We start from the raw sequence: 90160 nt of genomic DNA on the forward strand, positions 1-90160 counted from the left end.
TAATAAACAATTTACACTTTCATTAAATATATTCTTTTCCATTGATATTCGTTACACAAAATTCATTTATAAAAAATGTATCAAAAATATATCTGCTATAATGTGTACCATATAAAATAAAATGGAGGTTTCTATAACATGAAACATGTATATTTCAATCACGATGGTGGTGTAGATGATTTAGTATCTTTATTCTTACTTCTTCAAATGGAAGATATCAATCTTATAGGCGTTAGTGCAATTGGTGCAGATAGTTATGTTGAACCGGCCGTAAGTGCGTCACAAAAAATTATCAACCGCTTCTCACATTATCCAATTGATGTCTCTATATCTAAAGAACGAGGAAAAAATCCATTTCCAAAAGACTGGCGCATGCATGCTTTCTTTATGGATGCATTGCCAATATTAAATGAACATGTAGAATCAAAATCTAATATTTTAAATCACCATGCCTATGAAGATATAATTGAAAAATTAACTCATGCTACTGAGCACATTACTTTATTATTCACTGGACCATTAACAGACCTTGCCAAGGCATTGACTGTAGAGCCTAATATTTCACAAAAAATTGAACGTTTAGTGTGGATGGGCGGTACGTTCTTATCTAAGGGGAATGTTGAGGAACCAGAACATGATGGCACTGCAGAATGGAATGCTTTTTGGGATCCAGAAGCTGTAAAAACTGTTTTTGATACAGATATTAAAATAGACATGATTGCACTTGAAAGTACAAATCAAGTTCCAATAACCAGAAATGTAAGACAAGCTTGGGCAAATGAACGGCACTATACTGGTGTTGACTTCTTAGGTGTAAGTTATGCTGCAGTACCACCTTTGACACATTTTCAAACTAATTCAACCTACTTTTTATGGGATGTATTAACAACAGCTTATACAGGATTGCCAGAACTCGTTAAACAAAAAACTGTATACGCATCTGTATATACAGACGGTCCTAGTCAAGGCAAGACATATATTGACGAACAACACGGTCGTCCTCTATCGGTTGTTTACCATGTAGAACACGATATGTTTTTCGATTATATTACTGACTTAGCAAAACGAGTTACAAGCTAATTTATTCATATAGCTTAATAATTTAATGTTATACAAAAAAATCATGAATTATGCATAATTACAACTTCAATTTTCATTTTACAATTTAGCGATATATACAGAAAATCCCTTAATAACTAGTTATCGAATCATACAGTTAATAGTTGGATTAAATTCATCCAATATTAGCCATTATCATCGGTCTCTAATTGTTAAGGGATTTAAATTTTAATAATTATATTTATACGTGACGAGTCACTGTATCTACAGGTAGTCTATAAGAGTCATGCCCTGGATTTTTTTCTTTTCCAACTGCTACAATCATAACTGGTTCATAGCGTTCTGGATCTAAATCAAATGCTTCAGCGATTTGATCACGTTCAAAACCACCAATTGGATTTGTATCATAGCCATATGCTCTTGCTACTAACATAAATTGCATTGCAGCTAAACTGCTATCAATTTTAATAATGTCATTCATTTCTTCTTTTGATAAACTTTTATAATACGGTAATACTTTCGCTAACATTTCATCTTTAACATCTTCTGGCATCATACCATGTTCTACTGCACTATTATAAATTTCTTCTCCGTGCTCATAGTTTTGCATATCACCAAAAATAACTACCATTGCTGCAGATGTATCATTTTGTCTAGTATTAAAACGAATAAGTGGTCGTAATGTATCTTTACCTTCGTCACTTTCTACTACTAAGAAACGCCAAGGTTGCATGTTTACTGAAGAAGGTGCCTTCGTTGCTTTTTGTATTATTTCATCCATTTCTGCTTGCGGAATTTTAACACTTTCATCAAATACTTTAACCGATTTTCTATTTAAAACTACATCTTCAAAATTATTATTAATCATTTTTTAATACTCCTTAATTATTTTTTACAAAATCAAATTATACTCAATTTATTACGAATTACAAATCATCTGTTTATAAGATAACTAATATTCTTTTTTGCTATTAAATAATACAAAGCTAAAATATAAAAATGTGCATTTCATTATTAGAAATGCACATCTTTATTTATAAATATATTCGTATTACATTTAAGTCTTAATATTTATTTTCTTAATACCTGGTTTGACAAAGCACATAGCAATTATTCCAATTACTGCAGCAATCACTGCTGAAATAAACATAGATGAATAACCATACGATGTTACCAAGACACCTGTTAAGGTTGGTGCAATAATAGTAGCAGAATTGACGAAGAAATGTGTCATCCCCCCATATGTACCTGTCTTTCTAGGCGCTGTATCAATAATAACAGCCCAATAGACAGCATTTGGTAAAAAGATACATGCATTACCTAACATCATTAAAAACAGTATCCAAGCAATATTATTCGTTGTTGGAATAATTAAGAAACAGATTGCTGCTAGAGTCATACCAAAAATAGCAAGACCTGATCTAGCAATACGCAAACTGCCCGTTTTGTAACGTAACCAGTCAGATAGCTTCCCACCAAAATAGGCAGTAAAACATGCACCAATCCACGGAATCATACCTAAATACCAAAGTGAGTGGATTTCAAAATGATATTCATCTTGTAGATATTTTGGCGTCCATGTAAGAATTAAAAAGTTTATGTATTGGAACCCAAAATACCCAATCATATTAAAAACCAACGTAGGACTTTTAAAGAAATGATACCATTTTTCATGCGCATTTTGCTCTGTTTCTACAGTTTTTTCACCTGCAACAGTCATTTCCGTAGAGCGAATTGAATCTAATTCTGCTTTAGATACATGTTCATTGTCTTCCGGATAATCTGTAAACACTTTATACCAAACGATAATCCAAATTAAACCGATTACCCCTAGTATAATAAATAACACGCGCCACGTTGAAATTGTCAAAAACCCTGATACGATTGGTGCTGTGATTAATGCACCAAGTGGTACGCCAATGAGACCAAGCGCAGAAAGCAAGCCACGTTCTTTTGGAGCGGCCCAATTGGCATTTGTTTTACTAATTGTTGAAAATATTGGCCCTTCTGAAACACCAAAGAGTACACGCATTAATCCAAATCCTGCAATAGCAGATCCTCCAAAAAGTGCCATACCTATTTCACCCGCAAATGCCATGCCAATCTCAAAGAATGACCAAAGTGTACCAGCGACTAGCCATACAAACTTTGGACCCTTTTTATCTGCTGTAATACCCCCAAAAAGTGATCCTAGCATATAGCCGTAACCAAAATAGCCTAAAATTGCACCCCAAGCAATATTATCAAAACCAAATTCTTTAATAATATCTTCTTGTGCATAAGATATTGCACCACGATCGACATAATTAATCATCGTCATTATGATAATCATCGTTATAATAAAGTATCTATAATTTTTCATCTTGCTCCCCCTATGTTAAACACTTAAATCAATAGAAATTCTACTCTTTTTGAAAGCGTTATCAATATGATTTTTAAATTATTTTGATTTTTCTAAAAATTAAAGTCTTTAACATCTTATGTCTAAGCAACATTTTTCATTTAAATTATTTCTAATAAATAATACTTATTTTTTAACTTTAATAATCAATCACTTAATACGCAATGACATAGTAATTTGTTCCTCTACAAACCCCAGACTTTTATAGAATTGAAATGCTTCATTGTTAGAAAATACATTTAACTTTATCGTTTCTATACCTTTTTCTAGTAAAAACTGTTGAATATGATTCATCAATTTACTAGCTCCACCTTGCCTTCTAAAGGGCTCGAGTATAAATAATTCATATATAAAGCCATAGTTAGTTTGCGATAAATAATCAAACTTTATTTCAAATAATAAAAAACCTTTTATCAGATTGTTTTTAGTATCCATCCATACTAAATATTTCGCTCCCTTTTCTACTAAATTTACTGAAAGTTGTCTGAGTTCTGCGTCCGATATTTGTATGTTTGTAGTTATCGCTTCTTTAAATAATTCAGGTACAATTTTATTAATCTTTTTATATTCAATATTTTCCGCTAACCTTATTGTCATTTAATCACTACTTTCAATAATATGTTTTAAACTTAATCACTAACTTAAAAATTACAATTTTACTGACTATTCAATTTAGATTGAATACAAATCATATAACACAAAACATTGTTGTATATTTCATTCTTATTTTTTAACACTAAAATTAATATATAAATAATATTTCTTAAAAATTACCTAGAATTTCCTTTAATCACTAGATATATTAAATTTTTATAGTAAAATAAGAGAGGTAGTTTTTTGACATATATCAAATTCTATCTAATCGTATCTTAAAAATTTACATTACATGATATAATTCAAATACTAAGTCAAACCAAAATATAACGACTACAAAACATATTTCTTAATATATGAATAGTTCTATTATTCAATTATAAGGTAAGACTAGAGTAAGTTAATATTTGAAATTCAACCTTACTTTTTGTTACATTCTACCTTATATAAAATTAAGAAAAAAATTGAAAAAGAGGTAAAACAATGAAGTCTATATCCGTTATAGTAACTTATTACAACTCAGAAGATTATATAGAACGATGTCTAAATAGTCTCAAACACCAAAGATTCCAAGATTTCGAGTTAATTTTAGTAAATGATGGCTCAACAGATCAATCTCAAACACTAGCTTCACAATTGCTTAAAGATTGGGATATAACTGTAAAAGAAATTAATTTAGAACAAAACATGGGTCATGCTTACGCAAGAAACGTCGCGATGAAATCGATAGAAGCACCATACTTCATCTTTGTCGATTCAGATGATTACTTAGCTTCTTACGCACTATCTTTCTATATGAAGCATTTAAATCATTTCGATGCGTTAATTGCACCTATTCACTCATTTACACTTGATATACCACAATATGTGGACCAAAATCTTGTAAGAGTTAGTTACTTAGATGCGAAAGAAAAGTCTAATCAATTTTTAAGAAAACATTCGGTATGTAACATTGTCTTTAAGACTGCTATTGCTCAAGGACATAATTTACAGTTTAATGAAGACTTAAATATATTTATTGATTGGTCATTCGTCTTAGAATTTATAAAATACGCAAATAAATTTGTACGTGTTAGCCGCTTCCCATTCTATATTAAAGGGGAAGTTTACGACCCATTCTTAAAACCAACATTATCAAAACAAGAATTCGGTGTTATCTTTAATGATTATGTTTACAGTTTTAGTGATTCAGTAAAACGTGCACCTACTAAAGAAAATAAAACATTTATAAAAAATAAAATGAAGAATTTAATGAAACATTCATTTGAGCCTTCATTAAGAAAGACACCTGAACGTTATGAACAACATAGTGAATTATTGCCTAAAGTAGCACGTTCATTATTCCCAACTATTTTCAAAAACGAAAAACCATTGTTTATAATTGAAATGCTATTCTTAATGCTAAACAAACGTAACAACGCATTTAAAGTAAACCGTATCCGTAAAAATACAAGATTACTGAAAAGCGTATTACTAAAAAGAAAGAATAAAAATCGCGCCCACTATCAACTGACAGATAATATTGATAAAGTTAGCGATAGAACGATAGTATTCGAATCATTTGGCGGTAAAAATTACAGTGATAGTCCTAAATATATATACGAATATATGATGAAGCATTATCCTCACCTTGAATTTATTTGGGTATTTAAAAATCCAGACAAAGTCTTTTTACCAGGTCCAGCTAAAAAGGTTAAAAAAGGTTCGGCTGCATACTATGATGCCTATTCTAGATCTAAATATTGGGTATCTAATGCTAGATTACCACTCTATTTAAATAAAAAACCTAATCAAGTTTATATACAAACTTGGCATGGTACACCTTTAAAACGACTTGCAAATGATATGAAAGTCGTTCGTATGCCTGGCACAACAACTGATAATTATAAACGTAATTTTAGAGAAGAAACGAATCGTTGGGATTATCTTGTATCACCAAATGCTTACTCATCTAAAATTTTCGAAACAGCGTTTTGGATGCCACCTGAAAAAATCTTAGAAATTGGTTACCCTAGAAATGATGTCTTGGTAAACCGTGCGAATGACGAAGCGTTTATTCAACAAATTAAAGAAAACTTAAATCTTCCAGAAGATAAAAAAGTAATCATGTATGCACCAACTTGGAGAGATGATGAATTTGTTAAGAAAGGCAAATATTTATTCGATTTAAAAATTGATTTAGATAATCTACAACAAAAACTCGGTGACGAATACGTCATTTTACTAAGAATGCATTATCTTATCTCAAATGCCTTAGACTTACGTGGCTATGAAGACTTTGCAATTGATGTTTCTAACTATAGTGACATCTCAGAACTGTACTTAGTGTCTGATTGTTTAATTACAGATTATTCATCAGTAATGTTTGACTTTGGTGTTTTAAAGCGACCACAAATTTTCTTTGCATATGATTTAGATAAATATGATCAAGATTTACGTGGATTTTACTTAGATTTCCACAATGATTTGCCTGGTCCAATCTATAAAGATGCTTACCAATTAGCAGATGATTTACAAAATCTAGATAAAATTACTAACGATTATAAAGGGAAAATTGATAAATTTTATAATGACTTCTGTTCATTAGAGATTGGTCAATCTTCAAAAGCAATCTCCGACTTAATTAAAAAATAGTGCTTTTATTACTATTCAGTTAAAAGGACCACTGGTATTTTGGAACAATATGTTCCTTAATATCAGTGTTTTTTTATATTTACTTAATTTTCCCTTGCTTGATAGCGCACTCTAAGGTGTAATTTAAAACTATCAATCTTAGGAGGTATATATTATGGGTAAATTCATTTCATTAAAACAAAAGGTCGTTGTCATCACTGGCGGTGCTAAAAATTTAGGACGTCTGCTAAGTGAAACTTACGCAATAGAAGGCGCTCAAATTATTATTCATCATCACAATAGTAAGAGTTTGACAGAGGCGAAAGAAACTTTAAGTAAAGTAACAGAACTTGGAGGGACTGGTGCAATATTTTCTGGAGATTTAACAAAAGTTGATAATATAGATGCATTATTTAAATTTGCTGAAAAAACTTTTGGAAAAATTGATATCGCCATCAATACAGTGGGTAAAGTATTAAAACAACCAATTGCAGATACAAGTGAAGAGGATTTTGACACAATGCAAGCTATCAATGCCAAACAGGCCTACTTTTTTATCAAATATGCTGAACAGTATATGAATAATGACGGCAAAATAATTTCAATTTCGACATCACTATTAGCAGCATATACTGGCTTGTACTCGACTTATGCGGGTGAGAAAGCACCGTTAGAACATTACACAAGAGCCGCATCAAAAGAGTATATGGCACGTGGTATTTCAGTGAACAACGTTGCACCTGGCCCTATGGATACACCTTTCTTTTATCCACAAGAAACAAACGATGCAATCGCCTTCCATAAATCACAAGCATTACACAATCAACTCACACAGATTGAAGATATTGCACCAATCGTTAAGTTTTTAACTTTAGAGGGATGGTGGATTAATGGACAAACGCTATTTGCAAATGGTGGTTATACGACAAGATAAATGGAGGTTTTAAAGATGCAATATTTTGTAGCAGATTTTTTAAATCCTAATACGCAATTAAGTATCATTGACGGTAAAGGTGAAATCATTGATCAACAAACTGTACGTCTAGAACCATCTGAATATGTGAATCAGCTTGCAGAGTACCTAATAGAACTATCGCATGAAAATCATTTATATCATGATGACATTAAAGCAATTGGCTTAAGTATTGAAAATGTTAACTCAATTGACTACACTGACGTCACACAACTTGTTACCGAATTAGAAAGTAAATTCGGATTTACCGCAACAGTAGAAGACAATCATGATACTTTGATTAAATCATTGACTGAATCATAAAAAATAAAAATGTTACATTGTGTTTAATTGTAACTAAATGGATACAAAATATAGGAGCATAAACAATGAATGTAAAACATGCAGCTGAAAAAATAGGTATCAGCACTCATACAATTAGATATTATGATAAATCTGGTTTATTTCCATTTATCGCACGTGATGCGCATGGAAACAGGAATTTTTCAGAAACAGATCTTTATTGGATTGAGTTTGTAAAATGTATGCGCCAAACACATATGCCTATTGTTCAAATTAAGAAAATAGCTGAGCTTTATGAACAAGGACCATCTACAAAACAGTCTAGAATAGAAATTCTTAAATCACATCAACAAAACTTAATTGCTCAAAGTGCCTTAATTGATGATGCACTCACAATATTAGATGACAAATTCGCTTTAATAGAAAATGAATAGTACTGTTTGGGAGTATTATAAAAATAATAATCTAATTTCAAGTTGAAATAATAGCTCGTTAGATAACAGAAAAACCTAAAATATATTACTATTAACAATAGCCCTTAAATGAGTTTAAAAATTCATTTAAGGGCATTTTTCACGTCAATCATTTTATAAAAAGATCAACTTTATATAATTCATCTAAGTATTGGTATATAAAATCTTTAATTTATTCATTTATACAAAAAAGCAGCGAGCACGTTATTTATAACGTGATGCTCACTGCTTAATAAGACTATATATGATTATTTAATTGTTCCAGCGTCTTTATCATGTACACCATGACGATAAAAATCAACGTATTCTGGATCTAATGATTTTTTACCTCTAATGATATCTGCAGCTCTTTCAGCCATCATTAAAACTGGTGAATGGATGTTACCATTTGTCGTACGTGGCATTACAGATGCATCTACGACACGTAGGTTTTCCATACCATGTACTTTGAATGTATCTGGATCTACAACTGATAATTCATCAGATTTAGGTCCCATTTTACAACTACATGATGGATGTAATGCTGTTTCACCATCACGTTTTACCCATTCAATGATTTCTTCATCTGTTTGCACTTCAGGTCCAGGTGAAATTTCTCCACCATTAAATGGATCTAATGCTTTTTGTTTTAAGATGTTTCTTGCTACTTTAATTGCTTCAACCCATTCACGTTTATCTTCTTCTGTTGATAAGTAGTTAAATACGAAATTTGGTTTTTCAAATGGGTCTTTAGATTTAATCTTCAAGTGACCACGTGAGTTAGAATACATTGGTCCTACGTGAACTTGATAACCATGTGCTGTTGGTGCTTTTGTACCATCATATCTAACCGCTATTGGCAAGAAGTGGAACATTAAGTTAGGATAATCTACATCTTCGTTAGAACGTACAAATCCGCCGCCTTCGAAGTGGTTAGATGCCGCTGCACCTTTACGCCCCAAAATCCATTGTAGGCCAATAAATGGCATTTTCAATTTATTTAAACTTGGTTGTAATGATACTGGTTCTTTACATGCATGTTGCACATAAACTTCCAAGTGATCTTCAAAGTTTTCACCAACACCTGGTAAATGTAAACGTGGTTCAATACCAAGAGAACGTAAGTGTTCTGAATCACCAATACCTGATAATTGTAACAATTGTGGTGAATTAATCGCGCCACCTGATAAAATGACTTCTTTAGCTTCTACAGTATGCTCTTTACCATTTTTCTTAAATGTAACACCTGAAACTTTATTATTTCCATCAAAGTTCAATTTAGTAACAAATGCACGTGTTTGAACATCTAAATTATTACGTTTCATAGCTGGGTGTAAATATGCTCTTGATGCAGATACACGACGACCATTGTGCACTTGACTATCAAATGGGCCAAATCCTTCTTGACGGAAACCATTTACATCAGGTGTCTTATTATAGCCTGCTTCAACACCAGCATTAAAGAACGCTTGGAATAATGGGTTCGTAGCTGGACCACGACGTAATTTAATTGGACCATGATGACCACGATATGGATCATCTTTTGTTGAGCCAAATGTAGTTTCTAATCGTTTGAAATATGGTAAACAATGTGCAAAATCCCAATGTTCCATACCTTCAGGTTTAGCCCATTTTTCATAGTCCATAGGATTACCACGTTGATAAATCATACCGTTAATTGAACTTGAACCACCAAGTACTTTACCACGTGCATGTCCAACTTTACGTCCATCCATGTGAGGTTCTTCATTTGTTTCATAAATCCAGTCATATAATTTGTTTCCAGCTGGATACATTAATGCTGCTGGCATTTGGATTAATAAATCCCAAGGATAATCACTACGACCTGCTTCTAATACAAGCACATTTTTCGAAGCATCTTCACTTAATCTGCCTCCTAATACCGAACCAGCACTACCGCCACCAATGATAATATAATCATAAGATTTTCTCATTTTTATATAGCCTCCTAAAATAATTCATTACTTTGTGTATATTTATATTTTCTAAAAAGTATTATTTACCAAACCAATTTACAGGCTCTGGATTAGTATTTCTTAAAATGTGTTTTTCTTCTTGATATTCAGCTAACCCGGCTTTACCAAGTTCTCTACCGATACCTGATTGTTTGTAGCCACCCCATGGTGCTTGAGCAAAGTATGGATGGAAGTCATTAATCCAAACTGTACCCATTTTCAATTGATTGACTACGCGTTCTGCTTTAGAGATATCGTTTGTAAACACGCCACCAGCTAAACCATAAATAGAGTCATTAGCAAGTTCAATTGCTTCTTCTTCTGATGAGAAACCTTCAACAGTAACAACTGGTCCAAATACTTCTTCTTGGACAATACGCATTGATGTATCACAATCAGTAATAACAGTTGGTTCAAAGAAGAAACCATCCTGTAAATCTTCGCGTTCTGGACGTTTACCGCCTACTGCGATTGTTGCATTTTCAGATTTAGCTACTTCCATATAGCCTTCAATTTTTTCACGGTGTTCAGCTGAAATCACTGGTCCCATCTCTGTATCAGCATCAAATCCATTACCTAATTTAATACGCTTGACTCTATCGATTAGTGCAGCTTCAAATTTATCTTTGATATCGTTATGAACAAGTATTCTTGCTCCTGCCGAACACACTTGCCCAGCATGGAAATAACCACCGTTTAATGCTTGATCTACTGCTAAGTCAAAGTCAGCATCTTCAAAAATAATATTTGGGTTTTTACCACCTAACTCTAAAGCGATATTTGTCACATGATCTGCTGCATTTTTCATAATATGTTTACCAGTTTGAATACCACCAGTAAATGATACTAAATCAACTTCTTTATGTGATGATAATGGTTCACCAACTTCTGAACCTTTACCTAGTACTAAATTAATTACGCCTTTAGGGAATCCTACTTCTTCCATTAATTCAAATACACGAATTGTCGTTAACGGAGTAATTTCACTTGGCTTCATTACTAATGAACATCCTGTAGCTAATGCTGGAGCTATTTTCCAAGATGCTTGTAGTAAAGGGTAGTTCCAAGGTGTGATTTGAGTAACAACACCGATTGGTTCTTTTATGATTTTACTTTCTGTATTTGGGATTGGTGAATCTACAATTTCACCACCATCTTTGTCTGCTAATCCAGCAAAGAAATTAAATACATTAGCAATATCGTCCATATCAGCATAAGATTCTTCTAATGTCTTACCAGTGTCTAACGTTTCAAGTTTTGCTAATTCTTCTCTATGTTTAACAATTAAATCAGAAATTGCTCTTACTTTTTTACCACGATTTTCACTTGTTTCTTTAGACCATTCACCACTTTCGAATGAACGTCTAGCTGCTAAAATAGCACGTTCACTATCTTCTGCTGTACCTTCTGCAACTTCAAAAATCACTTCTTGATTGTATGGATTAATAATTTTTCTTGTTTCTTTATTTGAGCTTTCAACCCACTCACCATCGATAAATTGACGACGAGATAAATTACTTACAAGTTCCATTAAAATTACCTCCGTTAAGTTTGTTAAATTTTTATTTAACGAATTTTATAGATTTTATGTTAGCATAGTAAATGAAAGGGTGTCAAACGCGTTGAGATATAATTCAGTCATTTAGCGCTAATGATACGTTCTCATAAAAACTTTACCCTTATAAAAATTTTTTAAAGAATGGGTAGGAGGTATATGTCGTGGTAAAATCAAACGAACCTGAACATCGCTTAGAAACTGCAAAAGATATTTTTATTAATGCAATTGGTGAGACGATGGACTTGTATGGCATTAATCGTAGTGTTGGAAACCTATATGGTACTATGTTATTCAAAGATAGTATGACTCTAGATGAAATGCGTGAAGAGTTGCAAATGAGTAAACCAAGTATGAGTGCTGGTGTAAAAAGGTTACAAGAGTTTGATATAGTAAATCAGCAATTCACACGTGGGAGTCGCAAACAGCACTTTATAGCTGAAAAAGATTTTTTTAATTTCTTTAGCAGCTTCTTCCCTAGAAAATGGCGAAGAGAAATTGTTATCAATACTGAAGCTGTTCACAAAGCAATTGCAATTATTGATAAACTCAATGAGCAAGACGATGTAGATGAAGTAGTTAAGGCAGAAGGCACTCAAATTAAGCAACAGTTAATAGACACATTGCCTTACTTTGAGTGGTTAGAAAACATTAGCAATGCGATTGAAAGTGGAGAAATATATCAATACTTCCCTATTCCAGAACAAAAGTATAAATCTTAAGTGCATCGTTTTTTGTTTTTTATTTATTGTTATTTATTTAGGCACACCCAAACAAATGTTTAATCGAAACATTGTAAAAAACCTCTTTCATATTTTAATGAAAGAGGTTTTTTATTATATTTAATTGTGTCATTACGTATATTTACAAAATGTTTTGGCTATATTTCTAAGTAAGTAATCACTGACAGTTGATAACTAAGGATGAGACAACATCTTACGTAAGCGAGCCAACAATAAGAAGTATAGTAAATAAAATAATCAGTAAATGAATATAAAAACTCATTTACTGATTATTGTTCTAGGATTTATCTCCCAGATTCTATTTACTAAACATGGCCAGTTTATTAAATACATAGCCAAGCCAGTATTAAAAACAATACTTTTCTTTAGCAATCATTATTATAAATTATCGTCTTCTTCTTTTTCTTTAACTTGGATAATTCTAAGCGACCTACGTTCAACTTCTCGATATTTGTCCGCACGTCTTTCAAGTTTAAGCCGATCCCCATTAAGCGTTCGCATAAAGGATATCATCATGATTACAAATATAAGTATCAACGGTGCACTTGCTAGAATGGATGCTGTCTTCAAGACGTCTAATGCATGTTCTCCTCCAACAAGCATCAATGAATATGGCAATAAACTCAATGCAAATGCCCAGAATAATCTGTTAGCACGTAAAGGCTCACCTACAACTTCTTTTTGAGTAGCGGCTGCTAATATATATGAAGCCGAATCAAATGTTGTTACTAAGAATAGGAATGCTGCGATTAAGAATAAAATAATCGTAAGATTTGGGAATGGTAATTGGTGCATTACCTCGATAATAGTTGCTTCTGCACTATGACTATTCAAGAAATTAATTACATTAAATTGTCCTGTAATTTGTAGATACACTGCATAATTTCCAAAAATACCGAAGAACATCATACAACCTAAAGTTCCATAACCAATTGTTCCTAAAATGATTTCTTTTAATGTACGTCCTTTTGAAATACGGGCAATAAATAACCCGATAAACGGCGCATAAACAATCCACCAAGACCAATAGAATATCGTCCATTGTTGTGGGAAGTTTGTATCTTTTCGTCCGCCAATACCACCAAACGGTTCTAACCACGTTGCCATTTGGAAGAAGTTTTTCAACATATTACCAAATGATGTAACTGTTGTTTCCATAATAAATACAGTTGGTCCTACAATAAATACAAAACCTAATAATAAGAATGATATCCAAACATTCACATCACTTAGTACTTGTATACCTTTTTTCAGTCCACTGTAAGAGCTAATACCAAACACTAACGTAATTAAAACTAAAATAATGGTACGCATAACCATATTATGACCATCTAGACCCGTTAAACGTTCAATCCCTGCCGAAATCAATGGTACACCAAGTGCAAGAGATGTTGCTGCCCCACCTAGCAAACCAAAAATAAATACAATATCTACTAATTTACCAAGGAATTTATCAGTTTGTCCTTTTAAAATCGGACGACATGCCTGACTAATTTTAAAAATTGGCTTTTTCTTAACAAATACAAGATAACCAATTGGTAATGCTGGTAATACATAGATGGCCCATGCAATAGGCCCCCAATGGAACATACCATATGTAGTTGCATATTCTAATGCACTATCCGTCATACCTTTTCCATCATGCGGTGGCACTTGATAATAATATGCCCATTCAATAATGCCCCAGTATAATATATCTGAGCCAATACCAGCACAAAATAGCATTGAAGCCCAACTGAAGTCATTAAACTCAGGCTTATCTGTAGCCTTCCCTAATGTGACATTTCCATATTTACCAAATGCAATATATAGCACAAAACCAAAAATTACTAATCCAAGTAATAAATATACCGAGCCAAGAGAATTCGAAATCGCTTTATTTAAGTGAGTGATAACTTCTTGACTTGCTTTAGGAAACACAATCATAGGAATAACAGCAAATAGTAACACTACAACTGATCCTATAAAAGTGGTCCAATCCATAACTCTATTTTTTTTCACTTTTGAGCACTCCTCATAATTGAATAGTATGTAAAAGTTTAACGAAACGATTGTTTCTTTTTGCTAAACCGTTTAATTATTCACATTCATGAGCCTAACGAACTTTAAATAATAATGCAAATTACATTCAAAAACTTCAATTCAAAAATATGAATAATTATATAAATGCAATTATTTATCATCTTAAGAAAATCGCCACAATCATAGTGTTAAATTTAAACTTAACGAAATGAACAAATCTTACAAACTTAACATTATGAATATTTATTCAATATTTACGTATAAATATTTGTTTATATTTTTTTATTTTCCTTCCTGAAAAAACAGAATATTTTAATAAATTAACGATATTAACCTTAAAACAAATTCATAATATTATAACTTAATTTTATGCTAATTCGACTTCAATAATCTGTGTTTTTCAAAACTAAAATCACAATTATTTAAACACATCAGTATAAATAAACATTTTAATATGAATGTTATATAATAGAATAAAAGCATATGAAATCATTTAATATAAAGGAGCTTAAAATGACCAAAGAAAACATTATTAATTATTGGGATAAACGTTCTGAATCATTTAGCAAAGATAAAGTTGCGGAATTAGAAAGTAATCATGCAATGAAATGGCTTGAAGAAATAAATCAAATTAAGAAAGTAGGGCCTGGCATTAAAGTACTAGATATTGGCACAGGGGCAGGCTTTTTAGCAATATTATGTGCACAACAGCATGCTGATGTTCATGGTATTGATCTATCACCGGACATGATTCAAGCAGCTCAAGCTAATGCGCAACAATTTGACCAAACCGTAAATTTTAAAGTCATGGATGCAGAACAATTACAATTTGATGATAACTACTTTGATATTGTGATTGCTCGAAATGTAACCTGGCTCTTGCCAAATACAAAAACAGCTTATTCCGAATGGTTACGTGTATTAAAAGAAGGCGGTACTTTGATCAATATTGATGCCGATTATGGCAATACGTCATTCGAGTCTTATGATGACATACCGACCGATCATGCACATCATAATCTAGGTCATCATATGCTTCACGAAAGTGAACAAATCAAAAATACTATCTCCATCAATTCTCAACGACGACCACAATATGATATCAACATATTAAAGCAACTTGGAATTGTAAATGTTCATTTAGACCAGTCTGTCTATAAACGAATATATCAGGAACAAGATCAATTTTATAACCCTACTCCCATTTTCCTTATTTCTATAACAAAATAATAATTTTTTACTGTTCTTGTTTAATTTATGACAGTTCTTTCTTTAAAGTGTTAACGGCTTGCGTTCTAACGCATTTTTTATCATACTATAGATGAAATAAGTAAAAGGAGTGGTAAGAATGAACAAAGAACAATTGGAAAAAGTAAAAAATGGTAAAGGCTTCATCGCTGCACTAGACCAAAGTGGCGGTAGCACACCTAAAGCCCTAAGTGATTATGGCGTTACTGAAGATCAATATAATAGTGAAGACGAAATGTTTAAACTCGTTCACGATATGCGTACACGTATCGTTTCATCACCTGCCTTCACTTCAGATAAAATTGTAGGGGCTATTCTTTTCGAACAAACGATGGATCGTGAAGTCGAAGGTAAGCACACTGGAGATTACTTAGCTGACAAAGGTATTGTGCCTTTCTTAAAAGTCGATAAAGGATTAGCTGACGAACAAGATGGTGTACAAGTCATGAAACCAATGCCTGACTTAGATGCATTATTAAGTCGTGCTAATGATCATAAGATCTTTGGTACAAAAATGCGTTCTAACATTCTAAAATTCAACAAAAAAGGTATAGATTCAGTAGTTAAACAACAATTTGATGTTGCAAAACAAATCATTGCAGCAGGTCTTGTACCAATCATCGAACCAGAAGTAAATATTCATTCTGAAGAAAAAACTGAAATCGAAGCTTATTTATCAGAAGCTATTGCGAAAGAATTAGATAACTTAACTGAAGATCAATTAGTGATGTTAAAATTATCAATTCCAACAAACGCTAACCAATACGAATCATTAATCAATCATCCTAATGTAGTTCGTGTTGTTGCTTTATCTGGTGGTTATAGTAGAGAGGACGCAAATGCATTACTTAAACAAAATGATGGTTTAATCGCTAGCTTCTCACGTGCACTAATCAATGATTTAAATGTAAATCAATCTGAAGAAGAATTTGATAAAATATTAGGTGAAACAATCGATTCCATCTATGATGCTTCGGTAAATAAAGGCTAATTTTTTATAAAGTTAAATATTCTTTTCACTAAACATATTTCCCAAGAAATACTATATACTGTGAAGAATAAATATTTTCAGGTTATAAGTAATGTCCGAAATTAAAGATAATTTTGATTAAAATATAGATAAGTTTCTTGGACATAAATCCTAGTAAAAAAGCCAGTAAATGAATTTTCATATTCATTTACTGGCTTTTTAAATGCTGTGCAATTATTGTTCTTGATTTTCTGCGAATCTAACTTGTTCCTTACTACGTTTACGGCTTCCTTGTGTCATGTAAAGTATGAAGGCAATGAAATACCAAGCGATAACAATCAACCATTCTGATGGCCAAGCTAATGAAGATGGCATACCTGGCATATAAATTAACAAGAAGCCAACACTCAATACGATTGCTATTACACCTACAAACACACCGTTTTTAATGTGATATGGACGGTGTAAATCTGGTTGTGATTTTCGCAATTTAATAAATGATATTGCAACTAATAAATAACCTAATACAACACCTATCCCACCTGCATTAACAATCCACACTAATGCTGGTCTTCCAAGTAGTGGTGCTACAAATGCAAGGACACCTAAAAAAATAATACCGTGTGTCGGCGTTTTATATTTAGGATGAATGTATGCAAACCACTTAGGTATCATACCGTTATTTGCCATTGCATATAGAATACGACTTCCTCCAATGATAAAAGCATTCCAACTTGTGATGATACCTGCAACACCACCTAAAACGAGTAAAACACCAAATCCACCATTACCAAATAAATTAACCATTGCATCTGCTGTCGCTAAATTACTTGTCGTTAAAGCCTTTGGTGACAAACCTGCTGCAACGCCAAATACAATTAATAAATAAAATATAACTGATGCGACAATTGAGAATATAAGTATACCGCCAATTTTCTTGGAAGGTGCTTTAACTTCTTCGGCAATTTGAGGAATAACATCAAATCCTACAAATAAAAACGGAATCATCATTAACACTGACATCGTACCGCCAATGCCATTTTCAAAAGCCTTCAAATGGCTAAAATCTCCATTAATACCAGCGCCAAATACTAATAATAAACCTACTGCAACAATAAAAATAGTAAAGACAGTTTGCATAATCGCAGCTGGTTTAACACCAAAGTAATTCAATGACGTCAAAATAATACTACCTACAGATCCAATCATAACCCAAGTAAAGTAAACATCCCATCCTGCTATATTCCACATCAAACCTTGATGCTTAAATGGTATTACATAGTCTATTACAGTTGGCAAAGCTACCGCTTCAAATGTAATTACTGAAACGTATCCAAACAATACAGACCAACCCGATATAAACGCAATCCCCGGTGAAAATGCTTTTTTAACAAAGACAAATCCACCACCTGTTTCTGGAATTGCTGAAGCGAGTTCTGCATAAGTTAAACCAATGACAATAACTAAAATACCACCTATGACAAATGCGACAATACTACCGACAAATCCAGCTGTAGACACCCATTCTCCTGATAGAACAACCCATCCCCATCCTAACATGGCGCCTATCGCAAGAAATAATACATCCACTACATTCATTGTTTTATTAAATTGTGATTTCATTAGCATACCCCTTTAAATAACAAAAAATTTAATATTATAGAATAGGTTGAAATGACATGATTATACTTATGTCACTTCAACCTATTTCAAACTGAATTACATGATCTGTAATACCTCAATTGAATTAAAAAGAAAAATTAATACTTTATAATCCTACTGATAAATATTTAGTTTCTAAGTATGGTTCAATACCTTCTGTGCCACCTTCACGGCCATAACCACTCTCTTTCAATCCACCGAATGGAGCGTGCGCTGCAGAAGGTCCACCATCATTCCAACCAATCACACCGTAATCAAGTTCATTAAACAATTTTAATCCTGTGCGATAATCATTAGTGAAGAAATAAGATGCTAATCCAAATTCTGTATCATTTGCAATTTGAATAACTTCATCTAAATTCTCATATGTCATAACTGGAGCCACAGGACCAAATGTTTCTTCAAACATTGGTTTCATCTCTAATGTAGCATTAGAAATCACGACTGGCTTTAAGTAATTACCTCCTAAAGATTTAATATCTTCAACACTTCTTGATAACGTAGCACCTTTTTCTTCAGAATCCGTAATATGCGATAAGACTTTATCTACGGCTTCACTATCGATTAATGGACCAATATCTACTTCTTCTAGACCATTGCCTATCGTTAATGCATGTACTTTATCAGTAAGTTTTTGAACATATTCCTCAGCAATAGATTTATGAACAAATATTCTATTTGCACAAATACAAGTTTGACCTGCATTTCTAAATTTAGAAGCCATTGTACCATCGACCGCTGCATCGATATCCGCATCTTTATGTACGATAAATGGTGCCAAACCACCAAGTTCCATTGTGGCATTTTTCACCGTACTCGCAGACTGTTCAATCAACTTCTTACCAACACCTGTAGATCCAGTGAACGTTACTTTACTTATTCTTGAATGCTTTGTAAAAATATCTCCTGCATCTCTCCCAGATGCTATGATATATGATACTGCATCCTTAGGAATACCAGCCTCATGCGCAAGTTCTACTAACCTAATTGTAGTTAAAGGTGTCTTAACTGCGGGTTTACAAATGATAGTACATCCCGCTGCTAACGCAGGTGCTATTTTACGTGTAATCATAGCAGCTGGAAAATTCCACGGAGTAATCGCACCCACTACACCAACTGGAAATTTATCTACAACAATTTTTTTCGATGCAGTATTTGCAGGAATTGTACGACCGTATACGCGTTTAGCTTCTTCTGCATACCATTTCACATATGAATTGGCATAAACAACCTCACCCTTAGCCTCAGCCAACGGTTTACCGCCTTCAAGCGTTACTAACCTTGCAAGTTCTTCTTGGTGTTCATCTATGAGTTCAGCCCATTTAGATAATTTAGCTGAACGTTCATGTGCATCGACAAATTTCCATTCTTGAAATGTTTCATATGCACGTTCAATTTTATTATTAATTTCATCGTGACTCGTATAATCTATACTTTTGATTACTTCATTTGTAGCAGGGTTCAATACATCTAATTGTGTCATCATGAATCTCTCCTCTTATTAAAATAACGTTATATATTACCTACTAAGCCATACCCTTTTTTAAAAATTTTTACTTCGTTATACATTTTGAGTTGAAGCTACTTCAGTAAATGCTGATTGTAAAATACCAAATCCTGCTTCTAATTCAGAATCAGTAATAACAAGTGGTGCTAAGAAACGAATTACATTGCCTTTAATTCCAGCAGACAATAGTAATAAACCATTTGCATTTGCCGTTTGAACTATTTTTCCAGTGAGTGCTTTGTCGGGTTCTCCTGTTTCAGGGTTGATAATTTCCATCGCTACCATTGCACCCAAACGTCGAATTGGACCTATACTATCGAAAGATGAAGTTAATCCTTGTAAAAATTGTTCAATATGACTTCCTAATTGTTCTGCTTTATCATTAAGTTGTTCTTTTTCAATAATTTCGATCACTTTTAAAGCTGCTTCACAAGCCAATGGATTACCTGCGTAGGTACCACCTAATTCACCAGGATTTCCACTGTCGATAATTTCTGCTTTTCCAACTACACCACTCAACGGGAAACCTGCTGCAAGTGATTTTGAAACAGTAATCAAGTCCGGTTCTACATCAAAATGTTCAATCGCAAATGTCTTGCCTGTTCTTGCAAAACCAGTTTGTATTTCATCTGCTACAAATACAATACCGTTTGCTTCACAAATCGCTTTCACTGCTTTTACAAATTTACGATCGGGAATAATAAATCCACCTTCACCTTGTATAGGCTCCATTACAACACATGCAACTTCACTTGAATCTACCGTTTCTATAAAGAAATCATTTAGCTTTTGGATTATATGATTAATATATGCTTCTTCTGATAGGGCATCAGGTTTTTCAGAAATATTTGGATAAGGTGCTTGATATACCTCAGGAGCAAATGGACCGAATCCATATTTATATGGTCTTACCTTACTAGTCATAGACATAGTTAAATTAGTACGACCGTGGAAACCTCTTACAAAAGAAACCACCGCTTGTCTGCCTGTGTATTTCCTTGCAATTTTCACAGCATTTTCTACAGCTTCAGCTCCAGAGTTTAATAGAATTGTTTTCTTAGCAAAATCACCTGGTGTAATTTCCGTTAATTTTTTAGCTAAATTTAAATAACTTTCATACATAATGACATTGAATCCAGGATGAATAAATTTATCTAACTTTTCTTTCAAATGTTCAGTAATTTCTGGATGTGAATGTCCCACATTTAATGTACCGATTGCACCTGCAAAATCAATAAACGTATTACCATCAACATCTTTAATTGTTGCACCACTTGCTGTATCTGCTACATGCAAATTACCGTTCCCTACACCTCTTGCCACATATTGTTCACGCAATGACTTATAATAATCGAATTGTTCAGTCATAATTTGCCCCCTTAAACTTTTAATAAAGTATTATCGTTATCTAAAAATTTAAAATATAGTTGGTATTGTGTAAAGTACCAGTTTTTTTGAAAATAATAGAACCAGATTAACCTAACAATACTTTTTTAAGACATTGAACCGCGTCATGTAGCTTTTCTATCTTAATTTTTGAGAATCCCATAATAAGTGTTTTTTTATCTGAATTTTCTTTAAGCGCTTTCACAGAAAAGCGATTAATAGTGTAAAGTTCCAGTTTGGCAGCTTGGGCACGTGTTTCAATTTCAGAATATGTATAAGGTGAGTCTATTTCGACCATGAAATGCAGGCCTGCTTGAGTATCTTTGATTTCAATTACACCTTGAAACTCACGTTGCAACATTTCAATTAATTGTTCACGCTTACGGCCATAATATTGATGCATCTTTTTAACATATTTTTCATAATAGCCTTCTTTTATCATTAAATTTAATGTCAATGCATTTAACATTGAAAAATCTGGTATCATATCAAAATTATGTGCTTCAAATTTTTGAACAAGTGCCGTAGGTAAAATCATATAACTCAGACGTAACCCTGGCATCAGTGTTTTTGAGAAGGTACCCAAATAAATAACACTTTCATTTTTATCAAAGCTATATAATGAAGGTATATTATCTGTTTGATATTTAAACTCACTATCATAATCATCTTCGATAATATAACTATTCGTTTGACTTGCCCAATTCAATAAGTCTATACGTCTCGAAACAGGCATGATAATACCTGTTGGAAATTGATGAGATGGCGTCACTATAACAGCATTTGGATCAGCCGTTTTAATTTGTCTTATAGATACACCCTTGCTATCTAATTCTAACGGGATTGTATTTATACCTGCCTCATTTAATAAATTTCTAAATCTAGAATAGCCTGGATTCTCCACGCCTATTTCAACGTCTTTCGGTAATAGTTGCATCAAACGTTTTAATAATGTATTCGTTCCAGAACCAATAATAATCTGCTCTGGATGACATTGAATACCTCTCTGATAAGAAACTAACTTAGCAATAGATTGTCTCAATTCAACTGGTCCTTTAATATTAGGGATTGCAGATAGATAATATTCATAATTATTAAATACACGTTTCATGAGCTTAGTCCATATATCAACAGGAAATTCCGACATATCTGTACTCATATGGGAAAATGAATAATCATATAATTGAGGCGTTCCTTCTTCATATTTTCTTAAATGTGTTTGTGCCTCAGGATCTATGATTAATTGATCCAATGGTTCAATAAAATATCCTTTTCGCTCTTTAGCATAAATGTAGCCTTCTGCCAATAATTGTTCATAGGCTGATTTCACACTATTGACACTCACATTCAAAGTTTCCGCCATTCCCCTTTTCGACGGTAACTTTTCATGACTTTCATATTTAAACGACAATATATCATCTTTTAAACGCTTATAAATTTGACGATAAATAAATGAATTTTTTTCATCTTGCATACAGCGTCCCCCCTTTTAATACCTTATAATTAGCTAATTATACACGTAGTTGTATTGCTTTGATAAATAAAATCAAATTTTTTAGTACATTTAAAAACGCGCAAATTGAAATTCAATCTGCGCGTTTTAGCTGATTTAATGCTATTTAAAGTATTGGTGAGGCTAATTTAGCAATGGACTGTTTAAATTTAATCCAATTCGAACGTTGTTCATATCTTTCTATTGTTAGTTCTTTAGACACCTTTAAATCTTCAAAAAAGGCATCTTTAAGCTGTTTAGCTATATGTTCATCATACATAAATGCATTGATTTCAAAATTTAATTCAAAACTACGAATATCCATATTTGATGAACCTACACTTGAAACTTCATCATCAATAATCATCATCTTAGAATGAATAAATCCATTTTCATACGTATAAACCTTCACACCATCTCTAATTAATTGAGCCACACTCGTAATTGTTGCCCAATAGACAAACATATGGTCAGGCTTACTTGGAATAATTAACTGTACATCAACACCAGATTTAGCGGCTATACGTAAGGCATTGATATAACCCTTATCAGGAATAAAATATGGACTATGCATATAAATAGATTCCTTAGCATTCATAATCATTTTCATATAACCGAATTCAATCTGATGCCAGTTATCACTTGGTGCGCTCACTGCCATTTGCATCGATACGTCGCCACCTTGGTCTGCATTGTCTGGGAAGTATTTGTCATTATATTCCAATTGTTCACGTTTGGCTTGTGAATTCCAATCATGTATGAAACTCAGTTGCAATGCATCCACACCATCTCCTCTAACCTTTAAGTGTGTGTCTCTCCAATAACCAAACTTGTCATTCAGCCCTAGATATTCATCACCGATATTAAATCCACCTACGTAGCCCATCAAACCATCAATCACTACAATTTTACGATGATTACGGTTATTCACTCTAAAGTTAACAAATGGAATTTTAGCTTGGAAAAATGCTTCAACTTGACCGCCAAGCTGTTGAAACTTCTTGAATTTAGATTTATGAACTGACTTAGAACCTACTGCATCATACAGTAATTTCACTTCTAGACCTTCTTTAGCCTTTTCCTCAAGAATATCAATAATTTCAGTTCCAAGGCCATCTAATTCTAAAACATAATATTCCATATGAATATATGATTTAGCATTTCGTAAATCATCTTTCATTTGTCGATATAAATCGTGACCATCTGTATAAATGTCGACTTTATTATTGTTACTTAAAAAAGATGGTTCTTTAGTCATAAGTGTATGCGCAATGTCTGCATGCTTTCTTACAATCGGATTATCGGAATTCTCTATATGATTTGTTGAGTCCCCCAATTGTTTCTTAACTCTTTCTAAAGCATCGTCAATCTGGTTATGTTGAAAACCTTTTTCTCTTTTCTTTCTTACAGCACGACCAAAGAAAATATAGGCAATAAATCCTAAAATAGGCATCACAAATAATAAGAATAACCATGCCCACGTTGCTGTAGCATCTCTACGATCTCTATCTAAAAATATGATAATAAGTGCGAGCACAATATTCATCACAAAGAAAAATGCAAGTACGCCACGATAGATAGGACTAACACTAGCATCAAATATTAACTGCATAATTTCACCCCATGCTCTAATTATTTATAAAATAATGATTAACTTACTCCATTACTTTAAAACATAAACAATAATACTTTCAACATCAATTAGCGTTACAGTTAAATAATCCACTATATTTATAGAAATTAGCAAGATGATTTAACTTATTTATCTCATGTCTATATCCACTCTTATTACTTACTTTCGTAACGATTGTTCAATTGTATGATTACGGCCTGCTTGAGAACCAAATAAAGTTAAGCCAATAGCAGTGATTAATAAAATAGCTAACGATGCATGCCATTCACCTGTCACATCATGCAAGATACCAAATAACAATGGTCCTAATGCTGCAAATAAGTAACCAATGGATTGTGCCATACCTGACAACTTCGCAGCAGTTTGACCTTGTTCAGTTCTCAAACTAAAGAAAGTATTAACTAAACCAAATGCAAGACCACCCGCAATACCAATTAATATAGTAGAAACAATTGCTAGCTTTGGTATAAAGAGCATAATAGCAACACCAGCAACAAATAATAAACCTGTAAAGAATGTTAATCCAAACTGAGATTTCATCTTAGTTGCAAAAATAGGTGTAATAAATGTAAATGGAATAATCGCAATTTGCATTACAGATAAATAAAGTCCGGCCTCATGTACAGATAAACCATTTTGAGATAAATATACAGGCATCCAATTAATTAATGAATAAAATATGAGAGATTGCCCTCCCATTAATACTGTAATCTGCCAAGATAATGGTGATTTCCAAACGTTAACTTTAGTATCATTATATGTCTTGGTTAACTGTTCCTTACCCTTTAATTGCAATGACCAAATCACAATTGTAATCAATGTCACAACGCCTATAAGTCCTAAAGCAATATTATAATTAAACGTCTTGACTAATGGTGCAGTAGTATAAGAAGATAGTCCTCCAAACACATTCATTACAACAGTATAGTAACCAGTCATAATACCAATACGAAGTGGAAATTTCGTCTTTATCACTGCCGGCGCAAGTACATTGCCAAACCCTACACCTACACCGATAAGTATGGTCCCTATGTATAGCCATGATATACCAGTAACTGAACGTACCATGACACCTATAAAAATAAGACACAATGCACCAAATATCGTTTGTTCTAAACCAAAACGATAACTTGTTTTTGCAGCAACTAATGAAATCACTGCAAAAGATAGCAATGGTACAACGGTAATCACACTCACTGCACTATTCGATAACAGCAAATCTGCTTTAATATTCGGTAACGCTACACCTACTGAAGTGATTGGAGCCCTTAAATTGGCACCTACTAATAAAATACTTATGAATAACAGCCAATTAAACGGCTGTAAAGAACGACTCTTTCCCATTTGAACCACCTTTAATAGTATTATTTTCAAAATCAATACACTATATGGTACAATACGTACGTAATATTGTAAATAGGAGCGATTCACTTGTATAATATTCAGAAAATAGTGGCACAAAATATTTCAGATTATCGTAAACGTCACCAACTTAGTTTAGAAAAACTATCAACTTTAACTGGCGTCAGTAAAAATATGCTTAGTCAAATAGAAAAAGGCAACTCAAATCCAACTATTACAACATTGTGGAAGATAGCTAACGGTTTACATTTATCTTTATCTCAATTAACTGCCGAAAACGAAAATGATATCGACTTTATAGATGAAACAGATATTATTCCTATTAAAGATGACCAAGTAGCAATTTATCCTTATTTTCCATATGATGAACAAAAAAAATTTGAAATGTTCAAAATGGAAATACAAGGTAACGGTAAAATAACATCCGAAGCACATCATCAACATTCAGAAGAATATATCATTGTTAATTCTGGTGTACTAGAAATTGAAGTAAACAATCAAATATATTCAATCAATCCTAATCAAGCATTACGTTTTAAGAGTGATGTACCACACACATATCGCAATCCTTATGATACACCTGTAAATTTCACGGCTACAATTTATTATCAATAAGCACGCTTCGACTTAGTACTATTAAACAAAAATAAACATACAATCAGACTTTCACTAGTTACTTGAAATGTCTAATTGTATGTTTACTTAATCATATAGTAATAAATTTAAAGCCAATTAATCATGTAATAAGTCAGTTACTGATGCTCTCCAACGTAATATAGTGTCTTTAGGATTACGTAATTGAATTGATATACCCGAAGTTATGTCCGCATACTTTGCACTATCTATCTTTATATTGCGAATTTCACCTTCAAATTTTAGCCTGTCATAAGTTCTCTCATATTGTGATTGATATTCTCGAACACTTAGTTCAATATAATAAACTTGATGATCATAAACAAATACAATATTCGCTTTACCATTTAAGTGTAACCCTTGTACTGTTGTGGTATTTGGCCACAATGCAAAGCGCAAATGTTCCATATCAATTGCAACAATTTCTCCTACACTTAGCATTGCCGTATGTGGATATCCTTCAATTGTTACAGTCTGAAAGATGAACACAACATCTTGTTTTTCTTCTAAATGACTTCCATTTAATAAATTATAGACTATTTTGGGCATAACCATATACTCTATTACCTCCTATTAGTTACGTTTCAAATTTGGGATAGGTGGTATTTGATCTAACTGTGTAAATGTCTCTGGTCTTAATTTAAAATCAGGATTATATTTTTCAGGATTAGTGATATGTTCACTTTCTGTATTACGCCATGAGAATGTACAAGTATCACAAATATACACTTCCCATGCATCATCTTTGGGAGCCTTAGTTAATAAATTTACACTTTTCGAATCACATCTTGGACAAATCATATTAATCTTCCTTTCTATTCACCATATTATCTAGAATTTCTCTCCACTTATCAGTGTCTTCTGGTGTACCTAGCAATTCAGTATCTCGTGCCTTATCGGCCCCTACTGGTGTTGTAGCATCAATCACTAACTTTGTATGCATACCAGCCGGTTCTGAAGATGGATCTAAAGGCATGCCTGGCGCATGTGGCACTTTAAATACATCTTTATCAGGTCTCACTCTTGTTGTTAATGCCCACATTACTTGCTCTAAATTAAATGGATCAACAAACTCATCTACAATAATGGCAATTTTTGTGTAAGGCATGCCATGAGGTGTTGATAGCAAACGCATTGCTACAGCTTTTCCATAGCCGCCAAGTCTTGATTTCGTTGAAACTATTGCGCCGATACCATGTGTATACATTGCGTTAACTGCTTCTACCTCCGGAAAGTCTCTTTTCAGTTGTTTATATAATGGTAAACTTGTATTCAAAGCAATTAGATAATCAATTTCAGTCCATGGCATACCAAGATATAAATTTTCAAAAATAGGATTATCTCTATGAGTGATTTTTGTAATTTTAATGACTGGTTGTTGTCTTGATCCAGAATAACTACCTGGAAACTCACCAAATGGTCCTTCAATCTCACGCTTTCGTGGCTCTATATAGCCCTCCAAGACAATTTCACTTCTCGCAGGTATGTCTAAATGACCGTCTTCCGTTTTTGTTAATTCAATAGGTTCACCTTTAAGCGCTCCAGCAAAATCATATTCAGATTGTACGTATTCAATCGGAGTACTTGCCATAAAACTAAGTACAGGATCATTACCTAAACAAATAGCAATCGGTAATGGTTCATCACGTTCTTCAGCATATTGTAAATGCACTGCAATATCATGAAATGGTAAAGGTTGTATGCCTACCTTATCCTTTCCTTTAACTTGAATACGATAAGTTCCTGCGTTTTGTTCTTCATAATTATCTGGCTTATCTGGATCTTTACTCACAATCAAGGCTTTTGATAAATAATAACCTGCATCATATTCATTGATTCTGAATAAAGGTAATACATCAAATAAGTTGATTCCATCTTCCTTTGAAATAATGTTCTCTTTCACTGGTGCTTGCTCTCGTTCAATCCATTTTGGCTTAATTGGATATTTTTCCCATTTTTCTTTTAAAGCAAAAAACTGATCCTTTATGGAAGTATTTTTAGGCAAATCCAACATCAATGCATGATTTTGCCAACTTCCATGTACATTTAATACTACTGGTGTGCGATAACCTTTAATATTTTCCACTAATACAGCTGGGGCACTATCCATATCTGGTGTATTACGCCCTATAGCACTTAAATCCGGTTCAGGCATAACTTCATCAGTTATTTTAACTAACTGCTGTTCTTTTTCTAATACTTTTAAAAAACCTCTTAAATCTCGATATGACATTATTAACTTCCTTTCTTTATGTCGTAGTTCTTTTTAAATTTTTCTTTTTAAAACCCGTCCATATTTTATCTTTAGGCAATTGATGAATATTAAATTGAGATAGTAATCGAAATACAATATGATCTATCATGTCACTTAAATCTAAAGGATGGTTGTAGAATGCGGGCATTGGCGGAAAAATAGACACACCCATTTGTGATAGTTTTAGCATATGTTCTAGATGAATAGCATTCAATGGTGTTTCCCTAGTCATCAATAATAATTGTTTACGTTCTTTCAATATGACATCTGCCGCACGGGTGATAAGGTTATCGGCAAGACCTAAACGAATTGAAGCTAACGATTTCATACTACATGGAGCAACAATCATGCCATCAATATTAAAAGAGCCACTAGAAATTGCGGCACCTAAATCACTTGGTGAATAAGAATAATCAGCTATTGATTTCACTTCAGCAACGCTATATTCTGTTTCCTCAACAATGGTAGTTACAGCCCATTTAGACAATACTAAATGCGTTTCTACATCTTCTACCTGATGTAATACTTCTAATAAACGAATGCCAAATATTGCACCCGTAGCCCCGGAAATACCTATTATCAATTTCATGTATAAGACTCCTTCCATCTATTAGTATAAATCGACATACTATAATACAATAAATATATATTAAATATATATAAGATACTTTTTGAGTATTAAAAGGAGTGGCAAGATGGAATTAAGACATTTACGTTATTTTTTAGCAATTGCCAAAGCAGGTAGTATCTCAAGTGCAGCAGAGATGTTACATATTGCACAACCACCTTTAAGTAGACAATTAAAAGATTTGGAAAGAGAATTAGGATTTGAACTATTTGAAAGAAATAAGAAAAGAAAGGTGCAACTCACTGATCAAGGTCGATTTTTTGTTAATAAAGCGCAACTCATCTTGAATACAATAGATGATTCAGTAATGGAGACCCAAGAATACCATGAGCAGGTAGAGCAATCATTAGCTATCGGTACTACAATATATAGTTCAAATAAAATGTTTGAACAGATTGAATGCTTCAAACAACAAAATACAGATGTTCGCTTTAACATTTGGGAATCTGATAGCATTAATATTATTAAACTTTTAAATGAACGAAAATTAGATATCGCTTATATCAACGAGACCATACAAAACAATACTATAAATAACAAACATATTCACACAGACCATTGTGTGTGTATTATCCCTCAAAACATAGCACAACATATAACAGAAGAAATAATTTCATTAGAGTTATTAGCTAAGTTACCTCTAGTCTTATTAATATCTGATACAGAGTCTGGACTCCACAAACAGATACTCAATACTTTTCATGCTCATCAACTTTCAGCAAATATATTGTGCGAATGCCATGATTCATCTATATTAATGCAAATATTATCAAAAGGATTTGGTGTGACCATCTTACCTTATACTTCAATTACGCCTAGTATATTAGATCATTATGTAGTGAAGGAAATTGAAGGTCATCCATGGATCACCACAACAAATTTAATTTGGCGTAAGAATAGTTATCTACCTAAAATGGTACAAGCTTTTCTACAACAGCACGATGACTAAAATTACGGTCAATTGTACATCCTATTAAACAAAAATGACGGAAACCAAAAACATGATTTCCGTCAACTTAGTTATCTCTTTATTTTATTGTTCATTTTGTGGATACGTATAGCTTAAATCCCAACCAATATTATATTTATCTACAAGTTTGGCGTATTTAGCTCCCCAGAACATATCTGCAAGTTCAATATAAACTTGACTGTCTTCTTTCAAATGCTCATAAGCTTTTGCTACAGCATCTTCACTATCAAACTCTAATACAATATAAACATTTCTATCCTTCACAGCTGGCTGATCGTCTTTCGGAATATCAGATAACATAAATGTTCGTCCATCTACGTCTAACTGTGAGTGTATAATTCGGTTTGGATCTTCGGCTGATGCTTCATTCGCTTCTCCATACGTCATAATACCATTAACATTTCCATCAAGTGCTTTACTATAAAAGTCCAGTGCTTCCTTACAGTTTCCATTAAAAAATAAATACGGTGTAATATTTCGCAACATATAACCACTCCTTTGTGACAATTAAATTTAAGCGTTGCACTTTATCATTACCCATTCCTTATTTAATAATGTCTTACATTTCAAATAACAAGGTACCTAAAGATATATCATAAAAATTGTTCTATATAAAATGCAGATTCTTCAATAGATTTATACTCAGTGTTTATAACACGCGCATTTAATCGAGCAAAAATTTCTTCTGCATAGAGTAATTCTTCTCTTATTCGCTCGACGCTATTATAATTCGTAGGTCCATGTAAACCTAAAACTTTAACGCGTTCATTTCTAATATTTAGAATATATTCTGGACTTGCGGTCAATCCAAACACCTTTATATTTTTAAAGTTAAAAACTTCATCAGGTATTTCTACCTCAGGAACTAATGGTATATTAGCAACTTTATAACCTTTATTTGCTAAATACATACTGAGTGGTGTCTTAGACGTTCTCGATACTCCTACAATCAACGCATCAGCTTCACCAATTGCATCATAATGTTTACCATCGTCATATTTCACAGAGTATTCAATCGCTTCTATACGTTTAAAATACTGTTCATCTAACTTTCTTAAAGCACCACTTTCTAATATTGGCTTTGAATTTGTACGATTTTGAATAATACTGATTAAATCAGACATATAATCTACATATGGAATTTCATGTTCCTTCGCATAGTCTTGTCCTATGCGATTAAATTCAGGATTAACTAATGTTGTTACGACAATTGCTAAACGTTCATTTGCTCTGTGCAATATTTGTAACAACTCAGCTTCACTTTTTATATACGGAAATTTTTTGATTTCTACTTCTTCTACATCAGGAAACTGTGACAATGTCGCATGTATCATTCGTTGTGCTGTTTCCCCAATCGAATCTGAAATTACAAATAATAGGAGTTTTGCGTTTTGTTGATTATTATACACGTAATTTTCCACCTTTTATTTCACTTTGAGCAGTTGATAATAAGGCTCCTGGCACTCTATATGGAGAACAAGAAACATAATCAATATCCATATAATTGAAATATTCAATAGATTTGTTATCCCCACCTAATTCACCACAGACACCTATTTTCAATTCTGGATTAACTGCTTTTGCTTTATCTACAGCAACTTGAATCAATTGACCTACGCCATCAACATCTAACGTTTGAAAAGGATCAATTTCTAATATACCTTGTTCAGCGTACTGATTGATAAACTTACCAGCATCATCTCTTGAGAATCCAAATGTTAATTGCGTTAAATCATTTGTTCCAAAGCTAAAGAAATCACAAGATTTAGCCAATTGATCAGCAATTAAGCAAGCTCTTGGTGTTTCAATCATTGTACCTATCATATATTGAATAGCTATTCCAGATTCCTGTTGCAACTGCTCAACGCGCTCTACAATTTGTTGCTTTAATATTTCAAATTCTGCCACTGTTGATACTAAAGGAATCATGATTTCAGGATGTGTGTGTATACCTTTACGCTTTAATTTGATTGCACTATTAATAATTGCTTCAACTTGCATAATATAGAGTTCTGGATATGTTATCGCTAATCGACAACCTCTATGACCAAGCATTGGATTGACTTCCTCTAAGTTTTCTATATATTGCTCTAAATTGAGTACCGTTACCTCCAACTGTTCTGCTACAGTCTCTTTTTCTTCTTGAGATTTTGGCAAAAATTCATGCAATGGCGGATCTAATAATCTAATTATCGTTGGTTTCTCACCCGATAATTTTAAAATACTTTCAAAATCTTCTGCTTGATAACCTCTTATTTTATTTAAGGCTGCCATACGCGAGACCTGACTATCAGCTAATATAAAACGTCTCATTTCGACTAATCTTTCTGGACCAAAAAACATGTGCTCTGTTCTTACTAAACCGATACCTGTAGCACCAAATTGGTAACCCACCTCAATATCTTGAGGTGTTTCAGCATTCATTCGCACATTTAATCTAGCTACTTCCTCTGACCATTGCATAAATTGATTAAATGCTTCACTACGTTCTGCCTTCATCGTAGCTACTTCTCCTATATATAAATCGCCTTTTGTGCCATCTACTGAAATTACATCACCTTCAACCAATTTACCTCCAGGATAGTGCACTACCTTTTCATTAGTATTAATATCTAAGTCTGAACACCCAGTGACACAGCATTTTCCCATACCTCTAGCAACTACTGCTGCATGTGAAGTCATACCACCATGAGTCGTGACAATTGCTTCACTTGAAATCATACCTTCTATATCTTCTGGCGATGTTTCTGGACGCATCAATATAACTTTAATACCAGATTCAGCTTGAATCTTTGCATCTTCTGCAGAAAATACAATCTTACCGCTACTCGCCCCTGGACTTGCTGGCAATCCTGCTTTAGAAATAGATGTTGCCTTCGAAAGTGCTGCTTCATCAAAATTAGGATGTAACAATTGATCAATAGATTTCACTTCAACATTTGTTACTGCTGTTTCCTTAGAAATAACACCTTCGTTTACTAAATCTACAGCAATATGAATCGCAGCATTGGCAGTTCGTTTACCATTTCGTGTTTGTAAAATATAAAGTTGTTCATTTTCTATCGTGAATTCAATATCTTGCATATCTTTGTAATGATTTTCTAATCTTTGAGACACTTCAACAAATTGTTGATGAACCTCAGGCATCTGCTCTTTCAAAGCATTAATATCTTGTGGTGTTCTTATACCTGCGACTACATCTTCTCCTTGTGCATTAAGCAAATATTCTCCAAATAATTTAGCTTCTCCTGTTACAGGGTTACGTGTGAATGCTACGCCTGTACCACTACGCTCACCACTATTACCAAATACCATTTCTTGAATATTAACGGCTGTCCCAATATCATGTGGAATATCATTCAAATCACGGTAAACTCGAGCGCGGTTATTATCCCAAGATTTAAATACTGCCTCAATTGCTTCAGTTAATTGTTCAAATGGGGATTGAGGAAACGGTTTATATGCTACATCTAAATAAACATCTTTAAAATATTCACATATTTCTTTTAGGCCGTCTGCAGGAATATCTGCATCATTTTGATAACCATTTTGAACTTTATATTGCTCAAAGTATGTATCAAAGGATGCCATAGGAATGTCATAAACAACTTCACCAAACATTTGTAACAACCTTCTATAACAGTCATATGCAAATCGCATGTCATTTGTTTTATTTGCTAATTTTTCCACATTTTCATCATTTAAACCCAAATTTAAAATCGTATCCATCATACCTGGCATAGAAATTTTTGCTCCACTACGGACCGAAACTAATAATAAGTTATCCTCTGAAGAAAATGATTTATTCGTTCTTTTTGAAAAAGCAGTCAATTGTTCATCAAGTTCTTTCAACAATGTATGCGAAAGTTTTGCTCCATGCTTTAAATAGTTAATACAAGCTTCTGTTGTTATTGTAAAACCATCAGGTACGGGTAATCCAATTCTTTTCATTTCTGCTAAATTAGCACCTTTCCCACCAAGAAGATCTTTCATTGATTTCTGACCTTTATCAAATGCATAAATGTATTGTGTCATACTAAATCACCTCTTATTTTTAATATGTTATACTAATTGTTATTGAGTATGTCATATTATTTATTAAATAACAACTATAAAGTTGCATTTTCACACAATTGATATATTTTTACTGTAGATGCAACATATAATATAAAAAAAGCCCAGTTAGTATGTCATACTAACTGGGCCTCTTCTATCAGTTCTTCGTCACTTCCTGAATGAATTTAATCATTTTATATTCTCAATTTGAAAATCACCTTTAAAGTTAACTTAATGAATCATTTAAATATTCACTGTCAGTGCAATAATCTAAATAATTACCTTCCAGTGTTCGATCTATTAAAATGAATAACTTATGCTAAAAACCGATAGTTTATCAAAAGGAAAATAGAGTGAGTAAAATAGATAGAAATAGCGAGTGGTCTAAAAATTTTCATTTCTTTTTCATTCAGAAATGACTTATCATAGTTAAAAAATAACAAATTGTAACATTCAATATATAATCAATTGGGGTTAAATGAAGTAAGTGTGCTTTGTTATTTTTAATACTATTTATGCGAGGAATAGATACATGTAATAACTTAATGACTAATAAAATATCAAGCTACACATCCAAAATGAGTGAATTCTTTTTTCTACATATAGACGCTCCTCCTTTAAACAATGAATATTTAGGATTAAATGCATCTAACCTTAATCGTTATTACTCAACAATCCAACACCGGTGTATCATTTGAAGTCATATGTTCGAATATCTAAATATCGAGACATTAAATTGTATAATTAATTTATCATAGAATTATTTAGTAATAACTTAATTCAATTATATTTAGTAATACTAATTTTGTAAAGCGCTTTCAAAATAAATGACAAATAATTTTTCTAAAATCTAATATAAATATTGAAATTGGCTTATTTTTCTATTTTCCAGAAGATAAATAATTAAAATCACAAAAAGTAAAGCTATTTACGTACATTAACCTCATTTATAATCAAAATTTTCAGTAACTTTTTTTCTGTATTACATATCAATATTAGATTAATTTCTTATACAAATGATATAATAATTACATTAACTTTCTAAAGGGGTCTATAAAGTTAATGATTATATAAAAAAATTAAACAGGAGATTTCTTATGAAGACTGAACTAAAAAGAGATTTATCATCTAGACAAATACAGATGATAGCCTTAGGGGGAACCATTGGGGTCGCATTATTTATGGGTGCTTCAAGTACAATCAAATGGACTGGCCCATCGGTATTGATCTCATATATGATTGCAGGTATATTTGTATTTTTAATTATGAGAGCACTTGGAGAGATGGTTTATACATATCCAGAAACTGGTTCTTTTGCTAAATTTGCAACAGATTATATCCATCCTTCATTTGGATACATAACAGCAAGTAGTAGTATTTTTAATTGGATTGTCGTCGGTATGAGTGAAGTTATAGCGGTTGGTACATATATGAAATTCTGGTGGCCAGATTTGCCAATATGGATACCAGGATTATGTGCTGTAATCATTTTATTATCAGCCAATTTGATTTCTGTAAAATGGTTTGGAGAATTTGAATTTTGGTTTGCATTAATCAAAGTTATTACAATTATTTTAATGATTGTAGCCGGTCTAGGTATCATCATTTTTGGTTTTGGCAATGGATTCAAACCTGTCGGTATCAATAACTTATGGTCACATGGTGGTTTCTTCACAAATGGATTCAGTGGCTTCTTCTTTTCACTATCCATTGTCTTTGGTTCATACGTTGGTATAGAACTTATTGGGACAACTGCAGGTGAAGCTAAAGATCCACAAACTACAATCAAAAAATCTGTTAACAGTGTGGTCTATAGAATATTAATATTCTATATCGGTTCAATATTTATTATTGTTTCAGTTTATCCATGGGATGAAATTAATTCACTTGGTTCACCATTCGTACTCACTTTTGCCAAAGTAGGAATTACTGCAGCTGCCGCGATTATAAACTTTGTTGTTATCACTGCAGCAATGTCCGGTTGTAATTCAGGTATTTTCAGTACAAGCAGACTTTTATATACTTTAGCAGAACAAGATCAGGCACCTAGCATTTTTAAGAAAACAAACAAAAATGGTGTGCCACATTATGCAGTCATCGCTGTATGTACAGGTATCGTTGGAGGCGTTGTATTAAGCATTGTCTTACCTTTAATACTAGGTAAAGACACAAACTTATTTGTTTATGTATACAGTGCTGGCGTCATTCCTGGTTTCGTACCTTGGTTCGCAATTTTACTAAGCCATATCGGTTTCCGTAAAAAAGAGCAAATTAAAGATCATCCCTTTAAAATGCCTTTTGCACCATACTCAAATATCATTACATTAATTATGTTAATAGCAGTAGTGATTGGTATGTTATTTAATCCCGATACGCGTATATCCGCATTTATTGGTTTAGGATTTGTAATCATTAATACTGCTTATATTTTAATTAAAACAAAGCGTACAACTAACAAACAAACCGAGATAGAAACAACACAAGATTTTTAAAATCACATATTTAAATTAAACTGTCGACAACGCTTCATACATTTGTCGGCAGTTTTTTTAATTGTTTATTATTAAAATAATCTTACTCAAAACTATAAATCATTGTACATATGTTGTTTAAGATTAATTACACAAACCTTGAAACTCTTTTTATAAAGTCTATTAATGGATTAACACCACATAGCAAGTTGCAATTTCACGGCGTCATTATATATTCGCGGATCAAGTCCAGTAACTTGTTGGCACTTTGTTAATCTATATAGCAAAGTATTGCGATGTATGTACAATGCCTTAGCAGTTTGGGTTATATTTAAATTATGCTCGAAAAATGACTGCAACGTTTTAATTGTTTGATTATCAATATTTGCTAATATTCTTTTTTTATAGCGCGTTCTAATTTCACTATTAATTTGATATAACAATGTTTGTGCCTCGACATCCTCAAATGAAACGACTGATTGTTCGTGTTCATTTAACAGAAACACCAATTCACATTCTTCATATGCCTTTTTAAAATCATTCAAACTTGTAAAAACAAGGCTAGATGCCATTTCTATAGCTAAATTTAATTGCATAAAAACTTGATAGATTCGGGTTATTTTATCATTTAGTTTTGTCTTATCATCATCAGTCACTAGTATGACGATGCGATTATAATTAGTAAATGCAATTACAAACGATTGCCTATTCATTTTATTTGATAACATACGCACGATGCTATTTTTTGAAAATATTTGCTTTTCTATATCCACAATAATACATTTACGTAAAGTTAATAGTTCCACATTCAATTGTTGCGTTAAATACCTAATAAAGGTCTTGGAGGGTTCCCCTTTAAGCAACTCTTCAATAAGTAATTCTTGACTACGAATATTCCCTTCCAATTCATAAGTGAAATAGCTTTGTGATAATAATAACTCTGTCGACATTTTAACTACATCGGCAATTTGCATTAATTGTTGTGGATTGCCTGTTAATCCAATCACACCAACAAGCTCATCATGAAATATAATAGGTAAATTTATACCTGGTTGTGTTCCTGCCAAATACTTACAATCTGTTTCTGTTAAAGTAATTGTCCGCTCTAATTCAATTGCCCGTTTCGCTCCGTAATGTATGTTTCCAATTCTTTTTTTATTATATGAAGCAATAATAACGCCATTATAATTCATAATATTGATATTACTTCTTGTTCGTTTAACAGTTTCATCTACAATCAATGATGCAATCTCTTCTGTTAATATTTCCATCCCTTCACAACCTATCCTTTATATACAAAATATAACTACTATTTTTGTATAGTTTAACTCTATTTTCTGACAATTAAAATCGATACAATAGAATAATAAAATATAGTAAACGTTTTCAAGGAGGATTAGCTTTTGAATATTATACTTGCCCCCGATTCATTTAAAGGTAGTATGACCGCTACCCAAGTCACAAATTTAATGCAAGAAAGCATTTCATCTATTTTTCCTAAAGCCGAATTACAGTCATTACCCATGGGGGATGGTGGCGAAGGAACTATGGAAGCACTTATTAACGCTACCAACGGACAGCTATTTACAGAATCAGTAACTGGACCTTTAGGTAATATAGTACAAGCTACATATGGCGTGTTAGGAGATGGCGAAACCTGTGTAGTAGAAATGGCAGAAGCATCAGGACTAAAGCATCTCAAAGAATCACAACTCAATGCTTTAAAAACGACTACATACGGTACTGGTGAATTGATATTATCAGCTTTAAATAAAGGATATAAGCATTTTATTTTAGCTATTGGTGGTTCTGCCACAAATGATGCAGGTGCCGGTATGTTACAAGCATTGGGTGCTAAATTATTAAATAAACAAGGTCATTCAATTGGTTATGGAGGCGCTGAATTAGCCAATCTTCATTCCATAGATTTAACCGCATTTGATTTAAGAATAGCCCAAGCATCATTTATCGTAGCCAGTGATGTTAATAATCCCTTAGTTGGACCAAAAGGCGCTTCATTAGTATTTGGTAAACAAAAAGGTGCTACTGACAGAGAGCTACAAATATTAGATAACAACCTTCACCACTTCGCTGATATTGTCGAACTAACATCTAACACGCACCTACATGATTTTCCTGGTGCTGGTGCCGCTGGAGGATTAGGTGGTGCATTCAAAGCATTCTTCCCTAGCCAGTTCCGCAATGGCATAGACGTAGTTATAGAATATAGTCAATTCAATCAGTATGTTTCAAATGCTGACTTAGTACTTTCTGGCGAAGGGAAAATAGACCATCAAACTTTATACGGTAAAACGCCAATCGGTGTTGCACGATGTGCACAGCAATATAACGTCCCCGTCATATTAATTGGTGGTACTGTAGATATCGCAATAGAGAAACTTCATGAACACGGTATTTTAAGTGCTTTTAGTTTGGTAGATGGTCCGAAATCTTTGCCTGACACACTCGCAAACTCAGAAAAGCTTATACAAGGTATAACTAAAAACATAGTTTCTACTTTTTTCCATAGTGAAATACAGAGAGCACAATAATGAACAGACCTGTAGATTCATTCGATCCCTTTTGGAACAAATAAGGAGGTAAACGTAAATGAAAGCTAATATTTTATATGGTAAATCTAGTGTCGAGTTAGATTTGCCAGATCATTCAGTTCGTATAGAACCAACTGATCAGCCCGCATTAGATCAACCTGAGCAAGCAATTCAAGATGCCTTAGCATCGCCAATTGGTATACCACCATTAAAAACTTTAGTCCATGAAGATCAAACAGTGGCTATTGTTATCAGTGATATTACAAGACCAACGCCTAATCATATTCTTGTACCTTTAATTATTGACTGTCTAAAACATGTACCGGTAGAAAATTTTGTCATTATCAATGGCACAGGAACTCATAGAGATCAAACACGCGAAGAGTTAATTCAAATGTTAGGTGAAGATATCGTAAACAAAGTGAAAATCGTTCATAATCATTGCAACGACAAAGCTAGTTTAAAGAAAGTTGGCCATAGTAAATATGGGTGTGATGTCTATTTAAATAAGGATTACGTCGATGCTGACTTTAAAATCGTTACTGGCTTTATTGAACCGCACTTTTTCGCGGGATTCTCAGGTGGTCCAAAAGGAATCATGCCAGGTATTGCTGGTATAGAAACAATTATGACCTTCCACAATGCCAAAATGATTGGAGATATGAGATCCACATGGGGCAATATGGAAGACAATCCAGTACAAGCTATGACCCGGGAAATTAATGCAATGTGTAAACCAGATTTCATGCTTAATGTCACACTAAATAAATCTAAAGACATCACTGCTGTATTTGCAGGTGAGCTATATGAAGCACACGATATTGGATGTGCTTATGCTAAATCTCATGCAATGTTTAAATGTGATAATAGATTCGATGTAGTTATCGCATCCAATTCCGGATATCCTCTAGATCAAAATTTATATCAAACTGTTAAAGGCATGAGTGCCGCACACAAAGTAGTTAAAGAGGGTGGCAGTATTATTATGTTCTCCGAATGCAGTGACGGTTACCCTAATCATGGCAACTTTGCCGAAATCTTAAAAATGGCAGAGTCCCCACAAGAATTATTGGATATGATAAATGATCCTAAATTTGGCATGCTAGATCAATGGCAAGTCCAAAAACAAGCTGTTATTCAAACCTTTGCTGATGTATATCTCTATTCAACACTCACAAATCAACAAACTACAGATGCAATGTTACACCCAGTAAATGATATTAAGGAAACATTAGCACAACTCACTGAAAAATACGGTCAAGATATGACTATAGGCGTCATGCCTTTAGGTCCACTGACAATACCCTATGTTGAATAATTATTTTTAGGAGGAACCATTTATGAATCAAAATACAATTGTAGAAAAAAACCAAAAACTAACAGAAATTATAAAACCATTAGGTACTGTTTTAGTCGCATTTTCAGGTGGTGTAGATAGTAGCTTCGTCTTAAAAAAATCAATAGATGTCTTAGGTAAATACAATGTTAAAGGTGTTATCGTGAAATCTGAATTATTTAGAGAAGAAGAATTTAATGCGGCAAGAGAATTAGGCAAGTCGTTAAATGTAGAAATTATAGAAACTGAAATTGCAGAATTACAAGATCCTCAAATTATAAAAAACACGCCTGAAAGCTGGTATCACAGTAAGCGACTATTATATGGCGAACTTGAACGCTTACGTGAAGTATATAAATTTAACTACGTATTAGATGGCATGATTATGGATGATTTAGATGATTTTCGACCTGGACTCAAAGCAAGAACAGAATTTCATGTTCGCAGTATCTTACAAGAAGCAAATTTATACAAAAGTGAAATTCGTGAATTAAGCAAACAATACCATATACCTGTTTGGAATAAACCTGCCCTTTGTAGTCTTGCATCACGTATACCTTATGGCGATCCACTAACTTTCACTAAAATTAACAAAGTTAACGAAGCAGAAAAATTTATTTCTAGCTTAGGTATCGAGCATGTCCGTGTTCGTTATCATAATAATATTGCACGAGTGGAAGTATCTGAACAACATATACAAACCGTTATTAAATATCGTAACGAAATCACATTACGCCTAAAAGAATTCGGATTTGATTACGTTACAGTGGATTTAGAAGGATATAGAACAGGTAGTATGAATGAAGTAATTAATACTACGAATCAATTAATATAGAGAAAATAGGTGATCCAATGAGTCATAATAATCAGTCCATCGAAGCACTTTTGACAGCAGTTCAGTCACAGACTATCTCTATAGATTCCGCGATGGAACAATTAAAACACTATAATGATGTTGGATTTGCTAAAGTAGACCTACATCGTAAGCAACGCCAAGGGTTTCCTGAAGTTATATTCGGTGAAGGCAAGGATGCCCAGCAAATAAAAATAATAATAGAATCACTCCTAACAAAGGATGAAACAATATTAATTACAAGAATCAACAAAGAGAAAGCTGATGAGATTTTAACGCAATATCCTCAACTAGCATACTATAAAACTGCAAATATACTAGCAACTCCAGTGTCATCAATAGCTAAATCATACAATAAAGCTGCAATTATTTGTGCCGGCACATCTGATTTGCCAATTGCAGAAGAAGCAGCTATTACAGCACAAGTGATGGGCGTCGAGATTGAACGTTTTTATGATGTTGGTGTATCCGGCATCCATCGATTATTCGACCAACTGGAATCTATTCGTAAGTGTAAGGTATCCATTGTAATTGCTGGTATGGAAGGTGCATTATCTAGCGTGGTTTCTGGGTTAGTAGATCATCCAGTTTATGCTGTCCCAACAAGTGTAGGCTACGGCGCAAATTTAAATGGCATCACCACGCTATTGTCTATGATTAATTCATGTGCTCCTGGTACAAGCGTCTTAAATATTGATAATGGTTTTGGTGGTGGCTATAATGCTGCGATGCTCATAAACATGTTAGAAAAAGAAAAATATTCGGAGGAATCTTTATGACTCAATCGTTATACTTAGATTGTCATGCTGGTATTGCAGGTGATATGTTACTTTCTGCTTTAATTGATTTAGGCGCAGATATTGATTATATAAATCATCACTTAAAGACATTACCGCTCAATGACTTTGAACTACATTTTTCAAAAAAAGATAAAAATGGTATCCAAGCAACTACTTTAGATATTACATTCGAGGAGTCTCACCACCACCGTACGGCTAAAACGATTTATGATATCATTCAACAAAGTACATTACCAAAACGTGTAAAGTCACGTAGTACAAGTGTTTTTGAAGTAATTGCACATGCTGAAGCACAAGTACATGGCATGAATGTAGATGATGTTCATTTCCATGAAGTTGGTGCTATGGATTCAATTATAGATATCATTGGTTGTTGTTTAGCACTAGAAGATTTAGCAATCGATACAATTATAGCTTCACCAGTACCAACGGGGAATGGCAAAGTAAAAATTGCACATGGTGTTTATCCTATTCCTGCACCTGCTACTGCAGAAATATTAAAAGGTATCCCGCTTGCCACTTTTGACGTTCAAGGTGAATTAACTACACCAACAGGCGCGGGATTTATCAAAGCACTTGTTGACGATATAGGTCCAATGCCAAATATAGTAATCAATAACATCGGTTATGGTGGTGGTAGTAAAGACTTTGACTTCCCTAATGTAATCAGAGCGATACAATTTACTACTAATCGTAATACAATCAATAACAAATCAACTGAAATTGACCAGACACCTAATCATGTACAAGTTATAGAATGCCAAATTGATGATATGACAGCAGAAACACTTGGCTTTCTTGTTGAGCAATTATTTGATAATGGGGTCTTAGATGCCTACTATACACCGATTATTATGAAAAAAAGTCGTCCGTCTACACTACTAACGTTGATATGTCGTCTAGAAGACGTCTCATTTTTTGAATCGTATATCTTAAAAAACACTTCATCTTTAGGTGTCAGAAGTCACACAACACAAAGACAAACTTTACTAAGAAACTTCACAAAAATAACGACCAAATACGGTCCAATTTCTGTGAAGTTAGGTCTATTCAATCAAAAAATCATTAAAACCAAACCTGAGTTTGAAGATGTTAAAAAAGCTGCAATACACGCAAATGAACCTATTTTAACTGTTTATAAATACATCGAGTCAGAAATACAAAACCAAATATTAAATATGTAACTTCTATGTAATTAAAAAGGTAGTTCACACCGTTAACTGTACATGTATCATCACCTTTACTAGAAATGATACAGTACTTACTTTATCACGCGTGTAAACTACCTTTTTTGTATTATTATTTATTTTAATATACTGTGTAATAATATTATACTTTAGAAGGTCCTACCTTAAGATTAGCACTATCTAACGCCAACTCTAAGACTTCTACAACCTGAATACTATGCTCTAACTGAGCTTGTGCGAGTTCATAATCTTTATTACGAATCATTTGTATCATCTTTACAAATTCTTCATGCATACGATGTTCAAATTGATTTAATTGATATAGCTGTGTGCCACCATCAATATGATTCACTTCAAAGGATTGTAATTCATTGGTTGGTCCCTGAATATGAATCGTAGCTTGATCCCCTTGTATATATGAATGATTATCTGAATTAGAATCTTTTGCTCCGATACAAACAACTTTCAAATCATCATAGTCTAATTGTAAAATTCCTGAGGTATCGATATTTTTTTCAACATTTGCAAAATAAGCTACACCCTTAGGTTTACCAAACAGACCTACTGCTAAATGTACATTATAGACATTAATATCCATTAATGCTCCTCCACCCATTTCTGGATTAAAGGCAGGCTGAATGATATCTTTTTTAAAATTATCATATCTAGATGAATATTGAGAATAGTTGAACTGAGCAATCTTAGTTTCACCGATTTCTTGAATTGTATTCTTCAGTACATCATAATTCCCAAGATATAGATTTGTAATCGCCTCAGTAATTATAATATTTTTCGATTCAGCAATTGTTTTTAAAGACTCTAATTCTGCTCTTGTTAATGTAAAAGGCTTTTCACATATAACATGTTTACCATGTTCAATTGCTTGCTTAGCATAATAATAGTGTAAATGATTTGGTACAGCAATGTAGACTATATCTAAATCTACATCTTGTAAAAATTGAGCATAGTCATCATAGACATTTTTAATATTAAACTGCTTTTGCAGATCATTCACATTTTCAGGATTTCTGCCTGTTGTAACAATACTTTGAAATTCAACATCAGAAATTTGTTCCAAAATAGGCAAAGCCTCTTTCACAATTTTACCTGCACCAACAATACCAATATTCATATTTAAACCCTTCTTCCCCTTGAAATTTGTAATTCACTTATATGTAAGCATAATCTTTATACATTATTTGTCAATTCATATTATTTTTGAATTTTTAAATAAATAAAAAACACTTCAGCATTAGTAAAAATATACTTATAACTGAAATGTTTATATAAATTTATATTTCTATTTCCATACCGACTCAATTTCCTCTAAAGTTTTCCCTTTCGTTTCAGGGATAAACTTCCATATAAATATTCCAGACAATATACTCATTAAGGCATAGAACCCATAAGTCATTGTACCACTGATATCCATCATAAATGGATATGTAGATGTAATAGTAAAGTTAGCAAGCCATTGAACTGCTACAGCAATAGCCATCGCTGAACTTCTAATTCTATTAGGGAATATCTCAGATAATAATACCCATATAATAGGACCCCAACTCATCATAAACGAAGCAGTATAAACCACCATAAACACTAATGTGATGATACCAAATGTCCCATTTGCAGTAAGTAGACTCATGCCAATCATGCCGATAGCCATGCCCGTTGAACCAATAATAAGTAATGGTTTTCTACCAAATTTATCAACATAGATAATTGCAATAACAGTAAAAACGACATTAACTAACCCCATTACAACCGTTTGAATCATAGATGCATTACCTCCTGCACCTAAGTTTTCAAAGATGCGTGGTGCGTAATATAACGCAACATTAATACCAATAAATTGTTGAAATATTGATAAAACGATACCAATAATAACGACAGTTTTACCAAAGCTAAATAAAGGTGCTTTAACATCTTTTGTCTTATTTTTAGTGGTCAATATTTCATTCAATACCGTTTGTGCATGGTTCTTTGAATTATAAATTCTATTCAATACATTTAATGCCGCTTCATTTTTATTCATTAATGTCAAATACCTGGGTGTTTCCGGTACTAAAAATAATAATAGAAAGAAAATAGCAGCTGGTATTGCAGCGGTCATAAACATATAGCGCCAACCAATATGGTCTATCCAGTCTTGGCTTTGACCAAATGTTATACCATAATTCACAAAATAGACCACCAACATACCAAAGATAATTGCAAATTGATTCCAGGATACTAATGTACCTCGAATAGATGATGGTGAAATTTCACTAATATACATTGGCGAAATAGCAGATGCTAAACCAACACCAATACCACCTAAAATACGATAAACGTTAAACGTTAATAATAAACCCAAACTTGCATGACCTGGTTCGAAAAATATAAATTCTGGGTAACCTGACAATAAAGCAGATACAATAAACAAAATAGCGGCAATTTGTAACGATCTCTTTCTACCAAATCTGCTAGAAAAATATGATGATAAAAATCCACCTATCACACAACCAATGAGTGCACTAGACACTGTCATTCCATGAATAAAACTGCCATATTGAGCTGTTAAATAACGTTGCAACGATTGTTCTGCCCCTGATATCACTGCGGTATCATATCCAAATAATAGACCACCCAATGTAGCAATTAGTGCAATTGTAAAAATAAATTTCTTATTATTATAAGATGACATGCTCCCATCCCCTTATTACTACTTATATTGAACTAACTTTTTCGACAATGCTTGCGTATTTTCATAAACTTCTTTATAAATGTTATAAATTTCTTTATACGTTTCTAAGTCACTATTATCACTTGATAATGAACTATTATATTCAATCCAAGCAGCACTTAGATCTTTGAATGAATCAAACCAACCTGCTCCCACCGCAACTAACATTGCCGCACCATATGCCGGACCTTGTTCTTCTGTTCTAGTAATGACATCAGTTTCAAATATATCTGCCTGCATTTGCAACCATGCATTATTTTTTGCGCCGCCACCGATTGATACAATTTCTCTATTATCATGTACATCATTTTTGATAATTTCCAGACTATCTTTTATAGAAAAAGTAATACCTTCTAGTACCGACCTTTTCATATCTGCCATGGTCGTATTAGCATCTAGCCCTATAAAACTACCTCTTACTGCTGAATCATTATATGGCGTACGTTCACCTAACAAATACGGCGTATATACGAGTCCATTTGATCCTGCCTGAGATGAAGTTATTTCTTTTAAAAAACTGTCAAAGTTTTCTTCACTATTTAATAAATCTTTCAACCATTGCAGACTATAACCAGCAGATAAAGTGACACCCATAATGTATTTTTGCTCTGGCACACAATGATGGAAATAATGTACCTTACCGTCGTTTTCATAGGCTGTACTATTTTGAATAGCTAATGCAACCCCAGATGTACCAATACTTACTAAGCGTTTTTGTTCATCGGTAATACCTGCGCCTAATGCACCACAAGCATTATCTGCACCACCTTGGTAAACCTTTATATTGGCATTACTATTGAATTTCTTCATAATCTGTTTCTTTATCGAACCATTGTAGCCATGTGAAGGTATAATATCAGGACAAATGTGTGCATTAATTTTTAATTTATCCAATATAACTGTAGACCACTGGCCATTTTTGACGTCAAACATTATTGTTCCAGATGCATCTGATGGTTCTGTATAAATATTACCTGTCAATTTATACGCAACATAATCTTTAGGTAACATAAATCGATCAATCTGCTGATAATTTTCTGGCTCGTTATTTTTCAACCATATTAATTTGGGTAAAGTAAATCCTTCTAATACTGTATTTTGTGTTTCTTTTAATAGCAATGGTAAACCTAGCTCAGACTTTAACCATTCGACTTCTTCATAAGTTCTAGTATCATTCCATAAAATAGCTGGCCTAACAACTTCACCCTGCTTATCCACTACTACTAAACCATGCATTTGTCCTGAAAAACTAAGTCCAGCTACTTCAGAGGCCTTATATTGTTTAAAGACATATCCTAGACTTTCCAATGCCGCTTCATACCAAATATTCGGATCTATTTCGCTATATCCTGTATGTGGATGCTCTGTCTTGTATTCAACACTATAACTATCGTTTACTTGACCCTTTTCATCTACTACAATCGTTTTCAATCCACTCGTACCAATATCCATGCCAATAACATAGTTCATCGTAATCAACCTTTACAATTAATATTTAATATATATTGATTAATTTGTGACTTCACCACTTCTAAATGATCAGAATCATTTTTAATTTCAGTAATAGATAAAGCATAATCTTCTAACTCTTCTAATGTGATTGCACCATTTATGATTTTTTGACCAATACCAGTTTGATACGAATCATATTTTTTATTCACAATGTTTTCAAAAAAGTTATCTTCAATCATTTGATGTGCAATCCTTAGACCTAAGGCAAAAGCATCCATCCCAGCAATATGTGTTAATACCAAATCTTCTTGTTTGAATGACGTACGTCGTGGTTTAGCATCAAAGTTCAATCCACCTGGTGTTAATCCACCATTTTTCAAAATTTCATACATTGCGAGTGTAGTGTCGTATATATCAGTAGGAAATTCGTCTGTATCCCACCCCAATTGAGGATGTCCTTGATTAGCATCTACAGAACCTAACATATTGTTATCACGTGCATATCTTAATTCATGTTGGAATGAATGTCCCGCTAATGTCGCATGGTTGGCTTCTATATTGAATTTAAACGCATGATCTAAATTGTATTTTTGTAAAAATGCATGTGCCGTTGCTACATCCGTATCATATTGATGTGTTGTCGGCTCTTTCGGCTTAGGTTCGATTAGGAATTGACCTTTAAAACCAATTTCTTCTGCATAAGCGATAGCCATTTTAAAGAAATTCGCTAAATTATCTAACTCTAATTTCATATCGGTATTCAATAGACTTTCATAACCTTCTCTACCACCCCAAAAAACAAAGTTTTCTGCATTTAATGTTTTTGCAATTTCTAATGACTTTTTGACTTTTGCTGCAGCATATGCAAAAACGTCTGCATTTGATGATGTAGCAGCACCGTGAACAAAACGCTGATGTGTGAAGTTATTAGTTGTATTCCATAATAACTTCTTGCCAGTTTCGTCCATTTTTTCTTTTATCAATGCAACAATCACATCTAAATTTTCATTTGATTCTTTTAATGTTTCTCCTTCGGGAGCAATATCAATGTCATGGAAACAGAAGTATTCAATACCTGTTTTTTCCATAAATTCAAATATTGCAGATACACGAGCTTTAGCTTTATCCATATCATTTAATTTATCCCAATCCCTAATAGCAGTACCAACACCAAATGGATCTGATAAATCGGCAGTAAATGTATGCCAATAAGCTACACTAAACCTCAAGTGTTCAGCCATCGTTTTGTCTCCAATTTTTTCTGAAGCATTATAATATTTAAAACTAAATGGATTTGTAGATTTTGGACCTTCATACTGAACTTTTTCAATATCAAAATATGTCATGAGTAATTCCTCCTGTTTTAGTTAGTTAGTTTAATAAACTAACTAACTTTTTATTTACTATACCACTACAAGAAAATTTTGTAAACGCTTTCTAAAATTAAATAAAAAAAACCTTTTAACTTTATTCGTTAAAAGGCTAACTAGTTATTTGAAATTTAATTTAATGTCTTGGATATCCAAAATTTGTTGTGTAATCGCAATTGATGCCCCCATTAATGTTGCATATTTAACATTCGAGGTTATAGCTATATTGTTATTATTAGGATTAAACTTGCATGACACTCTTTTAATCTTTTCAAGTAATTCTGGTATTTCATTGATTAAAGGACAATTAATATAAATCATCTCAGTATTCATTTGTGAATTTAAGTTATGTACCAATACAGCAATTCTCTTACAGAACAATTCTAATGATTGAGTGACAATATAATCACCTTCTACGTAGTGTTTTTTAACTTTATCTACTGTCATCGTGATGTTAAGTTGTTTAGTTAAATATTGAATAATTGCTTCTTGTGAACATAAATCTTCAATTTTAAGATATGTTGGTTCATCTGTTGAAAAATTAGTAATTAAAGTCTTACCTATTTCTCCTGCTTGCCCCGCATTTCCACGATATAATTTTTTATCGATGATTAATCCTGCTCCTATACCTTTATGTATACTTAGAGATATTAGGTTATTAATTTCGAGATTCCCTTGATAGTCGCGCTCATATATGGCTGATAAATTGGCTTCATTTTCTAATATAACTGGCACATTCGTCACTTGTTTTATCGCTTCGATTATCGATATATCTTCTAAATCATGAAACGGCAAGTCTATGATTTCTTGCTGTTCATTGACGATGCCATGAACCGATATAGCTACACCTAACAAACCAAATTCTGTTTTATAATAGTCTTCTGTATCCACATATTGTTTAATCATTTCTAAAATATCACTCATTTTATTACTTTTAAGTGGGATAGACTGATGTTTCATAGTCTCTCCATCAAAATAACTATACAAAATTTCTAATGAGTAATATGCGATATCTATCGAAATTGTATAACCAAAGTCTTTATTTACTTCTAATAGAATTGGCTTTCTACCACCACTTTTGGTACTGTCTCCTTGGCCTACCTCAGTTACAAGTTTTTTATGCTTTAATCTATTTAGTAAGTTGGATATCGTTGCCTTATTGATCTCTAAATTTTTCGATATCTGAACTCTGGAAATATAGCGATTATTGAATATTTGTTGTAGGACTTGTCGTTCATTATCATCTAAATTTAAAGCCTCCACTTCCTCCATTACTATTCACCTCACCTAACTATCATTTTGAGTGCTGAAACATAGCCCTCAATACTGCATTCAATAATTTAACTATAGCATACCCTAATTCAACTATGACAAAAAAAATTACAGTCACAATTTCTGTAACTGTAATCTTAAAGCACAATTTAGGCTTTTAATATACCCTCTAAATTTAACTACGTTTTACGTTCACATGTTTTAAATCAATCTTTTCTTCCGTACCACAAAATGTTTCGATTTCTTCTAAAGTTTTGCCTCTCGATTCGGGAACACATTTTTTAACGAATACAACACCTAGTATACAAATCACACCAAATATTGCGAAAACTATTTCTTGTGGAAAATGTGTTGTCATAATAGGGAATAATAATCCAACTAAAAATGATCCAAGCCAATTTAATGATGAAGCTACACCAGATGCGAATCCTCTAATTGTTAATGGGAATATTTCTCCTACGAGAACCCATGTCAATGGCGCCCATGTAAACGAGTAAAATGCTACATAAATACTTAAAAATATTACAATGATGATTGGATTAACATTCGGCGCAATAAGCTTAATTATCGTAGGTAATATGAACGATAACCCCATCACCGTGCCACCAAGCATTAACAAAGTTCGACGATTAAATTTATCGGCAATCCAAATAAATAATAATGAACCTAAAACAAGTATAATTCCTTGAATAATCGGCCATAGCAAAGCTGAACTCGCTGAACTACCTGTCGCCTGCTCAACTATAAGTGGAATATAATAAAATATAGCATTAGCGCCTTGGAATTGTTGAAATGCAGCAACCCCCAAGCCTGCTATAACTAAATATTTATACTTACTATTAAACAGTGTACTCAATGTATGATTTGTTGCTACTTTATGTTCTTTTAAAATCGTACATCTTATTTCTTCAAATTCTTCTTCAACATGTTTTGCCTTTCTTAAATTCATCAAGACATGTTTCGCTTCTTCAACCTTACCATTTTTTATTAAAAATCTAGGTGATTCTGGAAGTTTCAATACACCTAAAAATAATATTAAGGCAGGTACTGCAGCAATTCCTAACATCAATCTCCATCCAAGTTCAATAGGTAAATCGCGTAATAAAAAGTCAACGATATATGATAATAACATACCAGAAACAATCATCGTTTGGTTTAAGCCAGATAATTGACCTCTAAACTTAGCTGGAGCCATTTCAGACATATATGCAGGTACCAATGCTGATGCTGCACCGACGGCTAAACCAAGTATCACTCTTGATACAACTAAGAAATAATCTCCTTGATGTGGTGCAACACCTGATAATACAGATCCCACTACAAAAATCAATGCAGAAATGAGAATCATTTTTCTACGTCCTAATTTATCTGATAACCGTCCAGCTAAAATCCCTCCAAATATAGCACCTAGCATAACTGAAGAAGTAATCAATCCTATAATAAAACCACTATTAATGCCCCAATCTTCCCTTAAAAATGGTAACGCTCCGGTCATTACACCGATATCATAACCAAAAAGGATACCTCCAAATGCGCCAAAGAAATAGATAAAACTATTGGACACCTTACTGTTTGTTTTCATCCCATTCACCCTCTTTTTACCTTTCGCATGTACATGTTTCAAAACGTTGTGCTTATTTAATTACGACATACTCCGCTTCAAACATCCTAATTAACGTTTCCACTTGATTCGAATTCAAAGTAAGGGACAATACTGTATGGTGTCCGCCACCTTCTTCAATCCATCTTCGAACACCTTCTTCAAGCGTTGGTTTTGTCTGCCATAATACTCTCGCTACCGGTAAATTTGGTGCAGGTGTATCTATTTCTTCCGCTGTAATTTCATTGATGATAAATTTATAATGTGTTCCTAAATCTAACATCGTTACTACAATACCTTCACCCGATTGACCATCAAATACCAAACGTGCAGGATCATTTTTATCACCAATACCTAAATGATCTACGACAATTTTTGGCTTAGTTGCTGCTAAAGTAGGATCTACTTCTAACATATGAGAACCAAGTATATATTGCTTATCACTTCTCATATCATACGTATAATCTTCCATAAAACCTGTCGCTTTATTTTGTGTAGCTATCTTTAATAATCTATCTAACGCTGCCGTCTTCCAGTCACCTTCTCCTGCAAAACCATATCCTTGCTCATTTAAACGTTGAACTGCTAATCCAGGTAATTGTTTCATACCATGTAAGTCTTCAAAATTTGTGGTAAAAGCTGTATAACCTCCCGAATCTAAGAAGTGTTTAATTGCAACTTCATATTTAATTTGCTCTCTCACTGATGCATTAAATTCATCTTTACTATAACCTCTGTAATCAAAGTCATATTTTTCCTGATACACTTCAAATAGATTATCAATTTCGTCATCACTAACTTTATTAATATATGCAACTAAGTCTCCAATTCCAAAGTAATCTACAGTCCAACCAAATTGAATTTGGGCCTCAATCTTATCTCCTTCGGTAACGGCAACGTTTCTCATGTTATCACCAAAGCGCGCAACCTTAAGATTAAAACTTTCATTATAAGCATTTGCTATAAGCATCCATGATTTAATATCTTCCAATGTTGCTTTGTCTTTCCAATGTCCAAAGATTATCTTATTATTTTTGTCTAAACGCTTATTAATAAATCCATATTCTCTGTCTCCATGCGCAGATTGATGTAAATTCATATAATCCATATCAATTTTTTCCCAGGAAATATTGTCATAAAATTGTGTTGCTAAATGAAGTAATGGTTTTTGTAATATTTTTGTACCTCTTATCCACATTTTCGCAGGTGAAAATGTGTGCATCCACGTAATTACACCAGCAATATCATCTCTGTAATTTGCCTCTTTCATAATTTGTGTAATCGTATCTGCCGTTGTTGCTAATTGCACTTGTAATTCAATATCAAATGGTAAATCTGCATGCATATTCAAATAATCGGTTATATCTTGCGCATCTGCTTTCACCTTTTCCAATGCTTCATCACCATATAATGCTTGTGAACCAACAACAAACCAAAATTTTTTCTCTGTAGTCATAACTAATTTCCTCCTTATTTATTTTTGTCCGTAATATGCGTTAATACCGTGTTTTCTCTCGTAATGCTTATTCAAAATAGATTGTGGTAGCGCTTTCGCAGAACTGTTTAGTTGTTGCGTAAATAGATTCATTTTACATACTTCTTCTAATACAACTGCATGCATTACTGCATGTTCACAATCCTTTGCCCATATGAATGGCGCATGTCCCTGTAATAAAATGGCAGGAACTGCTTTCGGATCAATACCTCTTTCTTTAAATGTTTCGACAATGACATTACCAGTTTCATATTCATAATCATGCTTAATTTCATCATCAGTTAAAAAACGTGCACAAGGGACAGCACCATAAAATGTATCCGCATGTGTCGTTCCCATTGCTGGTACGTCCATGCCTGCTTGTGCCCAAATTGTTGCCCATGGAGAATGTGTATGAACAACGCTGCCTATATCTGGAAATGATTTATAGAGTACAGCATGCGTGGGCATATCCGATGATGGTTTCAAATTTCCTTCCACCACTTCACAGTCCAAGTTACAAACCACCATATCTTCAGGACGCATAACATCATAATCAACACCGCTGGGTTTAATAACAAATAACTGTGTATCTTTGTCAAATGCACTCACATTACCCCAAGTGTATTTTATGAGCCCTCGTTCAGGTAATTCTAAATTCGCTTTATAAACTTCTAGTTTTAATTTTTCTAGCATTTGCTTCACCTTCTAAATAATGGGATAGTTGTTGCTCTATTGGTAAGCCTATTTTCGTCTTATGAATATAGTCGTTGAAAATTTCCACTTCTCGTTTCGTTGCTGAAATTGTCGTTTCATCTACATTTGCAAACACAACATCTTCAAGATATTTTGTTAATGACATCTGCTCTTTCAATGTTGCATATCGTGCTAATATACTGATGCCCCATGCACCACCTTCACTGGCATTATTCATAACTGTAATAGGGGCATCCATAGCGGCACTCAGTACTTCTTGTGCAATACGTTTTGTTTTAAATATGCCACCGTGTGCAATCAATTTACGTATTTTGATATTTTCATTTTCTTTTAACAAATCCATTCCTATTTTCAATGTACTAAAGGCACTAAAAAGTTGTGTTTTCATGAAATTACCAAGTGTAAATCGGTGATTCGGTTCTCGAACAAACATTGGATAACCTACTTCTACTTGTGTAATATTCTCTCCGGATACATAGCCATAAGATAGTAAACCACCTAGGTCATCATCACTATTTAATGACTCACCAAATATTTGTCCGTACAAATCATCAGATGAAAATGTCACTCCCATAGTGTTAAGCACCTGTTCGAATAAATTCATCCAGGCATTAATTTCTGATGTACAATTATTCGTATGTACCATAGCAACTTCATTACTTGATGGCGTCGCTACAATATCTACTTCTGGATAAACATTCTGTAGCGGATCTTCTAAAACTATCATGGCAAATGCACTCGTACCTGCTGAAATATTACCAGATTGCGGCGTAATTGAATTCGTTGCAACCATACCTGTACCAGCATCACCTTCTGGTGGGCACATGATACAACCACTTTCCAAATTACCTTTTGGATCTAATAGTCTTGCCCCTTCATCAGTTAGCAATCCAGCATGTTCACCAGATACTTGAATTTTAGGCAAAAGATTGATTAATGTTTTATCGAAGCCCTTACTTTTAAATAATATATCTGCTTTATCTAATAAATCAGTACGATAAATTTGTTTCTCTACATCTACAGGAAACATTCCAGAAGCATCACCAATACCTAACGTTTTCTCACCTGTAAGATACCAATGAATATATCCTGATAATGTCGTAATATAATCTACTTTAGCAATATGTGATTCATTATTTAATATCGCTTGATATAAATGTGCAATGCTCCATCTTTCTGGAATATTAAAATTAAATACATTTCTTAAAGCATCAGCCGCTTCACCTGTATAACTATTTCTCCATGTTCTAAATGGAACAAGTAAATCTTCATGCTCATCGAACGCTAAATAACCATGCATCATGGCACTAATGCCAATGCTATTGACCTTGCGCAATGTTAAATTAAATCTTTCTTGAAGTTTTTCTGCCATGTCGAGATAGCTTTTCTGTAAACCAATCCAAATATCATTTACAGAATATGTCCAATATCCATCTATATAATTATTTTCCCATTCAAAACTTCCGGAAGCTAACGTATTAAAATCTGCATCCGTTGCGACTGTTTTAATTCTCGTAGATCCCAACTCTATGCCTATTGATATATCTGAACTATCATTGATACGTTTAGGACTTTGCATTGCAAACACCTCTTTTGTAATCGTTTTCATATAAATCATAATTCATTTGTCCGTACATGTCAATATATTATTATTTTTGTCCGTATATATCAGTGGGTGAAATTAACCTCTTCTAAACAAAAAGGAGTGGCATAGAAATCTTAAAAAAGATTTTTGGGCCACTCCAATAAAGAAATCTATTTTTGAAACACCTTGATTTAAGGTTATTTCAATTTAATTGCAAAATTTTAAAACAAAAAGATAGTCTGATTTATTAATCATATCTATCCTAATTTTTTATTTCAATTCACTTTACAGAACTTCTCTCTATAATATAAGTATCAATTAACTCTGAAGGTTGTATTTTCCCTGTTTCTATTGTACTTAGCACCCAATTCGCTGCCTTTTCACCTAATAATTCTTGTGGGTGTGAAGTTGTGGTAAGATCTACATCTTCTAATTTACTCAATACAGAGTTATCTTCACCAACAATAGACATATCTCTTGGGATTGAAACCCCACGTTTTTCTAATTTTTTCATAATATAATACGCAATTTGGTCATTATAACAAACCACTGCCGAAACTTGAATTTGTTTCGACACAACATGTTCTACAAATTGATCTAACACAGATAATTTACTTTCCGTATCATATGTATAAATGTATTCACTTTTAAATACTTTATTGTCTTTTTCAAAAGCATTAAAATAACCTTTCATACGTAACTTACCTTGATTATCATCAATCTTTGTAATTAAAGCTATATTGTCATGACCTTTATCGATTAGATACTTTGTAGCTAGATGGCCGGATTTAATATCGTCGATTGCAATATATGGTAAATTTAGTTCTTCATATTGGGCATTAATAGATAAAATAGGAATATTTCGTTGTTTAAATAATGAATAATACGACAAATTTGGATTATAGACATTACTTTTTGTCGGTTCCACAATTAAACCTTTAATACCTTGGTTTAGCATCATTTCTAAACATTGTCGCTCATCTACATGATTATTATTCGTACTCGCCAAAATTAATGAGTAGCCATTTTCTCTTAAAACCGTCTCAATGCCACGTATAATACTTGGAAAGATATAGTCAGATAAATATGTCACAATTAGCCCAATCTTTTTTGAGTTATTATTTTTTTCAGTATTTAAAAATTCATAACTAACATATGATCCCGAACCTTTTCTTTTGTTAATATAACCATCAGTAACGAGCAAATCCATAGCTTGTCGTATTGTATAACGACTCACACTATATCTGTTTTGAAATTCTTTTTCAGTAGGTAGTAAAGAGCCTACTTGAAATTCTTTATTAATAATTTTATTTTTGATTTCATCTGCGATTACTTGATATTTAGGCTTATTCATAAAATACAATCTCCTAGTTCTAACGATATGTGCTTATTTATTGTTAGTATATCATACAACCGTACAATTCAATTTATTTCAAAAACCACATTTTTATAATGCTTTTTTGTGATTAAGTATATTAACTTTCTAAATTATTGAATGTTATATGTTTCCATAACTTTTCTATAGATTTTTGATTTCTTATAACTACTTAATTTTGCATGCTTTGTCATATCATATAAATTTCTTCGTACTTCCTCTAGTAGCCCTTGATACGTTTTTATAGTTAACACTATGATTGGTTTTATATCCGTATCGTACAAGTACAAATGATTCAACACACGTGCAAACTTGTTTTCAATTGCTTTGGCATAATTCTCCCATAAATGTGCATAATTTGGTGTCACACCATTATAATAAATTGTATCCAAATCAACGTTATAGAAATCAAGTTGCTCTGTGCATAGATAAACACGTTCATCGCTATAATCTTTACCTACATTTCTTAAAATTTTTGTAAGTTGGATTGCCTTCCCCATCTCAATACTCATTGTTTTAGTTTCATCAATCAAAGATGAATTGGATTGTTCATGAGTGAAAATAGGATTAAGTAATTCCCCAACTACACCACTAGCACCATAACAGTAGTCCATTAATTGCTGGTCTGTATCATTTATAGAAAATAAAAAATCATCTTCAATCGTTTGAAGTAAAGTTTCAAAAGGGAACTTCGCCAAGTTATATGAATTAATTGTTTTAGCCAATGGTCTCATTATTTTGGCATTACTATGAAATTTTTTAGTTTCACCCTTATAAATTTGTTGTATATCTATTTTGATATTATTTAAATATGCTATATCTTTGTGGACTCTTATACACGCATCAACACTATAATAAAATGCATAGATAGACCAAAGTGCATTACGTTTATTTTCCTCTACCTGATCAAAGGTGTTGGCAAATGCTTTAGCGTGATGCTTCGTTAGTTTTTGACAATACTTATAATCTTTTTGTAAGTTCCCCATATTTACACACCTTAAGTTAGTTAATATATCAACATGGTTCATGAGATATTATAGTTGTAAAAAAACATTCTGAATTCATTACGCATATTTCTATAGCTTTGTTTTTATAATTACCCCTTTTCTTTAGCGTTTATGTATAGTTACTTTTGTTCAACTTTGCATCAGTCATTTTCAAGTGCTTTTTATTTAAAGCATCATAAAAAGTGCACACCAGGTATGATAATCCCCTAGCATGCACTGAATTCAAATATTTTATTGTAGTGGTGAAAACATGTCACCCAACTTTTTAGCTGCTTGTTCAGAAAACATCAATTCTAAATTACTTTGAGAATCATATGCACTGTTGCTAGAAATTTCGTACATTGCGCGCTCATAATTTTCAATAATTTCAGGTTGATTCTCATATTGATCTAATGATTTAACAAATAAATAAGCATCATAAAGTGCCATATTCACACCTTCACCAGCAAACGGACTCATCAAATGTGCCGCATCACCGATGAGTGTTATAGATTGATTCGTTGACCATTTAAAGCCAATCGGTAGTCTATATATTCTTCTAAACAATACTCTGTCACTCATATTATGAATATAATTTAATAATTGCTCATCCCATTGTTCAAAGTCACTTAATAAACGTGCTTGTAATCCATTATGCGACAATAGTTTATAAGCATCTAATTCAGATTCTGTCATTCTATATGATACATAGACCTTAATACTATCATCACCATTTAATTGTGCTAACAAACCTTTATCTTGCGCTAATGCCATCATTTTCCCATTTTTATTATATTTTAATAATTCAGGATGCTCTTCACTTATATTTTCAATATTTATTTCAATCATACTGATACCTGTGTATACAATATCTGTGTCAGATAAATACGTACGTACTTTTGAGAAAGCACCGTCAGAACCAATAACATAATTAAATTTTTCAGAATAGCCATTAGAAAATGACACTTCACAATCGCCATTTTTTAATTGTTCCATTCTATCAAATTGATAGTCATACTTGATTGATGTTGGGTCGATGTGACTACGAATTAAATCACATAACGCTCCACGATCAATTTCGGGTCTATCACCTTGACCATCTGCATCATCTTCATAATGTACTTTTCCAGTTGAATCAACAATCTTTGTATCTTCACCTTCAAATCGCGCAAGTTTATTAAATTCATCAATAAGTCCTGCTTCTTTTAAAGGTACCTGTCCTGTATCTCCATGTATATCTAATGATCCGCCTTGTGACTCGTGATTGTGACCATCAGACTTTTCAAAAATAGTAAACTGATAACCACGTTGTTGAAGTAACAGTCCTAGCATTAAACCACCAGGACCACCACCAATAATAGCTATCTTGCTATTTTTTGCCACTTACAAACACCTCACCTTAATATAAATCTTCTAATTCTTTTTTCGTACGTTCTACAAATTCATTAAACTTACGTTTTTTATCTTCATCATTAAAAGATGCTTTACTTTTCATCATAAATGTTCTAAACAAATCTTGTAATTGTTCACGAGATGCTTGCATTTTATCAAAATCCATATGCTTTAAATGTTCCATTCTATTTAACATTGTATCGTCCATATTTTCATTTAAAAATGCCTGACCTTCATCTGTAATTGTATAAACTTTCTTTTTACCTTCTTTTGAAATCGAAACAAATTCTCTATCCTCTAACATCTGTAGTATCGGATACACTGATCCTGGACTCGGTGAATAAAATCCTTTGAATTGCTCCTCTAAATCTTTAATAATTTGATATCCATGTTTTGAATCTTGTTGTAACATTTTTAAAATCACAAATTGTAAATTACCTTTTTTGAAAAATCTTTCCTTACCCATTGCTGCCATCGCACGAGGGTCAAACCCCTCCATACCTTTTCCAAATCCAAAATCTTCTTTATCCATCATTTTGTGTGCAAAGTGATGATGTCTTTTATGAAAATGTCTTCTAAACATAATTATCTTCCTTTCTTATTTCGATATATCGAAAGTATAAACGATATATCGAAATAAGTCAACGATATATCGCTATAAATTTATTGATAGTTACTTCCATTGCTTTAAATTGTTGTTATGTCAGTATTTCTAAAACCCTTTGATATATCATTCTATGCTTAGTAAATAAATATTAAGTAAAAAAACAGCACTTAAATGAATTCTTTTGAAATTCATTTAAGTGCTGTTTTATATAAATTAATATTTGATATTCATTCTAATAATGCATCATTTTTTAACCATTTTGTTTGGCAAAAGCTTTACCTATTTCATTTAATTTTTCTGGAGCGTCATGCATTCCCATCTTAACTTCTATTACATGCATACGATTAGAATCAATGTTAATTTGATCAAATGCTTGTTGTAATGTTTCACTTGAATCTACATCATGGACAGATACTGTTTTTTCTCCACCAAAAACGGTAGGTAATAATTTGTAATTCCACATTGCAATATCATTGTACAATGCATTTTCTCCATGTATTTTACGTTCGACTGTATAACCATCATTATTAATAATAAATATAATCGGTGTTTGTTTTAATTTAATCATAGTGGCAATTTCTTGAACCGTTAGTTGTAATGAGCCATCACCGATGAGTAGCACGTTACGACGTTTGGGATCAGCTAATTGGGTACCTAATGTTGAAGGTAATGTATATCCAATAGACCCCCAAAGTGGTTGTCCTATAAATTGATTTTCTTTAGCCAAAGCAAGGTCATACGCTCCGAAGAATGATGTACCTTGTTCAGCAATGATGATGTCATCATTTTGTATAAAATCTTGCATCATTTTAAAGTATGTTTCTTGAGTTAATGGCTTATTATTTAATATATAGTTGTGAGTTACTGGCTGTTTGAATTTAGGAAAATCAGCATGATTATGGTAATCAATTGTTTGAAGTCCAGTTATTAAATCATATAAAGTAACTTCACTATTTCGTGTTTCATTCATTTTAAAATTGTGATGATTTAACATGATGACATCATCTAAATCAAATTGATATGAAAATCCTGATGTCGCAGAGTCAGTTAATTTAGCACCAATATTTAATATTGCATCACTATTATCTACATAATTTTTAATATTTTCATCAGCTATTGCACCATCATAGATTCCCATATAATAAGGATTTTCTTCATTAAATGCGCCTTTACCTAAAGATAGTTGTGCAACTGGTATACCTGTTTGATTTACAAATTGTTCTAATGCTTCGTGTAATCCAAAGCTATTTATTTCATGACCCGTGATGATTACTGGTTGATCCGCACTATTTAGTTTGGATTTCACCATTTCTATATATGGTGTCACGTATTTAATCTCATTTTGCTTATAGCGATACGTTTCTGATACTTCAATTTCAATTGCTGCAACATCAATTGGCAAGTGAATATGCACAGGTCTTCGCTCATTTATTGCTGCATCAATGACTCTTGGAATTTCTTTTTGTGCATTTTCTTCAGTAATATATGCTTGTGCTGTCGTAATTGGTTCATACATTTTACGATAATCATCAAACGTTCCTTCTCCTAAGGAATGATGTACGTATTTACCAGAATGTTCAACTTTTTGTGTTGGTGCACCTGTGATTTGAATTACAGGTACGCGTTCTGCATAAGCACCAGCAATACCATTAACTGCACTTAGTTCTCCCACACCAAATGTCGTTACCATCGCACTGATTCCTTTTACTCTTGCATAGCCGTCTGCTGCATAACTTGCATTTAACTCGTTGGTATTACCAACCCATTCCATATCATCTCTATCGATAATATCGTCTAAAAAGGTTAAGTTAAAGTCTCCTGGAACACCAAATATCTTATCTACGCCAACATTACTAATACAGTCCATTAAATATTGTCCAATTCGTCTTCTCATAATTCATTTCCCCTTTTCTCTTTTTGAATTACACCTCCAAATTAACTGATACAAATAAAAAGGTCAACTATATTGACTTATTATCCCTTTTTATACATAGATAAAATACTTTAATAAAAACAAAACTTTTTCAAATTAAAAAAGGCTAAGACATTAATATCATGTCTTAACCTGTGTCATCATTTAAGTGTCAGTTAACCGAATTTAATAAATATATTTCAAATCTAATAGTTATTGTATTATTAGAAAAAAGAAATTTTTAAAATTTGTTTTCCGTCTTATTCCTTAGTATTTAAAATTAAAGATCTAATCTTACAAGTTGGTTATTCACTTACTCGTTCTTTTCATATTCATTTTTAAGATGCTTTATATCTTCATAACCATCTCTATATGATGCAAATTCTTCCATAATTGCATACCAATCATTTCCAACTTTTTTTTGAATGTCTTGAAATAAGTCGTTTTGCGCTTTATTCAATTCCCTTACAAGTTTCGTTCCTTTATCCGTAGCATATAATGCTTTAACACGTTTGTCGTGTTCCATTTGTTTTTCGATAATATAAGATTCATCTTTAAGTTTTTTTAATGCTGCATGACTGCCTTGTTTTGAAATCTCCATACTTTTCAATAAATCTTTTATCGTAATTCCCGGCACCTTGTCTATAAAAAATAAGAACCTATGGTGTTGACGATTGAGCCCATATGATTCAATAATTTCGTCAGCAGTGTTTATAAATGTTTTATATGCAAAATAAAACAACAGATTTTCATAATCATTATTTCCTTGCATGATTTACCTTCCTTTATATTATTTTTCTCCTCTTAATAGTAAAATTTATCCATCTATTTTTATCGCTCATCCCGATTTCAATCTTATAAATGTAAAAAGACTAACAAAAGTCATTACCATGCTAGTCTTCATCATCTTCACTTTACATAATTAAAATACTCTTATTCATATTTTATTACAATATCATTCTTTTATGCTATCTATTATCTGTCTTTTCATAAATATTATATAATTTACTAATACAAAACAAACGACTAAAATCGCTAATCCCGTTTCAATTATAAAAGCGACATCAAGGATAACTTTGATATAATTTCCATTTACATGTATAACTTCAATCACATTATACAATGACAGCGCAGTTGTAACCCATGGAAAAGTTAACGCAGAAAATGTAGGAACAAATCCTAAATCATACAATTTAGGAATAAAGCATAACGTCACCAAAAATAAAAATTGTGACAATATCATTCCGATAATCAAAATTAAAATATTTGGTTGATTTACGATTGTTAAGTATGCGTTAAAGCATAATGCACCCGGGGCTGCAATAATCACAGATAACGGAAATTGTGATTGTTTATATCTTTGCCAAGTTTTTCTATATAATATATACGGTATAATTAGAATAAAGCATATTGTTGCAATATATAGTAAGATTTCCCCAAATAATTGATTAAAGTCCATCGATGTTTCTGATATTACTCCAATACCCACAAATGTGACAAACCAACTTGTATTAGGTCTTACAATATGATGACTGCTCTTTTTCCATATATGATAATAACCAAAACAACAAATAATCATACATTGAAGAACTACCGTCATCCACCAAATCATATTTAATATAAACAACTGCAGCTGAAATTGATGATAAAGTATATACACTATTGTCAAAATAGCCATGGGTAAGGTTGGAAATGTTGCACAAACATTACGGTTTTTAAGCTCAGTTAGTATTACTTTAGGATATATACAACACTTACTACAAAAAAGCAGTATTAATATTATACTTATCCATAAAAAAACATGACCACCCAAATCGTAATGAAGTGTAAAAAATAAGTTACTTATAGTCGCACAACCTAATATTAAACCACATATTGCAACTGGTAACTGATATATGAAAGTGTTCAGCATTTATTTTCTGTCCTTTATGTAATTAATTGTGGCATCTTTTACCCACATTCTATTGCCTTTTTTCAGTTATAAAATTATAAAAGAAGGTTATTCCCCAATCTAAAGGAAATAACCTTCTCTATTAAATAAAGTTTAACACAAAATTAAGATAGTATTTTCATTTACTTTATTTATTATTTTTTTCTGAATCAATTTTATCAGAGAATTTATTTAATTGTTTTTCAGCAAACGATTTACCACCAATACCAAATGCGATAGCAAACGCAACTGCAACTGCACCTAAGATTAATAAGAATGCTACATTTACAATACTTTGAGCAAAGTTTAATTGATCTAAAGTCATAAATACAGACACAATAATAACTAAATATTTAACAATTTCAGCTAGCATCGCATTACCTGTAGATTTATTAATTAATTTAGATATTAAATTACCACCTATTAATCCTAGTGCTAAAATAATTACAGCAGAAATGACTAATGGTAAATATCCAATAATCGCTTCACCTATTTTATTTAACACTGACAAATTCACTGTATTTAATGCTTGAACAGTAAAGAATAAACCAATTAGCGTTGTAATTACCCAACCTGTTGCGGTAGGAATATCAATGCTATCTTTATTTTCACCAAAGTTAACATATTTATTAAAACGACTAACATTGAGACTTCCAAGAATATTTTTCACTAACGTACCTAATACTTTGGCAATGAAAATACCTAATACCAATATAATGACAGCTACGATAATTTTAGGTGAAAAATTAAGTATACTACTCATCATACCTTTGATTGGTTTAGATACTGATTGCATATTTAATGAATCAAATACAGATGGTAGGAATAATAAAAATACTAAGAAATAAGCTAGTTTACCGAAAGTTTGAATAATTCCTTCCGATTCCGATTTACCTTTCCCAGCATCCACTAATCCTTTCTTCTGTAACCAGGACTCAAATCCTAACGCACCTAATCCTTTCACTATAATTTTCTTAACAATTACTGCAATAATCCAAGCAATAAGTAAGAATATTAATGCACCTATAATATTAGGTAGAAAACTAATGATACTATCTACAACACCCATTAAAGAGCTCAATACTTTATTCATGATAATACGCCTCCTTTTTTGTCAATTTACCCTAGTAAATTACAAATAATCTTATTTTATATATTTTTCAAAGAAAATATTTTAATAAAACTTTAAATAAGTGTCGAATTTTATATAAAAGAGGCTTTACTAATAATCTATTTATCTTGTTTTAACTTTATCACTTTAATCTTCTATAATATCTTTTCCTTCAGCTCTTAATTTTTGTAACCCATCTAGCATTTCCTCAATCGTTGCATCACTATGTCTTTCCCATGTCGCAAGTTCTCCTATAATTTTTAATGGTTCCTTTGAACGATATGATCTTGTTGGATTACCTGGAAATTTTTTATCTGTTACATTCGGATCATTTTCAAATCCACCTAATGGCTCAACAAGATAGATGTGTTCATCTTGTACTTCTGCTGTATTAGAAAGGGCGACTGCTAATTCTGCACCCCACTTTGCTGCTTCTAAAGTAGCTGTGAAGTATATATGATTCATTATTCTATCTTGATAATTTGATTGTCTATCTGGCACTAATAAGTCACCAACTTTTAACTGCGCCTTTGTTCCATGAAAAAACGGTCCCTCATCCAAAACTGTTGTTTTTACATAATTATCCATTTACAAGCACTCCTTTTTAAGCATGATAATGAGTATAAAACGATTACGCAATAACAAATAGTCTTTTTCTTTGTTAATTTATACCGTATAATTAAAGCAAAGGTAATCATAAATATTCAATGGTTTTAAATTAAAATAGAACACTATCATACATTAATCTATAAAAATAACCCTTAAATGAATTCGCTCATTCATTTAAGGGTTAATATTAACTTTATTTATATAAATAAATTGATTTGATTTAACTAAGCGATTGCTATTTCTGTTAATTATATTCAATCTTACAATCTTTCCATTAACCTCTTTCCAAATGTACCATCGCATCTGCTTTATCTGTAAAAATACCTGTCACGCCCCAATTGGCAAGTTGGTTCGCACGTTCTTTTTTATTTACTGTCCAAACATTCAAATCAAATCCTGCATTGCGAACTGCCTCAACTCTACTTTGCGTCAATTTAGCATCTTCAATATTTACAATCTTTGCGTCACAAAAATCCAATATTGTTCTCCAATCTTCTTTAAACGCAACTGCCTTAAATATAACTGCTCGTTTATACTGAGGCATATAAGTCTGAGCTAGCTTTAATAAAGGAATGTTAAAACTAGATATCATTACTTCTATACCTTCTCGTAACTCAGTCAATTTCTCTGAAACTTGTTTTACCATACACTCTGACAAACGTGTACCTTCTGGACCTGTTACACCTTTTAATTCAACATTAATATTGATATGTGCTTCATTAGCGATAGTAATAATATCATCGAATGTTGGAATTTTTTCATTCTTATAATCATCACTATACCAACTTCCAGCAGATACATTTTGTATTTGTTTATATTCCAATTGTGTAATTTCACCACAATAATCCGTAGTTCTTTCTAAATAGTCATCATGAATAATGATTAATTGTTCATCTTTGGTAATCGCCACATCTAATTCAATCCATTTCAGACCTGGCGTAGAAGCAGCTTCCTTAAATGAAGCAAGTGTATTTTCAGGCGCCTTACTCGGTAACCCTCTATGACCATATATTGTAAACATCTATTCTACTCCTTCAACGTAGTATTTGCTTATATGATAAACATGATTAAACAAATAATCAAAATATAGGTCATTTGTTTGCTTAACTGTATAAAAAATAAGTGTTAGACACCATATAAAATAGCCTAACACTTATTACCTGATTTTTATTTTCTTACTAGTGCTAAAATACCAGCTACCAAGATTAAAATCCCAGATAATATTCCAAAGAAGCCGATAAATATCATATTTAATATTCCACCAATTATTAACAAAATCCCCATAACAATTCGTTGTTTATTAATAATACAACTTAATATCAACGTAATGATACAAGTTATAATTACAGCAGCACCTAAGCCACCTATATTAGTACTATCTGCATCCCCAAATTCTGAACCTATGCCCCCAAGCATTACGGCAAATAAACCACCCAATATTCCAAATACACTTCCTAAAATCCCTAATATCATTTCAGCTACACGATTCGTTGGTTTTACATAATGATTATTATTCACAGATTTCCCTCCATTTTATAAATTACTTTACTCTGCTTTTTCTTCAGTAGTTTCACTGTCATCTGCTGTACTATCGTCAGTCTCCGTATCGTCTTCATCTTCTAAATCTTTCATATCTTCTTCATACTGCTTATCTATTTCTTCCATTTCTTTATCATACGCTTCATCTTGCTCTTTTAATTCTTCTTCTAAAGCTTTATCTTCTTCTTCAATTTGTTTTTCATATAGTGCTTCAATACGTTCTTCTAACTGTGTATATTCAATTTCTAATACATCATGATCAACGTGATCCATTTTTTCACCATCAGTTAGACCATTATATTCATCAACCAAATCATTATACATATCTGCTGTATATGGCGTATCTTCACTTTCTGTGTCTTCACTTTCTGTGTCTTCACTGTCGTCTGAATCATCTGTACTTTCGTCCGGTTCTTTCTCAGTTTCAACAGGTGCTGTTGTTTGACTTCCACTACCTGTAGCGCCATCTTTTATATCTTGCTTTTTAATTTTCCAGCGTGCTTTCACACTTTCAAAATTAGGTGAAGCGTCCATTTCTAATGCATATTCATCACTATCTGGTACATCATATGTAATATAACCTGAAGCAGTATTCCCTTTATTTAATTGATGACTAAATCCATCATTCATATCATCACTGCCAAACCATTCTTGATAATTTTCATTATCAACTTTCATACTAAAATCAGTAGAATCTATTAATACTTGGTCATCATTATTATTTTTAAATTTCATATATACTCTAATCGCTTTTCCATTTTCAGGTGCACTATACTCATCATAATTATTAATAAATTCAACTTTTGTGACTCTAACATCTACCCCATCAGCATTTACAACCTGCCCAATTTTAAAATCTTTCATCTTGCTAGTCGCTTTTGCCTTGTTAGATTTCTTTGAATTTTCATCATTCTCACTATTATTGCCACCAGTATTTAAATTAATATCACAACCTGCCAAAATAAAAATACCTATAACCATCATTACTAAAAACTTTTTCATTTAATTATCACCCCACACATCGAAATAAGTATTACCCTATCGAATTATTTTTTTAAACAGCCTCTTATCATTTTATAATATTTTTAATTTAAATCAATATGTTTCTTTAAACTTTTTAAACTTAAAAATACTTTTTTTGGGAGTAAAACGAAAAAATAACCGAAAATTTTATTCTCGGCTATTGCTCAGTATATTTTATTGTATTAATTAAACCATATCGGCTTATTTCATATTTTGAAAATAAGTAACAAGACTGTCTCTGGCCTGATTAATAATTGGTACAGTTTGATTTTTAGTTTTATAACAAAGTCCAATTTTACGCTTTGCAGTATAATTCCGAATAGGTATTTGTTTCAAATTTGCAATTTGAATATTACGTAAATGCGGTAAGATTGAAATTCCTAAACCAGAACTTATAAATGCTGCTATCGTAATTGTTTCATCACCTTCAAAATTTATTTCTGGAATAATTTCAAAATGATGAAAAATTTCATCAATTTGTTCTCTCAATACATAATTTTGCTTTAACAAAATAAATTTTTCGTCTAGTAATTGTTCAATAGAAATCGAATGTTGATTCGATAATGGATGCGTATCATTTAAAGTGATATATAATTCTTCTTCTAATAATGGTTCAAATTGTGTGTTTGGTGTAATTTCAGAAACCGTCGTTATTATAATATCAACATCACCATCATCCAACATAGACAATAAATTCTTCGCATGGTTTTGTATTAATTTAAGTCGAATATTAGGAAATAAACTCTTAAATTCTTTTAAAAAATCAGAAATATAAGTTACTCCAACAGAATGTAAAAATCCAATAGTTAATTTACCATTTTCTATATTTGTGTCAGCATCAACGTTTTGCTTATATATTTCCATTTCACTGACAATATTATTTGCTGTTTGTAAAAATGAAACACCATTCTTGTTCAACTTTATTTTCCTACCAATTCTATTAAATAATGGAACTCCTAACTCTTTTTCTAAATTTTTAATCGCTCTACTTAATGCTGATTGACTCACATTTAGAACTTTTGCTGTTTCAGACATATTTTCTAATTTCGCCAACTGTTTGAAGTATTCAAAATGGTGCCATTCCAAGGTTTATCCACTCCTTTATGCGTCAAACGCATTATTCATATGATAATTATGCATTTTTTAAATCGGTATTTACATGCTACCATAAAATTATCAATTAAAAGTGAGGTAAGATTCATTGAATGTTCAAACAGACAAGTACGTAGAAAAAGGGACAAAGGCTTATGCAAAAATTATTATTGCACTCTTTATCTCGGGTTTCACTATATTTTCAATTTTGTATAGTGTGCAACCTCTTATACCTCATTTTACTAAGTCATTTAACGTAAGTGAGACTGTAGCAAGTTTAGCTTTATCAGTTACTACGCTAACACTAGCTTTGGCTATGCTATTTTTTGGTGCAATTTCTGAAGTAATTGGTCGAAAACCCATTATGATTTTCTCTGTTATTTCCGTATCATTATTAGCATTAGTACAAGCTTTTATTACAGACTTTAATTTATTTTTACTTATTCGATTTATCCAAGGTATTTGCTTAGCTGGATTACCTTCTATAGCGATGGCATACATAGGTGAAGAGATTTCAGCAGGAAGTCTTCCCGCAGCTATGGGCATATACATTAGTGGTAATGCATTTGGAGGTGCGTTCGGAAGAATTTTTACCGGCGTTATTTCTAGTATTTATGGTTATCAAGCAGGATTACTATCTATTGGTATTATAAGTGTTATTGCAGCTATTTTATTTTCTATATTACTACCAACTTCACAACACTTTGAAAAACAACGCTTTTCAATTAAAGATTTGCTTTCAAGTTATGGTCACCATCTTAAAAATGTAAGATTATTAAAACCCTTTATGGTAGGATTTTTATTACTAGGTTGTAATATTGCTGCGTTCAATTATATTAGCTTTGTATTAGCTTCAAAGCCTTATCATTTACATGATACTATCATAAGTTTCATCTATTTATTGTTCCTTATCGGCATGTTGTCTTCTATATTAAACGCCAAATTACGCCGATCACTTGGTACCTTAAACGCTTTAAAGTTTAGTATATTACTTTTAATCACAGGTATATGGATTACATTATTGCCTCCGCTTCCTTTTAAAATACTTGGACTTGCATTTAGCGTTTACGCATTCTTTAGTGGTCATGCAATTGCCAGTGCTGTAGTTGCAGGACGAGCAGAACATCATAAGGCACAAGCCTCTAGTTTATACCTACTATTTTATTATATAGGTTCTTCATTTGGTGGTACTTTAGCCGGTTATTTTTATGGTGTATTTCAATGGTCAGGTGTCGTCGCAATGATCACTATATTTATGGCTATTGCATTTATCATTTCAATGACTATTAAACAACGATAACTTCTGTAACATACACCAAAAAAATATGATGATAATATCTAAATCGTATTTTAAAAAGAAGAGCAAAAAATTGATTTACAGATTTTTCATTCAATCAAATACTACGTAACTGATGAGATAGGCTAAGACATTAATAATGTCTTAGCTTTTTTATATCGTTGATTCTAAAATCATTGCTTATCTTTCATGCTTTTAATATCATATATCTTTTCATAAAAATTCTTTATACTCTTTAATTTTTTAAAAAATAAGTATAGAATAGACGCTATTAATGTCAGAAAATTCAATCTTATTTAAGGAGTGCAAATTATATGAAATCAAAACATAACATGTGGAAAGATTGGCGTTTACACGGAATCGTCTTCATCATAATGGTTATATCCGAATTCATCGGTACCCATAAAATCCCAATAGGACCAACTTCACTATTGTTACTACCAGTTGTATATGCCGTATTACTTGGTTTAGCTGTTTACTTCACACCAATTATTAAAAAAACACAAGCTAAACATGCCGAATCAATGGTTTTTATCTCTGTAGCATTACTTATTGCAAAATTTGGTGTAGAAGCTGGACCTGCTTTACCAAAGATAATTGCTGCAGGACCAGCATTAATACTACAAGAAATTGGACACCTAGCTACCATCATTTTCGCTTTACCTTTAGCACTATTATTAGGTTTGAGAAAAGAAGCTATCGGTATGACACACTCAATTGGTCGAGAAGCAAATTTAGCTTTAATTACTGAAAAATTTGGCATAGCTTCACCGGAGTGGAGAGGCGTCATGTCTATTTACATATTCGGAACGATATTTGGAGCTATTTTCTTTAGTATCTTTGCTGGTTTAATCATATCCATTGTTCCTTTAAGCCCACTTGCTTATGCAATGGCATCTGGTGTTGGAAGTGGAGTCATGACAGCAGCTGCCGTAGGTCCTTTAGTCTCAATGTATCCAGATCAAGCAAGTACAATCACTGCTTTTTCAGGTGTAAGTAATTTACTCACATCAGTCACAGGATTATACATTGGTATTCTTATAGCACTTCCTTTAACTCAAAAATATTATCAACTGATGATGTCCATAAAAGGGAAATTCAGTAGCAAAGGAGAAGAAATAGAATGACATCTAAATATTTAGACTGGTTTCTTACACTTATTGTTGTTGGATTTATCTCACTTACCAGTAATTGGATTGGACAAGGTATTCTTCCTTTTAAGGCTTTGCCAGGTATTTTATCTTTAATGTTCATTGCATTTATCGGATTGATATTGCACAATATACTACCTTTCAACGTCCCTAGCATTGCTTATATTGGCATTATAGGACTAATACTTACAATACCTGGCATGCCAGGGTCCACTTATATTGTAAAATGGACTGAACAAGTAGAGTTACTTTCTCTTGCAACACCTGTAGTCGCATATGCTGGTGTTTCTATAGGTAGTTCATGGGCAGACTTCGCAAAATTAGGTTGGAAAACAGTTATCATTGGTATTGTAATGTTAATAAGTACCTATCTTGGTGCTGCATTAGTTGCTGAAATTATATTACGTATTCAAGGATTGGTATAATATAAAAATAAAACTCATACATTTTCAATTATTAAAAAAGACTCCCTAATCCCATTAAATGAGATTAGGGAGTCTTGCATTTATTTAATTATCTTGCTTATTTTTGTCATTGTTTTTCTACGTCTAGTGAACAATAACGTTGAACCAATAAGCGCCATCAGACTACCATATGCTGTTGTGTTTACAACATCATTTTGTCCTGTTGATGGTAATTCACCTTGCTCGTGATTGCTATCATCTTTCTTATTATCACGATTTGCATTCATTAATTTATCTGTACCATGTTGTACATTCCAATCTTCATCAATATCACTTTGTAGGTTGCCTAATGCCTGATTATGACTAACAGAATCTTGATTGCTAATTTCTTTTTCATTATCATTTGCATTTGATTTATTTTCACCTGAATGTGTATTTTGATGTGTTTGTTTAATATCTACTTTCACTTCATTAGATATATTACCATTTGCATCAACTGTAACAACCACAATAGATTTCATTTTACTCAAATCTACCTTTGCTATCAGTATTACCAACTATAACTTTACCATTTGGCAATTTAATTTTAATTGTTGCATTTGCTCCAGCAGTTCCTGAAATCTTTTTGCTATCTTTATCTATTGGATGGATACTAGGTTTTGTCGGTGCTGTATTATCAGTAACTTTAACAGTAACTTTAACAGTAACTTCATCTGATGTATTGCCAGAAATATCCGTTGCTGTAATAATTAATAATTCTCCACCATTCAATTTAAAGTTATTAGGAATTTTCAACTTGTAATTTCCTTGTTTATCCACTTTAGTAGATATAACCTTACCATTTGGTAGTTTAACTTTAATCGTTGAACCTACCTCTGCTGTACCAACAATTAGCGGATTGTCACTTGTAATTCGTTTCACAGTTGGCGATTTAGGTGCTGTGATATCCTCTACATGAACCGTTGTAGATTGCGACTCATTACTTGAAGGATCTACAATCGATACTTTTAGCACTTCTCCACCTTTAAATGTACCTTTTTTCGGTAAGTTAACATTGAAAGTCCCTTGTGTATCTACTTGTGCAGTTAATAATTTTCCATTTGGTAATTCAACTTTTACAATAGCTCCTGGTTCTCCTGTTCCAGTAATTTGAGTACTTTCGCTTGTTACTTTGTCTACTTTAGGTGGTTCTGGAATTGTTGTATCTTTAACAATTATTATAATTGGAGATGTTTTATTACCTTGAGCATCTACTGCAGTAATACTTAACTTTTCTCCACCTTTAAATACTATTCCAGAAGGTAAATTAATAACAAAAACACCTTTATCGTCAGCTTTCACAGATAAGTTTTCACCTGTAGGTAACAGAACATTCACAACCGCATCAGGCTCTGTTACACCCGTTAATTGTTTATTTTCAGTTGTAAATGAATCAATCTTTGGCAGAACAGGAGGTGTTGTATCTACTACTGTCATAATTAGTGGTAATGGCATATTGCCCGCTTTGTCCGTTGATATAATTTTAATATTTTCTCCACCATTGAAATTCACTTTATTTGGTAAATCAATAACATAATTTCCTTTGTTATCTACTTTACCTAATAATCGTGTTCCATTCGGTAACTCAACACTGATCATAGTTTGTGGTTCCCCTGTGCCAACAATTCTTAAGTCTTCACTCGTTAAAGGCTTTGCGGTAGGCACTGTAGGTGGTGTTAAATCTATAACTATAATTTCCATAGCTTCTGAAATATTACCTGATGGATCTGTTGCTTTAAGTTGAACCTTTTCTCCACCATTTAACTTAATATTTTTCGGTAAGTTAATAACGTAATTTCCGAAATCGTCTGCATTCTCCGTAAATTTATTCCCATTTGATATTTTCACTGTTACGATTGCATTTGGCTCAGTTTTCCCAATAATTTCTTCACTTTCACTTGTTATTGGAAGTGCTGATGGTGGATTTGGAGCCGTAACATCTTTAACCATTACATAAGTTTTTTCAGAAACATTACCTGCAATGTCTGTAGATGTTATTCTCATTTCTTCACCACCATCTAAATTATAGCCTTTCGGAATCGGTAAATTAAATTCACCTTTTTTGTTTGCCTTACCAACTATTAAATCTTTGTATGATACAGCAACTGTTATCGTTGCAAATGGTTCAGTTTTTCCACTAATGGCTTTACTTTCACTTGTCACACCATAAATTACTGGTGGACTCGGTGGTGTATCATCATCAACTATAATAGTTGTAGCTTCTGAAATGTTACCCGATTTATCTGTTGCTGTAACTTCTATTGTTTCTCCACCTTGGAATACATATTCATCTATTACTTTCACACTATAGATACCCAGTTTATCAACTTGACCATAAAGTAACTTTCCATTTGGTAATTTCAATGTTATCTGTGCTTCAGGTTCTGACATACCTCTCAATGAATAACTTGAACTTGCTATTGGATAAATCATAGGCGCTTTAGGTGGGGTTACATCTTGTACTCTGATTATTTTTTCCTCTGATATATTCAATGATTCATCTATACCGACTACTCGAACTTTTTCATCACCTTGGAATCTATAGTCAGATGGTAAATTAATGCTAAAGTTTCCTTGATCATTAATAATTGCTATCAAGTCTAATCCATTTGGCAGTTCTAATTTGACTGCAGTGTTTGGTTCTCCAGACCCTGTAATTTGAGTAGTTTCACTTGTTATTTGATTTACTTTAGGCGCTATTGGTGGAGTTACATCTTTATATTCAATTGTTGTTGCTTCAGATTTATTTCCTGCTGCATCTGTTGCTGTAACTTTCAATTTATCCTTAGCTATTAGTTTAATTTGAGATAAATCTATCGTATACTCACCTTGATCATTCGCTACATCAATTAATTCTGTTCCGTTCGGTAATTCTACTTTAACTATTGATCTTGGTTCACTTATACCTGTGACACTCATATTTTCACTTGTCACTGAATTTACTGAAGGTGCTTCAGGTGCTGTTACATCCTTAACCATTACCTTTGATACCTCAGATTTATTTCCAGTTATATCTGTCGACGTCACACTCAATTCCTCTCCACCAATAAGCATTACATTAGGCAAATCAATCACATAGTTACCTTGATTATCTGTTACATTTGATAATTCTGTTCCGTCTGGTAATACTAGTTTTATTGTTGATCCTGGCTCACTTGTTCCACTCACTTGTGAACTTTCACTTGTAACTTCACTTATAGTTGGTATTGTAGGTGGGGTTACATCTTTAACAGTACTTGTAATTACTTGTGATTTATTACCAGCTTCATCAATTGATGATATTTTAATATTTTCCCCGCCTTGGAATTTCTTATTGTTTGGAATATCGACTGTATAATTACCGTTCAAATCAACTTTAGTAATTAAATTTGTTCCGTCTGGTAACTCTATTTTAACTGTTGCTTTTGGTTCTGCTCTTCCAATTATATTTGTACTTTCACTAGTAATTGGATTTACAACAGGTGTTAATGGAGGGGTAGTATCTTTTACTTTTATTGTTTTTTCTTGCGATTTATTGCCAGTTGCATCTATTGATGTAATTTTTAAATTTTCTCCACCTTGTAATTTTTTTGATACTGTTAAATCAATTGTAAATTCTCCTTGATCATTAGCTATATTTACTAATTCAGTGCCGTCCGGCATTATAACCTTTACTGTTGCATTCGGTTCACTCGTACCTGTAATTTGTAAACTTTCACTTGAAACTGGATTTACAGTTGGTTCTTCAGGTGGTGTTACATCAATTATTTCTATCACTGTTTCCTGTGATTCATTACCTGTTGCATCTGTAGATGTAACACGTAATCTTTCTCCACCTTGGAATTTTTTGTTTTCTGGTAAAGCAATGACACTTACGCCTTGATTATCAGCTTGACCTATTAGCTCACTATTATCCGGAAGTAATATTTTAATTGTACTACCAGGCTCTCCAACCACACTTACTTGCATATTTTCAGATGTTAGTGGAAGAACTGATGGTGGATTTGGCGGCGTTGTATCTTTCACATTGATTGTAGTTACTAACGATTCATTTCCAGATTGATCGGTAGCTGTTACTTTCAACACCTCTCCGCCTTGGAATTTTTTATCACTTGGAATATCAATTGCGAATTTCTCTATAGCATTTGCTACACCAGTTAGTTTTGTACCGTCTGGCAGTTCTACTTTCACTATAGATTCCGATTCACTCGCTCCTCTTATTTGATTTCCTTCACTTGTTACTATTTCTACAAGTGGTGCAAATGGTGGTGTTGTATCTTTAACTACTATGTTTGTAATTTGTGATTCATTACCCGAGATATCTGTTGATGTTACTTTGAGTTGTTCTCCACCTTGGAATTCTTTACCATTTGGTATATCAATACTGTAATTTCCTTGGTCATCCGCCATTCCTGTTAATTTTGTACCATCTGGCAGTTCTATCTTAACTTCACTTTCAACTTCTGCTGTTCCCGTGATTCGAGAATGTTTACTTGCTATTTCATTCACTGTTGGTGCCTTTGGTGGTGTAACATCTCTTACTTCAACTGATATTTCTTTTGATTTGTTACCTGCTACATCTATTGATATTACTTTGAGTTGTTCTCCACCTTCGAATTTCTTACCACTTGGGATATCAATTGTGTAGTTGCCTTGATCATCTACGACTCCTGTTAATTCTGTTCCGTCTGGCAATTCTACTTTAACCGTTGAGCCTGGCTCGCTTGTGCCTGTTACTTGTGTACTTTCACTCGTAACTTCACTCACCATCGGTGCCACTGGTGGCGTTGTATCTTTCACATCAATCACTGTTTCATTAGACTTGTTACCTGAAGCATCTGTTGATGTGACCTTAATACTTTCTCCACCTCGGAATTTCTTGTTAGCTGGAAGACCTACTGTATAGTTGCCTTGGTCATCTGCAACTTCACTCAATTCAGTACCATCCGGTAACTCTACTTTAACTGTACTTCCTGGCTCGCTTGTGCCTGTTACTTGCGTGCTTTCGCTCGTAACTTCGCTCACCGTCGGTGCCACTGGTGGCGTTGTATCTTTTACATCAATGACCATTTCATTTGATTTGTTGCCTGATGGGTCTGTTGATGTTACTTTGATGTTTTCTCCACCTTGGAATTTTTTGTTAGATGGAAGGGCTACTGCGTAGTTACCTTGGTCATCTATGACTCCTGTTAACTCTGTTCCGTCTGGCAATTCTACTTTAACCGTACTTCCTGGTTCGCCTGTGCCTGTCACTTGCGTGCTTTCGCTCGTAACTTCACTCACCGTCGGCGCCACTGGTGGCGTTGTATCTTTTACATCAATCACTGCTTCATTTGACTTATTGCCTGATCCATCTGTTGACGTTACTTTGATACGCTCTCCGCCTTGGAATTTCTTGTTAGCTGGAAGATCTACTGTATAGTTGCCTTGGTCATCCGCGACTCCACTTAGTTCGCTTCCATCCGGTAACTCTACTTTAATCGTTGAGCCTGGCTCGCCTGTACCTGTCACTTGCGTGCTTTCGCTCGTAACTTCAATCACCGTCGGCGCCACTGGTGGCGTTGTATCTTTTACATCAATCACCGTTTCATTTGATTTGTTACCTGACGCATCTGTTGATGTGACCTTAATACTTTCTCCACCTTGGAATTTCTTATTAGCCGGAATATCTATGACATAATTTCCTTGATCATCTGCAACTTCACTCAATACAGTACCATCCGGCAACTCTACTTTTACCGTACTTCCTGGTTCACCTGTGCCTGTTACTTGCGTACTTTCACTCGTAACTTCACTTGCCGTCGGTGCTACAGGTGGTATTGTATCTTTTACATCAATGACCGTTTCATTAGACTTATTACCTGACGCATCTGTTGATGTTACTTTGATACGTTCTCCTCCTTGGAATTTCTTATCACTTGGAATATCAATTGTGTAGTTGCCTTGATAATTTGCTACATCTATTAATTCGCTTCCATCCGGTAATTGTACTTTTACTGTTGAGCCTACTTCAGCCGTTCCACTAATTTTTGAACTTTCACTAGTGACTTCATTTACCGTTGGCGCTTCTGGTGGTGTCAAATCCTGAACTATAATTGGTGTTGATAAAGCAAAATTACCTGGTTGACTTATTGCAGAAAGTTCTATTCTTTCTCCACCAGTAAACTTAATATGATCTGGTAATAAAATATCAAAATCCCCGGAATCAGTTGCTTTACCATATAGCAAAGTGCCATCTGGCAATTTAACACTAATTAATGATCCTGAAGTAGCTATACCTGTTATTGTTTTTGATTCACTCGTTACTGCCTGAACAACAGGGAATCCTACATAACCTTGCACTGTAACACTGGTAGCTTCTGATGAAATACCTTTTCCACTAATAGCAATAACTTCTATTTTTTCTCCAACTTTTAATTTATAATCATCAGGTAATAAAACATCAAACCGACCATTTTCATCACCTTTTGACAAGATTTCCATATCATTCGGCAAGACAACTCTAATTATTGCATTTGGTTCAGTAGTTCCGGTAACACTTGAATCTCTGTTACTTAACGGATTAACTATAGGTGCATCAATTGAAGCACTATCAATAACTGTTACTGGATCTGAAGGAACACTCGTGTTTTTACCTTTTTTAGCTGTAGCAATCAATACTGTCCCTACTGATAAAGGTTGTTTCAATTTTATAAATGCCCCGGTTTGCCCTTTTGCAATATTGACACGGCCAATAAATTTCCCTTTACTATCCTTAACTGTTACTGTTGAACCTTCTATCCCTGTTACACTTATATCTAAATCTGTTTCATTCACCTCTTCTATAGCAGGTTTCAACATTACTGTAATGTCCACTGCATTGAAAGTTGTCTTTTCAGGGTTTTTATATTTAGAAGAAATAACATGTGCAGTATATTGACCCGGTTTTAAATTAGAGACTTTAATGTTGAAGTCTCCATTTCTTTCTAATTTTCCATTACCGATTTCTTTATTTTGTGAATCCATAATTTTAACTTCTTGTTCTGTTGCACCATCTAAAACATGGACGTTACCTTTAATAACATTCATATCTGTTGTTACATCTTGAACTACTGGTTTTGCAACAAGTGGTGAAGTTCTTAGGTTCATAAACTCATTACCATCTGTATTACCATCATTATCAGTATCTGGATTAAAAGGATCTGTATGCGAGCTATGAATCTCAAAGTTATCTGTCAGTCCATCTTTATCTATATCTTGTATATAATATGTTGAAGTTCCAAAAGTATTTTTTATTAATCCACCAAAACGATCTGTTAGATAGCCATAAAATGTAAATTCTTCTTTCACTTTCGAAGTATTAGCTATTAAATTTCCATAATCATCAAACTTGGCATCTCGAATTAATATATTATTTGGTGTTTGGTTAAATTTAACAACAATTCTAATTCCAACAGTTTCCGGTAAGGAATTATTAAATTCAATTATAGAATTCAAATCAAACGAAGTAATTGATCCTTCACCATTTGAATTCACAGGCAAAAGCGCTACTCTTGTATCTTCATAATATGTTTTATCAAATCCTGACAGGCCTTTGAAATCATATTTATGCAATTCTATTTGTCCAACGAAAGGTAATAATTTAGGATCTATTTTATAATGATATGTCCATTGTTTGTTAAGTCCAGAATCTAATAATGGACCACCATAATTTAAAATACCATTTTTCAAAATCTGTTGATCCCCAACGAAAGCGCCATATTCTCCAATAGAAGCATCAAATTGTACAGAACCACAGCTAGCTTTAAAGGCATTATTAGCTGCATCAGAAGTTGATTTTTTTAAATCAGTAAATGAATTTTCTGCTTTTGTTAAAAAATACCCACTTGTTTCAGATGTTCTTATTTTTTTATTTTCTTGGGCATCTTTAACATATATTAGATAATTTAATTTGTCTGCAGATAAATCTGCTTGAGCATTTAGTATGTTTTCGACGGTATCATCTAATTCGATTACGCCACCTTCTGCAGTATATTGACTAAGAATTTCCGCTCCACCGAACAATCCATTATTTGCTCTTATATAATTCACTTGCCAAATGTTTGTTTTCCTACCAATAGCATTTTCTAATCTTGTAAACTCGACTGGTGTGCTTTGATTAGCAGGAATTGCTGAAACTTTAGTAATATGGTTTGCTAAAACTTCATCTAATTGTAAATTTATTTTATATCGATCACCTGAATTGGCACCTATCATATAGCTATGAATTTTAAAAGGTATGCGATTTCCTTTCAATATATTATTATCTATCAATTTTTCCGGGTCAAAAATTAAAGTCTGGAATGTATAGTTATCTGAGTAATCTAAAGTCTCTAGTGATGCATCCTCAGTTTTATCTCTAGTAGATGTAGCCTGACGTTTCGCTCTTTTTAGTGAACGTGTTGTACTTTCATGAGTACCGACAACTTTTTTTAGTTTTTTGTTTCCTGGTTTCTTATCAAGTTGTACTTGGTCATTGACTTTACGACTTTCTTTCGTATTTTCATTTTTTTGTTGCTCTTGTCTAATAATTTGAGGTTTATTAGTCGAATTGTTTACATCTGATTTGTTAGGTAGTCTTACTTGTGTTGACTGTTCACTTTCATCAATCGATGCTTCTGCTTCAGTAATCTGTTGCTTTGTTTCTTCCGGTTTATGTTCTGTTAACACAGATTCTTCTTGCTTATTAATTGCATCTCCTTGTTTTTCTAAAGCTTCTTCTTTATTCTGTTGATCTTCATTACTTATGTTTTCATTAGTAACGTTTTCATCTATATTTTCATGTTGAATTGCAGAAGGGCTATTTGTATTTTCATTTGTACTTTGTTGCCCTTCATCAATTTTCTTTGTTTCTTGTGCGGTTTGCTCTTGTGTCTCTTGTTCTTGTACGGATTGATTTTGGGATTGCTCATCCGTTGTGCTTTTTTGTTGTTTATGTGGTTCGGAATTTTCGTTTGAATTAGCAACTGTGTTGTTTTTTTCTTGGCTTGCTAATTCATCGGCGTATGCTTCATTTCCTAATCCAAACACTAATGTTGCACCTATAAGCAAAGATGCTGTACCAACTGTAAGCTTTCTAATCGAGTATTTGTTCCTTTGACTCGAAATATTATTACAATTTTTGTTCATTAGATTCCTCCACGGTATTATATTGTAAACAATTCTAACAAGTATATTATCACAATACTATAAAAAAATTAAGTATTAATTTTAAATTATTAACTCATTTTTATAAAATGATTGTGAAATCCTTGTCTACAGTATTCAAAGACACATACTACTTACCTTTATACACTTAAACTAACAAATAAAAAGAGGCTTATTAGTATCTTAATATCACTAATAAGCCTCTTTTTTTGAATTCAATTAACTACTTTCACCTTAATTATGCACTATTTAAATATTTATCATAATCAAAAGTATTAACATCATTTGTTACAATAACTCTAGTGCCTATTATCATTTCCAACACACGACTTACAATACAAATAGCGTCAAAATGTAACGATTTAATATCATTAATTTCCAATACAATAAAGCGAATCACATTAACGTCGGCACCAACACTTTTGATTAAATCTTCAATGTATAACGTTAATTGATTTATATAATCTCGATTTGAAATAGCAATGACTCTAGAATTAATTGGTTCTTTTCTGTCATTTCTTAGATACAAAAGTGTGTTACCCATACTATATCTAACAATTAAATACATCAAATCACACCACTTTATTTTTATTTACTATTAATATATACATTTCAAACAACTCCAAAACATTTTTCATTAATTTTGCACAATTTATAAATCGTTCCGTTAATGTAAACATAGAAAAAGAAGACCCCTATTATTTATCATTTGTCCACCATAGTATCATCCCGTTCTCCATGATAGAAATAGAATTAAAGTAATAGCAATCTTCTATATTTAATCAATATACCTATTATCTACTAAAGCGTTTCAAAAGTTTTGAACTTTAGAATAGCCCTGTTGGTTTAGTGTCATAACTCACTAATAAATTTTTTGTTTGTTGATAGTGCTCTAACATCATTAAATGATTTTCACGACCAATACCACTCATTTTGTATCCACCAAAAGCAGCATGTGCTGGATAAGTATGATAATTATTCACCCAGACTCTACCTGCTTGAATACCTCGACCAATTCGATATGCAATGTTTTGATTTCTAGTCCATAGTCCTGCGCCAAGTCCATATTCTGTGTCATTCGCCATCTCCAAGGCTTCATCTTCATCTTTAAATGTTGCAACAGATAACACAGGTCCAAATATTTCTTCTTGGAAAATTCTCATGTCTTGTGTACCTTTAAAAATTGTAGGTTCAATATAGAATCCATTTTCCAAGTTGTCTCCTTCGGTACGAATACCTCCACCTACTAGTACTTCTGCACCTTCTGCCTTGCCTATATCAAGGTACTTTTTAATTTTTTCTTGCTGTTCATTTGATGTTTGTGCACCAACCATTGTTGTATCATCTAATGGATTACCTAATTTAATTTTATTTACTTTTTCAATACATAACGTAATAAATGATTCATAGATATCTTCATGAATTAGTGCTCTTGATGGACAAGTACATACTTCACCTTGGTTCAAAGCAAACATCACTAATCCTTCAACTGCTTTATCTAAATAGTCATCATTTTCATCCATAACGTCTTTAAAGAATAAGTTCGGTGACTTCCCACCTAATTCCAATGTTACTGGAATAATATTATCGCTTGCATTTTTCATGATAATTTTTCCAGTTGTTGTTTCTCCCGTAAAAGCCACTTTATTAATACCTTTATGTGTTGCTAATGCCTCTCCTGTTTCTGCCCCAAAGCCATTAACAACATTTAGTATACCTTTTGGCAATAAATCTTCAATAAGTTCAATAAAATGTAAAATAGAAATTGGTGTTTGTTCTGCTGGTTTTAGTACTACAGCGTTACCTGTTACTAAAGCTGGAGCAATCTTCCATGTTGCCATGAGTAATGGAAAATTCCATGGAATAATTTGTCCTACAACGCCTAAAGGCTCTTTGTAATGATACGCTACTGTATCGTTATCAATCTGAGATATACCGCCTTCTTCGGCACGAATAACTCCTGCGAAGTATCTAAAATGATCTACAACTAAAGGTAAATCTGCTACCAATGTTTCTCTCACTGGTTTACCATTATCAAATGTTTCAATAACAGCTAAGTATTCTAAATTATCCTCTACTCTATCCGCAATATTCAACAACAGTTGTGAACGTTCAGCAGGTGATTTTTTAGACCACTCAACTTGTGCTTTTTTAGCCGCTTCAACAGCAAGGTCAACATCTGATTTTGTAGACCTCGGTACTTTTGCATATACATTACCAGTAATCGGAGAAATATTATCAAAGTATCCACCATCAATTGGAGCTTTCCATTCTCCTCCAATATAATTTGCATAAGTTGATTTCACTTTGTATTTTGCATTTTGTTCAGTTGGATTCGTATATATCATATTAAAACCTCCTCTACTCGCCTGTATACCCTATACCATATATTTGTAAGCGTTTTCTTTTAAAGGGATTTTTTTCCATTTTCACTTGTCTTATTGGTGAAAATGGGTCTCGTATTTACTATGTATCTATTTAACTGTCATAGCGGTAATTGCGCTAATAATTAAAACAATACCCGTTATGTAAAACATAAATAATAATAGTATAATTGGGGATATAAATGTAAGAATCAATCCTCCCATGATAAATATAAAAGCAAAACATAATTGCCAAATACCTGAAATAATACCAGTAGCAGTATATTTAAAAATTCCAAAAATTAATGCTGGTAAAAATAATAAAATAATCGTTGCTATGCTAATCATGAGATCATATGGCTGTTCGAAACTAATTGCATGCTTGCCTATAGAATACTTTGCACAAACTAATAATGTAAAAATTATCAAAACTGCTGATAAAAGAATAAATCCAATACGCGTCTTCAAAATATACACCTCAATAACAATCTGAAATATTCTAACTTCCAATATATTTTTACTCTTATATTATCTTTTGTCAACAAATCATATGATTTTAATTATTTTTTAATCTTTTTATTACTCTATATACAACATCTAATAGAACACAATCCTATTAAAATGAATTTTATTAAATCATAAGAAAGGCCGTTACTTTTTTAAAATGTTTTAATGTGAAATTATATATAAATACGACGTATTTTAACGAGACGCTTGAAGGAACATAACTAGCTGAAGCTGTCCACTAAGAAAGCGAACTAACAATACAAAGTATTAAGTATTAAATAATAAATAATAAAAAGAAGCACTCAGATAAATTAATTTATCTGAGTGCTATCTTTCTGGGATTTATATCCCAGGATTTTTATTAAATTTCAATACATCTATTAATTAAAACGCATTATTATTTGTTTATTAAATCAAGTTCATTTGATGTAGCTTGTCTGATTTCTTTTAATAGTGCATAATCTTCGATTAAAGAACTTCCATAAGACGGAATGATTTCTTTAATTTTCGTATCCCATTCTTTCATGTACTCTGGGAAATTCTTTTCTAATACTTCAAGTGCAACAGATACTGAAGTAGAAGCTCCTGGTGATTCACCTAACAATGCGATTACAGAATGGTCTTTAGAGTTAACCACTTCAGTACCGAATTGAATATAACCACGACCATGTTCTTTTGTATCTTTGATAACTTGAACACGTTTACCAGCGATGTGGATATCCCAGTCTTCATCTTTTGCGTTAGGTACAAATCTACGCAATTCTTTCATACGGTCTTCTTTTTTAGCCAATACTTCTTGGATTGAGTATTTCACTAATGGGAAGTTTTTAAATGCTGATGCTAACATCGTACCAACATTACTTGTATTTAATGATTTGAATAAATCAAGGTTAGAACCGTTTTTCAAGAATTTAGGACCTATTGCAGCAAACGGACCAAATAATAACGTATTCTCATCTTGGATATATCTTCTATCTAAGTGAGGAACTGTCATTGGCGGTGTGCCTGGCGGTTCTTTACCATAAACTTTGGCTTCGTGTTCTGCAACCACTTCTGGATTGTTACAAACTAGGAATGCACCACTGATAGGGAAACCACCTAGATGTTTACTTTCAGGAATACCTGTTTTTTGTAACAATGGAATCGCATGGCCACCCGCACCAATAAATACGTAGTCAGTAATATGTGTTTCCACTTTTTTAGTTTTTAGATCTTTCACTTTAACTTCCCATTTGCCATCTTTACGATGACTAAAGTCTTGGACTTCATGTTTATAGAAAATTTCAGCGTTATCATGTTCATTTAAGTTTTTAGCCATTTTTCTAGTAAGTTCTCCGAAGTTTACATCAGTACCTTCATCAATTTTACTAGCAGCAACTTTTTCCTCTGGATTACGACCTGCCATCATTAACGGAATCCATTCTTTGAGCTTTTCATGATCTTCCGTATATTCTATTCCTTTAAACATTGATAAAGGAGATAGCGCTTCAAAACGTTTTTTCAAGAAATTAACATTTCTTTCGCCTTGTACAAAGCTAATGTGCGGTAAAGGACGAATAAATTCTTGAGGATTTTGAATTTGGTTAGTCTTAACTAAATAAGACCAAAACTGTTTAGAAATTTCAAATTGCTCATTGATTTCTTTCGCCTTTTCAATATCGACAGAACCATCTTTTTGCTCAACTGTATAGTTCAATTCACACAATGCGGCATGTCCAGTACCAGCATTATTACGTTCATTTGAACTTTCAATTGCAGGTTTCTCAAGTCTTTCAAAAAGTTTTATATTCCAATCTGGTGCAAGATCTTTTAAAAATGAGCCGAATGTTGTACTTAAAACACCCGCGCCAATTAAAATGACGTCTTTAGAGTTTGAATCACTCATTTTTTTACCACCTTTCATAATTCACTTCTTTGAATAGTCCACAAGATAGAAAATCTAACTTGTAGGATGATACAATACAAACATTTTGCAATGTTATTAGGTATATACCCAATTTGTTGTAATATGATCATTCACTTGTCTTCTCGATAAATCTCTCTCACATTTAATGATAAATCAACGATAAGAAAATGTAAAATGTGTGCATCAAATTTTTTATCAATTTACTTTAAAAAACACAACATTACTAAATTCAATATTATTTGTTACTTATAATGATATTATCAATCAGTCGCGCTTTACTAAATTTAACTGCCAATGAAATAAATATGTCACCTGAAATATTTTGTTGTTCAACAAGCTCAGGATAACTATAAATTGCAAATGTTTCTATTTCACCTTCTGTATGCATTTTTAAGTAGTCACATGCTGCTGCAATTATTTTGTCACTTTCTCTTTCACCGTCTATATACATTTGATGGGCTAATTTCAAACTTTGGTAGAGATGAGGTGCTTGTTGACGCTCTTCCTCTGTTAAATAAATATTTCTTGAACTTCGTGCTAAACCATCCGTTTCACGAACGATATCTACGCCTTTAATTGTAATTGGATGATTAAAATCGATTACCATTTGTTCAATAATTGCAAGTTGCTGTGCATCTTTTTTTCCAAAATATGCGCAATGTGGTCGTACAATATTAAACAATTTATTAACTACAGTAACTACACCATCAAAGTGTCCAGGTCGTTGTGCCCCTTCTAATACCGTAGATAATCTGCCTGCGCTCACTTGTATTGTCGGCTTTGTAGGATACATTTCAGATTCACTTGGATGAAAAATATAATCCACACCAATACTTTCTGCTTTTTCAACATCACTCGGAATATTTCTTGGATAAGCATCAAAATCTTCATCAGGACCAAACTGTAATGGATTTACAAACACGCTTATGACAGTAATATCATTGTTTGAAATGGATTGTTCCATCATAGTCAAATGTCCTTCATGTAAAGCACCCATTGTAGGTACAAAACCTATTTGCAACCCATTTTCACGCCATTTTTGCGTCAATTCCATCATTTCTTTAATTGTCGTTATGATTTTAGTCATTCTGATTCCTCACTAAACACTTGTTTTTTATAAGTATGTTCTGAATCAGGGAATTGTACTGTTTTCACTTCACTATTGTATTGCGCTAAGGCATCTACACCTACAGAAAAGTCACCATAACGTTTAACAAACTTCGCTTTATGTTCAACACCATAATTTAATATGTCATGATAAACCAATACTTGGCCATCAGTTCCATTTCCTGCACCGATACCGATGACAGGCACATCCACTTTCTTAGTAATCACTGTCGCTAAGTCACTCGGAACAGCTTCCAACACAATCATCATAGCGCCTGCCTGTTGAATAGCCATTGCATCATCTATCAGTTGTTGTGCTTTTTCTTTAGTATTAGCTTGCATTTTATACCCCATAATACCAACACTTTGTGGTGTTAGTCCTAAATGAGAAACTACAGGTATACCAATATTACTGCACTTTTCTATAAAGGGCGTTAAGTGTGCACCCTCGGCTTTAATTGCATTCGCAGTCGTCTCACGATATAGCTTAATTGCTGTTTCGATATCTTGTTCATCACTCACACCAATCGCACCAAATGGAACATCTACCACAACAAATGTATTTGGCGCACCTCTCCTAACTGCCTTTCCATGATGAATCATGTCATCCACAGTAACTTGCACTGTACTTTCATAACCTAACACCGTCATGCCTAATGAGTCTCCCACAAGAATCGTATCAATTTGTGCCGTCTCAGCTTGTTTAGCACTTGGAAAATCATATGCTGTAACCATTGAAATTTTTTCATTATCTTGTTTCATTGTCAGTAGCTGATTTAATGTTTTCAATTAATATATACCTCACATTTTGTTATATTTAAATTATTAATCACATCTTAACTAAATTCTTTAGAAAAGGAAATATGAAATGACGAATATTGCAATTGTTGGACCTGGTGCTGTCGGTTGCACCATTGCACATGATTTATTACCGAATTTCCCCAGTTTAGCCTTGCTTGGAAGACGGGAGCAAAAACTTACATATGAGGAAGATCAAGAGCCACATACAATCACACATTTAAACGTGTCATCTATTTATCAACATAATAGCAAAGTGGATATCTTATTTATTGCTGTAAAAATACCTCAGTTAGATGAAGTAATTAAAGAACTACAACACCTAATTCACAAAGATACAATAATTATTTTGGCTCAAAATGGCACTGGTCAATTATCACGTATTCCACATAAACATGCGTATCAAGCAGTTGTTTATATTAGTGGACAAAAACAAGAACAAATCGTTACACATTTTCGAGATCACAAGATCTTATTACAGGATTCCAAACATACACGCGCATTATGCGATCTATTTTCGAATACAAAATTAGAAATCTCTTTAGTAGAGGATATTAATCAAGCGATATGGTATAAACTACTCGTAAACTTAGCGATTAATACAGTAACGGCTTTAACTCGACAATCTGCCAAAGTACTTAAAATAGACGGTATAGAATTATTATGCAAACGTTTATTAACAGAAGGCATTGAAATTGCGAAAGTCGAAGGTGCTAATTTTGATAAAAATATCATAGATGAGATTATGGACATATATCGTGGTTATCCTGATCATATGGGGACGAGTATGTATTATGACATTATTGCTGGTAATGCATTGGAGATTGAGGGTATACAAGGTTTTTTATACCGTAAAGCACACGAACATAAGTTATTTACTCCTACTCTCGATACAATATATCCATTGCTTTTAGCTCAACAGAAGCACTGATTTCAGGGCAATCAAGCGTAGGTCACTCTACGGTCAGACAACCCTCAGTCAGACCCCTAATTATTTTTTTATAACCTAAATAGCAATTTCTTTTTATATCAAACTTTTCTAGTTCTGCTAATATTATTGTAATTATCCGCTCTATTTAAAGGATTTTTATATTTTAGTAAATTCTCTCCAAACTATAAAAACATACTAAGATTAGCTGTGAAGAAATCTATGACGATAGATTTTTTCGCAGCTATTTTTTATAGTTGTAGAGAGGAGGAGACTGTGTGGACTCTTGGGTTTTAAACCCGTATAAAAAACTAGTCAGCTTTACTCTCGCCTTTTGAAATTCGTTTGTAGTATGTTGGGTTCTTGAAACCGTGTATAGGAAAATGAAATGAGAAAGGTTAAGTAAAGTTTAAACTTCTCAAATTAAACAAGGAGGTTTTAGTTATCGATTGTTTAGGGATTGATATTAGTAAAAGAAATAGTGTAGTTGCACATTATAAAGATGAAAAATTCCAAGAGGAATTTACCATTCAAAATAATAAAAATGGCTATAATTATTTATCAAAGTATTTGAACGACTTAGATCATCCACAAATTATTTTTGAATCTACAGGTATCTATTCAAGAGCTATGGTACGATTTTGTCGTGTAAATCAAATAAACTATATTGAAATGAACCCGTTAGAGGACAAATTTAGAACGAGTTCTTTAAGATCATGGAAAACTGATCAGGCTGATGCTCACAAACTCGCTCATTTAGCGCCTACTCTCAAACAAACGGACAGCTTACCTAAACATGAGACAATATTCTTTGAATTAAGAGAACGTGCCCGTTTTCATCTGGAGATTAAAAATGAACAAAATCGTCTTAAAGTTGAGATTGTTGAACTACTCCATCAAACATTTCCTGGTTTAGAAAAATTATTTAGTAGTCGATATTCAATCATTGCACTTAACATCGCAGAAATATTTACTCATCCAGACATAGTTATTGATATGAATAAGGATATACTTATTACGTATATATTCAATTCTACAGATAAGGGACTATCAATGGATAAAGCAGAAAAATATG

71 protein-coding genes are annotated in these 90160 nt (G+C 32.7%); 21 read left to right on the plus strand and 50 right to left on the minus strand.

What is annotated here, in order from left to right; genetic code table 11:
• Positions 1–138: 138 nt before the first annotated feature.
• Positions 139–1080 carry a nucleoside hydrolase gene (locus MHZ36_RS07420; protein ID WP_239230766.1) on the plus strand — a complete coding sequence of 314 codons (942 nt, stop codon included), beginning with the start codon at positions 139–141 and terminating at the stop codon, positions 1078–1080.
• 220 nt (positions 1081–1300) lie between these two features.
• Here MHZ36_RS07420 and MHZ36_RS07425 read toward each other — a convergent pair whose 3' ends face one another.
• The 3 genes from MHZ36_RS07425 to MHZ36_RS07435 all read right to left on the minus strand — a co-directional run bounded on the left by MHZ36_RS07425 (position 1301) and on the right by MHZ36_RS07435 (position 4057).
• On the minus strand, positions 1301–1927 hold the full coding sequence (locus MHZ36_RS07425; protein ID WP_239230768.1) for a nitroreductase family protein: 627 nt from the start codon (positions 1925–1927) through the stop codon (positions 1301–1303).
• 189 nt (positions 1928–2116) lie between these two features.
• Positions 2117–3421: an MFS transporter gene (locus MHZ36_RS07430; protein ID WP_239230771.1), complete on the minus strand. Its 1305-nt coding sequence runs from the start codon at positions 3419–3421 to the stop codon at positions 2117–2119.
• A gap of 189 nt (positions 3422–3610) precedes the next feature.
• Entirely contained in the window at positions 3611–4057 is a 447-nt protein-coding gene (locus MHZ36_RS07435) for a GNAT family N-acetyltransferase (protein ID WP_239230772.1), read from the minus strand.
• A 480-nt stretch (positions 4058–4537) separates the two neighbouring features.
• Between MHZ36_RS07435 and MHZ36_RS07440 the strand changes: the two genes are divergently transcribed.
• The 4 genes from MHZ36_RS07440 to MHZ36_RS07455 all read left to right on the plus strand — a co-directional run bounded on the left by MHZ36_RS07440 (position 4538) and on the right by MHZ36_RS07455 (position 8356).
• The gene (locus MHZ36_RS07440; RefSeq protein ID WP_239230774.1) at positions 4538–6688 is read left to right on the plus strand and encodes a bifunctional glycosyltransferase/CDP-glycerol:glycerophosphate glycerophosphotransferase; all 2151 of its coding nucleotides are present in this window, start codon (positions 4538–4540) and stop codon (positions 6686–6688) included.
• Positions 6689–6842: 154 nt separating this feature from the next.
• Positions 6843–7601, plus strand: coding sequence for an SDR family oxidoreductase (locus MHZ36_RS07445; RefSeq protein ID WP_239230775.1), 759 nt, complete (start codon positions 6843–6845; stop codon positions 7599–7601).
• A 15-nt stretch (positions 7602–7616) separates the two neighbouring features.
• On the plus strand, positions 7617–7943 hold the full coding sequence (locus tag MHZ36_RS07450) for a protein kinase family protein (RefSeq protein WP_239230777.1): 327 nt from the start codon (positions 7617–7619) through the stop codon (positions 7941–7943).
• Between the two features lie 65 nt (positions 7944–8008).
• A complete protein-coding gene (locus tag MHZ36_RS07455) occupies positions 8009–8356 on the plus strand; it encodes a MerR family transcriptional regulator (RefSeq protein WP_239230779.1) in 348 nt (115 codons plus the stop codon).
• Positions 8357–8643: 287 nt separating this feature from the next.
• Here the strand turns inward: MHZ36_RS07455 and betA are convergent, their stop codons facing one another.
• A complete protein-coding gene (gene betA, locus MHZ36_RS07460) occupies positions 8644–10329 on the minus strand; it encodes a choline dehydrogenase (protein ID WP_239230781.1) in 1686 nt (561 codons plus the stop codon).
• 61 nt (positions 10330–10390) lie between these two features.
• Entirely contained in the window at positions 10391–11881 is a 1491-nt protein-coding gene (gene betB, locus MHZ36_RS07465) for a betaine-aldehyde dehydrogenase (RefSeq protein ID WP_239230783.1), read from the minus strand.
• 188 nt (positions 11882–12069) lie between these two features.
• Between betB and cudC the strand changes: the two genes are divergently transcribed.
• Positions 12070–12627, plus strand: a complete 558-nt coding sequence (gene cudC / locus MHZ36_RS07470; protein WP_239230785.1) for a choline uptake/conversion transcriptional regulator CudC — start codon at positions 12070–12072, stop codon at positions 12625–12627.
• A gap of 399 nt (positions 12628–13026) precedes the next feature.
• Here the strand turns inward: cudC and MHZ36_RS07475 are convergent, their stop codons facing one another.
• Positions 13027–14649 (minus strand): BCCT family transporter, encoded by a 1623-nt coding sequence (locus MHZ36_RS07475; RefSeq protein ID WP_239230788.1) that lies wholly within the window; start codon positions 14647–14649, stop codon positions 13027–13029.
• A 534-nt stretch (positions 14650–15183) separates the two neighbouring features.
• Between MHZ36_RS07475 and MHZ36_RS07480 the strand changes: the two genes are divergently transcribed.
• Positions 15184–15900, plus strand: coding sequence for a class I SAM-dependent methyltransferase (locus MHZ36_RS07480; RefSeq protein WP_239230790.1), 717 nt, complete (start codon positions 15184–15186; stop codon positions 15898–15900).
• 118 nt (positions 15901–16018) lie between these two features.
• Positions 16019–16909, plus strand: coding sequence for a fructose bisphosphate aldolase (locus MHZ36_RS07485; RefSeq protein WP_239230792.1), 891 nt, complete (start codon positions 16019–16021; stop codon positions 16907–16909).
• A gap of 213 nt (positions 16910–17122) precedes the next feature.
• Here the strand turns inward: MHZ36_RS07485 and MHZ36_RS07490 are convergent, their stop codons facing one another.
• From MHZ36_RS07490 to MHZ36_RS07515, 6 genes are all read right to left on the minus strand, one after another.
• Complete coding sequence (locus tag MHZ36_RS07490; protein WP_239230794.1) at positions 17123–18511, minus strand: APC family permease; 1389 nt, start codon at positions 18509–18511, stop codon at positions 17123–17125.
• A gap of 145 nt (positions 18512–18656) precedes the next feature.
• The gene (locus MHZ36_RS07495; RefSeq protein ID WP_275432172.1) at positions 18657–20033 is read right to left on the minus strand and encodes an NAD-dependent succinate-semialdehyde dehydrogenase; all 1377 of its coding nucleotides are present in this window, start codon (positions 20031–20033) and stop codon (positions 18657–18659) included.
• A gap of 78 nt (positions 20034–20111) precedes the next feature.
• Positions 20112–21425 (minus strand): 4-aminobutyrate--2-oxoglutarate transaminase, encoded by a 1314-nt coding sequence (gene gabT, locus MHZ36_RS07500; protein ID WP_239230799.1) that lies wholly within the window; start codon positions 21423–21425, stop codon positions 20112–20114.
• A 106-nt stretch (positions 21426–21531) separates the two neighbouring features.
• Positions 21532–22917, minus strand: a complete 1386-nt coding sequence (gene gabR / locus MHZ36_RS07505; protein ID WP_239230801.1) for a MocR-like transcriptional regulator GabR — start codon at positions 22915–22917, stop codon at positions 21532–21534.
• A 145-nt stretch (positions 22918–23062) separates the two neighbouring features.
• Positions 23063–24547, minus strand: a complete 1485-nt coding sequence (cls, locus tag MHZ36_RS07510; protein WP_239230803.1) for a cardiolipin synthase — start codon at positions 24545–24547, stop codon at positions 23063–23065.
• Positions 24548–24727: 180 nt separating this feature from the next.
• The gene (locus MHZ36_RS07515) at positions 24728–25912 is read right to left on the minus strand and encodes a CynX/NimT family MFS transporter (protein ID WP_239230805.1); all 1185 of its coding nucleotides are present in this window, start codon (positions 25910–25912) and stop codon (positions 24728–24730) included.
• Positions 25913–25999: 87 nt separating this feature from the next.
• On the opposite strand from MHZ36_RS07515, the gene MHZ36_RS07520 reads away from it, so the two are divergent.
• Positions 26000–26545 carry a helix-turn-helix domain-containing protein gene (locus MHZ36_RS07520; protein ID WP_239230806.1) on the plus strand — a complete coding sequence of 182 codons (546 nt, stop codon included), beginning with the start codon at positions 26000–26002 and terminating at the stop codon, positions 26543–26545.
• 117 nt (positions 26546–26662) lie between these two features.
• On the opposite strand, the gene MHZ36_RS07525 is transcribed toward MHZ36_RS07520, so the two are convergent.
• The 4 genes from MHZ36_RS07525 to MHZ36_RS07540 are packed head-to-tail and all read right to left on the minus strand — an operon-like array spanning position 26663 to position 29406.
• Positions 26663–27118: a pyridoxamine 5'-phosphate oxidase family protein gene (locus MHZ36_RS07525; RefSeq protein WP_239230807.1), complete on the minus strand. Its 456-nt coding sequence runs from the start codon at positions 27116–27118 to the stop codon at positions 26663–26665.
• A gap of 18 nt (positions 27119–27136) precedes the next feature.
• Complete coding sequence (locus MHZ36_RS07530) at positions 27137–27364, minus strand: non-oxidative hydroxyarylic acid decarboxylases subunit D (RefSeq protein WP_119625177.1); 228 nt, start codon at positions 27362–27364, stop codon at positions 27137–27139.
• A gap of 1 nt (position 27365) precedes the next feature.
• A complete protein-coding gene (locus MHZ36_RS07535; RefSeq protein ID WP_239230809.1) occupies positions 27366–28796 on the minus strand; it encodes a non-oxidative hydroxyarylic acid decarboxylases subunit C in 1431 nt (476 codons plus the stop codon).
• Positions 28797–28812: 16 nt separating this feature from the next.
• A complete protein-coding gene (locus MHZ36_RS07540) occupies positions 28813–29406 on the minus strand; it encodes a UbiX family flavin prenyltransferase (protein ID WP_119625175.1) in 594 nt (197 codons plus the stop codon).
• Positions 29407–29512: 106 nt separating this feature from the next.
• Between MHZ36_RS07540 and MHZ36_RS07545 the strand changes: the two genes are divergently transcribed.
• A complete protein-coding gene (locus MHZ36_RS07545) occupies positions 29513–30394 on the plus strand; it encodes a LysR family transcriptional regulator (RefSeq protein ID WP_239230810.1) in 882 nt (293 codons plus the stop codon).
• Positions 30395–30478: 84 nt separating this feature from the next.
• Here MHZ36_RS07545 and MHZ36_RS07550 read toward each other — a convergent pair whose 3' ends face one another.
• The 3 genes from MHZ36_RS07550 to ppdK form a co-directional block, all read right to left on the minus strand.
• A complete protein-coding gene (locus tag MHZ36_RS07550; protein ID WP_239230812.1) occupies positions 30479–30901 on the minus strand; it encodes a VOC family protein in 423 nt (140 codons plus the stop codon).
• A 107-nt stretch (positions 30902–31008) separates the two neighbouring features.
• Complete coding sequence (locus tag MHZ36_RS07555; RefSeq protein WP_239230813.1) at positions 31009–31824, minus strand: pyruvate, water dikinase regulatory protein; 816 nt, start codon at positions 31822–31824, stop codon at positions 31009–31011.
• Positions 31817–34450, minus strand: a complete 2634-nt coding sequence (ppdK, locus tag MHZ36_RS07560; protein WP_239230816.1) for a pyruvate, phosphate dikinase — start codon at positions 34448–34450, stop codon at positions 31817–31819. The genes MHZ36_RS07555 and ppdK overlap by 8 nt, the downstream gene beginning before the upstream one ends.
• 1118 nt (positions 34451–35568) lie before the next feature.
• Here ppdK and MHZ36_RS07565 point away from each other — a divergent pair.
• Positions 35569–36963, plus strand: coding sequence for an amino acid permease (locus tag MHZ36_RS07565; RefSeq protein WP_239230818.1), 1395 nt, complete (start codon positions 35569–35571; stop codon positions 36961–36963).
• Positions 36964–37133: 170 nt separating this feature from the next.
• On the opposite strand, the gene MHZ36_RS07570 is transcribed toward MHZ36_RS07565, so the two are convergent.
• The gene (locus MHZ36_RS07570; RefSeq protein WP_239230820.1) at positions 37134–38213 is read right to left on the minus strand and encodes a CdaR family transcriptional regulator; all 1080 of its coding nucleotides are present in this window, start codon (positions 38211–38213) and stop codon (positions 37134–37136) included.
• Positions 38214–38345: 132 nt separating this feature from the next.
• On the opposite strand from MHZ36_RS07570, the gene MHZ36_RS07575 reads away from it, so the two are divergent.
• From MHZ36_RS07575 to larC, 5 genes are read left to right on the plus strand one after another with little or no spacing between them, the layout of a single operon-like run.
• Positions 38346–39494, plus strand: coding sequence for a glycerate kinase (locus MHZ36_RS07575; RefSeq protein WP_239230822.1), 1149 nt, complete (start codon positions 38346–38348; stop codon positions 39492–39494).
• A 58-nt stretch (positions 39495–39552) separates the two neighbouring features.
• On the plus strand, positions 39553–40812 hold the full coding sequence (gene larA / locus MHZ36_RS07580) for a nickel-dependent lactate racemase (protein ID WP_239230824.1): 1260 nt from the start codon (positions 39553–39555) through the stop codon (positions 40810–40812).
• A 22-nt stretch (positions 40813–40834) separates the two neighbouring features.
• A complete protein-coding gene (larE, locus tag MHZ36_RS07585; protein WP_239230826.1) occupies positions 40835–41665 on the plus strand; it encodes an ATP-dependent sacrificial sulfur transferase LarE in 831 nt (276 codons plus the stop codon).
• A 17-nt stretch (positions 41666–41682) separates the two neighbouring features.
• On the plus strand, positions 41683–42462 hold the full coding sequence (gene larB, locus MHZ36_RS07590; protein ID WP_239230829.1) for a nickel pincer cofactor biosynthesis protein LarB: 780 nt from the start codon (positions 41683–41685) through the stop codon (positions 42460–42462).
• Entirely contained in the window at positions 42459–43667 is a 1209-nt protein-coding gene (gene larC, locus MHZ36_RS07595) for a nickel pincer cofactor biosynthesis protein LarC (protein ID WP_239230830.1), read from the plus strand. Before larB ends, larC begins: the two co-directional genes overlap by 4 nt.
• Before the next feature lie 145 nt (positions 43668–43812).
• Here the strand turns inward: larC and MHZ36_RS07600 are convergent, their stop codons facing one another.
• From MHZ36_RS07600 to MHZ36_RS07705, 22 genes are all read right to left on the minus strand, one after another.
• Positions 43813–44802 carry a Gfo/Idh/MocA family protein gene (locus MHZ36_RS07600; RefSeq protein ID WP_239230832.1) on the minus strand — a complete coding sequence of 330 codons (990 nt, stop codon included), beginning with the start codon at positions 44800–44802 and terminating at the stop codon, positions 43813–43815.
• 168 nt (positions 44803–44970) lie between these two features.
• Positions 44971–46356: a D-xylose transporter XylE gene (gene xylE, locus MHZ36_RS07605; protein ID WP_239230834.1), complete on the minus strand. Its 1386-nt coding sequence runs from the start codon at positions 46354–46356 to the stop codon at positions 44971–44973.
• An 18-nt stretch (positions 46357–46374) separates the two neighbouring features.
• Positions 46375–47865, minus strand: coding sequence for a xylulokinase (gene xylB, locus MHZ36_RS07610; protein ID WP_239230836.1), 1491 nt, complete (start codon positions 47863–47865; stop codon positions 46375–46377).
• 5 nt (positions 47866–47870) lie between these two features.
• Positions 47871–49193: a xylose isomerase gene (gene xylA / locus MHZ36_RS07615; protein ID WP_239230837.1), complete on the minus strand. Its 1323-nt coding sequence runs from the start codon at positions 49191–49193 to the stop codon at positions 47871–47873.
• A gap of 144 nt (positions 49194–49337) precedes the next feature.
• Positions 49338–50489: an ROK family transcriptional regulator gene (locus MHZ36_RS07620; protein WP_239230838.1), complete on the minus strand. Its 1152-nt coding sequence runs from the start codon at positions 50487–50489 to the stop codon at positions 49338–49340.
• Between the two features lie 175 nt (positions 50490–50664).
• Entirely contained in the window at positions 50665–52071 is a 1407-nt protein-coding gene (locus MHZ36_RS07625; protein ID WP_239230840.1) for a sugar porter family MFS transporter, read from the minus strand.
• A 52-nt stretch (positions 52072–52123) separates the two neighbouring features.
• Entirely contained in the window at positions 52124–53545 is a 1422-nt protein-coding gene (gene araA, locus MHZ36_RS07630) for an L-arabinose isomerase (protein ID WP_239230842.1), read from the minus strand.
• Positions 53546–53563: 18 nt separating this feature from the next.
• On the minus strand, positions 53564–54259 hold the full coding sequence (locus tag MHZ36_RS07635; protein ID WP_239230844.1) for an L-ribulose-5-phosphate 4-epimerase: 696 nt from the start codon (positions 54257–54259) through the stop codon (positions 53564–53566).
• Positions 54228–55859: a xylulokinase gene (locus MHZ36_RS07640; protein ID WP_239230846.1), complete on the minus strand. Its 1632-nt coding sequence runs from the start codon at positions 55857–55859 to the stop codon at positions 54228–54230. The genes MHZ36_RS07635 and MHZ36_RS07640 overlap by 32 nt, the downstream gene beginning before the upstream one ends.
• Before the next feature lie 286 nt (positions 55860–56145).
• Positions 56146–57219, minus strand: coding sequence for a GntR family transcriptional regulator (locus MHZ36_RS07645; RefSeq protein WP_239230848.1), 1074 nt, complete (start codon positions 57217–57219; stop codon positions 56146–56148).
• A gap of 134 nt (positions 57220–57353) precedes the next feature.
• Complete coding sequence (locus MHZ36_RS07650; RefSeq protein ID WP_239230850.1) at positions 57354–58226, minus strand: squalene/phytoene synthase family protein; 873 nt, start codon at positions 58224–58226, stop codon at positions 57354–57356.
• Positions 58227–58478: 252 nt separating this feature from the next.
• Complete coding sequence (locus tag MHZ36_RS07655; protein ID WP_343237208.1) at positions 58479–59609, minus strand: FAD-dependent oxidoreductase; 1131 nt, start codon at positions 59607–59609, stop codon at positions 58479–58481.
• Between the two features lie 16 nt (positions 59610–59625).
• Positions 59626–60201 (minus strand): PadR family transcriptional regulator, encoded by a 576-nt coding sequence (locus MHZ36_RS07660; protein WP_481867128.1) that lies wholly within the window; start codon positions 60199–60201, stop codon positions 59626–59628.
• 274 nt (positions 60202–60475) lie between these two features.
• Positions 60476–62119, minus strand: coding sequence for an alpha-keto acid decarboxylase family protein (locus MHZ36_RS07665; RefSeq protein ID WP_239230851.1), 1644 nt, complete (start codon positions 62117–62119; stop codon positions 60476–60478).
• 331 nt (positions 62120–62450) lie between these two features.
• The gene (locus tag MHZ36_RS07670; protein WP_481867129.1) at positions 62451–62912 is read right to left on the minus strand and encodes a MarR family winged helix-turn-helix transcriptional regulator; all 462 of its coding nucleotides are present in this window, start codon (positions 62910–62912) and stop codon (positions 62451–62453) included.
• A 180-nt stretch (positions 62913–63092) separates the two neighbouring features.
• A complete protein-coding gene (locus MHZ36_RS07675) occupies positions 63093–64049 on the minus strand; it encodes a TDT family transporter (RefSeq protein WP_239230855.1) in 957 nt (318 codons plus the stop codon).
• A gap of 166 nt (positions 64050–64215) precedes the next feature.
• The gene (locus tag MHZ36_RS07680) at positions 64216–65160 is read right to left on the minus strand and encodes a mechanosensitive ion channel (protein ID WP_239230857.1); all 945 of its coding nucleotides are present in this window, start codon (positions 65158–65160) and stop codon (positions 64216–64218) included.
• A 165-nt stretch (positions 65161–65325) separates the two neighbouring features.
• A complete protein-coding gene (gene arr / locus MHZ36_RS07685) occupies positions 65326–65766 on the minus strand; it encodes an NAD(+)--rifampin ADP-ribosyltransferase (protein WP_239230860.1) in 441 nt (146 codons plus the stop codon).
• A 295-nt stretch (positions 65767–66061) separates the two neighbouring features.
• The gene (locus MHZ36_RS07690; protein ID WP_239230862.1) at positions 66062–66808 is read right to left on the minus strand and encodes a glycerophosphodiester phosphodiesterase family protein; all 747 of its coding nucleotides are present in this window, start codon (positions 66806–66808) and stop codon (positions 66062–66064) included.
• Positions 66809–66954: 146 nt separating this feature from the next.
• Positions 66955–67305, minus strand: coding sequence for a DUF4064 domain-containing protein (locus MHZ36_RS07695; RefSeq protein WP_239230863.1), 351 nt, complete (start codon positions 67303–67305; stop codon positions 66955–66957).
• Between the two features lie 27 nt (positions 67306–67332).
• On the minus strand, positions 67333–68328 hold the full coding sequence (locus tag MHZ36_RS07700) for a DUF4352 domain-containing protein (RefSeq protein WP_239230865.1): 996 nt from the start codon (positions 68326–68328) through the stop codon (positions 67333–67335).
• A gap of 222 nt (positions 68329–68550) precedes the next feature.
• Positions 68551–69435 (minus strand): LysR family transcriptional regulator, encoded by an 885-nt coding sequence (locus tag MHZ36_RS07705; RefSeq protein WP_239230867.1) that lies wholly within the window; start codon positions 69433–69435, stop codon positions 68551–68553.
• Between the two features lie 115 nt (positions 69436–69550).
• Here MHZ36_RS07705 and MHZ36_RS07710 point away from each other — a divergent pair, with 115 nt between their 5' ends.
• The 3 genes from MHZ36_RS07710 to MHZ36_RS07720 all read left to right on the plus strand — a co-directional run bounded on the left by MHZ36_RS07710 (position 69551) and on the right by MHZ36_RS07720 (position 72314).
• Entirely contained in the window at positions 69551–70741 is a 1191-nt protein-coding gene (locus tag MHZ36_RS07710; RefSeq protein ID WP_239230870.1) for an MFS transporter, read from the plus strand.
• 311 nt (positions 70742–71052) lie between these two features.
• Positions 71053–71865, plus strand: coding sequence for a DUF3100 domain-containing protein (locus MHZ36_RS07715; protein ID WP_239230871.1), 813 nt, complete (start codon positions 71053–71055; stop codon positions 71863–71865).
• On the plus strand, positions 71862–72314 hold the full coding sequence (locus MHZ36_RS07720) for a hypothetical protein (RefSeq protein WP_239230873.1): 453 nt from the start codon (positions 71862–71864) through the stop codon (positions 72312–72314). The genes MHZ36_RS07715 and MHZ36_RS07720 overlap by 4 nt, the downstream gene beginning before the upstream one ends.
• 80 nt (positions 72315–72394) lie before the next feature.
• On the opposite strand, the gene MHZ36_RS07725 is transcribed toward MHZ36_RS07720, so the two are convergent.
• From MHZ36_RS07725 to panB, 8 genes are all read right to left on the minus strand, one after another.
• Complete coding sequence (locus MHZ36_RS07725; RefSeq protein WP_239230876.1) at positions 72395–72814, minus strand: LPXTG cell wall anchor domain-containing protein; 420 nt, start codon at positions 72812–72814, stop codon at positions 72395–72397.
• A gap of 1 nt (position 72815) precedes the next feature.
• Positions 72816–81458, minus strand: coding sequence for an Ig-like domain-containing protein (locus MHZ36_RS07730; RefSeq protein ID WP_239230877.1), 8643 nt, complete (start codon positions 81456–81458; stop codon positions 72816–72818).
• Positions 81459–81714: 256 nt separating this feature from the next.
• Complete coding sequence (locus MHZ36_RS07735) at positions 81715–82044, minus strand: hypothetical protein (RefSeq protein WP_239230879.1); 330 nt, start codon at positions 82042–82044, stop codon at positions 81715–81717.
• 259 nt (positions 82045–82303) lie between these two features.
• Positions 82304–83824, minus strand: a complete 1521-nt coding sequence (locus tag MHZ36_RS07740) for an aldehyde dehydrogenase family protein (protein ID WP_239230880.1) — start codon at positions 83822–83824, stop codon at positions 82304–82306.
• A 126-nt stretch (positions 83825–83950) separates the two neighbouring features.
• Positions 83951–84307: a hypothetical protein gene (locus MHZ36_RS07745; RefSeq protein WP_239230883.1), complete on the minus strand. Its 357-nt coding sequence runs from the start codon at positions 84305–84307 to the stop codon at positions 83951–83953.
• 436 nt (positions 84308–84743) lie between these two features.
• Positions 84744–86231: a malate dehydrogenase (quinone) gene (gene mqo / locus MHZ36_RS07750; RefSeq protein ID WP_239230884.1), complete on the minus strand. Its 1488-nt coding sequence runs from the start codon at positions 86229–86231 to the stop codon at positions 84744–84746.
• 256 nt (positions 86232–86487) lie between these two features.
• On the minus strand, positions 86488–87339 hold the full coding sequence (gene panC, locus MHZ36_RS07755; RefSeq protein WP_239230886.1) for a pantoate--beta-alanine ligase: 852 nt from the start codon (positions 87337–87339) through the stop codon (positions 86488–86490).
• Positions 87336–88148, minus strand: coding sequence for a 3-methyl-2-oxobutanoate hydroxymethyltransferase (gene panB, locus MHZ36_RS07760; protein ID WP_239230887.1), 813 nt, complete (start codon positions 88146–88148; stop codon positions 87336–87338). The genes panC and panB overlap by 4 nt, the downstream gene beginning before the upstream one ends.
• A gap of 79 nt (positions 88149–88227) precedes the next feature.
• Here panB and MHZ36_RS07765 point away from each other — a divergent pair, with 79 nt between their 5' ends.
• Together MHZ36_RS07765 and MHZ36_RS07770 are read left to right on the plus strand one after the other, a co-directional pair.
• A complete protein-coding gene (locus MHZ36_RS07765) occupies positions 88228–89088 on the plus strand; it encodes an oxidoreductase (protein WP_239230890.1) in 861 nt (286 codons plus the stop codon).
• A 441-nt stretch (positions 89089–89529) separates the two neighbouring features.
• Positions 89530–90160, plus strand: a 631-nt coding sequence (locus MHZ36_RS07770; protein WP_239230913.1) for an IS110 family transposase, incomplete at its 3' end; no start/stop codon positions are given.

The sequence above is a fragment of the Staphylococcus sp. ACRSN genome, assembly GCF_022346615.1.
In the GTDB taxonomy this organism is placed as follows: Bacteria; Bacillota; Bacilli; order Staphylococcales; family Staphylococcaceae; genus Staphylococcus.

Excerpts from the sequence above, each read along its gene's own strand:
- MHZ36_RS07715 (WP_239230871.1), top strand. The coding sequence starts at position 71,053 with ATGAAATCAAAACATAACATGTGGAAAGATTGGCGTTTACACGGAATC.
- araA (WP_239230842.1), bottom strand. The coding sequence starts at position 53,545 with ATGACTACAGAGAAAAAATTTTGGTTTGTTGTTGGTTCACAAGCATTA.
- MHZ36_RS07420 (WP_239230766.1), top strand. The coding sequence starts at position 139 with ATGAAACATGTATATTTCAATCACGATGGTGGTGTAGATGATTTAGTA.
- MHZ36_RS07675 (WP_239230855.1), bottom strand. The coding sequence starts at position 64,049 with ATGCTGAACACTTTCATATATCAGTTACCAGTTGCAATATGTGGTTTA.
- larC (WP_239230830.1), top strand. The coding sequence starts at position 42,459 with ATGACTCAATCGTTATACTTAGATTGTCATGCTGGTATTGCAGGTGAT.
- MHZ36_RS07450 (WP_239230777.1), top strand. The coding sequence starts at position 7,617 with ATGCAATATTTTGTAGCAGATTTTTTAAATCCTAATACGCAATTAAGT.
- MHZ36_RS07565 (WP_239230818.1), top strand. The coding sequence starts at position 35,569 with ATGAAGACTGAACTAAAAAGAGATTTATCATCTAGACAAATACAGATG.
- MHZ36_RS07635 (WP_239230844.1), bottom strand. The coding sequence starts at position 54,259 with ATGCTAGAAAAATTAAAACTAGAAGTTTATAAAGCGAATTTAGAATTA.
- mqo (WP_239230884.1), bottom strand. The coding sequence starts at position 86,231 with ATGAGTGATTCAAACTCTAAAGACGTCATTTTAATTGGCGCGGGTGTT.
- MHZ36_RS07650 (WP_239230850.1), bottom strand. The coding sequence starts at position 58,226 with ATGGGGAACTTACAAAAAGATTATAAGTATTGTCAAAAACTAACGAAG.
- MHZ36_RS07730 (WP_239230877.1), bottom strand. The coding sequence starts at position 81,458 with ATGAACAAAAATTGTAATAATATTTCGAGTCAAAGGAACAAATACTCG.
- MHZ36_RS07765 (WP_239230890.1), top strand. The coding sequence starts at position 88,228 with ATGACGAATATTGCAATTGTTGGACCTGGTGCTGTCGGTTGCACCATT.
- MHZ36_RS07570 (WP_239230820.1), bottom strand. The coding sequence starts at position 38,213 with ATGGAAATATTAACAGAAGAGATTGCATCATTGATTGTAGATGAAACT.
- MHZ36_RS07700 (WP_239230865.1), bottom strand. The coding sequence starts at position 68,328 with ATGAAAAAGTTTTTAGTAATGATGGTTATAGGTATTTTTATTTTGGCA.
- larB (WP_239230829.1), top strand. The coding sequence starts at position 41,683 with ATGAGTCATAATAATCAGTCCATCGAAGCACTTTTGACAGCAGTTCAG.
- MHZ36_RS07550 (WP_239230812.1), bottom strand. The coding sequence starts at position 30,901 with ATGTTGCGAAATATTACACCGTATTTATTTTTTAATGGAAACTGTAAG.
- MHZ36_RS07545 (WP_239230810.1), top strand. The coding sequence starts at position 29,513 with ATGGAATTAAGACATTTACGTTATTTTTTAGCAATTGCCAAAGCAGGT.
- MHZ36_RS07495 (WP_275432172.1), bottom strand. The coding sequence starts at position 20,033 with ATGACACAATTAGATGTATTGAACCCTGCTACAAATGAAGTAATCAAA.
- MHZ36_RS07735 (WP_239230879.1), bottom strand. The coding sequence starts at position 82,044 with ATGTATTTAATTGTTAGATATAGTATGGGTAACACACTTTTGTATCTA.
- MHZ36_RS07690 (WP_239230862.1), bottom strand. The coding sequence starts at position 66,808 with ATGTTTACAATATATGGTCATAGAGGGTTACCGAGTAAGGCGCCTGAA.
- MHZ36_RS07680 (WP_239230857.1), bottom strand. The coding sequence starts at position 65,160 with ATGAATAAAGTATTGAGCTCTTTAATGGGTGTTGTAGATAGTATCATT.
- MHZ36_RS07720 (WP_239230873.1), top strand. The coding sequence starts at position 71,862 with ATGACATCTAAATATTTAGACTGGTTTCTTACACTTATTGTTGTTGGA.
- gabR (WP_239230801.1), bottom strand. The coding sequence starts at position 22,917 with ATGCAAGATGAAAAAAATTCATTTATTTATCGTCAAATTTATAAGCGT.
- MHZ36_RS07480 (WP_239230790.1), top strand. The coding sequence starts at position 15,184 with ATGACCAAAGAAAACATTATTAATTATTGGGATAAACGTTCTGAATCA.
- panC (WP_239230886.1), bottom strand. The coding sequence starts at position 87,339 with ATGACTAAAATCATAACGACAATTAAAGAAATGATGGAATTGACGCAA.
- MHZ36_RS07660 (WP_481867128.1), bottom strand. The coding sequence starts at position 60,201 with ATGTTTAGAAGACATTTTCATAAAAGACATCATCACTTTGCACACAAA.
- larA (WP_239230824.1), top strand. The coding sequence starts at position 39,553 with ATGAAAGCTAATATTTTATATGGTAAATCTAGTGTCGAGTTAGATTTG.
- MHZ36_RS07515 (WP_239230805.1), bottom strand. The coding sequence starts at position 25,912 with ATGGGAAAGAGTCGTTCTTTACAGCCGTTTAATTGGCTGTTATTCATA.
- MHZ36_RS07625 (WP_239230840.1), bottom strand. The coding sequence starts at position 52,071 with ATGAAAACAAACAGTAAGGTGTCCAATAGTTTTATCTATTTCTTTGGC.
- xylA (WP_239230837.1), bottom strand. The coding sequence starts at position 49,193 with ATGACATATTTTGATATTGAAAAAGTTCAGTATGAAGGTCCAAAATCT.
- MHZ36_RS07725 (WP_239230876.1), bottom strand. The coding sequence starts at position 72,814 with ATGAAATCTATTGTGGTTGTTACAGTTGATGCAAATGGTAATATATCT.
- MHZ36_RS07600 (WP_239230832.1), bottom strand. The coding sequence starts at position 44,802 with ATGAATATTGGTATTGTTGGTGCAGGTAAAATTGTGAAAGAGGCTTTG.
- xylB (WP_239230836.1), bottom strand. The coding sequence starts at position 47,865 with ATGAACTATGTTATTGGCATGGATATTGGTACGAGTGGATTGAAAACG.
- MHZ36_RS07425 (WP_239230768.1), bottom strand. The coding sequence starts at position 1,927 with ATGATTAATAATAATTTTGAAGATGTAGTTTTAAATAGAAAATCGGTT.
- MHZ36_RS07435 (WP_239230772.1), bottom strand. The coding sequence starts at position 4,057 with ATGACAATAAGGTTAGCGGAAAATATTGAATATAAAAAGATTAATAAA.
- betB (WP_239230783.1), bottom strand. The coding sequence starts at position 11,881 with ATGGAACTTGTAAGTAATTTATCTCGTCGTCAATTTATCGATGGTGAG.
- betA (WP_239230781.1), bottom strand. The coding sequence starts at position 10,329 with ATGAGAAAATCTTATGATTATATTATCATTGGTGGCGGTAGTGCTGGT.
- xylE (WP_239230834.1), bottom strand. The coding sequence starts at position 46,356 with ATGTCATCTTATAATAATAAGAAATTTATTTTTACAATTGCACTAATT.
- MHZ36_RS07525 (WP_239230807.1), bottom strand. The coding sequence starts at position 27,118 with ATGGTTATGCCCAAAATAGTCTATAATTTATTAAATGGAAGTCATTTA.
- MHZ36_RS07535 (WP_239230809.1), bottom strand. The coding sequence starts at position 28,796 with ATGTCATATCGAGATTTAAGAGGTTTTTTAAAAGTATTAGAAAAAGAA.
- MHZ36_RS07485 (WP_239230792.1), top strand. The coding sequence starts at position 16,019 with ATGAACAAAGAACAATTGGAAAAAGTAAAAAATGGTAAAGGCTTCATC.
- MHZ36_RS07445 (WP_239230775.1), top strand. The coding sequence starts at position 6,843 with ATGGGTAAATTCATTTCATTAAAACAAAAGGTCGTTGTCATCACTGGC.
- MHZ36_RS07540 (WP_119625175.1), bottom strand. The coding sequence starts at position 29,406 with ATGAAATTGATAATAGGTATTTCCGGGGCTACGGGTGCAATATTTGGC.
- MHZ36_RS07530 (WP_119625177.1), bottom strand. The coding sequence starts at position 27,364 with ATGATTTGTCCAAGATGTGATTCGAAAAGTGTAAATTTATTAACTAAG.
- MHZ36_RS07490 (WP_239230794.1), bottom strand. The coding sequence starts at position 18,511 with ATGAAATCACAATTTAATAAAACAATGAATGTAGTGGATGTATTATTT.
- MHZ36_RS07620 (WP_239230838.1), bottom strand. The coding sequence starts at position 50,489 with ATGGAGGAAGTGGAGGCTTTAAATTTAGATGATAATGAACGACAAGTC.
- ppdK (WP_239230816.1), bottom strand. The coding sequence starts at position 34,450 with ATGACACAATACATTTATGCATTTGATAAAGGTCAGAAATCAATGAAA.
- MHZ36_RS07430 (WP_239230771.1), bottom strand. The coding sequence starts at position 3,421 with ATGAAAAATTATAGATACTTTATTATAACGATGATTATCATAATGACG.
- MHZ36_RS07665 (WP_239230851.1), bottom strand. The coding sequence starts at position 62,119 with ATGAGAAGACGAATTGGACAATATTTAATGGACTGTATTAGTAATGTT.
- larE (WP_239230826.1), top strand. The coding sequence starts at position 40,835 with ATGAATCAAAATACAATTGTAGAAAAAAACCAAAAACTAACAGAAATT.
- MHZ36_RS07645 (WP_239230848.1), bottom strand. The coding sequence starts at position 57,219 with ATGAATAAGCCTAAATATCAAGTAATCGCAGATGAAATCAAAAATAAA.
- MHZ36_RS07740 (WP_239230880.1), bottom strand. The coding sequence starts at position 83,824 with ATGATATATACGAATCCAACTGAACAAAATGCAAAATACAAAGTGAAA.
- MHZ36_RS07640 (WP_239230846.1), bottom strand. The coding sequence starts at position 55,859 with ATGCAAAGTCCTAAACGTATCAATGATAGTTCAGATATATCAATAGGC.
- gabT (WP_239230799.1), bottom strand. The coding sequence starts at position 21,425 with ATGACTGAACAATTCGATTATTATAAGTCATTGCGTGAACAATATGTG.
- arr (WP_239230860.1), bottom strand. The coding sequence starts at position 65,766 with ATGGATAATTATGTAAAAACAACAGTTTTGGATGAGGGACCGTTTTTT.
- MHZ36_RS07455 (WP_239230779.1), top strand. The coding sequence starts at position 8,009 with ATGAATGTAAAACATGCAGCTGAAAAAATAGGTATCAGCACTCATACA.
- cls (WP_239230803.1), bottom strand. The coding sequence starts at position 24,547 with ATGCAGTTAATATTTGATGCTAGTGTTAGTCCTATCTATCGTGGCGTA.
- MHZ36_RS07440 (WP_239230774.1), top strand. The coding sequence starts at position 4,538 with ATGAAGTCTATATCCGTTATAGTAACTTATTACAACTCAGAAGATTAT.